Here is a 115,343-nt window from a genome sequence, read left to right on the forward strand (position 1 = left end):
GTTTATAAAATCATAAAAAATACAGCAGTACGGTTATTACTATGCAAAGTAACACAGGAAGTTTGGTCTGCGTGGGGCCGGGAATGACCCTTGGTGCTCATATGCCGCTGCGCTGCCGCAGTCACATCGAAAACGCTGATGTGGTCTTTACCAATTGTCATCCTCTGATGGAGCAATGGGTAAGCACCATGAACAAAGATACCCGTTCTTTACAGCCACTTTATGCGGAAGGTAAAGATCGCCGTGATACTTATCGCGAAATGGTCGCAGCGATAATGGCGGAAGTGACATCGGGCAAACGGGTGTGCGGTGTATTCTACGGGCATCCGGGTGTATTTGCTCAGGTGCCTCATACGGCTATTGCTCAGGCAAAGCAGGCAGGCTTTCGTGCGCATATGGAGCCGGGCATTTCTGCTGAAGACTGCCTGTATGCTGATATGGGCATCGACCCCGGCGCCTATGGCAGTCAACATTTTGAAACCACTCAATTCATGATGTTCTCACGTAATATCGATACTACTGCGTATCTCTTCCTCTGGCAGGTCGGTCTGGCAGGGGACTTATCCATTACAAAAAAATCAACGTCGGTGGCTCAGCGTAAAGTACTTACTGATCTGTTAATTGATGATTATGGCTATCCGCCGGAGCACCGTGTTGCGTTGTATGAATGCCCCGTGGTGATAACGGATAAAACCAGAATTGAATGGCTGCCTTTGAATACGTTACATGAAGCCGCGTTATCCTTGATCACCACCCTGGTGATACCACCATGCAAGCGATTAATTAAAAACGAAAAAATACTAAATAAACTCAACTCACTCTCATCTGACAAGGAAGCAACATCATGAATAAGACTATAGAAATACTCGCTGCACTGGCAGAGGATGTCACCCGTTCGGTAGATCAGTTATCACCGGAAGAAATGGCAGATATCGCACGTTTAAAAGCAGAAACTGTTAGAATGAACCCGCTGATGGCTATCGTGGAGCCTAATGATCCCGACGAGCCTTCACGGGAACCGGAGCGTGAGCCCGACAGAAACCCGATTGTGGCGTAACTGCTGCAACGGATAGTTGTTTAATACTGAGATTGCTGAATGCGCTGTTTTCTTTTCATTTTGTTGTTTATTCCTTTCGTCTGCACGGCAACGGATGATCATGAAAGACTGCAGCGCATTGAATCCCTCGCTTTGTCTGACTGGGACACGGCAAAAATCCTCCTGAAAGAAGTTAACCCGGAGTTGCTTGCACCGGCAGATAAACATTTTTACCGCTATTTATCCATTTACCTTTCTACGAAAGATACGCCTCTTGAAACTGTTGTCGGTCAGTATAAAGGGCTTTACCGCACGCTGCCGGATGAGGCGGTGAAAGTTAAAGTCGCTAAATCACTGCTGGCACTGGAAGCTTACCTGAACGAATGGGACCATGCGTTCGGCCTGGCAAAAGAACTTGAAGCGCAAATCGCCCGGCTGAATGACGTACAGAGTAATTTATCCGCCTGGAAAGGCATGGTGGTATTTTACAGCCAGGCCGGTTTGTATGACATGGCGTCTGATATGGTGGGGAAAATCCTTGCAACAAAAGAGGCAGGAGATGATTTGCGTTGTTTCGCACTGTCGCTGGGTGAAGAAATAAATCTTCATAACAACACGGCGTCTGAAAAAGGCTTTAATCATGCGATTGATGTATGCAGACGGGCAGGGCAAAATTACTACATCGCTTTCAATTACGTCCATCTGCTTGATTTATATGTAAAGGAAGGGGCTTTCAACAAAGCACGCATTATTGAGAAGGAAGCTACCTGGCGGGTAAACGAGAGTCAGTTTCATCATTTGATGGCCGGATTCAGTTTATCGCTGGCAGAGATGCGCCTCAGCGAAGGAAAAGTAGATGATGCTGAAGCACTGGCACAGGGTGTGATTCAAAAGGATATTCGTGAGGAATTTAAAGAGGCACTGCGGGATGCATACCGTATCCTGGTCGGAATAGCCGTTGAAAAGCAGCAATATCATAAGGCGTTTGATTACATCAGCAATAAACAACGCATGGAAGACGCGCTGCATTCAGAACAAAGCATTAAAGAGCTCGCATTTCAGAAAGCCATGTTTGATTTATCCAGTAAAGAAAACGAAATTCTCCTGCTGGACAAACAAAACAAGTTACTTCAGGCAGAAGCGAAATACAGCAGCCAGAAAATGAAGACTACGGTACTGGCCCTCTCGCTGGTGTCTGTAATGGGTGTTGCTCTGCTACTGTGGAGCTACCGCAGCCGCAGGCTTGCCAGACGCCTGCGCTACCTTGCAACCCGCGACAGTCTGACAGGTGTTTATAACCGGGGTTACTTCACGGACCTTGCCGCAGAAATACTTAAACGCTGCCAGAAAAATGAAACGTCTGTGGTGATGTTACTGCTGGATCTGGATTTATTTAAAGGTCTTAACGACACCTATGGTCATCAGGTGGGAGACTGGGTTTTGCGGGAAGTGGCCCGTGTTCTTAAAAATTGCTGTCCGGAGAAAGGACTGGTCACCCGCATGGGCGGAGAAGAATTTGGAATTCTGGCCGAAGGAATGACAACAGAGCAGGGATTCGAATTGGCGGAACGCTGCAGGCAGGCCATAGAAGAAATTGATTCCGGAATATCCGGTCATAAATTTACTGTATCTGCCAGTTTCGGGGTCAGCAGTTCATCGCAGGTAGGATATGGTCTCGATAACCTGTTTTCGGCTTCGGATCTTGCGCTTTATCAGTCTAAACGCTTCGGCCGCAATCAGGTTTATGAGTACAGTCATTCAATGAATTAAAAAACCCGGCATTTGCCGGGTTTTATATAATACTTAGCTGAGAGTTACTTCACTTCTTTACCGGCTGCCTGCTGGTCTGCATGATAGCTTGAGCGAACCATAGGACCGCATGCTGCGTGCACGAAGCCGATATCTTTCGCGTAATCGCCAAGAGCATCAAATTCGTTCGGGTGCACATAACGTTTCACCGGGTAATGGTGACGGGAAGGTTGCAGGTATTGACCCAGAGTCAGCATGTCCACGTCGTGGGCACGTAAATCACGCAGTACACCTTCGATCTCTTCGTTCTCTTCACCCATGCCCATCATCAGGCCGGACTTGGTTTTCACGTCAGGGTGCTGAGCTTTAAATTTCTTCAGCAGATCCAGAGACCACTGATAGTTCGCGCCCGGACGGCATTCCCGGTAAAGGCGAGGAATGGTTTCAAGGTTATGGTTGAATACATCCGGAACACCGCTTTTGAAAATCTCCAGTGCACGATCCATACGGCCACGGAAATCCGGTACCAGTACTTCAATGGTGGTTGACGGACTGTGTTCACGTATTGCATTAATACAATCAACAAAGTGCTGAGCACCACCGTCTCTGAGATCATCACGGTCTACTGAAGTAATCACCACGTATTTCAACTTCATTTCCGCAATGGTCTTAGCCAGTTTTTCCGGTTCTTCGGCACTGGGCGGTAATGGTTTTCCGTGAGCGACATCGCAGAAAGGACAACGACGGGTACAAATATCACCTAAAATCATGAAGGTGGCAGTTCCGTGGTTAAAGCACTCAGCCAGGTTAGGGCAGGAGGCTTCTTCACATACGGAATGCAGTTTGTTTTTACGCAGCGTCTGTTTGATTTCGTCAATACGATCAGTTGTACGTGGAAGCTTAATCTTGATCCATGACGGTTTACGAAGCATCTCCTCTTTTTCGGTAGGGACGATCGTAATCGGAATATGTTTTACTTTCTCATCATCGCGGAGTTTTACCCCGGCTTTAGGACGTGCGTTACTCATCAAAACCTTCTTTGTTTATGACTTCCTGAATATTTAGAATATTCAGAAGGTGTTGCGTGAGAGCCGGGCCTGCAATTTCCAGCGAATCAGGCCCTGCTAACCGCGCAGTATCAATCATTTCCATGCCGGCATAGCCGCAGGGATTAATCCGGTTGAACGGAGCTAAGTCCATATTAACATTGAGTGCGAGTCCATGGAATGAACAACCTTTACGGATCCGTAATCCTAAGGAACACACTTTCCGTTCATCAACGTACACACCGGGGGCATCTTTCTTAGCGCGGGCTTCTACACCGTAGTCTGCCAGTAATGCAACCACTGCATCTTCCATCGCCGTCACCAGCTCCCGCACACCCAGTTTTCGACGCTTAATATTCAGCATCATGTAAATAACCTGCTGGCCGGGACCATGGTAGGTAACCTGACCGCCACGGTCTACGTTGACTACAGGAATATCTCCCGGCATCAATATGTGTTCTGCTTTACCCGCCTGACCCTGGGTAAACACAGCGTCATGCTCTACCAGCCAGATTTCATCGGTTGTGTCTGCGTCACGCTCATCGGTGAACGCCTGCATTTTTTGCCACACCGGCAAATAAGACTGACGGGCTAACTGACGGACAATTACAGGATGATGTGTTGCGGTCACTTACAATACAACCCTGACCAGTTCAATTTTAGCCAGCTCGGTATAAATGGTTTCCATGTGCTCTTTACTGGTCACACGGACACTCACCGACACAGAATGGTAGTTACCTTTAGCACTGGGCTTAACGGTAGGAGAGTAATCTCCCGGCGAATGCTGCTGCAGACAGGTAATCACCTGCTGCGGTAATTCTTCATGGGCTACACCCATTACTTTAAACGTCTGGAAACAGGGAAAATCCAGCAACTCATCGAAACGGGTATCCATTACGATATCCTTACTTCTTTATATAAACAAAACGGCCAGATTATAACAATCTGGCCGCTGATCAACTAGCACTACTGACCGGTTATTCGTCCCAGCCAAGCTGCAGCATGACATAATCAACCATACGATCGAAGAAACCACCTTCATTCACTTCCTGCAAAGCAACAAGGGGATAGTTGGCAACGTCTTCGCCGTCCAGTTGCAGGTAAAGTGTGCCGACCACCTGGCCTTTTGCCAGTGGCGCTTCCAGTTTCTTATCTAACTCAAAGCTGGCTTCCAGGTTACCTGCCTGGCCACGGGGAATGGTAATGGGGGTAGATTGATTAATTCCAAGGTCTACAGTTTCGCGGTCACCCATATAAATGCGGTGAGCAACGAAGCTTTCACCGGCTTTATAAGGGGTTACAGTTTCATAGAAACGGAAACCGTAACGCAATAATTTTTTGTTTTCTTCTTTTCGGGCGCGTTCACTGTCTGTGCCCATCACAACAGAAATTAAACGCATATCACCTTGTTTGGCCGAGGTGATGAGGCTGTAGCCTGCATCAGAAGTGTGACCGGTTTTAATGCCATCCACATTCAGGCTCTGATCCCACAGCAAGCTGTTACGGTTGTACTGTTTGATACCGTTGTAGGTGTACTCTTTTTCGCTGTAAATCGCGTAGATTTCCGGCGTCTCAGCGACCAGCGCCTGAGACAACAGCGCCATATCCCGCGGCGTTACGTAGTGATCGGGGTCGTGCAGGCCGTGGCTGTTCACAAAATGTGAAGAAGACATACCCAGCGCCTGCGCGTGGGCATTCATCATGCTGGCAAAGGCACTTTCAGAACCGGCGATATGTTCAGCCATAGCAACACAGGCATCGTTACCGGACTGAATAATAATACCGCGAACCAGGTCGGCCACTTTTACCTGTGTACCCACCTCAATGAACATTTTTGATGATTCCGGAAAATTCTTCGCCCATGCATTTTCAGAAATGGTTACTTCATCGTCCATGCTGATATTGCCGGCTTCCAGCTCTTTTCCGATGACATACGTCGTCATCATTTTAGTCAGACTTGCAGGCGGCAACTGCATGTCTGCATTTTTCTCTGCGATAACCTGGCCCGTTTCGTTATCCATCAGCACGAAGCCTTCAGCGGCAACACTTGGCGGCGGCGGGATCACGACGTTGGCGTGGACTTTGGCAACATAAGACATGCACATCATGATAAACATGGTGAGCATGAAAGACGGTTTAGCGCGATTTATAATTTTATGCATGGGAATATCAATTACCGTTTTTTATTTAAGACAAACTGTTTTGAATTTTAACGTAAGCAACAAGCCTGGACCAGAGTCAGTGCAGCTTTGTTCCTTATATAAAGAGCAAAGTGATTCAGATACTGATTTGTACCTTAAAAGTCTACCGGATTACAGTGTTGCTGACCGATTTACCCGGCAAATCCACAAGTTCGGCAGATGAATGCCATATTTACAGGTTGCCGCCCACGGTATAAGCACCGGGATAGCCATTTTTCTGCAAATCATCTAACAGCATTTTTGCCTGAAAGCGGTCAGCCAGCGGGCCCAGCCGTAATTTGTAGATATTATTAATTAACGGTATTTCAGCAGGCACCTGATAAAGTTGGGACAGGACGGTAGATACTGATTTGGCACGTTCAGGATCACTCACTGCGGCAACCTGAATGTAAAGCCCGTCGTCAGCAGCAGAAACCGGCTCAGCTTCCGGCTCTTCAGGCAGAGGAACAATGCCGGCATATTGTTCATAGCTGACAGTAGGCTGATTGCCCACAGTCACCTGATTGTTCTCATCAAAATGAATCACTTCCAGCTTCACCTTTGCCGTGCCGTGCTGCTGGTAATCCAGTTTTTTCGCTGCGGCATAAGACAAGTCGATAATCCGGCTGGAATGAAATGGGCCACGATCATTTACCCGCACAATGGCTGTCTTGCCATTACTCAAGTTAGTCACTTTAACAAATGAGGGCAGCGGCAAGGTTTTATGTGCCGCTGTCATTGCAAACATATTGTAGGTTTCACCGTTAGAAGTGAGGTGCCCGTGAAATTTCTGGCCGTACCAGGAAGCCAGCCCGGTTTCCACAAAACCTTTACCGGATTGCAACGGATAATATCGTTTACCCAATACTTCGTAGGGGCGGCTGTTCCATTCACGGTAAGGTTCGTATTGCGGGTCTGCGTCAGTGTAATCCGGTTCGTCATACACAAACGTGGGGGCTGAATCGCTGTGCTGGGCATAGCGACCTGAAGACTGGCAGCCGCATAACACGACTGCACATAGCAGTAAGATACAGTATTTAGCGCACATAACCGGTTATCGGGATAAGAATCTTTTTTGTGTTCCGATTGCCATCAGAATGCCAAAACCAGCCATCAATGTCACCATTGACGTACCGCCAAAACTAACCAGTGGCAGTGGCACTCCTACTACGGGCAGTAAGCCTGACACCATACCCATATTTACAAACACGTAAACAAAGAAGGTCAGGGTTATCGAACCCGCCAATAGCTTACTGTAGGCGTCCTGAGCACGGTTGGCAATGATCAGGCCGCGAATAATGATAAACAGGTAAATTGCGAGTAATCCGATGACGCCAGTCAGACCGAATTCTTCACTGAAAACCGCAAAGATAAAATCGGTGTGACGTTCCGGCAGAAACTCAAGCTGTGACTGGGTTCCCTGCAACCAGCCTTTGCCCTGAAGGCCGCCGGAACCAATGGCAATTTTAGACTGGATAATATGATATCCGGCGCCCAGAGGATCGGATTCAGGATTTAAAAACGTGATTACCCGCTGTTTCTGATATTCCTGCATCAGAAAAAACCACATTACCGGTGCAAACGCACCGCCCATGGCGGCAACAATGCCAATAAGACGCCAGCTCATGCCTGCCAGAAAAATAGCAAAAATGCCCGAACTGGCAATGAGTAGCGACGTCCCTAAATCCGGCTGTTTAGCGATGAGGATTGTAGGAACGATAACCAGAGTGAAGCCAATGCCTATCTGAATAAGACGGGGGGGCAGGGTAAACTTACTGATATACCAGGCCACCATCATGGGCACCGCAAGCTTCATCAGTTCCGATGGCTGAAAACGAACAAATTTAAGATCAAGCCAGCGCTGGGCACCTTTACCCACGTCGCCGAATAAAAGTACAGCAATCAGCATCAGCAAGCCGGCAATGTAAGCATAAGTGGATAACCGACGGTAGGCCATAGGTGGTACCTGCGCCATGACGCACATTACACCCATGGCAATACCGAGACGGGCGAACTGCCGTTCCATCTGGCCGGGATCCTGACCGGAGGCCGAATAAAGGGTATACAGGCCGACCACCATTAAAACCAGCAATCCCAGCAACAGCCAGCCGTCAATATGAAGCCGTTCGAGCAGAGTAGACTGATTTTGTTTTATCGTTGTACGTTTCATTCAGCCTGTTCCTTTGATGCTTGCTCCGGCGGCACATAATCAGGCTGCATAAAGTCCCTTTCGCGGAAGAAAAAATCCATAACCTGACGGGCTACGGGTGCGGCATTGGAACTGCCGCCTCCGGCATTTTCAACCACAACCGCCACAGAGACTTCAGGTTGCTCATAAGGGGCGAAGGCTACATACATGGCATTATCACGAAGATGTTCAGAAACCTCTTCTTCGTTGTAGGACTCGTTCTGGCCTACTGAAAAAAGTTGTGCTGTACCGGACTTACCTCCGGACTGGTAAGGGGCATCAGAGAACGACTTGCGGCCGGTACCTTCATCGGAATGATTAACATCGTGCATGGCACTGAGCATTAAATCCCAGTTTTTTCTTTCTTTCACCATAATCGGACGCATGGTTTTTAAAGGCTCCTGCGAGACCTCGCCATTTTCACTCATGAATCCCATCATAATTTGCGGAACAAACCGTTCGCCGTGGTTTATCAGCGTATTTATTGCCTGATTCAGCTGGATCGGTGTCGCAGTCCAGTAACTCTGGCCAATACCCACAGGAATCGTATCACCGATGTACCAGGGCTGATTAAAACGGGCGCGTTTCCAGCCGCGGCTTGGCATATTGGCGTCGGATTCTTCGTACAAGTCTACGCCGGTGTAATCGCCGAAACCGAATTCAGACATCGCATCACTGATGCGGTCAATACCGAGCTTGTAGGCAAGGTCATAGTAGAAAGTATCGCAGGACATCATAATGGCCCGCTCAACATTGACTTTCCCGTGCCCCCATTTTTTCCAGTCACGCCACACATGGCTTACGTTGGGGAGCTTGTAACGTCCGGTGTCATTAATCGTGGTCTTCGGTGTAATGACACCGTCCTCAAGGCCCACCAGACCAAGTAGAGGCTTGATAGTGGAAGCCGGCGGATACTGTCCCTGCGTAGCGCGGTTAATCAGAGGGCGGTCAGGGGAATTCAGTAAGGCACTGTAGTTCTTGCTGCTGATCCCGTGGACAAACAGGTTAGGGTCGTAACTCGGACTGGAATACATGGCCAGTACACCGCCGGTATCAGGCGCAGAAACGACCACAGTGCCCCGCTTACCATCCAGCGCTTTTTTTGCAGCCAGCTGCAGGGCAAGATCAATATTCAGCACAATGTCTTTACCGGGCACCGGCGGATCAACACTCAACGTACGGATTATCCGTCCCTGACTGTTCACTTCTACCTGCTGATAACCGACCTGGCCGTGTAATTCTTCTTCATGGTATTTTTCGATACCCAGTTTACCGATGTCGTAGGTAGCAGCGTAATTATCTTCCTGACCAGCTTCCTGCAATTTCTGTAAATCTTTCTTATTAATTTTTGCTACGTAGCCAAGTACGTGAGTCAGCGTTTCACCGTAGGGATAGTAGCGCGAAAGACGGGCTTCCACAGAAACACCCGGAAAACGGTGTTGCTGGGCAGAAAACAATGCCACTTCTTCTTCATTTAGCTGGGTGCGCAGAGCGATGGGCTTAAACCGTCGTTGTCCGCGGTATATTTTGAGAAAATTGTCCCTTTCTTCCTGCGTGATCCCCATGAGAGCAGACAGGCTGTCCAGGGTGTCGTCCAGACTGTCGACTTCTTCAGGAATGACTTCCAGGCTGAATACCGGCCGGTTTTCAGCCAGCAAAATACCGTTGCGGTCGTAAATTAATCCCCGGTTAGGGGCAATGGGTAGTACTTTAATGCGGTTACCGTTGGAGCGGGTCTGATAAGCATCGTGCTGTTCAACTTGCAGTACGTAGAGATTACTCACCACGATACCGAGCATGGCAAACACAATAAGCAGTGAAACAGCGGCGCGGCGGGCAAACAGGTTCGCTTCCGCTGTATGGTCACGAATCGCCTGACGTTTACGGGCCATGGTTATTCCCGGTGATACGGATGGTTCTGGGTAACAGACCAGGCGCGATATAAGCTTTCCGCCACAATAATGCGCACCAGAGGGTGGGGTAATGTCAGATTAGAAAGTGACCAGCGCTGTTCCGATGCGGCAATACACTCAGGGGCGAGTCCTTCCGGGCCCCCGATGAGTAAACTTACGTCACGCCCGTCCATCTTCCAGGCATCAAGTTGTCTGGCAAGTTGGGGGGTGTCCCAGGGCTTACCGGTGACTTCCAGTGTGACGATGCGGTTTCCCTTCGGGATTGCCCCCAGCGTTGCTTCTCCTTCCTTTTGAAGGATGCGCGGAATATCAGCATTTTTGCCACGCTTTCCCGCGGCAATTTCAGTAAAGCTGACAGGCATGTCAGCGGGAAAACGGCGCACAAACTCATCAACACCCCTGGCAACCCAGTCAGGCATTTTAGTTCCTACCGCAACGATTTGAATTTTCACCGTTTTACAACTTCCCGGTTGAGCGATTTGAAGTGATAAGTCTTGCCGGAACGCCGCTGACAGTCAACGCCGTGGCATACTGATGGCTGATGTTCAGCCCCAGAGCTTTTCAAGCTGGTAGAAATCTCTGGCTTCATCCTGCATGACATGCACGATGATGTCGCCAAGATCAACAAGAACCCATTCACCGGTCTCTTTGCCTTCAATGCTCAGAGGCGGATGTCCGGCCTGTTTCATTTCTACATGCAGATTATCCGCGATAGACACCACGTGTCGCTTGGAATTACCCGAGCAGATAATCATCAGGTCAGTAATTGTCGACTTACCTTTTACGTCCAGTTGAATGACATCACGGGCTTTCATGTCGTCGATTTTATCTAACACGAATTGTTTGAACTGGTTACTGTCCAAAAGTTCTCCTCAAATACACAAAAAATTAACGTACAACATTTTAACTATAGCGAATTTTACCGCAATTCCCACACCGGTGTCAGTGCAGGTCCGGCATCAAAGTTAATCCGTTAAGCTCTATGCCCATGAACAACATACAAAGGTGTGCAAGCTTGATAAAAGGCCTTTCCACTGTATTTTGTTTAAAAGCAAAGTCGGCCTGTTCCAGCGCCTCTCTGATATGGTCAAGGTGGGCAGCGCTCAGCCGGTTCAGTGCCGACTGATAACAGCCCTGACGATTTTTCCAGATCCCGAACTTCATCCACTGGACAGGTTGTCCGGACGATCTGACTTCGTGTAACTGGCTTAAGGTCTGCCATTCACGAATAAATGCCCAGATCAGGATATTAGGTTCAATGCCCTCACTTTCCAGACGGTACAACATGCGGATACAGCGCTGCCGGTCTCCGTTCAGCATGACATCAACCAGCTGAAATACATTGAATCTGGATTGATCGACAATGGCCGCTTCTACCTGTTCAGGTGTAATGGCCTGTCCGGCATAAACCAGCGATAACTTCTGGATTTCCTGATGAGCGGCCAGCATATTGCCCTCACACATATCTGCAATCATGCGGACACAGGCTGCATCGCCGTTAAGTCCGGCTTTTTGCATAGTCTGCTGGATCCATGTGTGAAGATTATTACCTTCCAGTGCATAGCAAATGGAATGAATGCCGGTATCGTCAAGAACCTTGAACCATTTGGCTTTTTGTACATCTTTGCCAATACGGGGACCGTGGATCAGTAACAGAATGTCGTTACCCAGATTCGCTGCTACTGATTGCAGGGTCTGACTACCCTCAGTACCGGGTTTTCCGGTAGGTAGCTCCAGTTCAATAATCTGTTGCGAAGCAAATAAAGACAAAGATTGAGTGGCCTCAATTAACTGACTCCAGTTAAAACCACTGTCGGCAACTAATACTGTCCGCTCAGTGAAGCCCTGAGCTCTGGCTTTTTCCCGCACCGCTTCGATCATGGAAAATTTTTGCTGTGGCTCATCACCAAAAAGCAAATAACAAGGCTTGAGGTCTTTATCTAGTTCCGCTTCAAAACGGTTTGGATAGATTTGCATGGCAGTTGTTTATTCCGCCACTGCCTGAGAAGACTGGCTGGCTATACGACGGATAATTTTGTCTGCCGCTTCATCCCGCATTTCGCTGAGAACCAGTTCCAGCTCCCGCGATTTTGCCAGCACCTGTTCAGGATCATCCTGGTAATCCCGCAATACTTCAAAATACGCGGGCAGGGGAGCCTTGTCAGGGAAGGTCACTGTATAACGGACACCGTAAATCAGCTCGTATTCAGCTACCTGACCGGTAGAAAACACGGACAATAAACGCCGTTCCAGTTGCTCCGGCTGAATGTTGATCAGAACCGACATGTCCGGAGACGGGCTGTCTGCCAGTGTACCGCCGTGGAGGTCGTACACTGCCAGTTTTTTCTTCAACGCTCTGGCCAGTGGCGCATGGGCCTGCGCAGACGTTACCGCAACGTAATTAACTGATGGCGGCAACGCTTCATTACCGCGCAGATGAAAGCCGCAACCGGTAAGCACCAGTGCGGCTGCGCCTGCAGTTAACAGCCGGAAGAACGTCTTCATCAGTTAGCTACAATGTTAACCAGCTTACCGGGTACTACGATGATTTTGCGCACCGTTTTACCTTCGATAAACTGTTGAACATTGGCCTGGGCAAGGGCATCTGCTTCGACGGCTTCTTTTGCCGCATCTGCTGCCACGGTCATTTTAGCGCGCACTTTACCGTTAACCTGCACTACAATAAGCTTCTCATCTTCTACCAGGGCAGCAGGATCAGCTACCGGCCAGCCGGCATATTCTACAGGTGTATCATGGCCAAGTGCCTGCCACAGGTGATGACAGATATGCGGCGTGATGGGGTTTAGTAAACGCAGCACGCCTTCAACCGCTTCACGCATAATGGCATGGTCGGTTTCAGACTCCTGAGGTGCCTTTTGCAGATGATTCAGCAATTCCATTACCGCAGCTACGGCAGTGTTGAAGGTCTGACGACGACCCAGGTCATCACTGACCTTGGCAATTGTCTTATGCACTTCACGACGTAACGCTTGCTGATCTTTATTCAGTGCTTTTGCATCAACCTTGCCCGGTGTGCCGGAAACTTCAATGTGCTCACTGACCAGTTTCCAGATACGTTTCAGGAAGCGGTTTGCCCCTTCCACGCCGGAATCAACCCATTCAAGGGTTTGCTCAGGTGGCGCGGCGAACATTGTAAACAGGCGTACAGTATCTGCACCGTACTGATCGATAACCGCCTGAGGATCGATACCATTATTTTTCGACTTCGACATTTTAGTCATGCCGCCGTGTTCCACCGGCGTACCGTCGCTGGTCAGCCAGGCTTTCGTGATCCGGCCTTTATCATCTTTCTCAGTGGAAACAGCCAGCGGCGAATACCAGGTTTTCTTACCGTTTTCATCTTCACTGAAATAGGAATCTGCCAGCACCATACCCTGACATAACAGGCGCTTAAACGGCTCATCTGACTCTACCAGACCTTCATCACGCAGCAGTTTGTGGAAAAAACGGGAGTAGAGCAGGTGAAGAATGGCGTGTTCAATACCGCCGATGTACTGATCTACCGGCAGCCAGTAATTCGCCTGAGTTGGATCAAGCATGGCATCGCCATTTTGTGCGCAGCTGTAACGGGCATAATACCAGGATGATTCCATAAAGGTATCGAAGGTGTCGGTCTCACGCTGGGCCGGTTCACCGTTAAAGGTCGTTTTTGCCCATTCAGGATCAGCTTTGATTGGCGAAGTTACACCATTCATTTCTACGTCTTCCGGTAACACCACCGGTAATTCACTGGCGGGAACCGGCACAGACTCGCCGTTTTCCAGATTCAGCATTGGAATAGGAGCGCCCCAGTAACGCTGACGGCTTACGCCCCAGTCACGAAGACGGTAATTAACTTTCTTAGTACCCACACCTGCGGCAGATAATTTTTCTGCTATTGCATTGAAGGCGGCGTCGAAGGTTAAGCCATCAAACTCACCGGAATTAATTAAGGTGCCTTTTTCAGTGTACGCAGACGCAGTTAAGTCACAGGTTTCACTGTTACCATCTGCAGGTGTAATGACCTGTTTAACCGGCAGATTGTATTTGGTAGCAAATTCCCAGTCACGCTGGTCATGGCCGGGAACGGCCATCACAGCACCGGAGCCATAGCCCATCAATACGAAATTAGCAGCCCAAACCGGTACTTCCTCGCCGGTGAGCGGGTGAATCGCTGTTAATCCGGTATCACACCCTTTCTTTTCCATGGTGGCCAGTTCTGCTTCAGCCACTTTCGTGTTCTTACATTCTTCGATAAAGGTTGCAAGAGCAGGGTTATGTCTGGCCGCAAATTCTGCCACAGGATGCTGGGCAGCAACACCCAGGTATGTGACACCAAAGAATGTATCAGGGCGTGTAGTGTAAACGGTCAGAGTTTCCACTTCACCGGCAGGTGTTTTCAGTTTGAAGGTAATATCTACACCTTCTGAACGGCCAATCCAGTTTGCCTGCATGGCGCGAACCTGATCAGGCCAGTCTTCCAGCTGCTCCAGGTCAGATAACAATTCTTCAGCGTAGTCAGTAATTTTAATAAACCACTGAGGGATTTCTTTTTGTTCTACCAGCGCACCTGAACGCCAGCCACGACCGTCGATAACCTGTTCGTTGGCCAGTACTGTCTGGTCCACCGGATCCCAGTTAACGGTGGCGTTTTTCTTATAAACCAGCCCTTTTTCGTACAGGCGGGTGAAAAACCACTGCTCCCAGCGATAATAGTCAGGTTTACAGGTAGCGACTTCGCGATCCCAGTCATAACCGAAACCCAGCGACTTCAACTGGCCTTTCATATATTCAATGTTTGAATAGGTCCAGTTTGCCGGAGCCGTATTGTTATTGATGGCTGCGTTCTCAGCAGGTAACCCGAATGCGTCCCAACCCATTGGCTGCAGAACATTTTTACCCTGCATGCGCTGAAAACGGCTGATTACGTCACCGATGGTGTAGTTACGTACGTGTCCCATATGGAGACGGCCACTGGGGTAAGGGAACATTGAAAGGCAGTAGAATTTTTCTTTAGACGCGTCTTCTTCTGCTTTGAAAGACTGATTGGATTCCCAGTACTGCTGGACATCCTGCTCGATTTGTTTCGGGTTGTACTGATTTTCGGCCATCGTGAATAAGGCTTCCGCGTTGGTATTAATTACTTCGTGATTAGCCGCATAGAATACCCCGGCGCGCAGTGCACTCACAATAGGCGGGGGCTACTTTTATCCTTATCTGACGGGATTTTAGTCAGTTTTGGCAGTGGTTAAAAAATCTGCCAGCGCTTTAAGTTGTAATCCCTGGACATGGTCGACAACAGGCGCGAGGTCTTTATATCCGCTTTCGCTGTATCCCTGAACGTGATACCGAAGCGATATTCTTGTATCTGCGCCGGTTTGTTCCAGTTGCCAGTTCAGAGCGCCGGTCATGCCCATAGCTTGTAACGGCCCCAGTCCGCCGGTCATTACCAGCTGCTTTGCAGGGTCAACAAAACTTATCCGCATGTGCTCAGCACTCCGTTCACCGGCACGTTCGCAAAAACAACCGCCGGCACGGGCATCAATACTGAAGGTGCCCGTCCACCATGAGTGATCTTTGGGCCACCACCGGTCGACATCGTTTACCAGCGCTTGCCAGACAGTGTCAGCCGCTGCGTTCACCGAAACGGTATTAAGAACAATAAAGCCTCCGTTACCACTGCTTTCCACTTTGGCGGAGGTGTTAAAGGATAAAATTAAACTCAGGAGGGCGAGTACAGCAGTGGTTTTAGTCATGGACGCTCATAATCCTTAAAATTTTGCTGGCAATACGGTTAATAATGCCCATTAAACCGTAATGTGGTGCTTTTTGATACAATTTATCAAAACAAGTGGAGAAAAATGGCTGATACAGCCTTTTTATGGTTTGACAGTGGGAATTTTTCGCGTTTCACTTGATCTTATCTCCACAAAATCAAACCTGCCGGCTAACGGAGCAGTTTGATGATATAAGGTAAACAGGCAGTTATGACCGACCTTTCCGTTCTGCGCGCTAAATACGCTCTATCTCCCGCAGCACTGACACCGTCGCTGAACCGGCGGCAGATAAACCAGGCTTTAAAAGATGAGGAAGCCGTTAATGCAACCTTTATTGGCCAGGAGCGTGCCCGTGAAGCATTGTCATTCGGCCTTGGCGTACGCAACCGCGGATATAACCTCTATGTGATGGGGGAGCCGGCCACCGGACGGTTCTCGCTGGTAAAAGATTACATTGAGCGTCAGGTAGCATCATTGCCATCACCGGAAGACTGGGTCTATCTGAATAACTTTGATGAAGAACGTGAACCCTTTGTTCTGCGCATGGCGCCGGGTGAAGGTAAAGATTTGGTTAAAGATATAAACGGTCTGATTGACGACTTACTTGATACATTTCCTGCTGCTTTTGACAACCCGGGCTATCAGCGTCAGAAGTCAGCCATTTCCAGAGAATTTGAGCGCCGTTATGATGAAGCCATTGATGCAGTGGAACGCTACGCGCAGGCTCATGATGTAGCGCTTTATGATGAATCTAACGCCATTACCTTCGCCCCGATAGTAAACGGTAAACCCGTTACCGATGAAGAATTTGCCGTACTCGATGATGACAAGCGTCAGTATTTTTATGACTTGATTGCTGAACTTGAAAACCGTCTCAGTGAAAGTTTACTCGGGCTGCCGGTATGGAAACGTGAAAGTTCTGAGCGTATCAGGCAACTGAATAAGAAAACCGCAGAGCAGGGGATCAGACCCTTACTTAAAGTACTGGAACATAAATATGCCGGCCATCTCGGCGTACTGAAAACCCTGCGGCGCATGCGTTCCCATCTGGTAGACACCATCGTGTCACTGCTGGCAGAGGAGTCAAAAGAGGACAAGCCCGACGAACTCGACAGACGGCTTTATCTGGAAGAACTTTACTTGCCTAATGTGCTGGTGGGTCATCAGTTACAGGACGGCGCGCCGGTGGTGTATGAGCCGAACCCTACTTATCAGAACCTGTTTGGTAAAATTGAGTACACCAACCTGCACGGCAGTGTGTATACCAATTACAGAATGATACGAGCAGGGGCTTTGCACCGTGCTAACGGTGGCTATCTGTTACTGGATGTTGATCAGGTCATAGAGCAGCCCTTCGTGTGGGATGCACTGAAACTGGCGATAAAATCCGGTTCATTGAAAATGGATCTTCCCCAGCAGGATGTGGGTATGGTGAACGCCATCACATTAAACCCGCAACCGGTGGACCTGGATGTGAAAGTGATACTGCTGGGTTCACGGGATCTCTATTATACCCTGCAGGATTATGATGATGAATTTGACGAACTGTTCAGAGTGCTGGTGGATTTTGATTATGAAATACCGGTAACCCGTCAGTCTACTTTTGATTTTACGGGCAAGGTGCGTCATCACCTCAGTGAATGCGGCCTGAGCGGGATTTCCTCTAAAGCCATGCAGCGGCTGGTGGAATATTCCCTGCGTATGGCTGAACATCAGCAAAAATTCTCAGCCCATTTTGCCGAAGTCATAGAGCTTATTAATGAGGCCCGGTATTTTGCGGCTCAGCAGCAAAGCACTCACCTTGAACTGGAGCACATTGAAATTGCACTGAGTGCGAAAAAACGCCGCACCGGCCGGGTGAGTCATGCACTGCTAAACGATATTAAAGAAGGTCATGTCCTAATCGCTACCGAAGGTAAGTCAGTAGGTACCGTTAATGGCCTGACCGTACTGGAAGTCGGGGGGACGGCATTCGGTACGCCGGCCCGTATTACTTCTACCGTGTATGCCGGTGCCAATGGCGTGGTGGATATTGAACGGGAAGTTGAACTGGGACAACCCATTCACTCTAAAGGGGTTATGCTGTTAACCGGTTATCTTGGAAACAAATATGCCCAGCATTTCCCGTTGACCCTGTCAGCCAACATAGCGCTGGAACAATCCTACGGACACATTGATGGTGACAGTGCTTCGCTGGCAGAACTTATTGCACTGATATCTGCATTGACGGAAATTCCGGCTACCCAGTCTCTGGCAGTCACCGGCTCGATTAACCAGTACGGTGAGGTACAGGCAGTAGGCGGCGTGAACGAAAAAATTGAAGGCTTTTTCGATTTATGTCAGCACCGCGGGCTAACCGGCAATCAGGGAGTGATTATCCCCAAATCCAATGCCATTAACCTGGTACTGGATAAAGCAGTCATTGATGCAGTGAAAAAAGAGCTTTTCCATATTTACACTGCTGAAACCGTGGATGATGCCATTTCACTGCTGATGGAAAAAGAAGCCGGCAACATGACGTCCCGCGGGCGTTATCCGAAAAATTCGGTGAACTATCATGCCGTGAACCGCCTTTATAACATTGCACTGATTGTTAACGGAGGCGACGATGAATAAACACATAATAAAAAACGTCAGAAGGTGGCAGGAAAGATGAAAAAGTTATCTACGGGGAGTTTATTTGCGGGGAGTGTCATTACCGGAATGGTAACAGGCAGAAAACTAACAGCTTTAGTTGCCCTTACGCTATTCAGCACGGGCGCATTCAGTGCACCTGAAACTCCGGAGTTATCTCTGCAGGAGGCTGAGCGGTTGTCAGAGATGCCGCTGCATTGTGTAACGACAGAGTACCCGAACAAGTTAAATCAAACGTTATCCGGTCCACAGGATTTGCAGGGACCGGCTTCACTGCACCCCGCCTTTTACGGGTGTTTTGACTGGCACTCCAGCGTACACGGTCACTGGATGCTGGTAAATCTGCTTCGCCATTTTCCTGATCTGGCCAAAGCGACAGAAATCAAAGCAAAACTTAAGGAAAACCTGGCAACTGATAAAATTCTTCAGGAAGTGGCATATTTTGAAAAACCACAAAATGCCAGTTTTGAACGCACTTATGGCTGGGCGTGGTTACTGGCTCTGGCCGCAGAACTGAAACTGTGGGATGATCCCCTGGCTGCTGAACTAAGTCAGAACCTGTCTCCCCTGACTGAACTGATTGTCGGAAAATATCATCAGTTCTTACCAAAACTGGTGTATCCGGTTCGCACCGGCGAGCATCCAAATACGGCTTTCGGTATGTCGATGGCAATGGATTATGCCCTGATTGCTGAGGACAAAGCATTGCAGTCGCTTATTACAGACCGTGCTGTGCACTGGTTTGGCGGCGATAAACAGTGTCCGCTCTCATGGGAGCCAAACGGCTTCGATTTTCTTTCTCCTTGTTTTGAAGAACTGGATCTGATGCGAAAAGTGATGGATAAGAAGTCCTTTATGCATTGGGCAAAAAGTTTTCTGCCGGCGTTAGACAATGCTGACTTTCACATTGATGTGGCACGGGTAAGTGATCGCACTGACGGAAAACTGGTGCATCTGGACGGGCTAAATTTCAGCCGTGCCTGGGTGATGTATGGCCTTGCAGCAGAATATCCCGACGAATTTGGTCACCTGCGGGCGCTGGCAGACACACACGTGACCCATTCATTGCCTGCCATCGTTGATGAAAATTATGAAGGTACACACTGGCTGGGCAGCTTTGCTGTTTATGCGTTACAACAACGTGCCCGCGCCGGAGAGTAAATCATTTATTTAGGTGGCATACGGAGTGCGCCATCAAGACGGATGGTCTCACCGTTTATATAGGTGTTAAGTGCAATGTGCGCCACCAGTGCTGCAAATTCCTCTGGAAGACCAAGTCGTTTAGGGAAGGGCACGTTGGCGCTTAATGCTGCCTGAACGTGCTCCGGCATGGCCAGTAACATGGGAGTGCCCATTACGCCGGGCGCAATGGCATTAACACGGATACCCACTGCGGCCAGGTCCCTGGCCATGGGCAGTGTCATACCGATAATGCCCGCCTTACTGGCTGCGTAGGCCGTCTGTCCCGTCTGCCCCTCGTAGCCGGCAATAGATGCGGTATTAATAATCACACCCCGTTCACCGTTTTCATCTGCTTGTTGTGCGGCCATGGTCTGAGCAGCAAGCCGGCTGACGTTAAAGGTACCGTTCAGATTGATATCGGTTACTTTACGGAACTGTTCAAAAGAGGCTGCATTACCTGTTTTATCAAGCGTTCTCGCAGCCGGTGCAATTCCTGCGCAGGAAACACAAAGGTTAATACGTCCGGCTTTCTCCCGGAAAGCTTGCAATGCATCAGAAACCTCGTCTTCACTGCAAACATCGACGGGGTAAAAATGTGCATTTCCACCCGCCTCACGGACAGCCTTTTCCCCTTTTTCACGGTCTATATCAAAAAGAGCAACGGTCGCGCCACGCTGCAACAGATGCTGCGCGGTAGCAAAACCCAGTCCTGAACTGCCACCGGTAATGACGGCTGTGATGGAGGAAAGCGGAAGTGTGGTTTGTTCTGACATCATTCTCTGCCCGTTATCAGGTTTACGTTAACGTAAGTGTAACGTGGCAGAGATTGTTAACAAAGTGATTACATAAATGAAGATGTAAAAAGACTTTATTGTTTTGGCAACTGAATTTTACGCTCTTCGGAAGGGCGGAAGATGATCAGTGTGTGTCCGATGGACTGTACTTTTACAGATTCGGTTTCCCGCACAATAGCATCCATGATCAGTGTTTTTTCTTCACGATCATCGGTAGGCACCTTTACTTTAATCAGTTCGTGGTGTGCCAGTGCGCTGTCAATTTCAGATACAACACCCTCTGTGAGGCCGTTTGCACCTAATTGCACAACGGGTTTCAAAGAGTGGGCCAGGCCCTTAAGGAATTGTTTCTGTTTATTGGAAAGTTTCATTTCGTCGTTTTTCTTTACTATTGATAAATTTGTTTAACCTAAACGCCGGGCCACGTGGTCATTGACTGAACGTAAAACCAATTATTTTAAGTTAATGCCTTGAAATGCCATATTCTAACGCCATCTTCGTAACAATCCTAACGACATTATGTGTGAATGACAAAAAAGTCGCATGATGCCACCAATTATATAAGCAATACTGAACAGAACTGCACACTTGCACGTAAAACGTTACAAGGCGTTAATTTACGTGGTAGCGGGAACGTGTATTGGTGGCTACGGTCTATAATTTGTAGTAGGCTGTAATTTGACGAAGTAAGGATCGCATTTCGTACGGAAACAATGGGAGCGGAGCATGTTCCGGACGCCGGTTTCACCTTAGTGAGCGGTAAATGAACATGTTGGCAGTAAATTGTCATCAATCCCGGATGTTCCGGTATTTTTAGAGGTTAGTAGCTTGAGCGATATGGCAAAAAATTTAATCTTATGGTTGGTTATCGCCGTTGTGTTGATGTCGGTGTTCCAGAGCTTTTCACCTGGTGAATCGACACGTGCACAAACGGATTACACAACATTCCTGAAAGAAGCGAATCAGGGCAATGTCCGCGAAGTTCGCATTGACAGTGAGTCCCGCGAAATCCGCGGCACAAAACGTAACGGCGAAACATTCGTTACCTATATTCCCTATTTTGATGACCAGCTCATTTCAGATTTGGTGAAGAAGGATGTGCGTGTATTAGGTGAGCCGCCTGAGAAGCCGTCTATCCTGACGTCTATCTTCATTTCATGGTTCCCCATGCTGCTGTTGATTGCAGTCTGGATCTTCTTCATGCGTCAAATGCAGGGTGGCGGTGGCCGCGGAGCCATGTCATTCGGCAAAAGCAAAGCCCGTTTATTGGGTGAAGATCAGATTAAAACCACTTTCGCCGACGTTGCCGGTTGTGACGAAGCGAAAGAGGATGTCGTAGAACTGGTAGACTTCCTGCGCGATCCTTCAAAATTCCAGAAGCTTGGCGGTAAAATTCCAAAAGGCGTTCTGATGGTGGGCCCGCCGGGTACAGGTAAAACATTGCTGGCTAAAGCCATTGCCGGCGAAGCAAAAGTACCGTTCTTTACAATTTCAGGTTCCGACTTTGTTGAAATGTTTGTGGGTGTGGGTGCATCCCGTGTCCGTGATATGTTCGAGCAAGCCAAAAAGGCTGCGCCTTGCATTATCTTTATCGATGAGATTGATGCCGTAGGTCGTCAGCGTGGTGCTGGTCTTGGTGGTGGTCACGATGAACGTGAACAGACACTTAACCAGATGCTGGTAGAAATGGATGGTTTTGAAGGTCACGAAGGTATTATCGTTATTGCAGCGACTAACCGTCCTGATGTACTCGACCCGGCACTGTTACGTCCCGGTCGTTTTGACCGTCAGGTTATCGTAGGTCTGCCTGATATCCGTGGTCGTGAGCAAATTCTGAAAGTCCACATGCGCAAAGTACCGGTTGGTGACAACGTGGAAGCTTCTGTGATTGCCCGTGGTACGCCCGGCTTCTCCGGTGCTGATCTTGCAAACCTGGTTAACGAAGCTGCCCTGTTTGCCGCCCGTGCTAACAAGCGTCTTGTGTCGATGGAAGAGTTCGATAAAGCCAAAGACAAGATCATGATGGGTGCTGAGCGTAAGTCTATGGTGATGTCGGAAAACGAGAAAGCCATGACAGCGTACCACGAGGCCGGTCACGCAATCGTTGGCCGTCTTGTTCCTGAACATGATCCGGTTTACAAGGTGTCGATCATTCCCCGTGGCCGTGCACTGGGTGTTACCATGTATCTGCCGGAACAGGATCGTGTGAGCCATTCCAAGCAACATCTTGAAAGTATGATTTCAAGTCTGTTTGGTGGCCGTATTGCTGAACAAATCATTTACGGCGACGATATGGTGACCACCGGCGCGTCTAATGACATTGAACGTGCTACTGAGATTGCCCGTAAGATGGTCACGCAATGGGGCTTGTCCAGTAAAATGGGTCCGATGTTGTACGCAGAAGACGAAGGCGAAGTGTTCCTGGGCAAATCCATGTCTAAAGCCTCGCACATGTCTGACGACACTGCCCGCGCCATCGATGCAGAGATCAAATCGTTTATCGATGCGAACTATGACCGTGCTTATAAAATTCTTGAAGAGAATATTGATATTCTGCATTCGATGAAAGATGCCCTGATGAAGTACGAGACCATTGATGCGAAGCAAATTGATGATCTGATGGCACGCCGTGACGTGCGTCCGCCTGCGGACTGGGACGATCGTGCGCCAAAAGGTGGAGACAATCCTCCCGGCGGCAAGCCTGCACGTGAGGGCGAAATTACCGACGATGGTTTGGATAAGCCACCGGTAGGTAAACCCGGCGACCTTCCGGGCTAAAATTTCCAGGCGCCAGTTTCAACTGGCGCTTTTTGTTTGTGCTTTATAAAGCCAGCTTTCCTCTTCATATTCATAAAGACAGATATACGTTATGCATTTCAAACATACCGAAATCGACCTCAATCAGGCCCGCGTTATGGGTATACTCAATGTCACACCGGATTCCTTCTCAGATGGCGGAGCCCACAACACGGTAGATAAAGCCGTTGAACATGCCATGCGGATGATAGAGGCCGGCGCGACATTTATCGATATAGGCGGAGAATCAACCCGTCCGGGGGCGCCGGAAGTGTCTGAACAGGAAGAGTTAGACCGCGTGGTGCCGGTGGTAGAGAAACTGGCCGGTCTGGAAGGTATAGTACTCTCCGTGGATACTAGTAAGGCCGCTGTAATGCGGGAAAGCGTGAAGGCAGGAGCGGGTTTAATTAATGATGTCCGCGCCTTGCAGGAACCGGGGGCACTGGAGGCCGCAGCAGAAGCAAAGGTACCTGTGTGTCTGATGCACATGAAAGGTCAGCCACGAACCATGCAGGCCAGACCTGAGTATGATGATGTGGCAGACGAAGTGATTAATTTTTTGTTGTCACGCATAGATGCCTGTAAGCATGCCGGTATTGATGACAGCAGCATTCTTCTGGATCCGGGCTTTGGTTTTGGTAAGAGCCTGGACCACAATTATCAACTGCTGGTTGAAATGGGAAGGGTGCAACATCTCGGTTATCCGCTACTGGTCGGTATGTCGAGAAAATCTATGATTGGCCAACTGCTGGATAAACCGGTATCAGAGCGGTTGGCGGGCAGCATTGCCCTTGCCACTATTGCGGCGCAAATGGGCGCAAAAGTGATCCGTGTTCACGATGTGGCAGAAACAATGGATGCGATGAAAATCGTGAATAAGATTCAACAAATAAAAGACAATATTCAAGGAGCCTGAAATGGGTCAGCGCAAGTATTTTGGTACAGACGGCATCAGAGGGAAAGTAGGTGAAAGCGCTATTAATCCCGAGTTTGTCACCAAGTTGGGCTGGGCAGCCGGTAAAGTGCTGGCAGGCCATGGTACAAATAAAGTACTGATAGGAAAAGATACGCGGATTTCAGGTTATATGCTTGAGTCTGCATTGGAAGCTGGCTTATCTGCAGCCGGTATTAATATCGGTTTGTTAGGTCCGATGCCCACACCGGCGATTGCTTATCTTACCAAAACATTCCGCTCAGAAGCCGGTATTGTGATTTCTGCGTCTCATAATCCTTATTATGATAATGGCATTAAGTTCTTTTCATCCGATGGTTTCAAACTGGATGACGATATCGAAATTGCCATTGAGTCCATGCTTGATAAGCCAATGACATGCGTTGCTTCCAATAAATTGGGTAAGGCAACCCGTATCAACGACGCAGCCGGACGTTACATTGAGTTCTGTAAAGGCACGTTCCCGTCAGATCTGTCGTTAAAAGGCATGAAGATTGTTGTCGACTGTGCCCACGGGGCGACGTATCACATAGCACCGAATGTGTTGTCAGAACTTGGCGCAGAAGTTATCGAAATCGGTACTAAGCCTGACGGCCTGAACATTAACGACAAAGTCGGTGCCACGTCAATGAACGCCATCGTGGAAAAAGTGCTTGAGACAGGCGCTGACATGGGCTTTGCTCTGGACGGTGACGGCGACCGTATCATGCTGGTTGATCACCTGGGTAACGTACTGGATGGTGATCAGATTTTATATATTATCGCCCGCGATGCGCTTAAATCAGGTCGTTTATCCGGTGGTGTAGTGGGTACACTCATGAGTAATCTTGGTCTGGAAGTGGCTTTGGGCAAATTATCTATTCCATTTGCCCGCAGTGCTGTAGGCGACCGTTACGTAATGGAGTTACTGCAGCAGAAAGGCTGGGCTATCGGTGGTGAAAATAGTGGTCACGTGCTGAATTTGAATGTGGCATCTACCGGAGACGGTATTGTCGCCGGTCTGCAGGTCATCACTGCTATGTTGCGTTCGGGCATGGATTTGCACGATTTGAGCGGCGGGTTTGATAAATTTCCGCAAAAACTGATTAATGTCCGTTATGATGAGTCCTCAGATAATCCGTTAGCCATGTCTGCTGTTACAGATGCAGTGAAAGAAGCTGAAAGTTCACTCGGTAAAACAGGACGGGTATTACTGCGTAAAAGCGGTACAGAACCGTTGATCCGGGTGATGGTAGAATCCGACGATGAAATGCAGTCTCTGAAATGGGCTGAGTTTATCGCCGATGCTGTACGCAAAGTGGCCAATTGATTGATTCGTCATAAATATTATCATTTTTAGGCTTGTATAATAGGGCGGATATCGTTAATATCACGCCCGCTTCAGGACAGGGCAGGGATAAATTGTGGATACAGTGAGTCGTAAGCTTCTGGTTGCCGGAAACTGGAAGATGAACGGAAGCCGTTCATTGGTAGAAGAATTTGCAGCGTCTTTTGATAAGGCTGCAGCAGAAAATATTGATGTTGTGATTTGTCCGCCATCAATTCTTATTCCAGCTTTCTCAGGTAAAGGTATCGTCACCGGTGCTCAGGATGTGAGTGCATGTGAAAATGGTGCACATACCGGCGATTTATCCGTCACAATGCTGAAAGAGTTTGACTGCAAATATTGTATTGTCGGGCATTCAGAGCGTCGTGATGACCATGGTGAATCCAGCCAACTGGTTGCTGAAAAGGCCCTGAAGCTGAATGAAGCAGGAATTACACCGGTGATTTGTTGTGGTGAACCTCTTTCAGTAAGAGAAGCCGGACAAGTTAACGAGTTTGTTGAAGCACAGTTGAAAGCCGTATTCGATTTGATTCCGGTGTCTTCACTGAAAAATGCCGTTATTGCTTACGAGCCAATCTGGGCAATCGGGACGGGTGTTACAGCGTCGCCGCAGGAAGCTCAGGATGTCCATAAGTTCATTCGTGAGTTCATTGCTTCATATGACGGTTCACTTGCTGCTTCAATGCAGATATTATACGGCGGCAGTGTGAAGCCGGATAACGCAAAAGAATTGTTCGGCCAGCCTGATATTGATGGCGGCTTAATTGGCGGAGCAAGTCTTAAAGCGTCAGATTTTAACGCAATCTGCCAGGCGGCAAATTGACGAGGTAATTATGTTATACGAAGTGCTTTTAGTCGCTTATTTGATTGTAGCGTTGATGCTTATTGGTTTTGTACTTATCCAGCAGGGTAAAGGGGCAAACATGGGCGCTTCGTTCGGTAGCGGTGGTTCTAATACTGTATTCGGTTCTTCGGGTTCTGGTAATTTTATGACCAAAACCACGTCTGTACTGGCTACCTTATTTTTTGTATTGAGTTTATTTTTAGGTAACATCACAGCGAACACAGAAAAAGCCGAAGACGGCTGGCAGGATCTTGAAGTTCCTGTAGAGCAACAGGAATTACCTGCTGCTGATGATGTTCCTGCTGCAGATGCATCTGATGTTCCGGTTTCTGACGTGCCGGCAACAGATTCAGCAGAAGGTGATATTCCTAACTAAAAGTTTTGCGGAAGTGGTGGAATTGGTAGACACGCCATCTTGAGGGGGTGGTGACTTCGGTCGTGCGGGTTCAAGTCCCGCTTTCCGCACCAAATTTTTATTTGTAAAACAACAACTTAGCGTACTCCTTTAATGTTGTGGGACGCAGATGGGACTTTTTCAAATAATTTCGTGACCAGATCTGCCATATCTGGGATCTCTTCATCTATCCATCTGCCGTAGTGTTTTTCAAACATTACGATAGAGGTGTGACCCATTTCTCTCATTATCCAACGTTCATTTACACCCTTCGTTAACAGCTGACTGGCATAAGTGTGTCGGGCCTGATTTGGTCCTCTGTCCCTTACCTGAGATCGTTTTAAGTGATTACTGAAGAAATCGTATCCATACTTCGCACTTAAAGCGTAGGGTTCGGTTGAGCCGGTCTGACGAAACACATAAGACAGTTTCTGTTTCTTGGTTCGTCTTTTATCTGCCTGACCAACTTCAGCCTGAACAGGCGGCATCATATAGGTGAGTGACTTTTGTGCAAGCAGAATTTCATATGCCTGACCTAAAAGATGAACTGTCCGGATACTGGATTTCGTTTTAGGGACTTTTAAGTCATGTGAGACTACTGAACGCTGTACCTTAATAGTACGGTTCACAAAGTCCACGTCTTCCCAAGCCAGTGCCATCCATTCGGATATACGTAACCCTGTCCAGCATGCAAACAGGAAAGCATTCTTTTCTGACTCCATGTGTGTCGGTGTATTTTCAATGGCCTTAATTTCATTCAGCGTGAAAGGGTCGGCATTGTCTTCCTGATCTTTATCCAGATTTGGAACGTGTGCACAAGGATTGAAGTCTATGATCCTGTCGGCCATAGCATCGGCGTAAATACCTCTTAACGGCGTCATGATGTCGTTAATGGTTTTATTAGCCAGTTCGCCCAGTTCCACCATACGCCAGCGTTTGATTTCGGACTGAAGCAGAGTATCTACTTTTCTGTTACCAAACTTAGGAATGATGTACTTGTCTATGCGGTTACTCATTAAAGCATGTGTCTTTACGGACACTTCACTTTGTTTGGCTTGAAGCCAGTTCACCAAGAGTTCCGATATGGTGGGCACGTCCTTAACAGGCTCAAAGACATCGGCCATGGGTGAGTCGGGGAAATGGTCCCGATAATTAAATACCCGTGTCGTTATCTCATGCAGTACAGCGGTTCGTTTACCTGCTGCGTACTTCAGGTTGGCCGGTGTGTTCACCAGATTGCTTAAAGTCTCCCTGCACCTTTTACCTTTATAGGTAAAGTGTATCCGGATAGACGTACCCCGGGTGTAGACACCGGGGTACTCAGTCTTAATTTCACGCGACATCCGCTTCCTCGTATAACTGGTCAATGGCTTCGTAGTTATACATGATAACCCCGTTTACCTTTTTCCAGTGTATACCTTCAACGAATTGACCGCGATGCCGGCACTTTTCCAGTATGCGTAGACCCATGCCTTTATTCCGTTCAAGGATAACTGCACGGACCCAGCCTAGACGGTGAGTAGATTCTTTCATAAAATAGCTTCCTTAGTAGTACTATGAGGATAGAGTTTGAAAAATAAAAAAGAGGGATTCCGGCGAATCAGTGTTATTGCTAGTTGGGTGTTATGCGGCGTAGCACTCTTACTAATGATGGACGGTATGGGCGATTCTGCAGAGAGATACATCGAAAGTGCGGGTGCGATAGGAGTGGCCTATTTTGTTTTTATAGCTGTCCTCTGGGGCGTGCCAGGCTTCCTTATACCCCGTGTCCTTTTCTGGATTGGCTGCTACATAGCAGATGGATTCAAATCAGAGTAAAACAAAAGCCCCGTTAAGGGGCTTTGTCTTCAAAGTCAGTACCTGAACCAAGGACTGCACGTAGTACTTCAATCTGTTCCCATGTTAGTTCCAGTGTTACCGGCGTGAGTACATCAGGACCAACAATAGAAATACTGGCCCCTTCGTAATTAGCCCATCCAGTACGCTGTACCAGACAGCCGTTAACTTCGGCATACCGGTGGCTGACCTGAATCTCTTCGTGTTCGACTTCGATAGCCATCAGATATCCTCCCGGACACGGCTATCTTTGACATGGAACGGTGCACCTTCTGGGGTATATCCAAAGAAGAAGATGGTCAGATACTTGCCGATTTGCTGACGACCATTGACCGCTACATCGTGCTTTTCCTGTGCATCACCGGCAGCGGTAACTTCAAACACCTTGCCTTCTTTAGTCTGACAAATCCAGATGCCTACACGGGTTCCCAGTCGTTCGTTGACCTTACCTTCGGTGAGACCGGTGATCAGGAACTCTGCATCCTGTATGTCTTTCTTCTTCATTAAAGACTTACATCGCTTTCCTTTCCCATACGGGAAGTCCAGTTGACGAATCATGGTGCCTTCGTAGCCCTCGCCAATGTATACACCGTGCATGTGGTTTAACTGGGCATGGTCGTTCAACACGGTCGTTTGAGTGAGTGTTACGTACTCCGTGCTGAAGTGGTCCAGCATTCGCATCAGCAATGCTAGGCGGTGACGGTATCCCTGATCGACCATTATGTCATACAGGTTGTAACGTAGTTGCTCAGACTCGGGCTTCGGCTTCTTAACCAGTGAGGAAATGGTCTGCAGCGACAGGCCGTGTGCGTAAATCTCACCGTCCAGCGTGTCTCCTAGCCAGATTTCACTGTCGTACATACTTTGCAACGTGGCGCGGATATGTTCGCAGTCAATGACTTTACCCTGACGTGAGTAAAGAACCACTTTGTCATCCTGTACGGCAGCCAACATGCGGTGACCGTCCATCTTAGGCTGAACGTATACTGGGAAATCCCAGTCTTTAACCTTATCAACAGGCTGTGCCAGCATAGGTTTCTGGAAACTAAGGGCATTAGTGGATACTGAGCCAGCTTCCGGCATATCAACCGTGTAGCCTTTGTCCAGCTGCTTATTCACTTTGGATTGTGCTTCAGCAATGGCCTGTTGCAGCGGGGTAGTTTCATTGGCACGGCCAATGTTCTTACCCTTCGTGATTTTACGTGGTGTTTCCACGGACTTACCGCCAAGTTTTTTAGTGGCGATAACGGTCATGACAGCTTCAGCATCCGTACCGGTAACCTTTACTTCCCAGGAACCGATAGATCCGTTGCTGTGTGCTTTATAGAGTAGTTGATTAAATTGCATAGGTACTGAGTCCCTTTCTGACTTCGGTGTGGTATTGCTCCGGATTCACTTCTTTCTGCATAGTTCGGCATTTGGCAGCAGCTTCGTACTGATCATTACAAGGCTCTCGCTTAACTACGCTGCCTGTTTGTGAGTTGACGACGCATGCGTCAAAGGTTTGCTGTGACATGGTGATCCTTATGCTGTGATTTCACGGTACGCCAGCTGCGTGTCCGTTTCGTTGTGAATAGCTTCCAGTACCATCTCCAAGCCCAACTGGTCCCGTACTTCTATATGAGAAGATAATGAGTAGCCGGAACGGGCTTCATACTGGTCAATGGTCTCGCCTTCATTGGCGTAGGAACTCAGCTTCAGCGGGTTCCAGAGTTTGAATCGTTTCAATGGAATACCTCGTCTTCGGTAATGGTGCAGTGCCCGTCACGCAGGCGCAGGGTGTAGTACATACCATCCATGATATCTACCTTCCGTATGGCATCACGGATAGCGATATAGTTGTCATAAGCCTGAGACTCAGGGTGTGTGGTTCTGTAGCGTCTGTGCATCCTGCGGATGCCCTTACGCATGTAGGCCAGAGCCATAGGACGGAAGTGGGCAAAGTTAGTGGGACTGTACTCAAGTACGTATAGTCTTGCCTGTTCCTGTGCGGCATCCAGAATGCGTTCAAAGTCGTCATCCAGTACATGGCTACGGGTAACAGGCACTGGCTTCAGTCTGGTTCTGTTGGTGAAATACTGGTACATGTCTGTCAGATCGCCGGCAATACCATCTTCCTGTAGTTCACCGGCATAGTGACCACGGATGGCCCATGCACAACCTAATGCTTTTAGTTCATCTTCAATGGTGCCAATGGCTTCAAGGCCATGTTGGTGATCAATGTAGTCGTGGGCCAGTAGTGAGCCGTCACCGGTATCCAGTGTGTAATCGTCACGGTTAGGTACTCGGATATCACGTAGGCCAATCTCCCCGCTTACAGGGCAGATATCACCTACCAACTTAGTAGTCAGGGAAATCATGTTTTCTCCAGATACAAAAATGTATGGTCCGCCTCGTTATTGCAACAGTAAATGTCGATAACGGGGTTGGTTATGCGCTAATGTATTCGGAGTCTGATTAGGCGCTTTCGCAACCCGCTCCACGATGAGATCCGCGCTGGATTATCCTCAAAAAACCGAAAGCTTCTGTGAGCTGTTTTTTGTGTCAGGTTTTAATCCAGTGGTTCTACCGTTTTCGTCATCATATTTATCATTGCAAACCTGGTGCTAACGCTTTGCTATTGAATGCTTGTTTAGTTTTCATTACTGCCCATGCTATTCGTACCAGCTTGTTGGCCAGAGCGACGGTTACAACATTGAATGGCTTTGTGGCGCGTAAATTAATTAGCCACTCGCCATAAATTTTACCGGTCTTATCTGGTCGGGACATGACCGCCCTGGCTGCATGGATAAACAAGGTCCGGAGCTCTTTGTTACCCCGTTTGCTTATCCCCAGTAATTTGGGTTTACCGCCAGTCGAATACTGCGCCGGAACCAGTCCCAACCATGCCGCCATGTTTCTCCCACTTTTAAAGTCAGTGGCACTACTGATGTTGGCAATACAAAGACTCGCTGTCATGTCTCCAATACCTGGAATGGTTTTAAGAAGCAGGCCTATCGCGTTTGTTTCAACCAGTTGCTTTAGCTTTTTGTCTTGTTTCTCAATGCTCTCATTGAGAAACAGATAGTAATCGTGAAGCTCCGCAAGCTCTTGCATGAGCAGGCCCGGCAATTCCTGTCGTTGCTGAGCAAGCCAGTTAAATAACTGCTTCATCACGCTATGGCCTGTTGGCAGCGCAATGCCAAATTCGAGAAGCAATGCGCCTATGCGGGACATACATGCTGTCCGGTCTTTAATATAACCGTGCCTGGCTTTATGAATAGCGGAAATGACCTGTGCTTCTTCCGACTTTACGCTGACAAAGCGCATATTGGGTCTTGTCGATGCTTCGCATATTGCTTCTGCATCTATGAAATCATTTTTATTGCTTTTAACGAAGGGCTTTACATATTGCGGAGGGATCAGTCTGACTTTGTGCCCCATCGACTCACACTGCCTGCCGAGCCAGTGCGCACCGCCACAAGCCTCGAAAGCAATTGTGCATGGCGTTAACTGATGAAGAAAATGAATGAGTGCAGTGCGGGAAAACTTTTTGCGGATGATTTGGTTATCTGAATAATCACGGCCTATCACATGAAAGGATGATTTGCCTAAATCGATACCAAGAACTTTAATAGTAGACATGATGGTTCGCCTCTTTGATTGCCTAACTCTAAGACTAGCTTAGAGGTGAGGCGGACCATCTAATTAAGCCCCGTACGTAGTACAGGGCTTTTGTAAGGTTAAAGGGTGTTTACACTTCTGCGAACTCTTCTAGCTTCTGAGATACTTTCAGTGCTTTCGCATAGTCCTTCTCTGCATAGTCCATTTCTGCTTCGGCAGCGGCTACCTTTTTAAGCAGTTTCTGGCGCTTTTTGCTTAGGTTAGCGTGCTGAGTTTTGGCTTTTTCCTGTGCACGTTTGGCGAACTTCAGGGCGATAGAAATGAGTGTAGAAACAGATGGTGTCATGGGAAGGACTCTTTAACTAAGTGAGGGAATTAGGTGGCGGGAACGAGTCCCGCCGATAGTATTTCAGCTAATGCTGATCAACTATGAGGAAAGGTTTAACCAGAGACCGCGGTGTTCAGACCGGCGTAGAATTTTATTCCACTGTTTAGCCAGGTCTTGGATCTCTTTTTGTGCGTGGGAGTCAATACGCTGTCGGTATGCTCTGTTCCACGCCTTGAGCGAAGAGGTGACATAATAACTGGTCAGCATGCTCTGTGGCAAGGTACTTCTTACCTGTTCAGGAGCGAAACCGTCACTAATGTGCCCATCATACTCTTCTGCGGCATTGATTGTACGAAAGCCAACCGTTGCACACATAGAATCAGATTCAGGATGTACATCGCCGGAACCTTGTTTAATGCTGCCATCAGGACGGCTACGCCATTCTTCAATCTCATAAAACTCAGGTGTGTCATCTACATACCGGCGAGATACTTCATTGTAGGTCGTACCTACCATGTGCTTGAATCGCTGACGGGCAATGAAGATAGGGATGGTTTCACGCATCGTTACGTCAATGAATGCGGGGTCGGTTTCTCCAATAGGTGCCCAAACGTGTCCACGGCAAGCGTAAGCACCCTCTTCGTATTCAGGTAGTAACGCTTTAGCAGCTTCTGGTGCTTCACGGAACAGTAGGTGTACTACATCACAGATGGAATAGCCTGTAATAAGGCCATTACGGATAAGGTGTGCCCAGCCGAACAATGAAGTACGGAACTTGTACCGCCCAACGTCACACCGCCATGCAGCTGATGCTACGTCCTCTGGGTCGATATCATCCAAATCTACAATGGGACTATTCGATACCATGGTAATACGTACATGGCTGAACGGGGTCCAGTGACGGTGTGTAGCCAGATAGTTTAAGAGACCTTCATCAGAACTCTTTGGCTTATCTTTACGGTACGTGAACTCTTTGGATTCTTTGTCCATAGAGACACGGGCTGCGTTCACGACCAGCAGGTCATTGCTGATCGGGGTAATTAATTCTGCTTTCATTCTTCTCTCAGAAAGGTTGTCGCTTTGATGTGAGGAAAGGGCGGTTTCAGCTTACGTTCCTGAAATTCCAGTTTGCCGTTAATCTCACGTTCAAAGATGATGGTTCGGTAACCTCTGGCATAGAACACGTTGTTCAAGCCAAGGTAATGATTACGGGTAAAATCCTCACCACGCATGCCAATGATGGACACGGTTTTATGTGTCGGATAAGACACGTTGAATGTGCATCCAGGGAAGCGCCAGACTTCCTGCAGAGGCTGGACTTCAAACTTAATTTCTGAGGTCATCGTACACCCCGTTCTTTAAGTCCTGGTAGTCCTCCACAGGGATAAGCACCCACTTGGGTACTCTGTTATGGGTAACTACCGTTAGCCTGTCTGTAGGGGCGTTCTGTTCGCTCAACTTAGAGATGGGCACAGCTGGCGCATCAATATCCAGCCGTACGGAATCCCAGATCTTGTTCTCGTCCATGACGGTGTAAACCGTCTGGACGCTGATACCCAGTATTCGGGCAATCTCCTTAACAAGGTATCCGGACTTCCATAACTGGATAATGTCCTCTTTGCGCTTTTCAGCACGGTAAAACAGGCCGCTTTTCAGTTTCCATCTTTCCCGCCGGCAGCGAATCAGGGCTTTGGTAAAACCCAGCTTGTTCGCTATCTGCTCATCGGAAAGTCCCTCTTTGATTAACTGCTCAATGGCTGGCCTGTCGGAATCATAAGGGGGAACACGTAAGGTAATTTCAGGGTCGTTGCAACTCATAGGGGGAGACTCATATCCATGAGACAACGACTGTCCCACGGGGAAGGGGATAGTTAGGTTAGCGGGTGTTTCGTTTCATCAGTTCAAAGTCGTGACTGCAATCGCTGTCACAGAACAAACTGCCTTTTGGCAATTCCTCAGCACAAAAGTAGCAGCATCCTTTAGGGCGTAACTCACGGCCCTTGTTTCGGATATTCTGGATTGCTCGCTGCTTCATGTGTTCTTCCATGTGTGTAGCAGCATCAAGTGGATCGGCAAACATAAATGTTCCTATGCGATAAGTGACCGCACCACGCCGGGCTCTATCTGTTCAAAATCAAGCGCACCTAAATTAATAAGGTGTCTGGCAGCTTCCCGTTCATCCCATGACTTAGGGTACGGTGTCGCAATCCAACCTACAGAAAGCATCTGGTTTTTATTGAATGAAGCGACTATCTGCTTATGCTTTTCGACCAGAAGATCTTCCAGTTCCCATTGAAAGTAGGGTTCTGAGGCTTCCATCTCGTCAGCTTTTGAATAGGGTTTACCATCGACACCAATTCCAAAAACAGCCATATAAATCGTCCATTTATGGCGAATAGTGGTCATTTGCTGAAATTGTGTTTTAGTGGGGTCTGCGACTTGGTAAGTGCGAAGATTGAGTATCTTGCATGGTCCCTGTCCGGGAACGCGACCAATCGCTAAGTTTTTAAGAGTATGCTTTGCGTGAATAGCAGCATGTTTGAGTGGGTTGTAAGCCTTACGCTTACGCATACATACAGTACCTCTTTTGATCGTAAAATCAACTTAAAAATGAAAAGCCCCGCTTTCGCAGGGCAATTCATCAGGACATTGATTCTTTGATAGTGTGTTTAATTTCTTCCTGACTTGCGCCATTAGGTAGTGGAATTTCTTCGGCCCAGTTAGGATGAAACAGCGACAACTCGCCGCCCAGTCCTACCGAGTCATGTTGAATGTCAGGCAGTTCCTGCCACTCCATGCACTCCACTAAGTTATGGTTCAGCCACTCAACAACCTCAATGTCGTCCCGTACCATAAAGTACTGGGCATCGTGGATATGAGCGAAAGGAAGAATGTCATAGCGGTGTTCAGAATCGAATGTGCGTTCCTGCAAATCAATGCCGGCACGGTTATTCAACATACCGTATGACTGACCAAGCGCATTACCTGCGGTACGTCCTTCTTTCTTGGCCTCGTAGGGCGTTCTCCGGTTATTCATCAGGCATTGCTTAATGATAGGAGTACGTACCCGAAGGCCAAAAGCCACCTCTACATAACCGACTTTAGCCGCTTCATCTATCTTGGATTGAACCCAGGCATCTGAATGGCTGTACATCCGGTGGTAGTTCTGTTCAATTTGCTTGGCTTCCTGCTCAGGCAGACCAAGGCCCATTAAACCGTGATACGTCCCGCCGTAGGTAAGCAGGAATGTTGGTGACTTGGATTTCTGGCGAAGTGCTTTGTACTTCTGGGCAATGCTGTTAATCGACTCAACCGAAGTCGGGTCTATGTCCGGCATTTGATCTCCAAAGTACCCGTATGCCCGTAGGCAGTGACCATCGTAGCCATCGGTATACACCTTCAGCTTCTCAGGATCTTTAGTCGTCAGGGCCGATATACGGTCTTCCAGAGAAGCAAAGTCTGCTCCCATGAATACCCAGCCTTTAGGTGCTTTGAAACACTTCTTAACCAGCTTGGCATACGTAGAGCCAGTAGACGGAATGTTCTGTAGATTCTCTATATTCGATAAGCTGCGCTACTTTCTTACCCGTTCTCTTATGAACTGCTGCATATCTCTATACAGGATAGACTATATCAACACCCATATAGGGTGATTACCGTTTCCACTCGCTTGAGTGTACTCCCTCGCGGGATAGTCGTTCGGCATTTAGTTAAACAATGTTGCGAGGTCTGTCATGCAGTTGAAGTTGATCCAGTATCCAATTTACATGGAGTGCCGCATCTTCTTCTGAGTCGAATCGTTTAAGGAAATGATTCTTACCATTATGACGGACAACCGCTTGCCACTTATTCTTTGACTTGTCCCACGTCACATTTCGGTACTTGGATTTCGTCCCTAATTTCAACCCAGTAGAAGGGTTGTTATAGGTTTTTAATCCTGTATCCCTGGCGTGTTGTAGGTTCTCTGCTGTAGTTACCCATTCAAGGTTACTTGCTGCGTTATTCAGCTTGTTGCCGTCTATATGGTTTACCACAGGCTTGTTCTCAGGGTTTGGTACAAATGCAGTTGCTATAAGCCGGTGAACAAGAAAGGATTTCTTTTTGCCGTCTTTAGATAACTTAACTGCTTGATAACCTGAGTTTATTGAATAAGTTTTCATTATCTTTCTGTAGTTACTTACCCTTCCTAGTGAGGATACTTCATACAGATTTTCATAACCGGGAATAGGCATTCCGGTTTCTTTCACTTGTTTAACATTTAGCACGGGATTGTCCTTATTGGTATGTTTGTGATGGTACTTAAAGCCCATAAGTAAAGTATACCATGTCGGAGTTTCCCCGTTTAGGTAATTTTCGACATATTGTTGCCAATATGAAGCCCTATTAATTTAAGGTCCCGAAGAACTCAACCGCCCGGAAACCGTGCCGCCCAGGTTAAAGTTACCGTGCAGATAGTAATGTCCGTCATCTTTCAGTACAGAGCCTTCAAAGGCTTTGATGAACGTACCCAGTATTTTGTCGGCATCAAAGAAGTCAACAATGGTCTGGATCAGTTCCTTCAAGTCCTCACGCTCTGTCATCCCGTACAACTTCATCAGGGTGTCGCCGCCTGTGGCGGGCGCACCTGAGTCTGTCTTATCCACCACCGGATACTGCAAGTACTCATAAAAGAACTGCTGCATCTGCGGGTTGGAGTTGGGATTGAACTCTACGTAATCGAAGTCAGAAAGCGGTTTCACTTTCTTCTTCAGTTTGGCGTTGGCCTTATTCATTTCCTGCTCACGCAGAAGATAAGTAAATTGCTCAACGTCCGTGTGGCCCTGAATGACAGAAACACACTCAGCGATCTTGGCTTCAAGTACCTTACGCGCTTCTTTCACCATATCCATATCAACCGGCATACCGGTTAATTCCATCTGCAGAATGAGTTTTACAGAGGGCTTAAAGATGCCTTCGTAAATCTCCAGCTGCTTATCCTGGATTAGGGTCTGGAAGTGCTTATTGAATACGTACCAGGTAGATAGACAGTCTTTCAGCTGGTAGACCTCCAAGTCCTCTTTAGAGAGTAACCGGATATCACTTACATCCTCGGCAAAGTTGCCGGCGAACTCATGTGACTGGTCTTTTAAACCTAGCTTATTTCCTGCTGTACTGTTGGTGGCCAGATAACTGATTAACTTGGTATCGTGGAATGAGCGGGTCAGTATCTCGATACCTTGTTGTTTGCCTACTTCGTCCAGAAGATTATCCATAAACAGTGTATTTATGATGATCTTCATGTCGTAGTTGGCGTTGTGGTAAATCAACGTGCCACGGTACGTAAAGAAGAATCCACGTAGCAATTGTCGGATCTTGTGGTTCGCCTTTTCGTAATCGTCACACCAGATTACCACCCCGTTATGTTGGTCCCAGGCAAAGCCAATAGTGACAATACCTGTTTCCCAGAACTTCAGTGACAGCGTTTCTGTATCACAGGTTAATTCAGGGTATTCCTTGAGTTCCTGCAGCACCGTGTACACATCACTTTCATCCCGTACATATCGGGCGTTGTGGATAATGTTGCCGCCTATCTCTGCATACGTTCCTTTCAGAACAGACGCAAGGGTATCAAGGCCCATATCCAGTTTTTCTTGTAGATCGGGGTTATAGAACATCGCGGCGTGGTTAACGCCAAGGATGACCTGCATATCCGTATAACCTTCAATTGCACAGGGCAGGCAGTACCCGTGGTGCGGTTCGGCTTTCCGTTCCTTGGTGAGCGTTTTGAAGTAGTTACCGTCAGCACAGTAAATGTACTTAACGCCTTGTTCCTTCAAAATAGGTAGCAGATCTTTCAGGTAGTCCTTCTGCAAGGACACCGGACATTTCGCTTTGGGACCGTAGATAAGGTCGAAACAAATAATGTTTGCTTTGAATCCTCGGTCCTTCAGCGGCATGTAATAGTATCGCCGTAAAGCCGTATCGTTAAATGACTGGCTCTTAATGAGTAAGGCCACTTCGTACGATTCGCTTTCACGGAAGATAATATGTTGCATTTACTACACTCGCATTGTTTTCATGGCCAGAACCAGCCGTATAGACTTCAGCTGCTGGGCATGGGTGTTTTTAAAGTCTTCCAGTTCTTCTTTGTTTCTGAAGGGGGAAGTACCGTCTTTGCCCGGCAACTGGGAATGCAGCGAGTGAGGTAACAGTTCGTACAGGTCGTTAATGTTGCCCATGAAGGACAGCACCTGAATCAGTGCTACCTCGGCTTCACCTACGTAAGACCAGAGCCTTGTCCAGTCTTCAAGGTGCATATCAAACTCATCCCTTAACGACTCATGCAGCCGCTTCAGTTGAAACGGTAAGGCCGTCAGGCTTTCATGGAAGTAAGGGGTTTTGTTGTGCCGGAAACCAGGCTTTGTTTGCGTCAGTTCGTTATGCCGTACGGCAATACGGTTAATCGTGTTTTGCCTGGATTTGTAGAATGTTTCGGTAAGGTGGTTTCGCAGTAGCTGCAATAACCCTACTTTGAAGTCACGATTATAGTCAGGCCGATTCGGGGTACTCATTGAAGTCACCTGTCAGGTAGCGTTGAGGAAGTTCCCCACACATCACGACTTCTTTAGAAGCACGGGAAACAGCGACATAAAGTAAACGTGCGACATCATCCGGATTCTGGCAGTAACCCAGATCGGTTAAGTCGATGAATACTTTTTCGTAGGTTGAGCCTTGTGATTTGTGCACGGTAGATGCGTAGGCCGGACGGAGATCGCCCCAGAAATCTTTAATTTCAAAGTATGATTTCCACTCTTTCTCTTTCGCCATACGGCGAAGCAGCTGCTTCACTTTCCACCGTTCTGTAGGACAGAACATGGTGAAACCGCAACTCAGTGTTACGTCATAGCCTTCGACATCGGCAAGTACAGACGGTGTAGAGCGTTCGATAAGCACCGGCTTATCTGTGCTGTACATCACTTCCTGTTTGGCTGAGATAATGGGTTTGTTCGTGATCAGGTATTCACCTGCAGGATACGGCTCATGAATGCCCCGTTCATCAGCAATGTACTCGTTGTACTCAGATACACGGTCATTACGCCATGCCAGTACCTTGCAGCTGTTATCTGCCTTGTACTGTGCAGACGTAAAGGCAGCATCAATCTCAGACTGAAATGTCGGGCCATTGACGTGTCTTACTGCTGTACCGTCACAAACGAACGGTTTGAAGATTTTGGTTTCTACCGTGTTACGGTAAAGTGCCGAAATATCACTGATAGGGCCATCGTGCCGCATGATCTGACGTAACTTGGCCGTTGGTATACCTTGTCCGAAGATAGGGCTTATATCGGTGTTCACGCTGATTAGCTGGCACGGGTCACCCATGTATACGACTTTACAGCCGTAAGTCAGGTCTTGGATGTACTCTTTCAATTCGTTATCAATGAAGCTGGCTTCATCAATGATGATCAAAGAGTTCTCTTTAGGTGCTGCACCACGCCCCAGGGTCAGTTCCTGCTCTCCGGTTCTGTAGTTATTCTTCAAAACCAGTCCCAGATAGCTGTGGATAGTCAGCGGGTCAGTGTTCATGCTGTCAGCAAGTACGGTGGCCGCTTTGCGTGTGGTAGCTGTTACCGCGATTTCCTCAAACTCAGGGATCTTCTGGCCCAGTAGTTCAGTACTTTTACGTAAGGCATCCAACGCACCAATCATATACTTGATCAGGGTTGTCTTGCCTGTGCCGGCGAACCCTTCAATGACAAACTCTTGTTGTTCAGGATTTAACAGGAAGGCGATAAAGGCATTCTTTGCCTTCTTCTGGTCTTCATTTAATGTGATATTCATGGCTTCTCCATGGGGGTAAAAAAAGTAGGGGAGCGGAATGCAATGGGACTCCCCCACTGGGGAAACCTAAAACTGGTTCATCACGTACACGGCAATGACGGTCATTAAAAAACCGACTATGTGCGTGAGAATGTTGATTGTGCGCCGGTCCTGCTTTCGCAGGACTTGGGCGCGTTTCAGTAGTTTGTGCAGATGCGCCACCCTCTTGTGAGGGTCTTTCATCGTTCAAGCAACTCGTAGTGAATGACTTTGCCGGTATCGGCCTTAAAGTGCAGGTTGTCGTGGATTATCCAGAAGATCTGGCCTTCACGGGGAATAGGACGTTCCCTTATATCGAAACATCCGTCAGTGAAGATAATCGAAACTTCCGGCTTTTCCTCTTTGATGTCGTCCAGTACGGGACCAATGCGCGTACCGCCGCCACCGTGGAATACCAACTCAACAACATCACGCAGTTCGTTAACTGTGTGCTTATCAGTCAGACGGGTATCAAAGGAAATAACCTCTGTAACACTGGGTTGCAGCTTCTTAACGATATGGAATATCTCAGAGATAAACTGGTCAAACTCAACCTGTGTGATTGAGCCGGAGATATCCACGTAAATACGCAAAGAGCCCAGCCGTTCAGAGTACAAACCAGGCATGATGAAGTTCTGATCCAGATACCGCTTATTCGGCTTCTGATAAGAGTAATCATCAGCGGCTAACTCAGTCAGTACGTTATCCAGAATACGATTCCAGGGCAGCTTAGGAGTTCTGAGGTTATTCAGAAATGTAGTGACACAACCAGGGATAGAGGAACCCTGATTCATCAGCTTGGCTTTCATGAACGCAGACTGTACGCGCTCCTCCACCCACATCGCCATGTCTTCAGCGTCCATGTCTTCACATTCACGGATGGACTGATGGACAAAGGGCAGATCACGCTCATCCACCATATCTACGATGGTGTAGATATCTTCGCTGGTCTGGTCGGCGTATACCGGCTCATGGATAGCATCATCCAGTAACACAAAGCCAGTGCCTTTAAGGATATCGTTAGTCGCGTAGTCACATGACACATACCAGTGCTTCTTACGCTTACCTTTCATACGGCTCACGTGCTGAAGTGCAGTGTGATATGCCGCTTTAGCCAGTAACGTAATGCGCTGGTCCGGTGTCAGACGGATGAAGGCTTCCGGATTTATCCAGAGGTACTTCCCGTCTGTACTGAACAGCGTAGAGGACGTATCCCACTGAAAGCGCAGACTGAACAGAATAGTCGTAATGAATACGCTGTCCGGTCTGGATATCAGATGGATTTTTGCTGTATCCAGCAACTTGTTTGCTTCTTCAGTCTGCATAGCCTTCCTTAGAAGTAAGATGAAAGTTCGTCAGCCTTTTCCAACCACTTTTCATTGGCTGAAATCTCTGTGTACCGGCGGCCCATTTCACGGATAGTAATTACCTGAAACTCTTTAGGCATACGGTCAACGAATGACAGCAAGGCCGTAGCGTTAGCGGGGCCGGTGTGTTTGGCGATTAAACCTGACAGTGCGAACAGGCTACTCGGGTCGTTCGGTACAACAGCGTCTTCCGGCGTTTTAACGATAGACACCAGATCGGGCAGCTGGTCGTATACACGGGTAAACTGGTGGAACTCATGAGCCACACCTTCACTGATTGCACCACCCAACAGAATGACGCTCTTTGAATCCAGCTTCACTTTCTGCAGGATGTTGCTGGCAAAGTGCCATGTACGAGGACACGCGAAGGTTTTATCCGAGTGGTCCGGCTCAAACGTATGCAGGCTGTCAGGGCGTGATTGCAGGTAAGACGTGATACGGTAATCAATACCGTTCATCTGTGCCCACTCAATCCAGTCATTCGCGGATACTGTCATTTCGATGTGTACCAGTCGTGACTGCATGGCAGTACCTAAGCGGTTTACCAGTGCACCGTCTGTTTCAAGGTTACCGGCGGCAACCAGTGCTACATCAGGGTGTAAGGAGAACTTACCGACCATACGGTCCAGCAACAGTTTGTAAGCGGCACGTTGGACTGTCTGCGGAGCATGGTTAATTTCATCTAAGAAGATAAGCCAGCCGCTTTTACCTTTAGGTAATGTCCAGTACTCCAGCGGGAATAAATCCAGTGGTACGTACTCAGCAATGTCGTCAGTGACTTTAGGGAAGCCATTCAGGTCAGTCGGGTCACACTGGCTCAGACGCACATCAATCAGTTGCAGGTTGTATTCTTCTGCAATCTGCTTAACTACATCAGATTTACCGATGCCAGGGCTTCCGTGCAACATAGGGACTAACCCAGCCTGAATACTTGTTTCGATAAACTGCTTAGCCACTTTCGGGCTTACTGCACTCATAATATTCCTTGGTTTAAATTAAATGATCACCGCAGCTGCCGAACGGCAGCACTAAACGGTTGTTATGCGGATGTGTCTAGTAGCGTTCCTGCGCGTGTTTCGGACATTGGTTTGACACCTACCCGTTGACTGATTTTCCAGTCCACAGGGTTTGCGATTTGGTGGAGAACGGTACGCAGACGTACCTCGTATTCTGCTGTCATGTCATTCACCGCAACGAAGTCACGGCCATGCATAGGCAGGGGTTGTTCTGACTGATGCAGGTCAACGCTGTCCGGTTGCTGTAAATTGAATACATGGACTATTTCACCGCCACGACTACGGATGAAACCTGCTTCATTAGGGAAGCGAACGTCCGTGATGATGATCACATCGGCCTTTGATTTGCTGATGGTGTTATCCATACAACGTAGCCATAAGTCGTCACAGATGAGGTTACGGCCCCATTCTGTGCCTAACGTCTGCATCATCTTGCGGGGAGACACGCCGTAGCGTGGATCTTCCGCTTCTTTAGCGTCATGGTCTTCCAATTGGAAAGGTGCCAGGTCTAAGCCAGTTTCCAGCATACGTTTCATATGGTCTGCGAATGCAGCGGTGTCTACGGTTTTGCTGTACTGCTCAATGAGTACCTTCTGCAGAATGTCTGCACCGAAGTCTTTGCCTGAACCTTTACGGCCAGCCATACCAATGATTAATGGTTTTCTCATGTTTTCCTCTCACACAAAAAAGCCAGCTATTAAGCTGGCTCTGGTTGTTCAATTTTTTGGATTTGTTTATCAATCAGATCCCGTTGTGTACGGAACCGGTCAAGCAAGGCTTGTTTGCCTTTATCCACTTTCAGGTCGATGGGTTGGGGGAACAGATCGTCCAGCGATTCACGGAAGTATTCCCGCGCTGCATGCCAGTCAGGTACACCGAAGAACTGCTCTATTTCTTCACGTACCAGTACGACTTCTGTACCGAAATCTGTAACGACATGGAAAATACCGTTATCTTTTACACAGGTCACAACGGCGTTGCCGATGCGACCGGTGACAACAGGAATCAGTACCAGACCAACTTCCACCTTTTCAGGTACAGGCAGTAAGTTATTCACTTTTTGCTGCCAGCATGCGGTAGGCTTCCAGTTCGTAGATGCTTTGGAACGCATCTTCAAACGAGACCTTCTTACCGATTTCTTCACGGAAGTTCTCAGGGTCCAGTGCCAGACTTGGCTTACTGACTGCAACGAAACCACCACGTAACCGGATACCACAGAACATCATCTGCTGGCCGGCCAGTACAATCGTTTCGTAATCAACGGATTCAATACGGGAAATGATGCCACGGCTGCTGATGTATTCACCTTTACAGCCCATGTCTAACATCATGGCTTCAATTTGTTCGCACCGTGTCGGTGACTTTGGTTTTACTTCACGTACAGGCATAGTCAGACCTTAGACTTAGGTGCAGTATTTTTGTCGCTGTTGCCGCCAACAGTAGCGTTGCTTTTTTTGTCCTTGCGGATCTTAACCAAAGCAGCAACAAGTATGGCTACAACGCCCAGTAAAATGTAATCAGTAGTGGTCATGTATTTCTCCAATAAAAAAGCCAGCGGTCAGGCTGGCTTATCTTTTCTAATTCGGCGTTGGTATTGCCGCTTGTCTCTGCGTCTGGATTGTTTGTAGTCATGGACTACGGCCAGAGCGATTAAGCCAAGTGACATCAAGATCAGACCTGCTTCTAACATTCTGTGTCAGACAAGGCAGGGCCGATGTACGGGATAGGTTTGTATTCCATTTCAGGAATCTGGCTCTCAGCGCGGCGTGAGGAGGCTTTTCTTCTGCTGGACAGTACAATGTACCAACCGAACAGCGTAGCGATGCACAGGCAGGCCAGAGGAGCCAGAATAAGCATTTCAACCAGGTTCATTACTTATTCTCGATAGCGTTGCGTATTTCTACGCGAAGGTTTTTAGTAGTGTCAGACACAAACACAGCACCGTGAACGATAGGCCACCACCGGTCTAATGCTTTCATCAGAGCCAGTTTCATCTTACCGTTATGGTCTTCCAGTGTTTTGATGTAGCGGGATAGTTCGATATCCGTTTCCTGTTGGATTTGGATTATCTCAAGCAGCTCCCGCTTGCTCATGCCTTCAAGGTTGTTGATCACGCCACTGCAGATTCACGGACTGCACGGGCCAGACCTTCAGATACTGCTTTATTAGCGACATCAGTGCGTGCCAGTTTCAGTGCTGCATCGCTTGCAGCGATACGCAGCGCATGGTTCGCTGCCGTTAACTCACCAACCTTCTTTTCCAGTTCCACAATCTTTGGATCCACCGATTCAAACTTACCAATCATGTCTGCACAGGGACGTGCGTACTTCTGACCGTTATGTACGTGTTGGTAAACTGCGGTCAACGGATAGCGACAGGTTACACCGTCAAACGGGGTGTTTACGACATCAAGTACTTTATACGTGTTTCCTGATTTCAGGTGACGGATGATTGCGTCTTTTTCTAATAACAATTCAGGCATTTTATTATTCTCCTTCTAGGATGGTTACAGCGTCATATAACGCATCTGTGTCGTCTTCATCGGCTTCGTTCATACGTTCAATAGCGCGACTCATACGTACCCTTAAATGGGTGTTTCGTTTACGGAAGTCAGCAACTTCCTGACACTTGGCGTCATACTGCCAAACTGCTTCACTAATCCATGCTTGTACTGTGGCATCAGGGAAGTTATCAAAAGTGGTTTCGGTCAGGATACGCAGACCCTCAATACCTTTTAAGTTAGACTCGCTCATTGGCTTCACCAATATGAGCCTTCATTACCACAAGGTAATCCAGCGCATCATTGATGCTGCTTTCGCTGTTAACGTGGTTGTGTTGAAGTAGCGCCATTGAATGGGAAGTGGCAGGTAACCAGTTCGCGCGTTTCTTGCGGAAGTTAGCAAATGGTGCAACGATGGAGTCAGCAGCAACTTCACCAATCTCTGCTTCTAATGCCTTCCACAGATCTTGTGGTACATTTGTACCAGAGACCATGCGTACCCGTGGGTCTAAGATACACCAACCCAGTACACAGGCAGCAGAGCCACACTCATTAACGGTGGTACTGTCTTTGACCGCCATACCGTCTTCACGGTTAATGAAAGGGATTTCATCAATATTTTTGAAGAAGGCCGACATGTAAAGTCCTGAGCCTTCTTTTTTGAGCACGTCCTGCATACACAAGATCATGGCATCAAGGATTGGGGTGTTACGCATACTTCACCTCATTGAATGCGATTTTGACTTTCTGCAGGTAGTCGAGTGCTTCTGCAGCAGTAGGGGTTTCACGGATAAGGTGCGGGTGATCCAGTAAATGGTGTAACCATCCAGTCCGGTTAGCCGAATCCATCCGGTCTTCTGGGTAGGCGTCAAACATAGAATCAGCGGCACATACACTATCCAATTCCTTTTCGACACATGCCCATATCTTCCTTGGCGGAGTCCCTAAACCAACTACTTTGACATGACCTATGACGTCCATGTCTAAAGCGGCATACCCACAGATACAGGCAGCGGTGCCGCAAGTGTGTATCGTGGTTTCAGGTGCGACCTTGTTACGCTTTTCGTAGAAGTCGTACATACGGAAGGCTTTATCCTCCCTTACCACGATTTCCATGACACGGATGATTGCATCCAGTAATGGCGTAGCCGGTGCGGTTTGTTCGCTCATGATGAGTAGTCCTTACGCATAGCGTCAAGTGTCGTGAGAGCCTGGTTTATTAACTCTTCAATCTGGGCATGTTGTACAACCAGTGCGTGCATTAACTGACTGGCTTCACCTAGGGTGACTTCACAGTCACCCTTAGAGTCAATGTACATTTGCAGATCGTGCAAGTTGTCAGAGTCATTCAGTGTTCTTACAACTGCATCTGCATGAGCAATAACAGAGTTAATTGCCATAAGAGTTAGTGCTTTCATGGTACTTTTCCGAATAAGGTATTTAACGACCATAAGGTCAGTGAACGGGCAGCTACAAAGCCGTACCCGAACACAAGAACAATGGCGTTTACAACGAACAGCTTCTCAACCATTTCAGGCTGCTCGTTAACAATGGTGAAGAAGAACCAGCAGAACATATCTGCTGATATCAGAAGTAAGGCCAGTATTGCGGCCAGCTTTTTAAGCCAGTGCATCTTCTTTAGCCTCTGCTTGCAGTTCACGGAACTTGTCCGTCACACGATAGCGGTAATCGCGGTGTGTACCGGAACGGATAAGCCAGCCTGCTTTACGTGCTACTAAGAAGTAGTTACGTATCTTGGCAGGGGAGATATCCAGTAACGCAGATGCACCGGATGTACTGTAATCAGCCACGCGGTACGCTTCTAACATTTCTGTCAGTACTTCTGGCTTACGGGCGATCAGGTTTTCTACCTGCTCATACAGCACCTGCGTAGCAATGGTCTTGGCTTTCTCTTTACTGACTTCACCAATAGGCTTAGTCTCATTACTTACCGTTGATGCCTGCACACCGTCAGGTGTGTAAGGCATGTGTAAGTCCAGTTCCTGTGCCAGTGGTGCCAGATTATTCACGATAGCTTCAAGGGCATTCACCTTCTGGGTCAGTTCTTCAATTTTGTTCAGAAGCACCTGGCCCAGCGTGTATTGTTGTTGCGTCATTTTCTTTATTCCTCAAAAAGAAAAACCCGCTCTGTGGCGGGTTGTTGTTACTAATTTGAATCTTTACTTAGTTGTTCCAGTGAAGGGAAACGATGAAAGAGGCGGCGATACCAGGGCATCTTTCGGACTTTCAGGAAGTATCGGGCAAGACGTTGGTTAGCATCTTTGTACTGCTTAGTCAGCTCTATATTCGTTTCAACTTTTTGAAGCAGAAATTTTGCTTCTTCGTTCCACTCATTAGTACCGTGCTTAATCAATTTGTTGATCATTTTGCTGATGTGTTCCGGTACTTTATTACCAACATCAACCTGAATTAAGCCTTCATTGATTATCGCGTCTTTATGTCTAAAAGTAGGTAGAAGGGTCCGATCAATAACGCGCATGGTTACTACGCTGCTGTTTTCCAGATCTGCCACTTGGTATCGCAGCTTCTGGTTCGCATTAGAGAGTGTAGTATTGGTACGTACCATTTCCTGATACTTGTTAAACTCTTCGGGAGTAAACTCAACAGAGATATTTGGCATTTTTTACTACCTATTAAAAGTGGTCCCAGTGCAGGGAGTCGAACCCCTATTCAGGTAGCTAAGTCTGAATTGAGTACAAAGTGCCGCACCGTATAATTTCAGCACCACTGCTGACCGTTCCATGGTTGGCCGGCAGCAGTCATCTAAATACGTCACTCACACTGGGATAGAAAAGGGTCACAGCACTGGGAATTGAACCCACGATGCGCCTACAGGTGAAAGCGAGAAATACCTGCCATCTGTGCTGTGTTTATTCTTCGAGTTCTTCCAACTCTCGGTCAATGTCACGTAATCGTCTGACGACTTGATCACGTTCTTGTTGAAGTTCTTCATACCGTTCCTGCATCACAGGGGTTCGTAAGCCCCGTGCGTGAGCATCAATCAGTATGAAGCGGTTGCCGTGGAAATCACGACAATTACAGAAGTGCAGCGAACCAATGTAACCATCTAAGGCTTCACGTAGTTCACTGTGCGGTACTGTTTTGTCTGAGTACCAGTTATTGCATTTAGGGCAAGTGAGGTACAGGGAAGGGTCTGCCATAAGTCCTCACTTAATCTCAAATACCTCAAAGTGAGTGAAGTCTTCGTCACAGTCGCCGGACGTACAACAATCACATGTTCCGTATACCGAGTTAACATTGGTAACGGTCAAAGTTGTGTTGTCTTTCCGGTGCAGCCTCATTATCTGGCGTTCACCTAGATCGTGGGCTGTATACGGGCGTCCAAGTCCATCTACGTTAAGCGGTTGCTTGGGGATTACGGTTATCAGTTTTGGTTCCACATTTACCTCATGCACTTCTGGCTTACGTGTTACCTGATAAATACCGTCTTCAAGTTCCAGTTCATGGCCGCACTCGTCACAACTGGTAACACCGTTAACCACGTTAACGGTCAGATAGCCAGGGCATTCACCTGGGCAGAAGCCAGATTCAATGTTGTCGCGTTCTTGTTCGGTCATTGTTAATCCTTAAATAAAATGGTGCTTTGGTGGAATCTTAAATCTGCCCGAACAACACTAACCAAAGTGGCGGTCTGATGAATGCTGGGCGAGGAATGAGGACAGGGATTAAGATTCCCCAAAACACCATGATGGTGAATTGGCCTGTTTGTGCCTGCCGTAACCCACAGAAGCAGCTATGGGCAAGTGGCTTTCCACTTTGGCAACAGGACGGTTTATTACAGTGAGTTCGTTACCTCACCGGCACATAAGGTACTGAGACAGAGGGCGAACAATGCCGCAGTACGTTATCTATCTTCGGCTTTAACGCACACGTAGGTCACCACTTCGTAGTTACCTTTACTGTCTGTCTTGCCGATAGATTGTTTCCGTTTATACGGATTGGATGAATAACTCTGACTGTGCGCGTGGTCACCGAGGAGTGACCGCAGGGTAAGCCAGATGATTTTCATTTTGAGTTTAAACACAACTACTCTCTTAAAGTGTTGCGCTTACAGGCGGTTGGACTCGAACCAACAGTTCTACCTCTTAACTCGGCACCAGCCGATATACACCATGTAAGGTAGATACCTACCGAACATATAGCGTGTACAACGGGGATCGAACCCGATAGTGCACCATGCACCTGTAATACGACTTCCCGTTTCGCTGGGCAGCGGCTTAGGTCGTCACCTTAGCACCTACACGGATGAGCAAGCCGGATTGCTTGCCATTACCGCACTCAGTTACGCAGACGCATCTCGGTATCGTTGATACCGGATGTACCGCGTTGTGTTTCTTCCAGACTGTCTACCACTTCAAGGTCGAACATACTGGAGTAGACCGGCTGGATAAGCATCTGAGCAACCTTATCCCCTTTGAACAGTTCAATGGTTCTGTCGGAGTGGTTAATCAGATTGACCATGACTTCACCGGTGTAGCCTTGATCGACCACACCCGCCATGACATCCAGACCATACTTGGCAGCCAGTTTACTGCGCGGCCAGATAAGGCCCACCGTCCCTTCAGGCAAGCCGAAGGCTAAGCCGGTACGGATATTCGCCTGACAACCAGGCTTGATTACTACTGGCTCAATGGCCGTTAAATCGAGTCCTGCATCACCAGGATTGGCAATGGCAGGGATAACTGCATCTGCATGCAGCTTCAATACTTTAGTCATTCTTCTTCATCCAAATGGCAGTACGGACAGGTCTCATAGTCGTCTGTGTCAAAGTAATTCTGACAGTTCGGGCATTCAGCCATAGGGTCGAACATGGGACTGCGAGGATCGTTGCTGTACTGCCTTACATCTTCAGGCAAGTTATACATTGTGTTCTCCGTCATCGGAAAGCACCGCAGCCACCGAACGGTGGCCGCTAGGAATCCAGTCGTTTCCTGAGTCCCTTCATGAGCTGGTCGATAAGGGTGTTGTGATAAATATCCAGTGCCTGCTTAATCTGGCTTCTGGGACTGTCTGACAGTATTTCGGCGGCGATATCGCGGCACTCATTCAATGAGTCGGCACTCGCAAAAACACTGATTTTCTGATTTTCAAGGTAGGTTTGTTGTTCAGGTGACATATAGGCTCTACATAGTGGTTCTTCCCTCATTTCAGGAATTTAGAATATCGGTCTGATACTTCTTGCACGCGCAGCAGCTACCGAACGGTAGCACTAAAATCTCTCTTCTCTGAGGTAAAAAAAGAAGCCCCATAAGGGGCTTCGTTCAGGACAGTGCGTAGTTACACTGTTTGATTTGATTGGTGATGTTGCCAAGTTTAGGTAACTTGTATTTCACACCGTGAATTTGACTCAGTATGTCCTCCAAGAGGTCTGATGCCGATAACTCAGCAAAGATATCTCTGTAGTACATGCGAAGCCGGTTCATGTGGTTAGCGTGACACTTGAACTCATCGTGCACACATACGATAGGGAAGGGCTTGTATTCCAGCGTACGGTTAATCAACGCATACAGGTCAGGCAGTACAGTAAGTACATCAGCCAGCGCAATATCACCGGTTGCCAGTGCAGTAGCCCAGCGCAGTGATACGAACTTACCGGAAGGCTTGGGTACAGAAGCTGCAAAGGCGGCTTCAATCTTCTCACGTGCAATGTCCAGTAACACAGGATCATAGTTACAGCGTCTGTTCATCTCACGTACCACCATGCCGTCAATGCTGTGAATCACATTGGCCGCCACAGATAAACCTTTCTCTGTACCGCGAGGCATGTGGCACACGTGGTCAAAGGTGGCCTTACCCAGTTCTGCTACTTCAACTCTGAATTGCAGGGCTTCTGTAACAGGGCAGTGAGCATTGAACCCGTCCGGTAATATCCAGTCATGACTCAGTGCATACGGTTGCCATGCGTTAAGCAGATGCTGCATAACTTCACATGCGCCCGGTGCGACAAGTTCCAGTGCTTCGTAGAAACACTCCAGTTCTACGGTATCTTCACCAAAGATTTCCTTTGGCTTCTCTTTAGATCCGTAGAAGTGCGTCATTACCGCCGGCTTTACCAACTTACGGTCTAAGGTAATGGTGATACCCTCTTTGACCAGCAGTTTATTCATGACATCAGTTACCTGCGTATAGATATCAGCCCGTTCACTAGGGTTGATCAGGCCTGTGTTCTCCGCAGTCACAGCACAGTTATGCATTGCACCCATTAACTGTAAGCCGGATGAGCAGGCATCCAGCCCAACCATGAAGCCACTTGGACGCTTTGCCACAGCGTCTTCTAATGCCAAGATGCCGGCATACATGATAGGTGGCTCATCAGCAGCAGGCACCAGTGCATAGAGTTCTTCCATAGACTTACTTGATACCCACTCAATGCGGTCTTCAAACAAGTCTTTGTCCATGCCATAAGCGTTAGCGATGGCGATTTTAACGTACTCAGTTCCAGTAAAAGTTTGCATAGGTATTCCTCAATAGTATGCAGAGCAGCCCAGCGGTAGCGTAGGGCTGCGGAATGGATTTAGTTATGAAATGTGATGTTCACATCAAGGTAAGGCGGAGTAGAGTTAAGTATCTCTACTGTGATTTCTTCCTGTGGCTCGCCGTCTTTGGAACAGAAGTACCAAGTACCGTCTGTATCTTGGCAGTAGATCCTGCGTTCGGGAGACTTGAAGTATGTGCGACCAGCGGCAAGGTCAATATATCGTTTAAGAGTTAGCTTCATTTCTGTGCCCTTAGTCCGGCTTCGTAACCAGCTTTGAAACCGTCTTCTGGGTCAACATCGTATGCCTCGTTTTCAATCCAAGATTCGTAGGCTATTACCCAATCTGGCTTCTTAATGCGCCATCTCAAATGTGGATGTGAGATAGGATTCACATCGCCTGATTCCCTCATGGTGTGCCATTTCTCACCTTCCTTTACTTGGCACTCTAACGTATGGCCTTCCATGATTGCTTTAAGGGATTCGTTACGGTTAAGGATAGGGTTACTCATTCGATTACCTCTTTGTCAGCGAACTCAATAATGGCCTTGCGGAACTTATTGCCTTGGGTATTAACGTGATAACCCTGCGAGTAAGTACGACCTCTTTTGTCGTATTTGTGGGTTAGCCAGAACCGGTTACCCAGTTGAATTAACTCACGGTATATGCCATAGGATTCCTTAACGAATGTGTTCCACTGGCGCTTAGTGTCATGGCTCATCTTCTCAGGGTTCTTAGGTGTTTCAGACAACTGCGTTAACAGTCTTTGATTCAGGCACAAAGGCACCTGATTGAAGGTATTCAATGAGTCCAGACATATATCACCATCATGATATGTGCCTTTGCCAAGGATCATTGAAGACTTCTCTGTAAGCAGAGCATTATCGTAGTTGCTCATCACTTCATTAGGACTCACTACCATAGGTGGCAGATACTTTGTCCGGTTGATGTGATTCACTGTGGTTTCTTCAAGCTGAAGGTTATTTACTAAGTACCACTGTCCGTATTCTTCTTCCTGTATCAGGTCATAGAATCCGAACTCTGTAATCACAGCCATGATTTCAGCCGCGGTCTTAATACCATCTACTTTGTCGTCCATTCGCAGGACACCGGCAACCTGACCAAATACCTCAGTAAAAGGCTTTGGCTCAGTTATCTGGCATGTATGCACTAAGATACTCAATACAACATCATCAAAATCGAGCCCTGCAAGCTGTGAGAGGCGATAATTCTTCTTAGGGAAGTAATCACCTTGTCTCCACTCATCAACAGCGTCAGCAGCGTCTGAGATAAGCTGAGCGATGTCTGGGTCTGATGTCAGATCCCTTACAATCACTTTCTCAATGGATTTCTTACTGAATGTCTTCTCGACATAACGCTGATGGTCTACTAAATCAATACGTGTATTCATCTGACTCATCTGTCTCAATTCCTCTATTGGCGCAGCCATTACAGCCACCGAACGGTGGCCTAAAAATCTCTCTGTCTCTCTCAAAAACAAAAGGGCCGAAGCCCTGATGTTTAAGCGAAGTTGAAATCACCACACTCGAAGTGAGACACAATAGACTCTTTATCTAAATCCTGTTCTAACTCATGGATAAACAGGGCCAGTTCTTCGTCAAACAGGTTAATTTCTTCAAATTCACACATACTCTTTTCCTCATAGTTGTGTATTGGAATAACAGGCAACATGCCCAGAACAGTGACTTGTCACTGATTAAATGTGGGTGATTACCCATTGGCCGGCGATAAGACACGCACAGCCGAAGAACACAGTTAAGTGCCAGTCTTTAAGCTGAAATTTCATTGGTACTCCAGATAGCAAAAAGGCTACCGAAGTAGCCTATTTAATGATGTTAAGCAGTCTGTTTCTGCTGGTCTTTAGACTTGAATCCCAGACCAACCTGCTTATCTTCAACCAAGTTCAGATTGATTTTGAACTCAACATCACCTAACTGATCTTTTGCTTCAATGAGCAATGCGTGAATTTCACGGCGCAGTGACAATGGAATGCCACCAATGCGTGAAGTGGAACCGTCAGCCAACACCACATCCACATTCAGAAATGCATCAGAACGATTAGTCTGAGCACGTGATTGCAGTGGAGAAGCTGAACGAAGGTTTGCACGGTTTGCTAAAGTTGCCATAGGTCTATTCCTCATAGTTGGCATTAATGTCGGATTAAGAGACCATTCTCCGAATCCCACACTGGCAACTTGTTGCCCTAAAGTTCGGCCTGAAGAGAGGAAAAATTGAAATGTTTTGACAGGTGCTTAATACATCCATAGGCTGAGCGCCAGCGAAGCCCAGTGTAGTGTCTTGTTGTGTAATGTAAGTGTAGTTATAGAGATCTATATATAACTATACAGAGAGTATTTATATATAAATATTAAGGGTATATGGCGTAGCCATATACCCGTTATATATTAAGTAATAGAGAGTAATAATTAAGTAAGTATTAATTACTTCATAGGTGCAATTTGAGAAAAAATAAAGACTCCCGAAGGAGTCTTATTAGTGAATGAGTACAGGACATTCAGGTTTTGGTGGTACTAATGGTGGACGGAAGTGACTTAGCGGACTAACCATAAATCTACTACCATCTTCCCATGTATCACACGTATTCATGTCACCGTGGTAAGTGACACCCTGTTTGTCTGTGAACTCGAATGAGACAACCCCATCCTCATGTACATAACAAATGGTAATGCGACTGAATAACTCTAAGTGACTACCACTTAATACGTTAGCTTCAAGCCACAATGCAATCTCAACAGATTGATCTTTCATAACCATTCCTCTTAGGTTATTAACAGATGCACACTATTGTACATCCACTAAGGCAACTTGTTGCCAATGTATCGGTGATGTATCGGAATAGGGATAGAGATAGATAGGATACAGGTTATGGGAGTTATTCATTAATCACCTCATATTCCTAACCCTATCAATCCCTATAAGGAGATCTCAGTGAAGATGAGGCATTACCCTAGTTACAGACTGATGCTGTCACAGAGGCTTACAGGACGTAATAAAGAGTAATACAGAAAGCTGTCTTAGCACTGAGTGTAGAGTGTAGTGAGTGTAGGAGAATTAAAGGGAGCCGAAGCTCCCGATGATTAGTTCATTAACTGAGGTAGGACAGTATCAACCTCATAGTCAGAGATTTCCTGTTCCTTACGTTGTGACATGCGTTTGTTCAACGCTTCAATACGGCGTTCAGTTTCATACTTGTTGAACTTACGGCGAACTTCACGTTCACTGTTACGGTTCTCAGTATGAGCGTCCAAGTCTTTGTAGAAGGACTGAGTATAACCATCCACTGATTTAGTACCTTGGTCCAAGTTACGCAGGATACGTAATACGATGGTGAATGGTGCTAACAGGGTTTGTAGGATAACTTGCATGGTAGATTCCTCTATAGTTGTGGGCTTATTCCCACGGTAGCAACTTGTTGCAGGATTTGAGTGTAGGGGGGGTGGTTCCGAGTTTACGAGGAATTACAGGGAGTAATGTACCCGTACTAATTTTTTAAAATTTTGAAAAAGTTTCGACTGTGTTAAAGTGGGATTCCCTTCAGGTCTTCAGTACCTGATACCACGCAAGACATTTGCACTCCCTCAATCCCTCCAAAGTATTCCTGCCATGACAATTCTATCAGTCGATGAAGTGAAGGCGGCATTGCCGGCTAACTTTAAGAAGTCTATTAATCAGGAACTCATTGATGGTATTAATCAGACCATTAGTGATCCTGAAATGTATGAGCAGTACAGGGATAACTTAGTCAGTTATTCTCATGTTCTGCAGAACGGTAAGTTTAAAGTTACGCAGTACCTTGATGCGGTTATGTATGTCAGTTACAAACTGATGGGCCATACGAACATTAAGTCATACACGCTAACGTTCCCCGATAAGATTGACCGGTTTAATGCACAAGGTGTTTCCAGTAAGGACATTGCCAGTTACGTAACTGCGTATAACAAATCCAAACTGGTTAACTTAATCCTTGAGCAGACACTGGTTCCCACCTGGGTTCTAAACCAGGATTTATATCAGAAAGCCCTTAATGTACAGGCCGAGTTAATGATGACTGCTCAGTCTGAGAAGGTGCGCTCTGATGCTGCGAACAGCATCCTCACGCAACTCAAACAACCTGAAACCCAGAAGATACAGTTGGATGTTGGTGTTAAGGAAGACAGTATGCTTGAGCAGCTTAAACGCCATACGGCGGAACTGGTTGCACAGCAGCGTACGTTAATCCAGTCAGGGCATTCCTCTGCACAGGAAGTGGCGCACAGCAAGATCATACAGGCCGAGTACAGCGAGGTGCCTGATGAATAAGCTGACCCTTGAAGAGGACGGGCCACCGTCCGTAGAGGAACACCTGTCCTCTGTTATTTATGGTATCGACCCGCGCTACACCCCCTCTGATTTCGCCCTCGAATTTGTCTCATTCATCAAACTGGTAAACGGTGCTGATGGTGAGGAGAACTTAACCCCGCTGGTTCACTACCGTATGTTAGATACGGTCACCCGTGGCGGTACACGCATTACTAACCTGTGTCACCGTGGTATTGCGAAGACGACAGTGATGGGTGAGTACCTGTTCCTGTATATCGCTGTGTATGGTGAACTTCCTGGCTTCGGTAAAGTGGACCTGGCTTTGTATGTCTCTGACAGCATCGACAACGGTGTGAAGAACATGCGTAAGAACCTTGAGTTCCGCTGGGAGAACAGTGATTTCCTTCGTGAGTTCATCCCGACTATCCGTTTCACGGATATCCGGTGGGAGTTCCAGAACATTGACGGTAAGAAGTTTATCGTTAAAGGGTATGGTGCCAAGACCGGCGTACGGGGTGCGAAGGAACTGGGTAAGCGGCCGCAGCTGGCGGTGCTTGATGACTTGTTTTCGGATGAAGATGCTAAATCACCCACGGTGATTGAGAACGTTGAAGCGACTGTCTACAAGGCTGTTAACTTCGCACTGCACCCAAGCCAGAATATGATTATCTGGTCCGGTACGCCGTTTAATGCCAAAGATCCTTTGTACAAGGCCGTTGAGTCCGGTGCATGGGAAGTTAACGTATTTCCGGTGTGTGAGCGTTTCCCTTGTACCCGTGAAGAGTTTAAGGGTTCATGGCCTGACCGTTTCACCTACGACTACGTGCTTGAGCAGTATGAGAACGCTGTGAAGCTGGGTAAGGTGGATACGTTCAACCAGGAACTGATGCTCAGGATCATGAGTGACGATGACAGGTTGATTCTGGACACCGATATACGCTGGTACCGCCGTAATCACCTGATTGCCAACCAGCACCTGTATAACTTCTATATCACCACTGACTTTGCGACCTCAGAACGGGCCAGTGCCGACTATTCTGTCATTTCCGTGTGGGCCTATAACTACAATGGTGACTGGTTCTGGGTAGATGGTATCTGTAAGCGCCAGCTGATGGACGCCAACATCAATGATTTATTCAGATTGGCTCAGAAATGGCGGCCACAGTCGGTGGGCGTGGAAGTATCCGGACAGCAGGGCGGTTTTGTTACTTGGATCCAAGAGCAAATGATGGTCAGGAACAACCTTTTCACCCTGGCTTCAGAGAACAATAACGGAAAACCTGGTATTCGACCTGTAACGAAGAAGTTTGAGCGGTTTCAGACCGTGCTTCCGATGTTCAAAATGGGTAAAATGTACTTTCCGGTTGAAGACCGTGATACGCCGGTACTCCGCGAAGCCTTAGATGAACTCACACTGGCTTCCAAAAGCGGTTTCAAGTCTAAACATGACGACTTTATTGATACCGTATCCATGCTGCCGGTAATGAACGCATGGAAACCCTCGCAAGAAACTCACTACAGCCATGATTTTGAGCGTGATATCTGGGATGACGCACCAGAACACGATGACAATGACCGGTTGGCCTCTTACATCGTATAACCCGCCAAGGAAACTACATGTTACTTTCCGATTTCTTTGATCACCTGTCGTATGGTGACCTTGCACAGTACAAATTAGGTACTGATGATGCGGGGTACATCAGCGAAGCTGATTACCCCAAGATAGTCTCGTTTATTAACCGCGGATTATCCCGACTGCACACACGATTGCCGTTAAAGCACGGCCAGATCTTGATGCAGACCACACTTAACCAGAAAACGTATAAATTAGTCAGTACGTTTGCTGCTTCTACTGCACCAGACGTTGCTGACGGAGTGAATCGCTTTATACTGGACCACGAATCACCCTTCAAAGACGACATCATCACTGTTGAGAAGGTACAGAGTCAGTCCGGCTTTGAGTTTCCGATGAATGATGCGTCTGAAGACCTTACTGTACTGACTCCCAGCTACAACACCCTGCAGTTCTCCCAACCCAAGGATGAAATTGTGGCGGTCATGTACCGCGCACAACATCCACTGCTACCGAACGGCCCTGACATCGATCCTGCGGCGATTTCACTGGACATCCCTGACTTCTGCATAGATGCCCTGGGTTACTTCTGTGTACACCGTCTGCTTAGTTCAGGGGCCAATGCCGAAGCCATTCAGGAATCCAACGCTTTCTTGCAGAAATTCATGATGGAAGTTGAGGAAATCAAGTCACTCGGGTTACTGAATCCGGATATCAACTCAAGCCAGCGCATCTGGCGGGACGGATGGGTATAACATGAAAAGAAGTTTAGTATCTTCAATGGTACGCAGCATGCTACGACCCCTTTCCGGATACGGGCTTGGGCCACTTTTACAGTCACGTTATTTCACCCAGTTTGATGACGTTGCACAGACGTATATCCAGTTATCTGAAGATATCAATCTGGATAACGAATTTGAACTTGAATGGTGGGCCACAATCCCTGATGACGGTTCGTACATGCTGGCCGATAACAAGAACGCTAACGGTAACAGCCGGTTTGTTATCAACGGTGCAACTGACCGCACAGTATACGGGTTTGGTTTCTCCGGTTTCGCTACCGGTATCCAGCGGTACGCAGAGGATAAACACAAATTCTATAAGTTCAACATACGCCGGTTCGATGATGTATTGCGGCTGATGATTGATGATAAGCTGATCGGCGAGAATACCAACAACGGCTTTGTCATTAACAGTATCGGCTCACAATACAACGGTTCAACAGGTGTTGAGTTCCATTCGGGTTTCTTAGTCAATCTGAAGATTTGGGTTAACGGTGACAGGGATACCGGTGAACTGAAGGTAGATATGCCTATCGACCGCCGTATTGACCGCCCTTACGTAATGAATCATGCGGCCAAATCAACATTAGCACTTGTTCCAGATACCCAGTATGTGTCCCTTAGTGGCGACCAAGGCGATGCCGTGATTGAGAATGGTATCGCTAAAGGGTCACTGGAACCTGCTACTACATGGCGCGTGGGTTACGCCCAGAATGGTGTACTGGAATCTGGTAACACCTACATTGTCACGGTTCGTGCGCGTTCCACACAACCAGCGCATGTCTACGCACAGTCTTACACGTCCACTGACCGTGTACTGCAAAATATCCAGCCCGGAGATTGGCGCACGGTAACTTTGGTCTTAGTTCCTGAATCCACACGATTATTTGTCTGCGTAGAAAACAAATCACAGGAAGGACAGGTACTTGAGTTCGATGTGAATGCATTAACCGTGGTTAAGATGAGTCAGCCGGTTGGTCTTCCCGTTAACTTCAGCGGTACTGAGTCCCGCCGGTACGACTTTGAAAACGGTGAATGGATTTCCGGTAACTTACTGGACAATGGCAGCTTCACTTATGGTATGGAAGCATGGGGAGTGACCGGCGATGGTTGGTCTTTTGAGAATGGTGTAGCCTCTCGTGACGGCAATGCCACAAACTCAGGCATTCACCAGTTCGGAATCTTTGAAGCCCGTCACACCTACGATGTTTCATTTGATGTTACTGGCCGGTCAGCCGGTACGGTAGGTACATACATTGGTCAAGGCGAACAGAACTTAGGTTTCTTTTCCAGTAATTTCGGTAAAGCAACATACCGCACCGTATCCACAGCACCATCGGATAAGTTACTGCTTAATGGCGTTTCAGGCTGGGATGGTACGGTTGATAACGTAGTTGTAAGGGAAGTTCAACAAGAACTTTACCTTGCGCCGCTTGAACGCTACATCACACGTTTTGATAGCGTAAGCAACGGGTATGTCAGAACGTCTGACAGGATCAACGTAGGTACGGCCTTTGCCGTTGAATGCGTGTTTGCTACGGAAACAGACGGTGACTTCCTGCTTTCCCTGTATAACGCTGATTCCGCAACCCGATTACATTTCCGGTTACAGGGCGGCGGGGTAGCTAAACTCTTATCAGACGGTGTTACGCCAGGTCAGGGCGAACGCAGCATTAATGATGGACGTGCACACCGAATGAAAGTCGTATTCGCTGATGATGCTACTTACTCGGTATATGTGGACGGTGCACTGGAATATACCGGTACTCACGCTGACCCTGCCAGATACCAGAACGCTGACTTCAGCGTCCTTGTAGGCGGTTACAAGACGCAAGACAGCTATCCTACTGATTCTTACAACTGCCGTGTGTGGGATTTGAAAGTATGGACTGGCGGTGACGAAAGTACGGGGACGCTTGTGCTGGACATGCCGCTTGATAAGCCATTTGGATCCAAACAGGTAAACTTTGCCGAGAACACAGCAGCTACACTTACTGACATTGACCCGTCTTTCTATGTCGCTTCGCCTGATGATGGTGAATTAGTCTGGGCCACTAACTACAATAACGCGCCTGACGGTTTCACAATCACACCGCTGACTAACAGTTCATTTGGGGTTCACACTAATGAACTGCAAGTGGATAAGACCTATATAGTATCTTTCGATCTTGAAAGGCTAGATGAGGGTACAGTTCTTTTCCTGCAATGCTGGAAAGATAACTGGAACTCTACAGAGCAGAGTAACATAACCGTTGACACTGCCAGCGTAGGAAAACGATGCGAAATCGTTGTCTACGATACAGAACGATTACGATTCCGCCTGGGTAGTTCCGGTTACACAGGAACAGTAAAAAACATCAAGATTCAGGAAGTCACCTCCGGTGTTTACGGAGTACCAATTAACATCGTTGAGGCTGACAGTAAGCACTTCACGTTCGAGCCTTTCTACGGATGGTTAGGGGATGACCTAATCACACAGGAAATCTGGGAAGTACCTGCCAGTGCACCTGCCATCTTCAGTTTTGATACTGCTACCAACGAATGGGTGATGACTGGCGATAACAGTTATCAGTCGCTGGCTCTCATTAACGGTACTACGCAGCCGGTCCTTATGCTCATCGGTGGTAACGTTTCTGAAATTGACGGTGATGGGCTTGCCTATGCCGCTAATGGCGGCGGCGCAATTCGCACTACAGGTAATTACAAAGTCGTTTTCGATAAGAACGTTCAGAACTTTCAGGGCTACAAGCGTAGCGCAGGCTACGTAAACGCCCGAATCGGTAAACCCTACTTCCGCGAAATCATTGAGGTTATATAATGAAACTCTACGCCGCTTATTCAAAAGCAGTACAAACCGATCAGCGCGATGCCCTGATTGAAGCCTATCCACATGCCGCAGTCTACGGGGAACACTACCTGTTCCCCTGTTCGTACGAACAGCTGACCGGTGAAACCAATCCCAACACAGTAGACCTCACCGGCAAACGTCTGGTTGAGGAAATTGAGACTGAACACGATATGACGTTTGCTGAATTTGATGCTTTGTGTGATCAGATGCTGGCAGACGAAACGGGCCGCGAAGTACTCCTGTCAGTACAGCAAGGCCGCTACTTAAAAGAAACCCGATTCACTACCGAGGAGCAAACCGATGTTGCTTAACACTAACAACCAAGAAATTACCCTGGTCGGAGGAACCTACGTAGTAGGTGCCGACCTCGCCGGCGGGACACTGGACCTGCAATTCCAGTACGAACGGGGAACCAAATGGTACTCTGTCGGAGAACTGGAAGACGGCAAAGGCCAGCTTGTTGAAATCCCTGGCTTTAAGTCAAAAGTCCGTATTGTCAAAACCGGTTCTGCATCACTTGAATTAGCGCAGGCCATGTAATGGGAATTGTCGCTGATTTTAATCAAGGTCAGGGACTGCACACTCACTACCAGCATACGGCACTTACGCTGTATGTTGGTGTTGAGGACGAGTACGGTAACGTTGCTGCTGACGATATGTTCAGTAACATCGAATACAGTATTGTGACTCCTCGCGGTGCGGTGGCAATCCGTAAAGACCTGAATGACGGTGTAACCTTCGCTGACTCCCGTGTCACTGTGTTCATCCCCGATACCCAGTTGTCTATGTCAGGTTCACACACTCACCAGCTGGTTTTCTACGACAGTGCCGGTAACGCACTCCCTCCGGCATTCCAGTTCCCGCTGTTTATCACCCCAAGAGCCTAATATGTCCAAAGCCCTCCGCTTGTCTGATTCTGAAGACGAAGTAACAATCCAAATCTCTGCACCATGTACGGTAATAATCACTTATGAAGACGGTACTTCTGAACACGTCACTATTGATGATGCAGCTAACGTTGTACGGGAGTTCCAGGAATAACATGACACCTCTGAACGCATTTGATTCGCTGGAAGATGCGAAAGCCTATTCCGCACCGAAGGAAATTCTGATCACCCCTGACATGGTGATTGCTTTTCTGACTGAACATAACTCCGTGACCTCCCTGCAGGAGTCCACTGACGAGAAAGCCAGAGGTTTTCTGATGGCCATCAGTTCCGGTGGTATTGAGTTTAACCTGATGGATTCACACGCTGTAGGCCAGAAGCAGCAAGCCATTCTGACTTACCTTGTCAGTATTGATGCGGTAACGCAGGGATTTGCCGATGCCTGTATGTCCTATGCAAACCAGACCTGGCAGCCTTACGCTGATACCACTGAGTACCAGTTCATGAAGGCCAAAGGTACATGCCCTGTCAAAGAGGTATTCCCCTCTAACGGTTGGCTTAAAATTGAAGTCACTGAGGAATGTGAGGCCCACGCTCCACAGATTTACGCAACGATTCAGGGCGTAAAAACACGGGTTGCCGGCTTCAGTACTATCGGGCTGGCCGGTCCTTATCTGGCGCGTGTTCCTTCCCAGTATGGTGTACTGGAAGTTGACGATGCCTACGGGGTAATCCAGTAATGGGTTACTCCTTACTCTTTAACGGTTCGACACAGTACGCCGCCAGTGTAGGCGGTAACGACCGCACTTACTCAATCCGGCCGACAACGGGTAAGTACCGGATCATCTTTTCCCGCCTGCAATACTGGGGCGCACATACCGGCCCTGTCGTATGGCACTGCTATAACGGCTGTAAGATAAACATCCGTACCACGGACGGGCAGATTGAAACCAGTCCCGGCGGGAAGTTTATCGGTAAACCTGTCCCTAACGACGGGACGCCGTTCAAACTGGAAGTGGAATGGGATATCGATAACGGGACGGTAGGCTACTGGATAGATGATGTCTTCCAGCAGGAATTTACCGGCATTGATAACGGCTTCAGTCTTCATGCAGCAGGGACGCTTAACCGGACAATGTTCTGCCGCCGTCAGCACTTAGACAGTGCGTACATGAGCGCAGAGATAAGCGGTACGGTTACTATCTGGGAAGACGATGCCGACAACGGATTTATCTATGACTTTGACGCGTCCGGACCTTCCGGTAATGAGATCATTGAAACGGTACAGGGCCGTAATGCCGCACTGACCGGCTTTGCTACCGATGGTTCTCAGTGGAACTACTATGAGTCTGCAGGCACCGGCGGCGGGACGTTATACGAACTGGAACTGCAAGCCGGAAATACAGTCACTGAAGCAGTAACACTGGATATCATCGCATCCCTTAATACCAATACGTCTTGGGCTCAGTCAGTGGCGCAGGCATCGCCGGTAGCCACGGCAGTCGTACAGGCACTGAATGCGGTTACCTCAGAACACACTCAGCAGGCCTCTGCCGTTACCCTGCAGCAACAGGTACAAGTGGCAGGCGTGATCAGCGAACACCGTTCTGAAGCCGCTGCACTCACACCTACACAATCTTCTGCACAATCGGTTATACTGGTTACCGCCAGTCAGTCAGAGCAGGGTACTGTTCTGTCAGCTGCCCAGCAGCAGGTATTGACCGGTATCCTCGCTGAACAACTCCACCAGGCCGGTGTACAGGATATCTCATCCCTTCAGGCCATTACCTACGTACAGGCTGAACAGGCCTCTGATGCGACTGCACTGAGTATCGACACGCTGAACGGTGCACAACTGATTACAGTTATCACCTCAGAACACGTTCACAACGCTCAGACGGCGTTTATCAGTGAAGTTAATGCAACTGCCCTGATTGATGCTGAAATGCGCTCAGAGGCTTCCAGCGTTAGCGTAGAAGCCGCTTTAAGTACGGTGACACTGCCTGCTTCCCATGTAACAGAAACCAGTGCCCTTGATGTACTGATGTTTATCGGTACGCCGGATAACCTGCAGGGTGTCCAGCTTGTGCCGCTTACCTCCATGTATTCACTTACCCCTCTTACCAATCCCACCTACACATTAAAGGAAATTTAATGGCTACATTCTTCACGGCATCTGCAATCAAGCAGAATGGTTACCAGCATCTGAAAGATAACGTCACTACGGCGTATCTGTGTAAGGCTCCGGCCAAGTCCGATTCGCTGGCCACAATCCAGGGCAAAGCTATCGCACAGGCAGCTGTGGCAGGTTCAGACGTTGCGTTCTCGGCATCCGGCAATGATTTACTGGTTACCATCAACGGTAAATCCGGATTAGACCCCAGCGGTACAGCAGCAAGCGGCGATGACATTGCAGTGGTGTACTGCTCAGCGTCTGCCCCACTGGTTTGTGTCGATGCAACGGACCGGACTATCACTAACAATGACGGGGATACCCTGGATATTCCTGCCGCACAAATTTACGTACGTGAATTAGGATCGGTGTAATGCGAATTACGGCCCACAAAAACACCAGTAAATTCTTTAGCTATCGTGTCCAGAAGGACGGGGTAGATTTAGATTTGGATGCGATGGGCGTAACGAACATTCAGGTTGCTGATGAAGGGCAGAGCATTTCTGCCCTGAGCGGAGATATCACTTTTTCCGCTAATATCATGAGCATACGGTGGGGTAGTCTTAAATTACCGGCAGGTGAGTATTCGCCTACGGTGTACCTGTATAATCCGGAAAATCCAAAAGGATTAGTACTTTACGGGCCAGAGACCAACCCTGTTACGCTTGTCCTTGTTGAGGATGAAAGACCCCATTTAGTTAATATCTCTGCCACGACAGATTTGCTTACTCTTTCGGGACCGGCAAAACCCATTTCGGTGATTTCTGTTGATGGTGCTTTAATTAAATTCTCTAAATACTCCGGTAGTTTTACGAATATAACACCGCTTGAAATTAATACCCCGAACAATGAAGGCTCTGACCTCATTTATGCAAAAACTCCGCTCCCTTCCGCGAAGAGTTGGACTTTTTCAGTGTTGATGCCGGACGGGGTAAAAAGCGAGTTTAAAAAGCGTTGGATTGTCTAACTTACGAACTCAATAGGTTTGGATCTTTCACATAAAACAAAAGGCGTTAGGGGGAATTTCCTAACGCCTTTTTTTAATACTTCATGTAAAGTTCGACTGGTAGGTCAAACTATTCCCTTCCTTAACTCATCTCCATTTTAACTACGCACATGAAAGAAACTACCATGGTTGAGAATATAAAAGATCTTCCTCCGACAGTACTGGGAGCATTAATGGCAATTGTCATTTCTATTCTTCGAGTGATGTATGATCGGGAAGAAACATCAGTACTACGTGTAGGCTTGGAAGCCTCTTTATGCGGGACGCTTGCAGTTGTCGCAGGTAGTGCTATTACAGCTTTAGGGCTTGATCAGGAGTGGACACTATTTGTCGGCGGAGTCATAGGCTTCGTTGGATCACAAAGCATACGTACCTACGCCGACAGAATGATTAAGAGAAAAATTGATAATTAATGTTTGCTGGTTACTGCGGGTTTCATTGAGAGCCAACCCTGTATTGAATCCTCACAAACTAAACCCGAATCCAGCATTTCATTAATGCTTTTACAAGTCGAATCCGTAATCCACTCACCATTTACAAAACACGCTAATTGTCTTTTTCCCCTAATTGTCATAACGGAATATCTGCGCGGATATAACTGACCAAGGGTGTTTCCTTTCAGTACGCTCACTGTTTGTCCCTTACCGGTAAAAAGATCCGCCAAGATTAATTGATTTGTTTTGTGCACACAATAAAAAAATTCCCCTTTAAAAGGGGAATTTTTGTATCTACTTAATAGAAAGCAACTTATTTTTATCGCTACTCGATCTGGTAGTTCCTACCCAGTAAACAACACTGGCTACCCATAATGCGACCAGTTGACCTGCAAAATAATTTACAAGTGTTTTATTTACATCAGGTATTTCAATAAAGAATAGTCCGGCTAAATAAAATGTAGAAATTAGGGTGAGCGTTGTCGTAATGATTGCCGGCATTTTAGAATCTTTATGTAAATTCCGTGCGTCCTGCCGGTCCTTATTAATATCCTGCAAAACTGCCAGTTCTATTTCTTTTAAACGCACTCTTTCTTTTGATTCAAACTCTGCAATTTTAATTTGGTTTTCCGGAGAGAGCAGGGCAGTTTGAACTGCTTGCGGGGTATTCTCTACGTCCAGTTCTTTTGCAATGAGTGACCCGATTACCGTTCCGGTAGGGCCGCCTAATAACGTACCTAAGTATGGTGCGGTTTGACCTACTAAGTTTTTAATATCAGTCCAGTTCATGTGTAATTTCCAGTATCCAGGAAGAGTCACCAAACCATTCCAGAAGAATGTCCATGGCAGCTTCAGAGTTAATACCTACGCCATCGACAATCTTCATGCACGGGGCCAGACAGCCTGCCAACTGATGTACGTAATTGGCCAGATGGATTTCAATGTCTGTTCGGCCCTCTACATCCCGTAACCGGTAGAATTGGTGTTGGCCGGTGTAGTCGCGGTCCACAATGTATACCCCTTCAGGGATACATGATTTGAATGGAATGTTGTTCAGGTCGGGGCGTTCAAGGAAGCAAATCTTTGTACCGTCAGGCATGGTAAGTTCGCTTTCAGTGCGGTCAGGAAAGTACTTCCTATAGAGCGTTAACATGTTTTTCTACCTCTGTGTAACCCCCGATATGTTCTTCATCCCAGAAGACTTGCGGAACAGTTTCAAAGCCCTGGTCGATGATGAAGTTTAGCTTGTCTTTGTTGTCTTCTGATTTGATGTCATAATATTCAAACGGTAAATTCTTAGCCGTTAACAGATCAATTGCGTATTCGCAGTAGTCGCACTTAGCGCGACCATATACAGTAAACATTGGAGTACCTTAAAACGTGGATGGGTGGCCCGTTGCAATAACTGGCCGGTAGGAATCTAAAACTTACCCCTGACATTCACGTTTGTAAACCAATCCCTCCTGCATTCCCTCCCTTACATGAGTCTTGTCCATGAAACCACTAAAGACGTTATATACCGATAGCCATTACCAGCTGCGGCTGGTATACACGGACGCCGATGGTACGCCTGTAGATATCACCGGTGCTACGGCCACTATGGTATTAAGAAACACGATTGAATCCGCCGCACTGGTCACGACCAGCGCAACAATTGACGGCCCTACAGGGACAATCGAATTTACTATCCCGCCTGAAGATACATCCACTCTGATTGATGCCAAACGCCCTGAACGAAAGTTACTGGCCGGCGCAATGCTGTACCTGCCTGACGACCTCAGCATTCCCCTGTTTAACACCACGGTTCTTGCTAAGAAAAACATCGTACGGGGAGCGTAACTTTGACTGATGTACACGCTAATGAGGTACATGTGGATGAGTCAGATCTGATTGAAGTAAAAGCGCAGGGTGCTATCCCTGTGTATTCTTCTGAGGTACAGACGCTCTACATTACCCAGCCTACCAATCTTCAGCTGTTCAGTGAGGACGTGACAAAGCGCAGCCCTTACTTTGATGAGCGGGAAGACACTACTGAAGTGGCCGGTGTGGTTGCTGTACGGGGATTTACCCGTGCTTACTTGTCCTGGTTTGAACTGACATCACCTGAACGTCACAAAGCGACAAAGGTGTACCGAAGCACCACTGATGACTTTGACGGTGCAGTCTGCGTAGGCGACAGCCAGACGCAGACATTCACTGATACTGTAGAACCGGATACAGAATACTATTACTGGTTTATTCCGGTAACCCATGCTGGCAATGAAGGTATACGCACCACTTCACACTATCTGATGAAAAGTCAGGACAGGGATGCAGTCGTTAAGTTCCTTGGTCTGGATGGTGTGTTCGGCGCACTGAATGACCTTGAAACGTTGCTTACCGGCAGACTGGATGCCGTTGATAACTCCCTGTACCAAATCAACGCTGACTTACTCAATGAAGCGGTGACGCTGATCAACGAACAGATTGCCATTGTCCTCGGAAACCAGATAAGCCTTCAGAGTACACTTGGCTTGATGATGGACGAGTCCATTGCGCTGATGCGTGAGCAGATAGATATCGTGGTAACTGAGAACACCGCGCAGATCTCCCGTATCAATACGCTGACTGCACAAGTGAACTCTGAAACTGAAAGTCGTATCGCTGCTATCAACACACTGGAAGAAAGTCTGGTAGGTGTTGATTCTGCTATTGCTACAGTACGTGAAGAACTATCTGCAGAGATAACTTCAGAACGTCAACGTACGGACGCTCAGATTGTCTCAGAGCGACAAACACGTGTAACCCGTGAAGATGCCTTGGCAAACGCTATTACGTCCTTACAGACCTCTACAGAGAGCGATATTGCCAGTGCTAATGCTGCCATTGAGCAGGAGAGTACAGCACGATCATCTGCTTTCGGTGCAATGGCCTCACAGATTGAATCCATCAATGCCGGATTCACGACAGCACAGGGCGAACTGAATGCCCGTATTGACGAGGAAGCCCAGACCCGCGTAACTGCTACGGATGCACTGGCCCAACGGGTAACGGACATTGAATCATCTGTGTCCACAGACATTGCAGATTCCCGTGCGTCCCTTGAGCAGAGCCTGACTACCGTTACAAGTGAACTGAATGCACTTGCAGAATCCACACTGGATTTGAGCGCAGAGATTAGTGATGCCCAGTTATCTGCGGTAGCAGAAGCACAGCAGTACACACGGGCGCAGGTCGGTGTGTGTTACATCAACGGTAACTTATCAACCCATGTTGATGAAACAGCGTGCGTTAATGCCGGCGGTACTTGGAAGCGCGAACCTCTGTCCACTTCGTTTAATAACGTTCAGATCAGCTACACCAAGCCGGACGGTTCCACCGTCACCGGCGGGGCACAGATGCTACTGCAATCAGTGGTCAATGATGTAGGTAATGTTGCCAGCCGTGCTTACTTCGGTGTACGGGCTGACGGGGCTATTACCGGCCTTATTACTCAGAATGAATCTGGTGTACCCGAGAGCAGTAAAGTACAGCTGGTCGGTAGTGCAGTTGAAATCCTGAATGACGAAGACGGTACGCCGTTTGTATCGTACGACACCGTTAACAAGCGCGGTGTTATCCGTGGTCTGTTGATACTGGAAGATGGTACACGTGTTTCCGGCCAGTCTGACATTTCAGGCGGTAACGGTGATCCCGGGGCTGACGGCAAAAACGGGGCAGGCCTGTATGCACTGCAGAACAGCACCGGTGTATTCCCCGCCGATGCAACTGCCAGTACCGAGTTTGAGAACTCATTCGGACGCGCACCTACAAAAGGCGATCACCTTACCTACCGTAATGCTGATAACACGAACAGTTCAATCAAACGTTTTGATGGTACTTCGTGGGTGGCCCCGTTACTTATCGTAAACGGTGACATGCTGACTATGGGTACTATCACTTCCGGCGCACTGGCTTCAAAAGCGGTGACAGCCGATAAGATTGATGTACTGGACCTCTTTGCTCAGGACATTACCGCTACCGGTACAATTACCGGTGCCAAGTTCATCGGTTCAGAGTATTCAGGCGGTAAGGTAACGGTTGAGAACGCATCTACCGGTAACAAGGTTAGTCTGGATTCTTCCAGTGGTTCACCTATTCGGATCAGTAACGGTACTGATACCCTTCTGCAGTTTGATGCTGATAACAAACTTCAACTGCTTGCTGGTTTGGCTGACCACACAATCAACCGGTCAAGCATGTTCTCACAGGCAATCTGGGACTTAATTAAGCCACAGCCTACCTCTGGTTCTACCGGTGGTTCTTATGGCGCAGCTGGCGTCAGTGACAGCCAAACGTTAAGCCAGACAATACTGATGGAGAACGCTAACCTCAGTACCACCACACTGTCATTTAAGCTACGCAGCTGGTACACCGGTTCATCGCCTGTGGACCCTGTCTGGAAGATCATTGTATTCCGTAAAGTCAGGCCGAAAGGCGGGACGTGGGATACTTCCATTAAAATTCACGAAAAAATATATACCGGTAATGCCATACCTTCTGAGAACTACGCCGACATACTGGTCAACTACGTTGAGGATGTTGATGTCTCTGACGGATATTACGATGGTGAAATCCAGTTCAGTATTAGTGCACATTACCAGTCGGGCTCATTTATCTCAGAACGCTCAAGGTTAGAATCTATCGTTGCAACACAGTCCGTACAAGGCGGCGGGGTTAATGGTGATGCGCTGACACTGAATGGACAAGATCCTGACTACTACCTGAAATGGGCGAATGTCCAGAATAAGCCAGCTTATACAACACGCTGGCCTACGTTCTCTGAAGTGTCAGATAAGCCTGCACAGTCTACACGTTGGCCTACATGGTCTGAGGTAACCAGTAAACCGGACGTTGCCATCAAGCCAGGTGACCACACGACTAACAACACCGATTACTCTATGGTGTGGGAAAACAACAACGGTACGCTGTACACCAGTGCCGCGCACCTGAAGTACAACCCCGCAAACAAGCGCATTACTACAGGTGGCCTGACTTTAGGGCTAGGCGGTGTGACTAATGATCTCCTGACTCTGGACTCCGCAGGTCACGCAAACATCGTTATCGACCGCGGTTCTACGGACTACGACAACAATATCCTGTTTAAGACAAACGGTGCGTTATCGTGGCGTATCTGGCAAGGCTACGGCGATGAGCATCTGGGTATCAGGCACGAAGCGTCAGCATCAGAGCCTATGCGTATCTACGAAGACCACATCCGCTTGCAGAATAAAATCGCTTTCAGGATGTCCGATGGTTGGCTGCGTATCAATGACCAAGGCGGTTTCGGTAGTGGTATCTACTGCGGAAGCAGTGTCTTACGTACGGACGGTCAACTTGAAGTAGGCGGCAATGGTGCATACTTCATGGCGAATGGTTCAGAAGTTACCAGCAACAAGCCCCACCGGTTTAACCAAGACATCAACGCTTATAAGAGCGTGTTGTTCAAGACCGCCGGCACTGGTATTTATTTCCAGCCGGACGGTTCAAACGACTTTGGCGGTATCCGGTATAACTCATCTGGCAATGACGGGAACATGGAGTTCTGGACTTCGGATGATTACAGCGAACCATTTATTTTCCGTATGTACGATACAGGCTCAGTCGGTTCAGGTACTAACCGTGAGGTTTTTCGGATTAACGATGGTAACGCTCGTGTTATTCGCGCTGACGGCGGTGAAGCCAATCTGGATTTATCATCGTCTACCGGTACTTACGCACGCATGTACTACCGTAAAAGTGATAACAAGTTCGGGTTTTTCCTGCCCAGTTCGGCCAGTAACTATTCAACGCGCCTCAGTTGGGACGGGACAAACGACCGGTGGACGGCTTCGGGTGAAGTGTGGGCAGACGATAACGTTGCGACCTCTGATATTCGTGTTAAAGAAGACTTGAAAGAGATCCGCAGTGCGCTGGATAAAGTCGGCCATTTGACCGGTTACACGTACCTGCAAACGAAACTGAAAGCACGTAAAGCAGGTGTTATCGCACAGCATGTTGAAGGAGTCTTGCCGGAAGCGGTCAGTAAAGGCGAAGACGACATGTTGGCTGTATCGCAGGCCGGTGTCGTGGCACTGTTGGTCAACGCTGTGAAAGAGTTGCGTGAAGAAGTGCGGGTACTGCGCGGGAGAGTAGCTAATGGCTAACAAGGCATTCACGGTTCAGACACGGGACGAGTTCAATGCTGTCTGGTTTCGGCCTACAACGACAAGTATGCTGGCCGGTGATTCAGCGACATTCACCAACAACTCGAATGTGTCTATCCGTATAGACGGGTTTCTCAGTGATTACTGGACAAACACCAGTAGTCTTACACTGAGTCCGGGCCAATCATCTACACGGTATATTAAGAGCTCTCCAGCCAATTATGATCAGGAACACTATCTCGGGGCTAATGCCCTGAGTGGTGGTTATGACCCCGATACCACACGGATTGTCGTCAGTTCGCCACCGGACAAAGAACCTGATTCTTTTTCAATGGGGTCAGACATCAACGACTGTGACCCGAAAGTCACACAATCGGGCGGCTTTAACCTGACCGGCATCAACACGATGCCCGACATTACGTTCAGTAACACCATCAACGGCGGCTACCACACCCGCTGGCTTAATGGGACAACACTACGCATTAATTGGTGGTCGGACGCGCCCAGTGACTACGGCCAAGCGCGTACCATCACGTTCAAGGCAGGGAGTAAGTCCGATAATCTAGTGATCCGGACTAAGCAATGGCCGGACGTAGACCAGCTTATTGAACTGGGGATCACAAGCGGCACCATTAAACACAAAGACCATCTGGTTGATTTCTTCGGTGGCGATGCGCCGTACAAACTCACTAACCTGTATCGCGGTGCAGGACTTGTACCCAGTATCTACCAGAACCGTAATATCCCGACTTCCGGCCAGATTAAACTGACGGACTTCTATGGTGCGGCCAATGGCTTTTACTGGATTTATGCCCCGTCCGGACGCTTCGCCCGCGCAAACATTCTGAACAGTTCGCAGACACTCAGCTACGATTGGATTGCGAAGAACGAGTTCGAAATCGGATACGGGATTCTGGCGGCACACGTTGAGTACCGGTACACAATGACGGTTAACAGCGAGTCCACTGCCACCCCGACATTTCAGTCAACGCATGGTGTATCACTCGGGTCGTGGTCACAGAACAACAAAGGTTTCCGTGTGAAGCACACGTGCCCGCAGGGATACGAGGAAATGATACGGGTAACTATCCACGTCCAGGCCAGAAACGCACAGGACACTAAAATATCCATCCAGCGCGACATAGAAGTGGTCTACTATTTCTACGGCGTATGACGCAGAACTTTACTCACAGAACGCTTACAGGCATACTTTAGGGACTGCATCGTTCGATGCGTCCCTTACTTCCCCCTCAAATCTCACTCCCTCCGAGACCCCCAAAATGACACAAAATACCACAGCATATAATCTTGCTTTGAACCTCCAGTCTCAACTGGACAACGCGAAAGCCCAGAACGAACAAATGTTTCAGGCGTTGGAGCGTTTAGCTACAAAAGCCGGTGTTACAGAACCAGCCGGTATTGACTCACTTGTTTCCCAGATTGAGGCTTGCATCCTGCCTGCAGGACAGAGTTCTCCACCAAAAGGCGAAAAAACGAAATAGTTTTGTTTTCGTCACTAACAGTGATCTAATTCTCCCCGTTGACAGCAAATTCCCCCACGTTGTTGACCAATTTAACTAACCATTAAGTTGCCTTCCTACAGATGACCACCGACCATCCTACCGATAATGCCCCACCTAAGATCCGCCTTACCGACTGGACTAATGAGCCAACATTAGCCCAGTTAAAGCGAGATCATCAAGACGCCCAGGTTGAGACCAGCCAGCACAATGAAAATATTGACCGCTGGCTGGATAACCTCAACATCACGGGTACAGCGAAACTTCCTAAGCAAAAGAATCGCTCCTCAGTCCAACCAAAGCTAATCCGCAAACAGGCCGAATGGCGGTATTCATCCCTGTCTGAACCCTTCCTCTCTACACCTGATATTTTCAACGTATCTCCGGTGACCTATGAAGACAGACGCGCAGCCCAGCAAAACGAACTCGTACTGAACCACCAATTCAACAACCAGCTGAATAAAGTCAAACTGATTGACGACTATATCCACACCGCAGTTGATGAAGGCACAGTCATTGTCCGTGTAGGCTGGGAACTGGAAGAAGAAGAAGTCACCAAAGAAGTTCCTGTGTTCGCAGAACAATCCCTAGACCCTTATGACCCTTCACACAACCAGTTCGTCCAGCAGCTGCAGGAATTGATGTCACTGGCTCAGGCAGACCCTGAAGCCTTTGAAGCTGCTCCTGAAGAAATGAAGCGTTCTGTACAACGTACCATGGAATTAGGCTACCCCATTGAAGTCTACATTTCAGAATACAAAACGGTTACCGAAAATAAGGTTGTTAAGAATCAGCCCACCGCAGAAGTCTGCGACTACAATGATGTGGTCGTAGACCCCTCCTGTAAAGGTGATGCAGAGAAAGCGAAGTTTATTGTTTATCGCTTTACTACTTCTCTGGAAGAACTACGTTCAGCAGGTCTGTACGAAAATCTGGATAGTATTCAGGTCACGAACAACAGCCCGTTAGCACAGGCTGATGAGAACGACCCTGATAACATGTCCTTTAACTTTAAGGACGAACCTCGCAAGAAGTTCTATGCCTATGAGTATTGGGGTTACTGGGATATACACGGTAACGGAACCGTTAAGCCAATCGTTGCAACATACGTAGGTGACACGCTTATCCGTATGGAAGAAAACCCGTTCCCGGATAAAAAGATTCCATTTGTCATTGTCCCGTATCTGCCGGTAAAGAACTCTCTTTACGGTGAACCGGACGGTGAACTTATAAAGGATAATCAGGACATCGTGGGCGCAGTAACCCGCGGCATGATAGATATCCTTGGCTCAGTAGCTAACGGTCAACGTGGCTACCGCAAAGACGCACTGGATGCCTTAAACCGCAGACGGTTTGAGCAGGGTAAAGACTACGAGTTCAATTCTAATGTTGATCCCCGTATGGCTTTCCACACACATGCCTTTGCAGAAATCCCTGTATCAGCGCAGTTCATGCACCAACATCAAAGTGCTGAAGCAGATTCAATGACCGGCGTTAAATCATTCGGGGCCGGTATCTCCGGCAATGCTCTGGGTGATACAGCCACTGGTGTAAGAGGTGCATTAGATGCAGCATCAAAACGTGAACTGGGTATTCTCAGACGACTGGCCAACGGTATAGTTGCCATAGGACGAAAGTTCATTTCGATGAACTCACAGTTCTTGTCCGATGAAGAAATTATCCGTGTTACCAACGAAAAGTTTGTAGCCATTAAACGTGAAGAACTGGCCGGCAGCTTTGACCTGAAGCTATCCATATCTACCGCCGAGGAAGATAACGCGAAAGCACAGGAACTGGCTTTCATGTTACAGACTACCGGCCCGTCTTCAGACCCTGCAGAGGTTCGCATGATCCGTGCTGAGATTGCACGGTTACGTAAAATGCCGGACCTCGCCAAGAAGATTGAGGAATACCAGCCACAGCCGGACCCTATCCAACAACAGAAGGCCGCGCTGGAACTGGAAGAACTCAAAGTGCAGATAGCCAAACTTCAGGCTGAAACACAGAAGATCTTCTCTGAAATCAATCTCAATGCTGCCAAAGCCGATGAGACCACTTCTAAAGCTGACCGCAATAACCTCGACTTCCTTCAGGAAGAGTCAGGTGTGAACCAGGAACGTGAGTTGCAGAAACAGGGCGCACAGGCCCGTGCAAACATCCAGCTGGAAGCGGCCAAAGCTGCCTTATCTCCTAAGCAGCAATCTACTCAAAACTAACCATCCGTGGCGCATTCCCGCGCCACTCAATCCCCCAATCTGAGCCGCAAGGCCAGGAAACTAAGGAAATACTATGTCTACTGACAACGCAATCAAAGAAATCGAAATCTCTAAAAAAGACGCTGAAAAGCTGGTAGATGATGCCCGCGCTGTAAACCGTCTACTGAAGAACCGCGACTTTAAGCGTGTGATTACAGAAGGTTTCTTTGAGAAAGAAGCAGTCCGTCTTGTACTGCTGAAATCGGATCCAAACTTCCAAAGTCCTGAAGACCAGGCTTCTCTGTTAACCGCAATGGACGGTATCGGTGTGTTACGTCACTACCTGCAAACCCGTCTGGTATTAGGTGATCAAGCCTCAGCATCCATTGAAGATTTGGATGCAGAACTTGAAGAACTGCGCGAAGAAGCGGAGTAAGTTAAATGGGTGACGATATTCTGGGTATGTCCGATGAGGACTTTATGAATGCGTCATTTGACACCCCTGTTGAGGACTCTGCTACGGCGGAGTCTGCAAGCGACAGCGGTGCAGACGACTTTTCCGAAGAAACCACTGTATACGAAGAAGGTACAGACGAAAGCCATGATGACTTTGAATCCGAAGCTGAAGCAGAAGCTGATGAAGCCGATGGTGAACATGAGGCCGCTGATGAATCCGGAGAACTGGAGGAATCCCCAGCCGGTGAGACCGATCCCGATGAGTCTGGTGATGAAGCGTCTGAACCGGACAGTGCAGACAGCGTAGACTACAAAAGCGAATATGAACGGCTACTGGCTCCCTTTAAAGCCAATGGTCGTGATATGCAGGTCAGCAACGTAGATGAAGCTATTACGTTGATGCAGCAAGGTGCTAACTACAACAAGAAGATGACAGCGTTAAAACCAAACCTCAAATTAATGAGGATGTTGGATAACCATAGTCTGCTTGATGAAGGTAAGTTATCGTACCTGATAGATCTGGATAAGAAGAATCCGGATGCAATTAAAAAGCTGATTAAAGATAGCGGCATCGACACCTACGAACTGGACGGTGAAGATACTGACTACAAGCCCAACACTTACACTGTTGACGACGCTGAAATGGAACTGGCTTCAGTCCTTGACGAAATCAAGGGAACGGATGCCTATGAAAAGACAGTACAAGTGGTCAGCAATAAGTGGGACACAGCCAGCCGACAAGCCATTCTCAATAACCCTCAAACTTTAGCAGTAATCAATGAACACGTAGCATCTGGTATCTACGATCAAATCACTGCCGAAATTGAGCGTGAACGTATGTTTGGGCGGTTATCAGGACTCTCTGATATCGAAGCATACCGCCAAGTTGGTGATCGCCTACATGCCGCCGGTAAGTTCCGCAAACCGGACGCCGCGCAAAACCCTCCCCGTAGCAACGAAAGACCAACACCCACACCAAACAAAAAACCTGCTGAAGAAGTGCGAAAACAGAAACAGCGTGTTTCAACTCCACGGTCTTCAAAAGGTGCTTCACCCGAACCCACCTTTAATCCCCTCGCCATGTCTGACGATGAATTTCTCAAACAATTCTCTGAGATGGCTTAATGAATAGTTAGGACTATTTCATGTCTCAAATTTATAACTCTCCTGTAAACGGTCAGGCTTCTTCTATCGGTCCTCAGCACCGTACTGATGTCCACCTTAAACGCGCTCTGGTTGAGGCGGTAAAAGAAGAATACTTCGGCCAGCTGGCTACTTCTAAGCACATGCCGAAGAACATGGGTAAAACCATGAAGCTGTTCCACTACCTGCCGTTGCTTGACGAACGTAACATCAACGACCAGGGTATTGACGCATCCGGTGCAGCAATTGCAGACGGTAACCTGTACGGGTCTTCTAAAGACATCGGTACTATTACTTCTAAGATCCCTCTGTTGTCTGAAACAGGCGGTCGTGTAAACCGTGTTGGCTTCCGCCGTATCTCTATCGAAGGTACGCTGGAAAAGATGGGTTTCTTTGAAGAGTACACGCAGGAATCTCTGGACTTCGATACTGATGAAGATCTGCAATCTCACGTAAACCGTGAAATGACTGTAGGTGCTGACCAGTTAACTGAAGCTATCCTGCAATCAGACATCATCAACGCTGCCGGTACTGTGAAGTATGCAGGTACTGCATTGTCAGACGCTGATGTAAAAGTAACTGACCTGGTAACGTATGACGATCTGATTAAGTTATCTATCGACCTGGACAACAACCGTACACCTAAGCAAACCAAAGTCATTACCGGTACTCGTATCATCGACACCCGCGTAATCTCCGGTGGCCGCATCATGTACACCAGTTCTGAGTTGATCCCGACTCTGATGGCCATGAAGGACTACCACGGCAATCCTGCGTTTGTTGAAGTGAAGCACTACGCTGCCGCAGGCAACACTGTACGTGGTGAAGTAGGCTCTATCGCTGGCTTCCGTATCGTAACCCCACTGGAAATGCAACGCTGGGAAGGCGCTGGTGCAGCTGGTGACGGTTCTACTTACGAAACCAACGGTAAAGTTGACGTATTCCCGATGCTGGTTGTTGGTGATGAGTCATTCGCTACCATCGGTTTCCAGACTGACGGTAAGACTGTTAAGTTCAAAATCATCCACAAAAAGCCTGGCGTTGAAACCGCTGACCGTACTGACCCTTACGGTGAAACTGGCTTCATGGCGATCAAATGGTACTACGGCTTCCTGCCGTTACGTTCCGAGCGTATTGCACTGCTGAAGACAGCTGCTAAAGCATAACCCGCCTGCCGCCCTCTACGTCTGTAGGGGGCTTCCTCTTTCCCCTCATTAAACGAGACTCCTATGTCAGAAGTAACCCTGGAACAATTGAAAAATGAAGCTGATGCGCTGGGTGTTAATTACCATCCTTCCATCGGTGAAGACAAACTGGCCGCTAAAATCGCAGAGTTCAAATCCGGACTGAAAGGCGAAGCTGCGCCAGCAGAAGCTGAGCCTGCACCGGTAAACGATGTTGCCGAACTGAAGAAACAGGCCGGTAAGTTAATCCGCATTAACGTATCGTGCATGAACGCTGCCAAAAAAGACTGGGATGGTGAAATCATCACAGCCGGTAATACCACTGTAGGTACATTCCGTAAGTTCGTTAAATTCAACACTGAAGAAGGCTGGCACGTACCCCAGGCTATCTACAATGTTCTGAAAGCCCGTAAGTACAATGTCTTCTACACGAAGAAAACAAAGAACGGCGTGAACCAGCGTGCTGCACGTCTGGTTAATGAGTTCTCTATTGAAGTGCTGCCTGACCTGACTGAAGCAGAATTAGCAGATCTGGCTAAAGCACAAGCTGCACGGGGTTAATAAATGAATCTGGATAGCCTGACACAAGGTATACCGGACGGTACGGGTACATTCGATCTGCTGATGCAGTCCATTAAGGCGCATCTTACCGAAGAGTACGATAAGAACCGTCTGAACGGCGAAGAGTATTCCCGCCTGTATTTGAATCTGACTACCGCAGTCCTTCAACAGGCAATCCAGTATCAGTTATCAGAACCTCAGTCTGCCGCACAGGTAGACGTACTTAAAGCCCAGAAAGACCAGATTGACGCACAGACAGCCATGCTTGCCCAACAACGGGCAAATGCGGTTACTGAGGGCCAGAACCTGATTAAGCAGGGACTCCTGCTAGATTCACAGCTTCTGGCTTCAGGGGAAGAAGTCCAGCGTATTGCCGCTCAGACAGATCAAATCACGCAACAAACCAGCAACCTCGTTAAAGAGGGTGTGAACATTGGTAAACAAGCAGATCTGATTGATGCCCAGGTAGCTACCGCAAACGCTGAAATACTTCGTGTTCAGAAGAACACAGCCGTCTTGACTCAACAGGCCATAAACCTCGCGTCTGAGAACTCAAACTTACAGGCGCAGCATACCATCCTGACCAAACAGGCAACGAAACTTGATGCGGATACTGATTTCGTAGGGGCACAGAAAGGCCACCTGACCGCACAAACCTCTGTAGTAAACCAGCAGGCCAGTAACCTGACCGCAGAGGGTCTGAACATACCGAAGCAAGGTATTCTCCTGGATAAGCAGGCAGCGCAGTTAGATGACGAACTTCTGACTTCCGCGAAAACCCGCGAACGTGCTGATGCTGATATCGCACTATCCACTGTTCAGGCTTCCAAAGTTGCCAGCGATGTAGAGGTAAACACCGCATCCATTACCAAATCCACGAAAGAAGTGGAAATACTGGAGCAACGCAGAAAGTCCGAAGTAGCGCAAACTTCTGATTCTGTAGACGGTGTACTGGTTACTGGTCTTCTGGGCCGACAGCGCGAACTGTACGGTGCACAGATTGACGGTTTCAAACGTGATGCTGAGCAGAAAGTACTGAAGACGTTTGCTGATATCTGGTCAGTACAACGGACTACCGATAATGGCCTGTCACCGAATGACTGGGGATTCACACAAACAGCTGTGACCTCAGCGATTACTAAGGCACTGGCCGGTATAGACGCATAGTTTGTACTTCAACGATTAACTAAGTGAGGGGGAGGGGCGAAAGCCTCTCCTTTTTTTATGGGTTACGTAATATCCGCTTCGACTTCTACAGTACCACTCTACGATGAGTATCCGGAGCCGGCACTGGAAGCTATACACTCTGCTATTTTCTCAGGCGATGCTATCCGTACAACGGTCATTGACCGTGCTATGAACGGTATGAATAAAGCCATAGAGAAGTACTACCAGTACGGTAAAACCAGTTATGTGAACGGTGTACCGAAAACCGTCTACACGGGGCGTACTGCCAATGAATCCAGCCTGATTGAATTTCTGACCGGCGTTGAAGGCCGTCCGATCACGGTAGACCAGTTTAAGTACGGTACACCGACCACAGAACAGTTCATACGGTACTATCTGAATCACAACCATGGATTAAACCTTCTGACAGGCACTGTGACGAGTTTACCGGCCCAGAGCAGCATTGATATGGATGAGGACTATAATTCCTCACTGGCTGATGCTGAGACGCAAATACGGGAACAAACAGACGCACTGAAAGCCGGTATTCCGGTAGACAGGGAAGAATCTATCACCGATATCTATGAGGGTGAGACTGTTACCCGTGTCGATACTTACGTTGTCCTGCAGAAAGAATCAGTAAAGTGTATCGGCAGTAAAACCCGTTCTGTGAAGTATGTTGACTATGAAGTAACTGGCACGGGCGAAGCCCTGCCAGTGTACACGCTTAATATGTCCGGCTATCAGGATGTGAAATGTAATGCCAGCGGTTCCGTCAGTTATCAGGAAACCCGTACACGAAAATACGTCAGGGCAGACGGTACTGAGACCGGCCATGAAACTACTGTCTTTGATAAGGTGAAGTTGTCTACTGGTTTGCAGACCTACACGTATTCTTACACTTACCCGTACAGTGATGATTACACGTCCGACTATCAGGTAGACATGGTGTATACGTACGTGGAATACAGCTTTGAAGCTGAAGGCATTACTGTTACGAAGGCATATATTGATCAGGAAGATATGCTGACGCTTCTGATCGGTGACGACAGAGAAAACCCGTTTATTGACCTCAAATACCGTGAAGTGGATATCGCCGTAGAAGGAGGTAACTATCCGGTGGTATTTCTACGTCACCAGCAGGAAGATTACTTAACGGAAGCCAGGCAGGAAGAAGTAGAGTTTACACAAGCACAACACATGTTGGACATGTTCGGCATTGATATCCTTGAACTCAGGGATAACATCAATGAGAACGAAGACGTAAACGACATTGACGAAGCCTACTTCATGCTGGCCATACAGCTGAATAACGATAGCAAAGCCGCTAAGAGTTATGCTTTTGACTTCTGGCTTGATGCGTATGAGAACTCTCCGGAAACAGGCCGGTTTGATCCGCTAAACGGTACACCAGGGCTTCTGGCTTTCGACAGTCATGTCATGGCCGTCACTATCTCTGATGCAGTATTCGACTTACAGGTGATGTATGCCGGCATTGGGTTACGTTATGTTGAAGGTGTTCTGGATGACACCGGTGAAGTGTCTCTTGAGTACTCCGAAATTAACGATGTCCCTTACCTGACTTATAAAAAGCAGATTGACGATAACACGTATGCAATTCTGAAAGTCGCAGATCCGATGCATCGCAACACGGTGTACGGGGATGGTGTTATTGAGACACGACTCAAAGATTACTGGGAAGACGATGAAAACCATAACTTCATTATCCCGCTACGCAGAGATCTGGTTCAGAAACAGAACCCGCTACAGCAGGAGCAGCTGCACTATGTCGGCCTGATGTTGGTATTCCACGCCTACGATAAACGCAAAACCAAATGGTATGAATCCAGTCTGTTTAAAGCCTTCCTGATAGTGGTAGCTATAGTGGTCATTGCGTATACAGGGTATGATATCTATACCAGTACCGCCGCTGCATTTGCTCAGGGCGGTACGGCAGCAGCTGCAACCTACCTTGCCACAGTCGTCCTGACATCAATTGCCATTAACATCGCTATCAAGTACACCGTGAAAGTAATCGGACCGGAACTGGCGTTTCTTGTGGCAGTCGTTACAATCGTAGCTGCCATGTACGGCTATATGTCCGAGACATCCTTTCTGGATATCGACCCTAAGACGCTACTTTCTGTAGGTACGTCAATCGGTAAGGAAAATAACGAACAACTGACAGCGGTACTTCAGTCTGAGATGGAAGCCTTTGAGGAAGAATACGACCTCATGAAGGAAGATATCGAGACACTGAAAGAACTGCTCAGTACATCCAACCTCGTTGATCCTTACAGCTTCATTAACCGGCCCCATACCATCAACCTAAACGAAACCGCTGACCAGTTTCTCCAACGGTCACTTATCTCCAATCCGGGAGTGCTGGCTTACGATCTCATTGATAACTACGTTGCCACGCAAGTTCAACTCCCCAAACCACAGTACACATAGGTAAATACCATGTTCTCACTCAACGCTTTACCCGCCGCAGCAGTTCCCGCCGCCAACGTAGGCATTAACTTTAATCAGAACCAGTGGGATCCCTCTTTCTGGGACAACATGCTGGGGTACACCGATAAAACAACCGGCATCGACCATAACGGATGGGGTATGCCGGCACTACAAGGATTAGGCAGCCTGGCTCAGACGTATCTGGGTTTCCAGCAACTGGGGCAGGCAAAGGACCAGTTCAATTTCCAGAAGGACTTCGCCATCCAGAACTATAACCAGCAAGCCACCACACTGAATGCACAGCTGGAAGACCGCCAACGTGCACGATTAGGTGATGATGCCGCCACAGGTAACCAGTACTACCGTTCAGTCGGTGATTACATGAATACCTGGGGCGCAAAGGAGTACGGCAATAATGGCTAATCCTATTACATGGCGTAACGTGGCCGCACCTAACTTCGGTACTGCAAACTTGCAGTACAATCAGGGCGGCAACATGATCACCGATGGTCTGGACCGACTTGCCGGTGTCGTACAAGGCATTGGCCAGAGCCGTCAGAACGAAGCCGCACAGATGAAGGACTACCAGACACAGCAGTTCATGAACCGCATCATGGGACAGAACTCACTGGACGGCTTCAATAACTTCAATCAGCAAATCCAGAATGACCTTGCACCGTTAGGTGCAGGGCAGGTCGATACGCAGAAAGTACTTCAGGCGCTGGGTCAACGTAAGAACACGCTGCAGGACAACTGGACAACAGATACCGCATTCAATAATGCACAGGCTACTGAAGCTGAGCGTCCGTACATTCAGGCGTTCAACGACCTGTTAGGCCGCAGAGACTTCGCCGGTGCACAGTCTTACCTTGATGCGAATAAAGGGAATATCCGTGATACTGGTTCTCTCCTGCAGACACTGAATACACAGCAACGCAGTTACAATGAACAGCAGAAACAGGATAACCTTGACTGGCAAAGGGATAACGTAGGTGACCTCACCCGTAATATCCTTAAACAGGTAGATAATCCGGACAGGGTAGAGACCATACTCAAAACTGAGTTATCCCGTAACGGTATCACCGGTGACCGGCTTTCCACTGCACTTAAAAACGCTATCCCTGAATGGGAACGTATCCACACGCTTAACCGGCCGGCGCGTGAGCGACTGGACGGGGTTGCACAGTACAACCAGCAGGCACTGGATAACTTCGACAGAGAAACGCAATTGGGCGTTGCCGGATTCGGTAACATTGCAGCAGATGATGCAACGCAGTGGCAATCTACCGGTAACTCTACCTCTTCGGTTATCTCCGATATCATGGATAACGTTACTAAAACCAGCAGCTGGTACACTGACGATCTGGATCGTTCGGATGTTAAGAACGCACTGACAGAAGCGAAGTCAGCCATTATCCGCGATAATCCCGAGATTAAAGAGTTCCTGACCGGCCCTGAAGCAGATAACTTCTTAGGTATCGCCCTGAAACGTGCTTATGATGTGACAGGCAATGACACAGGCAGAGTTCTCATTGATAAAGATTCTGATGTACTGAAAGAAGCCATCGTTGATCAGATTAAGAACGGTGGTGAACTGTTACTGGCTTTACAGAAGCAGGGCACATACCGTGCAACTCGACTCAAAGATCGTAAACGGTTAGAATCGGAATCCGGTAACGCACTTAAAATTCTTGAGAGTGCGCTCAGGAAAGCACAGGAAGATCGCCTGTAATACCTCCCAAGGGACAGCCACTGTCCCTTTTTGTTTCCCCTCCCTCCATACTCCCACAGAGCCAAAATATGTCTAATCCGTTAGGAAGTAATTTATCTGCACAGAAAGCCCAGCGTGTGCAGCAGAAGGTGGATAGCCTCACCAGCCTTGACAGGCTGATTCAGGAATCACAACGTAAAGAAACAGCCCTCACTGACTGGGTTATGGGTAACCGTGCCGACACTGAGCGCAGAGCCCAGATAGACGGTAGAGCATGGGCAGGACAGACCGAACTGGGTACATTGTCCGGCCAGGCAAAGCAGTTAGCCAACCGTGTGTTATCCGGCGGTGCTAACATCCTCGGTGACTGGGCATCAGCCCCTGGCAACGCAGAAGCGAACCAGTACTTATCATTACTGGATGACGCTACACGTCAGGCACTGGCTTTAGAATTAAACAATAAAGCCCTGTCACCGGAGCAGCAACAGTTGCTGAATACACCGGTCAATGACAGCCGGTATAACCAGGGTGGCTACTCTTACAACGGTAACGTTAACCGGCCGATGGGTAACACTGGCCAGACTCCCCGCCAAATCTTTGCTAAGTATCAGGAAGCACTGAAAGGTGCTGGTGAAAACGCTGATTACTTTACAAAAGACACCTGGATTGAAGATGCCTATAACCCGCTGAACCGTGAAGCACAGTCCAAGCAGTTCGGTTACGCATGGGAAGACTCAGGTATCGAAGAAGCCAAAGGTGCTTCTGAGACTGCCGGCGCACTTGCCGATCTGACTGTGGAAGGCCTTAAAGCCTTACTGTCCAATCCCGCATCTACTTTTGAATATGCTGCCGAAAGCGCACCAAGTGCATTCGCTACAGCTGTCCCTGGCTTAGGTCAGGCCAACAGTGCGGCATACGCATTGAATACCCAAGCTGAGAACCTGCGTAAGGCTGACAAAGAGAACAAGGTTGTCAGTACCGATAAGCAAGCGGAACTCGCCGCAGAAGCTGCTCTGGGCGGCATTCTGGACTTTGCAGGTGATTCTGCAACACGTGCTATTTCAGGTATCAAAAAGCTGGGGAAAACGGATGTCACGAAAGCGACTACAGAAGCAACGAAAGAGGTTGCAAAGGAATCAGTGGCATCAGCAAAAGAAGTCCTGACTAAAGCTGCTAAGGGTACAGGCGGTATGGCCACTGAAGGCGTTACAGAAGCTGTACAGACTGCCATTGAAAATGATGCACTCGGTGAAGACTTCGACCTTAAAGAAGATGGCCGTGATATCTACGAGGCAGGCATGATCGGGGTAGGTGCATCTGGTGCTACCGCTGCCGCAGTCAGAACCCCTCAAGCTGTAGCGACATCCACTAATGCAGTAAATACAGTATCGAGTGCTGCTGCCGCTAAAGTTGGTAATTTGAACGAAGCGCGTAAGCAACGTACTGAAGAAGCTCAGAAAGTAGCCGATGAGCAGGTTAGGGCTGAAATAGACTCAGGTAACTATACTACTTTAGTTGAAAATTCTCTGTCAGATGGAGAAAACACAGAAAAAGTTTCAATTGACGATGGAATACGTAATATCCGCGCCCGTCATGAAGCCGCTCTGACCTCCGATGCTACCCAAGAACAGAAAGAAGCATTAGGTGATGAAGCACTTATTGAGGCTACCCAGCTGCAATCAGCAATCGCTGAGAAACTGGAAAGTCTGGAAACTGAAATCACTAATACCTCTGACCCCAAAGTAAGAGCATCATTAGAGAAACAAGCCGATAAACTGGTTGATCAGGAAAACCGTGTCACTGATGCCGTGAACAACATGTTTGCGCGTCAGGAGACTATTTCCAATACCGCACAGGCTGTGGATTCAGTAGTTAACGCTGAGCAACGTGACGATAAGTTTGAAGTGGATGCACAACGGATTTTCAAATCTGAAATGTATTCGCCGGAAAGTATCACTTTAGAAGATGTAGAGTCACTTTTGCAATCAAGACACTGGACCCCTGAAGAACGTACCCGCTTACAGAATGCTGCCGCAGTAAAAGAAGCTGCACTGGCTGCTACTGAGCAGAGAACTTCCTCAACCGTAGACGGCGTAAATAATGACCTTGTTAAAGGCCGTGCTGCCGGTACGTATGATAAAGCTGATCGCGGTGCGACCAGTGCACTGCAGTACCAGGCTGAGATTACCCAGTTGATTGATGCAGGTGACACAAACACTGCACGTCAGAAATTGCGCCGTCTGGAAGCACTTGCCAACAGTCAGACACGTAAAGCAGATGACTTTGAACGTGCCTTTGCTCCATGGTCCCGTGGTGGTATTCCGGATATCACTGATGAAGATCAACGGGCTATCGACTATGTAGCAGCTAACTACAAGATGCGTGGCTCCCGTAAAGACGGTTCACGTAGCTATCAAATTTATGAACGCTCCGGCCGCATGGTTAAATCTGTCCGTGCTGAAGCCAATCTGCTTAACGCTGTGGTTAATAACATCAATGGCCTGATGCCGGCAGAAGAACAGGTATCTGCGCCGGTAACTGAATCTGTCGCTACGCCTACGGCTGCGCCAGAAGCACCTGTAACGGAAGTAGCAGAAACTACTGCACAACCTGAAGTAACAGCAGCAACTACAGCGGCCAGTACAGAGAACACACCGGCAGACGCAATACCGGATACCATTACACCCGAAGAACAGGAGTCGCAGAGCGTCAGCGTTAGCGACGACACCAGTACAGAAGATACCACTGTAGAGTCAGTTGGCTTAACAGATGAAGAACTACCTGCACAGGATGAACCTGAACTGAGCGACACTGAAAAACAACTCAGTGAAATGCGTCTTAATGAGAACCGTCTTGACGCTACTATCCGTGAAGCCAAACGTAAGCTGAATAACAAGGCATTAATCCGCTCAGAAGCCATGGATAACCTTGGCTTTTTAGGTGAGCCCAATACGCCTATAGAAAAGCAGGCAGTGAAGCGGGAAACCCGCCGTATAACTCAGGAACTACTGGACACCATTGCCACAGCTAAAAGTGATATCAGTGATTCTGCATCTGCCCGTAAATATCTTGAGGGCAGGGAAGAAGGCTATCACGCAGCTGACAGGCTACTGGCCGGTAACAAGACCCTGAATAAGTTCTTCAAGAAGTCTGACCGTGTACGTAGCATCATTGCTGAAGTCCCTCATGTAATTCAGAGACTACGCGAACTGCCGTCACTACTGCTGACTGACAGTGATTCTGTTTCTGGCTTAACGACTCAGCAAAAGAATGCCGTTGAGCATTTCACCGCATTTGCACCAGGGTTCGCTAAGATCATCAACCAGATGGCTAAGCCAACGGATCCAAGCTACGACACACAGAACCTGCATAACACGTTACTGGAAAACGGGAAGTACCCTGAGTCTGTAACGGCTGCAATGTCCATGGCTGCTTACAACTGGGTAGCTACATCCTCAATGGATGCGCTATTCAATAAGAAAGCTACTGTCGGCCAAATGTTCGGTGTGAAAGAAGAGAAGGTAAATCACGACCTGCATCAGTTAATGATGACCCGTGGCTTACCGGAAGATTGGATCACCCGTCAGCTGGGCCGTGACATCATTAAGATGCTTGGCTTATCCCTGAATGATGAAAATGGTTCTACCGTTCACCTGTCCCGACTTGAGTTCCAACTGGGTCAGGTTACGTTAAGTGCCATGCTTAACGCACAGCTGGTTGAAGGCGTACAGACTTCCTGGGCAGATATTAAAGGTGCTGCCAGTAAGAAGGTAAACGCTGAGATTAAGAAGTCAGGACGTTACACAGGAACGGATAAATCACCTGCTCTGTACAACACGTTCCTTCCTAAATATAACCCTGATGCGCCACTGTTCAGTGATGAGCAGTTAGACGGACGTGCCCGTGATATTTACGAAGTAAATAAAGACACTGGCCGCATTCTTAGCGAAGCCCTGTCTATCGGTAATCCTACCCGTATGCCTTCATTCAAGCCGATTACGAAATTACCGGCACACATGAAGCGTACGATTAAAAAGCTGCCGCAGAAGATGCAGGATGCCATCCTGAAAGCACAGCAGACACCGATGGGTATTTCCTCTGACACCGATACGCTGGTTAATCTGTTAGGTGATGCGGAACAGAAACTGGTATTCAACTTCCACACTGAAGAAGAAATGCGCCTTGCTCCTAAGCGTAAGCGTAAAGCCATGGAAGCAGTGAACGCAGGCTTACAACGTGAACTGGATAACTACAATGAGTTCCGTGAGGCTATGGAACTGTCCAAAGGCGGCTTAGGTAAACCATTCTACCTGCCTATGGAATCATGGAAGTATGGTCGTCTGGGTTACAGCAGCAGCGTGAACCCGCAGACAAGTAAAATTCACCGCGGCTTAATTGGCGTCAAAGCGTGGAAGCGCGATATAAAACTGGATAATGAGCAAGCGGTCAACCTGTTTAAGTTAGGCGTGGCTCAGGGATTCGGGATTGATATCGACAAGATGCAGATTGAAAGCAGCCTGGGTCAATTTGGTACACTGGTCACTGAAGACACCCGTATTCAGGAAGCTGCTGAAGCAGCGGTTGCACTGGTAGAAGGTGGCGTTGACCCACTCAGTGCAGAAGGCCAGATTGCCCGTGCACTGGTTACTGACGTAGTACGTCAATACAAAGAAGGTACGCACACGTTACGGGCCTTGATGAACTATGGCCGTTACCTACAAGCCCTTGATGATCCGGATGAGAAGTCATTCTCTACTGACCTGTGGGTTGAACTGGACGGTGTAACCAACGGTGTCGCAATCGGTACTATGCTTTATGGTAACGGGACTGCCGACAACATGAAGGAAATGCTCAAGAAAGGTGGATTCTTCTTTGATGGGCAACGTTCACTGGGTAATGCTATCGAAGGTGGCCAACGTGACTTCTATCAGACACTGACTGACCGCTGGAACCAGTTACTTCAGGAAGACCTGAGCAGCTACCCCGCAGAGCATCCTATCCATGCTGTAATGAAAACCATCATGGACACGGTAACCAAGAACGGTACTGACATTCCCCGTGCACTGGGTAAAGAGCCGCTTATGCAGCGTGTTTACGGTGCGGGTGATGACACTATTGAAGCTATCCTGGGTCAGGAGTTCCTTGATAAGTTTGATGACCGCATTGAAAAGGCCATTGTTGATAACGACCCGCAGGGCAGCTTAACAGCACTGCAGGCACTTAATCGTGAATTACAGAGACTCACTAACTCCAAAGAAAACTTCATTCCGGTTACTAAAGGCATGTCAGTAAAAGACATGCGTGATCTGGAGATGCCTAACTATCAGCAGAACATGATAGCCGATGCTGTTATCCGCAACATGGCTGCACCGCTGGCCGGTGCCATTGACGAACAGTTCAATGACTTCAAAGAAAACCGCCAGAACTACGTGGACGGTATGCAGCAGTTGAATGCTACCTTTGCGGATCTGACAGACATGCTGATGGAAGACGCAAGACAGGCGTTAATTAAGGCCGGTAAGTTAGAAAAGAATCAGCCACTGCCGCGCAAGGTCTTCAATGACCTGATGAGTAAGTTCCACACCATCATGCCTAACGTGCAGTATGCTTATTCTCAGAATGCTGAAGAACAGACACAGGTTGCTGAAATCGGTGAAACCATTGACCAGAAGCAGAATGCCAGTACTTCCTTCGCCAAAAACATCCCTCTGAAACTCAAAGGTGCATGGCGTAAAGGTCTGTCTGCTAAAGCCAGACGGGATACAGTGACCCGTGAAATCGGCGTAGGTTCCGGTGTACAGAACATCCATGCGTTTGATGCTGCTATGGCCGCACACCTGCTTACTGAAGTCGGTGCATTTAACGTACACGATGGTTTCCCTGTCAGTGTACTGGATGCTGTAAAAGCAGGGCAGAGCCTTAACAGCGAAATGGCAGCACAGATTGGTAAGCTGAATCCGTATCAGCACTTACTGGATCAGATGCTGGCTATGGAGGAAGCTATTGAATCACTGGTTCAGGCCGGACGTATCTCTAAATCCAAACAAGGTAAGCTGGTTGCCACCCTTTACGGGCGTGACACATGGCAGAACCGACAAAAGGATATCTTACCTTCGCTTCAGAAGAACGCTGAATACCAGAATGATGTATCCAAGAAGGTAATGGACGATCTGGAATACCTGGTTCAGTACAACTTTGAAGGGGCCGGCTATGAGACCGAGAAAGGCCGCAATAACCGAGCGCTTGATGAAGCAGGTAATCCGGTGCCTTCGCGTACACGCTCTGCACCTGAAGCCCCTAAGCCAGCTGAGACAACTAAAACGACTCAGGTTAAGGAAGAGGCAGAACAGAAGAACATCCGTACCAGAAATGACTACGGCGAGTTGCGCGACCCGAGTGTAGCGGTAACTGACCCTTTCCAAATCCTGTTTGAGAAAGCAGTCAAAGAGACTACCAATGTACGTGAAGTACTTCATATGCTGATGAAGGACCGTAAGGTCAAGACACTGAACGCAGGCATTCTTAAAATGCTGGCCAAGCACGTACCGCCAGACCTGACATTTAAAGTCGTCGGGGATGAAGCCTATAACTCAGTGAACAACATGATGACAGTTGCCCTGGGTGTCTATGACCCTAATGACCGCGAAATCATGTTACGTTCAAGTGACTATAAGCATTCCGGTACTACGCTGGAAACAGTGGCCCATGAGTTAATTCACGCCATGACTTCGGACCTGGTGAACCGTGTACAGAACGGGGAGATTAAAGATCCTCAATCTGTAAAAGCTGTCGAAAAGCTGGAAGAACTACGCACTGAAATCGCAGAAAAAGCGTCAAAGGCCGGTATCCGGTTGAACAGTGAAGCCACACGTAACATCAAAGAACTGATTGCCTATGGCTTTACTAACCGTGAGTTTATCGAGCAGCTGAAAAACATTAAGACTAAGCAACGCCGTAATGGTGGACTTATCGACATGTTTACTTCATTCGTAAGCCGGATCACAAACGCCATATTCAAAGGCGAGAGCTCACCGAAAACAGACAGTGCAGTCCGTCAGGTGATTGAACTGGGTGCTTCACTGATTGAGTCACAGGCACGCTTACTCCCACGTGGTACAGAGAGTGTGTACGCCGCCGACATGCAACGCATCCGGAAGATGACACCCGCCGAACTTGTACAGGCGTTCGCGGAGCGAAATGCCGACAGAGATACAGACCACACTGAATACCTGAAAGAAATCCAACAGAGTCTGATTAACAGTGTTGCTGGCTTGAACGGTAAAGAGTTGTTTGATGCGGAAGAAGCACTGGGTGATGAATTTGACCAGTTCGTTACGCACCTGAACAACAACACCACACCTTTTGTCAGTAACCTGCGTGATACCTTCCCGATGCCGGAAGAAGAACTTTATGTTGCCGAGCAGCTGGAAAGTGTATTAGGCAGTTCACTGAATACGTACAGCTTTGAAAGAACGCAGTTACGTAAGGCATGGTTGTCAGCCAAAGAAGCACTGACCTGGGAATCGTTCCTGCCATTTGAGCAGGCTAAACTGGACCCCTCAGAAGTCGCTAAAGCGAAAGCCAAGTATGACTATCTGTTCAGTCCTTCTGGTTTAAATGCCGGTAACATTGAGCAGTCGGATATCGCCGGCCGCAATATTGATAGTAGACAGGCTGATTACCTCACACGCTTTGCTGTTGTAGGTGCAACCCACTTACCGGTGAGACAGTTACTGGAGAACATCGAAAATCGTGCTTCAGACACCCCTGAAGGCAGTATCTACCGACAGGTACAACATTATATCAGTCGGATCCTTGGACGCCTTGTGGACCTGCTGAACGGCAATGTGAACCTGAGCCGTACGGTACGTGATGCACATGACAGTTTGCTTGGCCGGCTTGCACAGAAGAACTATGACACCCGCCGTAAACTGGATGTGCTGGAACGCACGGAACAGAAACTGCGTAGTGGTGCTGATGATCTGATTAAGCAAGGTGTGAAAGCCGCCGTAAACAGTAAGGCCTTTGGTTCAGTGAGAACCACAAGAGTACCTTTCGTAGCGGCAACAGCCGGACTGGTTGAACTGGCCGTTAAAGACCGTGTGGGTAAAGTGACCCAGATGATCAAAGATGACATCAAAAACAACAAGCAAACACCGCAAAGCAATGTTGCCCTGGCCGTTGATGAAGTAATCGGTGACACGGTTAATAACGAAGAAATGCTGAAGCAGCTGCGTTACACCAACAGGGACATTGAACAGAAACGTACGTTTGTTTCCAAAAACCTGAGCCAGATTATTCACGAAGGTTTCAAAACCAGACTGAACAAGCACCAGAGTAAGGCTGTTACCAAAGCCCTTATCAAGTCTGATGTTCCTTCGCTACTGGCACACGGCTACACCATGGAACAGGTAGCAGAGTTGCTGGCAAGCAACGAGGCGGTACACGCTGAAGCCGCTAAGCTGGAACAACAGCTGAGTGAATTACCACACTTCGCAAAGTACGTTGCACACAGTAAAGCACTTGGTTTCTACATGGCGAGAAACGTGGCCACAACCCGCAACCTTATTAAGAATGCCTACGGCATCGCTAATATGTTCGGGTATGGTCTGGCAGTGTCTCAGGAAGAAGCACAAGCCGCGGAACCGCTTATTGAGCAGCTGGCTTCCCTGTACGCAATCAAGTATACCGATGCCGCTTCAAAGGCGCTGGCTCTGGAAGTCGTACGTACTGAGAACGCACGTAAAGACGGCCAGAACGGGGCAGAGTACCTGCTTAGACAGTATCAGGACATTCGTGAAGAATCACAGGAACAGTTGTTCCATGGCGATCCTGCATTAATGACTAAAGGCTTTATCAGTGAAATACACAACCCGTATGTGTCACTTGACTGGGCTGTACCAGGTTCTGAGAAAGCCAAGCAGCTTGAAGCCATGGGCTACATTAAGCGTGACGGCCTTATTGCCAAAGACAGAATGCTGGACAATGAACAGCACGTTCACCTGTACACAGTACGTGATGGCGGTATGCGCCGTAGGGTTACCGGTGTGGCCTCTCTTACAGAGGTTGCCGCAAAGGGTACTAACTACGTACAGGCAGCCTTTAACGCTGATAACGGCCAAATGTACCGTGACTTCGGAAAGGTACTGCCGGCACTGACACGCAATGCAGTTGATGATTCAGCTGAACGTATGGACATTGACTTCGATCCGGAAACCGTGAAAGAAGCGATGATGATTCCAACATTCAGCCCTGACGGACGTGTTACCGATTACCGGTATGAAATGTCAGAGGAAAACCGCGATAAGATTCTGGAAAAGCAGTATGACGTAGGTGAAGTGGTTGGTGGTATCGCCGGTAGCATCGTGGACCGTACAAATACGAAATCACGCAATGAGCAGATGATTGACGTACTGTATGACCAGTATGCTAACGACAAGAACCCGACCGCATCTAACTACGTGAAGGTCAGCGCAGATGCAAAAGATCCTGTTATCCGTGAATACTGGGACTTACTGCCACGGGATGCCAAGTTACATGCCAGGGATAAGTTTGGACGCCCACACTTAATGGTGCGCCGTGACTTGCTCAACCTGACGTTTGGCTACCGTAAGTGGTCAGCTGCCGAGATATTCAAGGCCGACAGAGATAAGCAGCATATGCTTACTAAAGCCTTCAGAACCGCAGTGGAAATGACACTGGGTAAAGTGTTCGGGGATAAGCTGATACTTCGTATCCAGCAGACTGAGAATGTAGTACAGACCATCGTGAAGATGATCAAAGACTCCATTATCGTCAAATCCCTGTTTACCACCGTGTTCAACATCGTGAGTAACGGCTATTTCCTCAACCTTGCCGGTGTTCCCCTGAGACAGGGTATCACTGACACTGTGAAAGGCTGGCGATATGCGAGTGCCTACAACACACTGAAAAAGCGGCAATATGCATTGCAGCGGCAGCTGGCCGTAACCGGTACAGGCTCAAAGCGCGAATCTCTACGGAGTGAACTTGCAGAAGTCACCACGGAAATGTCGGCCAATCCTGTACATGAGTTAATGGAAGCTGGCTTATTTCAGACCATCGTTGAAGACATTGATACCGCTAAAGACCCGTTCAGTTATAAAACCAAACTGACACAGCGTATAGATGATGTCCTGACAAACAAACGTCTGGGACCGGTGAATAAGTTCGGCAAATTCCTGTTCGTGACCCAGGACACCCAGTTTTACGATATGCTCAATCAGCCTATTCAAATGTCAGACTTCGCTGCACGATACGCGCAGTACCGTCACCTGACAGAAACAGCTGAGAACAAGTTAAGTAAATCGGATGCGCTGGCCAAGGTAAGCCGGAACTTCGTTAACTACGATATTCCGACAAGCCAGGGATTACAGTACCTCAATGATATGGGACTGCTGTACTTCACAAAGTATGCCTTACGTATTCAGCGACCAGTGTATGAGTTGTTCAGGGAACAGCCGGCATCGACTTTGGCGAACATGTTCCTGATCGGAAACATGGGTATACCGTCACCGGTAGATGCTGCATGGTTCCAGTCCAGTATTCTTGACAAGATTGGAAACCCTGTCAGTACCGGATTAAACGCATGGGATGAGATACTGCCGATAAACGGAATACTTCATGCCATGGGCTTTAAATCATAAATAAAAAGGGGCGTTAAGCCCCTTTGTCTTACTTTAAGGACAGGAGAAATGCCACTAAACACGCTGCCGTAATCACCAACCCTGCACGTAAATACATCTTACGTGATGTATCAGGGGTAGTAGTTTCCTCTACTACTCTGGGTTTGTGGGTGATAGTGGGCGTAATGACGTGACCTTGTTCCCTTAATAAACGGACACGTGACCCAACACTTGCAGCAGTCCGGCCAAGGATATCAGCGACTTCCCGATACATCAGGCGGTCTTCGTTAACCAGGCGGATAATAGTTTCATCTTCTTGTGGGGTATATAAAGCGGGCATAGCTTCTCTCAATAAAAAAAGACCTCTAATCAAAGAGGTCAGGGTTTTCTTTTTTAAATTCAGCGTCAGCCTTTTTGATAGCTTCCTTTATGTTGGGGGCTTGTTTGATAAGCCACACCAATCCCGCTACAGCGCATATCCCCAACAGGACGGCGAGAAATATAGAAAGGAAGTATGTCACGGCTACGACCACCCCGACACATACACACACAAGTATGATAGTCAGGATGGTTTTGAGGAATGACCAGGCCTTTTTAAGCATCAGGCGAACAGTGATTTCTTATTAGGTTGTTCGTCAGCTTTGAAAGGTGGCTTTTCATCTTCCGGCTCAACTACTGCAGATTTCTTCACACCGGCGAATAAAGACTTTTTAGGCTTTTCTTCTTCCTGTGGTGCTTCTTCTGTAGTTTCCGGCTCGGCGGTTTCTTCAGCAGCAGGTTCTTCCTTTGCAGGTTCCGGTTCCTGTTCGGCTTCGTCTTCTGCTTCAGGGGCTTCTTCGGCTACCGGCTCAGGAGACTTCTGTTTACGGCGGCGGCGCTTAGGTGCAGGCTTAGCTTCGGCTTCTGGATTGGCTACGGCAGCAACATCAGTGTTGATTGCGGCTGTGACTTCAGTACCGTCAATTTGTAATTCAACGGTGAACGGTTGTTCTGCCAGATTAAGTACGTTGGCCGCCTTAATGTGTTGTTCGATAATCGTAGTGATATCGGATTCTTCTAATAAAATTTTCACGCTCTGATCTTCCTGTGAAAGCTGAGTAATTGTTTGAAGGTGTCCGTTTGCATGCCTGCTTCTACAGCGGCAACGGCATCGGCTAAGTGTTCGTTCTTAGCTGTGATCACCTGATGGCCGTTACGCTTCTGCGTAAGCCATTTTACGTTTGGATACTTATTGACTGCCCACGTGATCATGTCCTGCTTGGTGGCGTTCTTATCGCCGGTAGCAGCCAGTTTCACTTCATTAGGGGTCACTTCAATAAGGGGGATTTTGATACCGGCAAGCAGCTGGACGCATGCACCGTATGACATCATTGCACGGGCTGACTGACTCCCTACGGGTACTTCTACAAATATGAGGTCTACGCCTTCGATAAACTTATGAAGTCCGTCATGGAGTTCACGGCAGCGTTGCAGGTCTTGGGAGTTCTTCCGTACCTGCTTCTTCGCTGATTTGTCCGCACTGGTTTGGACCAGTTTCAGTTCGTGCGGGTCAAAGGCCACTCCGTCAAAGTGGCCCTTTACCATCCCCAAGTTTGATAGGCTTGGATCCAGTCCCGCGACAATCATTACTTAAACAGGCTCTTTACACCTGAACGGGCTTTGTCACCGCCAGACTTAGGTGGCGCACCTTTAGTTGCACCGTTACCGGAAGCACCTTTGGCACGGTTGATTACCTGGCCTTTGTTCTTTTCGGTCCAGACATCAATGAACGTAGCTTCTTCAGCTTCAGACTGGATTTCAGTCACGGTCATTTTGTCAGATGCACGGAAGAACTTAACGACTTCGTTTTGCTGACGTGTCTCACCAGATGCAACGTACTTGCCCTGATCGTTCTTAACACGCTTGTCCACTTCCTGCAGTTCTACTGCGGCAATGATTTCTTTGTCCAGCAGATCTACCAGCATCTGTACTTTGGTTGGCAGTTCTTTCTTCGCATCGAAATCGTAAAGGTTGATCACCTTCTCTTCGGTGTCCAGATCACCGATTTCTTCACCTACAGATAGCAGGGTCATGGTGTTACCCAGAATGAAGCCAGGCAGGTACTGTTCGTTACCTTCCTTATCGGTGTACGTATTACTCAGACCTTTTTCCTCACCGGAAGTCAGGTATGTAGTTTGCGTTACTGAACCGGCTTCTGACTCCAGTTGGAAGTTCAGGCTGATTGCACCGCTTTTGGCGGCGTCCAGGAAGGCATACTTAATTTTCATCGGGTATGCGTCAGTTTCCAGCATACGACGACCACCTACACGGTCAGAATCCAGATTGATATCTTTTTTGGTTTTCAGGGCATTTTTAAGTGACATAGTGGCAATTACCTTAGTTGTAGTATTCGTTCAGACGGTCGAGCACTTTCTGTGCATCGTTATCAATGAAAGTTTCTTCCATTTCCCACAGGCCCATAGGACCGCGCATACGCTCGTTTACTGTTTTCTCAGTAATCTGTGTTTGGAAGACGTGTTTGTAGCCGAGGGCTTTTTCCTGCGGGGTGACGTTCAGAAGTTCTGACTCATCAGTCAGGTCTTTCAGCTTCATCTTTTTGGCTGCAATGATGCAGGAGAAGTAGCTTTCAACACCTTGGTTCTTGATAGCACCTTTAGCCGGTACTTTCGTTTCAAGGACCATATCTGCTTCGTTCAGTTGATCGACAACGTGAGCAAGGAAGATGACATTTTTAGAACTGCCGGCAACGTGGTGTTGCATCAGACGCTTAAAGTACTGGGTATAATCACCCCAGGCCTTCATGGTGTTCTCTGAGTTCAGTACATACACTGACTCATACATGTCCATCAGGTAGTTGAGTGAATCGACTACGATGGTGTGTACATGGGCCATATCATCGGTTTCAGCCATTTCAAAGGCTTCTTCCACTTGCAGCGGGTCAGTTACAACCAGTTCCATGAACTTACTGCGGAAAGGTAATTTCTTACCTGATTCACAGTTGAGGTACATGACCCCTTCGGGGTTTTTCAGGTCTCGCAATGATGCAGATTTACCTACGGCAGACTTACCGCAGATCAGCACCAGATTGTCATTCACTTCGAGTGACATGATGTTCTCCAAATTAAGAAAAGCGCAGTAGCCACCGAAGGGTGGCCACTTAGGGATGTTTAGGCAGCTTGTGCCTTGGCGAATGCTTTGCGGGCAGTGATCATGATCGTGGTGTGGATTTCGTCTTCCGGCAGTTTGTCAGCCAGCTTTTCGTTCAGGGCAAGTGTGGCCTGTTCTACCTGACTGAGTGTTTTACCGGAATCAACCAGCAGCAGGGCGTACTTAATCAACTGATTAGAGCGGTTACCCTGACCGGTGTTATTAACGAACCAGCGTTCAAGATTAGTGAGACTGGCTTGATCCAGCAGGCGTTGCTTACGTTCCTCATTCTTCGTGGTCTTCGGAATGAAGGAAACAGGGTCGAACAATTCACCATCCTGTACCAAGCAGTTACCTTCGTGGGATAGCCATTTACGGCTTCTCTGGCTTGTCTGTTCGTCAATGTCGAACGGGAGCCATGAGTACACTGCTTCCATAAATTCACGGTAGTCAGTGCCATCCATCTTCAGGGTGTACTTCATCGGCAGTACGATACGGAATCTGTCTACGCCTTCCGTCTGGTGACGTTTAGTGGTGTAGAAGATTGCTTTGTAGTCGTGCAGCAGTGCCTGGGCGGTAGCCAAGGGCACGTCACCATCACAATCAATAACCAGCAGGTTAAATCCGGGCTTAGTTTTATCTTCGCACCGGTGTCCTTCCAATACATGGTGGGATACCCAGTGGATATCGTTCATCTGGGTCAGCTTGGCTAAGTTTTCCCAGGTGATAGTGTCGTTGAAGTAGTTGTAGGCCACATGGTCTGAGTAGCTTACTGTGAGGGCATCAGTGTCCGTTTCTTTCAGGCTTTCGCCTTTCAGGAACTCAATACCATCAATGAATTGCTTCTTAATGATGATGTTGTTCTGATAACCGTAGGCTACGGCCATGGTCAGCATTTCTGCTTTCTGGCTTTGGTTTCCCTTGAAGAAAGGTAAGTCTTCGACCAGTTCTACCTGAGTCACCGGACGGGTGGTACCGCCTAAGTACTTTGCCAGCTTAACGTATGGCCGGTCACGGGTAAGGAGACCCTGGAATGATGCTCCACTGTCCTCTACCACTGCGATAGCGTTATAGAGGTTAGTTGCTGTGATCTTCGCATTACCTTCAATGAAGGCGTACGTAGCAGCAAGTTTCATGGCCTTAAACCAGCGGTGTTCCATTTCGATGCGTTTGACCACATCAAACTCGCTCATTTCCTCTGCACGGTCTTTACACCACAGGTCGTACTCGATACGCAGAATCTCTTCTTCGTAATCAAGTGCAATCTGGCGTTTGTAGTGCAGGGGGTCTGCCAGTTCCAGAAGCTGTTCAGCGAACTCTTCAATGAACTCCAGTGACTGTTTGGACACGTTACGCTGATAGATTTCTTCAGCGGTCATATCAAGGTTGCGGTTAACTGATTTCGCTATACCGAACAGGCAACGTCTGGCGTAACCTTTTTCCAGCATAGTGAAGAACTCTTCTTCCTTTTTACCACCGTCCATCAGCGAAGCCGGCGAACCGAACATAATAAGGTTACATGGTGTCTGGCCCTCAATATGGGTAAGACGCTGGTTGTCCTTAGTGTTCTTGGTAAGCGACTCTTTGATTTTACCTTTATCGTACAGTTCAAGGAACTTACTGAAGGCTTCTTGATTGCCAGTCAGGTTATCCCCGATTTCGTCAATCTCGAAATTAAGTGAGCCAGCATCTGCCATTAACAACTTGTGTCTGAACTGCTTCAGTGCTGCAGGAGTGGCGGAGTCGAATGACGGCAGCCACGTACCTGATGCTTTGAACTCAGCAATCAAGTCATCCATTTCATCGTCCGGATCGGTACTGTTACTGATAGAACGGCGCGTTGCCAGCTTCGCTAAGTTTTTCTCTGTAGCGTAGGGCAGCAACTCATCTTTAAAACGTTCGTTGAACAATCCGGCCACTTCTTCTTCAAGGAAGTTCATGGCTTTGGTTTTACCGAATCCCGATGGTGCCAGGTCCACTGCATACATATTAATAGGTAGTGGCTTCTGGTTGTGCGTCTTAATGGACGCCCGCATCTGTGACGCTACTTTTGCAAGTGCGTAGCTGGTCAGTACACGGAAGAAGGTTGGCACATCATTTTCGCAGTAAGCGCACAGGTGTTGTGCAATGCGTTCTGCGGTGGGGTGAAATGTGATTTTGTCACGGTCAAATACTTTAAACTCTCTCATGCTATCCTCTAAGCGTAAGTTCGCCGGATGCGAGGTATCTTTGTGCCTGAGAACAGATATCCATGGCTTTACAGAAACGACAGGCTTTTACTTCCCCGGGGAAAGTCTTAATTACACCTGAACCTTTCTGTCGCACGAAGCGTTCCGCTTCCCGCTTGTCGGTAAATCTACCGCCGCCTGATACTGCACGTCTGGCTTTATCGTCTTTATAGACTTTGAAGATAGTCTCGCTACGCCACAGATCTTCATCAGAGCATTCCGGCAGTTCGTCTTCCGGTACGTCTTTGAATCGTTTGATCAGGGCTATCTGGTTGCGTATGAACGACTCTGTTTCTTCCACTGGCTTGAGCAGCAGCTTATGTTCCAGAGTCCGTTGATTGGGGTAATTGGGCTCACGGGTACGGGAACCCTGCCAATCGGTGAAAATGAATTGAATCGCCATATCACTGCGCTTTATCTTGTCCGGATTAAGCCAGCGATATATAGAACCTTGCATGATGTATTTATCATCATTGGTTCGGTTCATGTAGGTGTAGACCGAGGTGGTCTTGAAGTCTTCTACTCGGCCATCACCGATGAAGTCAAATTTACCCGATACGATGAAGCCGTCTACTTCCCGTTCTGCACGGACTTCCAGATAAACTGGTATACAGCGTGGGTTTTCTTTCAGGAACTCTTCTGTCGGGTTTATCGCAACTCTGTCGATGACTTTCTGCGGGTAGCCCAGCTTCTCCATGTTAGTGCGGTAGTGTTCCTTCCATGCGGCTTCAATACCGTTGTGGATGGAACTTCCCATGGAACTTGGGATACGTCCAACAATGTCTTCTTTGCGTTCATCGTTTTCTACACGATTAGACAGGATGAATTGCTTGAGGGGTTTCAGTAGCGATGTGGCGGAAATGTGATTACTGCGATCATCGTAGTCGTAGTCATCATGTGCCAGCCACACGCCAATGGATAGTGGCAGTCCACTATGATTGGTATATAGCATCGTTGATTCCTTCACGGATTAAACCGCAATAGCCACCGACCGGTGGCCCTGGGAATCAACAGGGGGAATAGCAATGCGCCCCGTAGGGCGCAGTGGTTACTTCTTAGTTAACTCGTCCCAGAGATCTTTGGCATCATCATTAGCCGCCATGATCAGGTACGGGTTGAACATAAAGTGTATACGGTTAGCTGGCAGTTTCCGTCTGCTCACTTCCAGCTTGGATAGTTTGGCAATCAGACCATGCTTCTTCAGCGGCTGAAGGCCTTTACTCAGACGTTTGTACTCAGGTGAGTGCAACGTCCGTTCTTCCTGACTGGTTTCGTAATACACCAGGTTTGTATCGAACCGGTATGTATTTTTTAGCATCTGAAACAGAATCCCGGAGTGCGGGGGCAGTTTCAGAATAATATCAAACACGTCTTCGGGTACAGTGTTGCTTTTGGTAGAAATTACACCTATGCGCTGAAACAAGGGTCTCTTTGCAGGTTGGTGCTTTAATTTTAATTTTACGTTGTCAGACAGTTGCTGTCTTTGGTTAACCTCTAAATTACCGAAAAACAAGTTATACTCCAGATAATTTTTTCCTCAAAATCCGGCGAATTATTTCCTGTAGGTGATTGATCTTTCTTACTTAATCAGGTCTCTATATATATGTATATAGGGATCTTAGGGATATAAGTGAATTACCACAATAGCAACCGAACGGTTGCCTAATCACATTACTCCATGTACTTACACTACTATTAATTGCAGGGGTTACTAAGTTACCTCAGTAACTGTGCGGGGAATGGTTCCCAATAATGGTACTGAATGTGCCGGTTTCACTGTCTGTGAAAATTGTATAAGTCATACTTTAATCCTTGCACTTGACTCTTTATCCATCCAGCTGAGAAGAACTTTCAAGGTTACAACGTCTTTCAACTGGTTGGGCAGTTTAAATCGTAAAGATATTAAAGAAAACGTAAAAGTGATCCGTTTGTCGCAAATGTCTGTAGATGCACGGAAATTATTTTTAACTAAATAAAGTATTCAGTTTCACTAAATAGTGTCTGTATGTATACCTGATTGTATGGAACTGTCATATTCCTCGTATGCCGGTTCCATGATCACAATTTACGTCATGTCCCATTGGGATCTTTTCATGGGTGTTTCAGGGTTCTTGTTAGTAGGTACTATCACTTCAGGATACTGCTTTTGCGTCCCTCAGCTACCCAAGAAATATAAGTTTCAGGGTTCAAGTCCCGCTTTCCGCACCAAACTGAAAGCCCCGGCTTAAACGCCGGGGTTTTTTTATGCCTGCAATATTTGTCCTTCTTTGCGGTTAGCCGGAGGTAACACCCAGCCGACATTCCGGTTTTTTAAATCTGACCTCATCATTCTGGCATCATTCTGGCTTTATCCCTTGTAACCGTATTTATTAGTCAACAGAAAGGGAAAACTATGGATATTCTTCGCATATTACTGTCAATTTTACTGCCTCCGCTGGGTGTATTTTTACAGGTAGGCATCGGGGTACAGTTCTGGATTAATATTCTGCTGACGTTACTGGGTTACATCCCGGGAATCGTTCACGCAGTGTATATCATCGCAACCCGTTAAGTTCAGACCGTTGCGGCTGCATTCACGGCAGCCGCAACATCTTTCCTGTCTTTTTCGCAATGCAGATGTGGCCCAGCAAGGTCATTGACAGCCTCAACCTGCTTTTGAATTGTCTCTTTGTATTCTTCCGGCAACTTTTCTTTCAATGTTTTGAGACAGCCAAGAAGATGCAACATTACATCTACATGAGATGAGCCCGCCTGCCTTATCTGGTCAAACGCAGTGTTAAGAACAGACTCAAAGGTGTAAGTCCTTCGTTGCATCCACACATCGACATCACTGTTCATCACAGTGTCACAGGGAAATTCACATTCAGACATCAGTAAGCAAACGGCTGTGAGACGGTCTGCACAGGTCATTGCTGTTATCGGATCATTAATACCGGGCGACAGTGCTCTGAGTGCAACTTCCACAAGTTGCGTCAATGAAAACTCCGGGTCCTGCAATGATGTTCTGCGCTTACCCGGCACAAAACACGAAAGATAAAAATCACGGCTGTCGTTGCTAAGCTTTTCACTGCTGTGCACAGTGATAATCGTTTCTCCGGGCACCACATAATCACCGGCACGAACATACACTTTCACGCCGTCAATACCGTCACCGGACAACAAACTGAGATAGTCTATGGTTTGAATATAACCGGCTTCGTCCAGCGAGAGATGCGTGGTTACAGGACTATCGTTGATAAGGGCCGGTGCAAGGTGATGGTGGCCCTTCTCCCCGTCGGTCAGAGCAAATAAATTTTTCAGGTTGTCAGTGCACTCGCGGTAACAGCGGTTAATGATTTCATCCACCTGAATAAATCTGGCGATATGGTGAATGTAATAAATTAATACCAGCGTGTCAGCAATACCGATGGCAAGGACAATCAGCGAGAGCACTGAAGATATAACCATATCGGTGTCACTGACACTGATGCGGTGGAGTGCGCTTAAGCAAAAGATAAAGGTGGAGGTAAGGATCCCCAGCACGCACTGTGTACCGCGGTCGTCCATAAATGTTTGCAGCAGTCTGGGCCCGAACTGTGAAGATGCCATGGTCAGAGCGACCAGTGTCATTGAGAACGCAATACTCGTGGCGGTAATGATAGACGTTGCAATTGCAGAGATAAGATCACTGGCTTCTTCGGCAGGTACCGGAGGGATCAGGTTTTTGAATACCGCTTCTGACACTACATCCGGCGTATAGTAAATCAGAGTATAACCCAGCAAAAATGCACTAAACATCATGCATACCGGAATGAACCAGTAGCTGGCTCGTATTCCTTCCCATCTTGCTCTGGCAAAGCTGGTGACAGGTTTTATCATAGTCAGGCGTTCCCTTTTCCTGTTTTGTATTAATCGCGGGCCGTCAGTACAGTGAGGTTGCCGGGTATCGCTTGTACTTCCAGCTTATCTGCTTCACGTATTTCTCCGTCGATGGCATAGCTTGCCTGCTCAGGAAGGGTGACGGTGATACTTTTTACCTGTCTGTGTTTTATTCGCCCTGAATTTTGCTTACTGGTTTTAGTCGTGAAGATAAGTTCAGCCAGCGAGAGAAACTGTGTTTCACTGTCCTCCTGTGAGGTCAGCCAGGTAATGTCCAGCTTTCCGTCAGTAACGTCCGGCTCGTCGCCGCCCTGAGCCAGTGCGGTGGTCACCGGTGCAGCATTCGCTATAACGAAGCTCGGAGTAGTAATGGTCTCAGTTTCATCATTGTCAAAACTGACCTCTAGCTTCATGTCGGTGTTTGCAGATATTGCCTGCCATAAACCGCGCAAGTAAGCCATCTGTCCGCCTTCGTTCTTCTCTTCACGGTCAGCAGACGCAATCATTTCCTGTTCAAAGCCTACGGCTGCAACCAGTAACATCAGTTCTCCGTTGCACATTGCAGTGTCAACAGCCCGGGTGTGTCCGTCGATAATGACATCACAGGCTGTCTGAATGGGCATGAGTTTGCTGATATAACCATGGAATACCTGACTGAGGGCATTTGCCGTGCCAAGAGGAATAACACCCAGCACCGCGCGGTTATCTGTGCATACACTGGCAACTTCGGTAACTGTTCCGTCACCGCCACAGGCGACAATGATATCCGTACCCTCATTGAGCGCCTTCTCAGCAAGCTCCGTTGCTGAGCATTCCGGGGTGGTTTCACTTACCGTTACCCTGAAATGGGGGTTTAGTTCTGAAAGAATATGTTCTTTTTCCTGTTCCCATTTGCCGCCACCGGCCACCGGATTGGCTATGAGGCACAATGTACGCGTCAATTTGAGCCGGCCTCCGGATTTAACACTCTTAAGTGCCGCCAGTTGCTTTTTGTTTAATCTGGCCGTTTCTCTGACAGACTGGATTTGATTCATGGCATCCATTACTGAGAGTGTTTGATCTTTTGCCAGCAACCAGGCTGCAACTGTCAGTACTGAACGTCCCCGTCCCAGTGCACAATGTACAACGACTTTTTTTCCTGCTGACGTTTGCTGCTGGATCCAGTTTATGGCAGTGGTAAGTTGTTCCGGTGTCGGACTGGTATGATCAAGAACAGGGATATTCAGATAAGCACAATCATACTGGTATGCAGACCAGTCAAGGCCATCAAATTCAGCCGTTACATCCAAAATTGCATCCACGCCTTCTTCTTTCAGCGCAGCGACATCACTACCTGACAATCTGCAGGCAAGATACAATTGAGGCTCAATTTGTTGGATAGGAGGTACTTTATCGTATTTTCTTGCCCATGCGTTGTAGGCTCCCGTACCGAGCAAAAAGGGGATAAATATCCACCTGATGTAGAAGGGGATAGACCCGTCTTCACGTTTACGGAAAAGAGCAGGGTAGTTTGCGACGTATGCCAGTGAAACAGCTGCCAGTGAAAATCCGCTCCACCATAAAACAACAACTGCAGGCCACCAGGGAACAAGAAAACCCAGTGCAAATGCTAATATCGCGCCAGCCAGATAATACTTCACCATTTTCACAAAGTGTCTCCTTTCCTGTATTGAACTATGCTGCTGTCATTACGTAATGAAATACTAAAACGGTTAAAAATCCTGTTAGCAACAGGGGAAATATATTCGCTACTGTCACTTTCATTTTATCTTTAACCTGATTACCTGAAGGAAACCTATGCCGGCGTCTGCGTTAAGAAAAGTGTTGTACTTTGTCTGGTTTCAGACTATCTGGTTTCTGGCTATTCTCTTTACTTCAGAATACCTCACCATCATCGGGCTACTTATTGCCGCGTTTTTCATCCTGTCTCCCCGTAAAAAAACGGATCTGATAATGGCTGCCGGGATTGCCGTTTATGGCTGTATCATTGATGGCGCGCTGCTCTGGTCAGGATTTTTTGCATTTAGTGATCACGAAGGTTGGTTGATACCTATATGGCTTATTTCGTTGTGGATTGCCTTTGGTTTAATGTTGCGTGTCAGCCTCGATTACTTGCAGGGCAGATATGCTCTTGCTGCAGTGTTGGGCGCCGTGTCAGGTCCGCTAAGCTATTACGCCGGTGCACAGGCAGGTGCCGTTATATTTCCGGCTGATACGGTATTAACCCTCGGCATACTCAGCGCGATATGGGCTGTTACGGTTCCGCTTTGTCTCTACGCAGATGCCTTTCTCAACGGCCGGGAAGGCAAAACCGCTGCTGAGAGTTGATTGCAGCCGGGACGACAGGGTAATCAGACCAGACATCCATCAGCTCAGTCATCCGTATTACTGAATTGCTTCAGTGACCTTGTGTCCCCGTGAACCCAGTAGCGTTTTTATGTTGTTTACCTGTTGACCCTTTTTCAGGTTCACAACAAGTGCGTACTTCTTGCGCTTTATGGCCGATCTGACAGTTTCTATAATTTCGTGCCGGTCAGGACGTAATCCTGTCAGTCCTGCGATGAACAGCCCGATGAACAGTCCCGGACTGATTAGCGCGATGTACGTGAATAAGGGATTGTTTTTAGTGAGTGCCGGTCCGAACTGGACGAGCAGAGCCGCGACAATAAAGCCGGCAACAAGCCCGGCGAAGCCCAGCTTCAGGTGAGACGACCATAATGTTTTGCCTATTTTACTACTGGCTCTTTCCAGTTTCTCACTGAAATGAGGATCCATAGGGTTTATCAAAGTAATCTGATCTTTTTCAACTGCGGTTTCAGCGATAACAGACTCTATCGAATTTAGCGCATCCTGCTGTGAATCATAGACAGCGGCTACCTGAATGTGTTCAGCATGTACAATCGCATGAATGTCAATCAATGTAGCTTTGTTACTCATATTTCTTACCTTTACGTTCCTTTCAGAGCGGGATTAAGACAACACGTATCACGCTTAAACTATTTCTTAACACCGGACCTGATCAACATACTCAAATAATTATGTTTAGACAGATATATTCAAACTTTATTCCTTTTTGCAGGTTGTTGTTTTTATTGTACTTACTTAAGTGTTAAAGAGGTGAATATAAGATTTTCATGGTTTCGTCTGAATAATTTTCGTAACCACTGAAAATTATTCAGACTCATCAACCAGTGTTTCCGGCCGCAAAAAAACCTGTGCGCCAGCGACATAAGTTGCCTGCAAGCATCACGAAGGGCTCTGGCTTTTTATTTGCTTAGTTTTGTTTGATGAGTGTCGTTAAAGGGCGCAACAGAACATCCATCTTTTTTTATGGCCGGACTGTAACATGGAAAAAAGTGAATTGAATATTGTGCGTCAGCGCAGAGGTAAGGGCTTCAGTTATTGCTACGAGAGTGGCAGGCAACTGCAGGATAAGCGCAAGCTTAATCGCATCCGCAAAATGATAATTCCTCCTAACTGGCGTGATGTACACATTGCGGGTGACGCTTCCGCACCTCTGCAGGCAACCGGTATCGATGCAAAGGGTCGCAAACAATATATTTATCATGATAACTGGCATAAACAGCGTCAGCAGGAAAAATTTTCGAAACTCAGCGACTTTGCAGACGCTTTACCGGAATTCCGGCAATTCTGCTGGCGTGCTGTAGACACTAAAGGGTGGTCCCGCGAAAAGAGTCTGGCCCTTGTTTGCCTGATGTTAGACCACACTGGCTTGAGGGCAGGTAATAAGGTCTATTCTCAGCAAAACAGTACCTTCGGATTAACCACATTACGCAGGCAGCATCTTGAGAAAGAGGGTAAAGCGGTGTCGCTGAGTTTTACCGGAAAGCACGGAAAGGAGCGTCATGTAGATATCTCAGATCCGAAATTAGCCAACCTGGTGTGTGACAGTGCGCAGGCGCAGGGCTACGCAATTTTTCGTTACACCGGTGATGATGGCCGCTGGCAGGACGTTGACAGTGGTGACGTAAATGCCTTTATTCACTCCCGTCTTGGCGATGATTTTTCCTGCAAAGATTTCAGAACCTGGGGGGCATCCCGTTTCGGTCTGTTGTCACTGCCGGATGTGGAGAATTTGTATCTGCAAAACCAGCGCCGGCGCTGGGATACGACTTTTGTTAAGCACATTGCTTCCATGCTCGGCAATACGCCCTCAGTATGCCGCCAATATTACATTCACCCGAAACTAATTTCTTTGTGTGAAGAGGAAGAAAATCGTCAGCAGACACTGATGGAGATCGAAAAGATATTGGAAAAGAATAAACCCGGCAACAAGCTCACTTCGGCTATTGAACAGCGTCTTGCTCAAATTATTGTGTCATAAAACTGTCAACTTGCTGAACAGGGTAGTTTTAATCTGAAAAACAATTTTTAGCGTATAACTGGCATGAATTGCCGTGTCTGATAGCTACGCTAAATTATTTTACTGTTGCTTATGTGTTCTAAAACAATGAGTTATATTTTGTTTTCTTGCTGGAGTGCTGCTGAATTCAGTAATGATGAAATTGGCAATAAGGAGCCGGAAAGTCAGCGTTTCGAATAATTAGACTTGAAGGTAATTGTGTTTTTTTGTTATAGTTAGAACTCAAATTAATTAGTCAGATAAACAAAACGGCGCATCCGGCGCCGTTTTGTTTATCTATTTAAAGTAAGGAGCTGAATACCGGTTATGCAATTTGAAGGCTACATCTCTTTAGCCCTGTATTTTCTGGCAATGCTGGGAATTGGTTTATTTGCGTACAGGCAATCTACCAGCGATATCTCAGGTTATATACTCGGCGGCCGGCAGGTCAGCCCTCAGGTTACAGCGTTATCAGCAGGCGCCTCAGACATGAGCGGCTGGATGTTAATGGGATTACCGGGGGCGATGTATTTATCGGGATTTGATGCGCTTTACATTGCTATCGGTCTGGTTGCCGGTGCACTGGCTAATTACCTGTTGGTGGCACCCAAACTGCGGGTTTACACAGAAGTAGCAGATGACTCACTGACTGTGCCCGAATTTTTCGCGAAACGGTTCGGTAAATCCGATGCAAGAGTACGAATTGTTTCTGCAGCCATCATCGTAATGTTTTTCACCCTTTATACGTCTGCTGGTCTGGTTGCCGGGGGCAAGCTGTTTGAGAGTGCTTTTGACGTACAGTACCAGTGGGGATTATTAATCACGCTGGGTGTGGTTGTGTCCTATACTTTACTTGGTGGTTTTTTAGCCGTCAGCATGACCGATTTCGTTCAGGGATGCATTATGTTTGTCGCTCTGGTACTCGTACCGGTTGTTGCATTCACTGAGTTTGACAGTATTACACAGATGAATAATGCAGCTTATGAGTCGATACCCGGTCTGGCCGCATCCTGGGAAAGCGTCACTTTGATTGGACTGGTGTCCAGTCTGGCATGGGGGCTTGGATATTTTGGTCAGCCGCACATTATTGTACGGTTCATGGCAATCCGGTCAGTGAAGGCAATTTCTACCGCCCGGAATATTGGTATGTCGTGGATGCTGGTAACCATCACAGGTGCGCTGGGAACGGGGTTTGTCGGTATTGCTTATGCTAATCAGTTTGGCCTTGCGATTGATGATCCGGAAACAATATTTATCGTGTTTTCTCAATTATTGTTTCATCCGTTAATCAGCGGCTTTTTGATGGCGGCAATTCTGGCTGCGATTATGAGTACGATTTCATCGCAGTTACTGGTATCGGCGAGTTCACTGACTGAAGACATTTATCGTGTGGTCAGTAAGAAACAGGTCAGTGAATCAGACACTGTAAAAATTGGACGTTTTGGTGTAGCAGGGGTTGCGATAGCAGCGTTGCTGCTGGCACTGGACTCGTCGAATACAATTTTGTCTCTGGTGAGCAATGCGTGGGCAGGTTTTGGTGCAGCCTTCGGACCATTGGTACTGTTTTGTTTGTATAAACGAGACCTGACACACAACGCAGCGCTGGCAGGTATTATCAGTGGTGCGGCAACGGTATTGTTCTGGATTTATGTTCCTGTTCTGGAAGACGGGAAAGCACTGAGTAGTGCTATTTACGAAATTATCCCCGGGTTTGCTGTAAGTACAGTAACACTGTGGTTGTTCTCCGCTATGGGTAAGGCCCCGTCGTCTGAAGTATCGGCGATGTTCAGCGAAGCGAACCGGGAACTGGCGAATCAACAATCTTAAGGTAAATTGATATTATGATACGTAAAAATTGGAATCGCATTGTCATTAAAGTCGGTAGTGCTTTAATTTCACCGAACCGCAAAGGTTGCAGCAGTCACTATCTGCTCAGTATTGCACAGTTCATTGTGAAATGCCGTGCGATGGGAACACAGGTTGTGCTGGTATCTTCAGGCTCAGTAGCCGCAGGTGCACATCAGTTCCCTGATGGAGAACGTACCGATATTACTGTGAAGAAGGCGATGGCTGCAGCGGGTCAGACTGAAATGATGGCTACCTGGGACCGGTTATTTGACTTTCCTTCAGCACAGATGTTGCTGACACATGCTGATTTACGTGACCGTGAGCGTTACGTGAGCATACGGGACACTATTTTCAGTCTGCTTGATCACAACATACTTCCTATCGTTAATGAAAACGATACGGTAACAACAGATAAGTTGAAAGTTGGCGATAATGATAACTTGTCTGCGATGGTAGCAGCAGCCGCTGATGCGGATGCATTAATTATTTGTTCTGATGTGGATGGTCTTTATGATAAAAATCCGCATACCAATGATGATGCATCTTTACTGTCAGAAGTTGAGCATATCGACCAGCGAATTTATGACATGGCTGGTGGCGCTGTTGAAGGTGGTGTGGGCACCGGCGGCATGCGCACGAAAATTGAAGCAGCAGAGAAAGCGGTATCGCATGGTATAGATACTTTCATTATTAATGGTTTTACTGAGCTTTCGTTTAATATGTTGCTGGACGGCAAAAATCCGGGTACCCACTTCATTGCTCATGAGAAGCCGATGGCAGAAAACGAGCACTGGATGAGACATACAACCCGTGCGCAGGGTGAGGTGATCGTAGAAAGTGAATTTGCGCCGATCCTGTCTGAAGATGCAGAATCGCTGACCAGCAAAGAAATTGTGGACGTTAAAGGTGAGTTCTCGGTGGGAGACACCATCATCGTCAGAAAAGATGACGGGACCAAACTGGTGAAGGCACGCTCGAATTACAGCAGTTGCCTGCTTAACTTTATCGCCAATCAGGAAAATGATGAGTTTGCGTCGGAGTTTGAAGAAAAAACCGGCCCCATCATTTCGAAAAAGAATTTAGCAAATCTGGAGAAAGAATGAGTTTAATTACGACATTAGCAAAAAATGCCAAACAAGCCGCACAGAAGTTAGCGGTACTGGATGAAAGCACGAAGAATGCCGTGCTTAAAGACATGGCAGCGGCTCTCCGTGCTAATACAGCGTCAATTAAACAGGTCAACGCCGAAGAAGTTGCACGGGCTAAAGAGAATGGTCTGGATGCAGCTATGATTGACCGTCTGACGCTGAATGATGAACGCATTGAAGCCATGGCTGAAGGCATAGAAGTGATTATTTCGCTGGACGATCCTGTCGGACAGGAACGTGTTATCGGTACCCGTCCGAATGGCATTGAAATTAAGAAAATGCGTATCCCGTTAGGTGTCGTGTGCATGATTTATGAAGCCCGGCCTAATGTGACGGCTGACGCCGGTGCACTGTGTTTTAAATCCGGTAACGGGGTTATCCTGCGTGGCGGTAAAGAAGCACTGGATACCAGTCTGGCAATTGCCGGTCTGTTGCAGGATGTACTTGAAAAGCATGGGTTACCGAAAGAGCTGATCAGTGTGGTTCCTGATCCGGACCGCGCGTTAATGCAGGAGTTAATGGAACAGCGTGATTACATTGATGTCATTATTCCGCGCGGTGGTGAAGGGCTCATCAACTACGTAACAGACAACTCTAAAGTGCCGGTAATTCAGCACTTTAAAGGCGTGTGTCACTTATACGTAGATAAAGATGCTGATCTGGATAAAGCCATGGCGCTGCTGCTGAACGGTAAAACACAGCGCACCGGTGTGTGTAATGCACTGGAAGGTCTGGTGGTGCATCAGGCTGTTGCCGGTGACTTTTTACCTCAGGTAGCGAAAGCCTTTGAAGAGCACAATGTGAAAGTGCATGTAAATGACAAAGGTGCGCAGTACTTCAATAATGCAGATGTTATTGCTGATGATGCTTTTGGTGAAGAGTACTTGGGACTGGAAATCGCCGTACGTGTGGTTGAAGACTTCGATGCCGCTATTCAGCATATTGCTGATTTCGGCAGTAACCACACCGAAGTTATTTGTACCGAAAATGCTGATGCAGCGAACTACTTCCAGCGTGCGGTAGACGCCTCAGTTGTGATGGTAAACGCATCGTCACGTTTTTCTGATGGCAGTCAGCTTGGGCTGGGAGCAGAAATTGGTATCGCAACCACTAAATTGCATGCCTATGGCCCGATGGGTCTGGAATCGCTCACCGCTGAGAAATTCCTCGTTAACGGAACAGGGCAGGTGAGATCGTAACTTTTCACTGGTCCGCATTGTACTTACAGTACTGAATTGCGATAATCCAAAGCACCGGGCAACAGCCCGGTGTTTTTTTATGTTAATCCGGTTCTTACGTAGGTTTTATGATAGACATCAGCGTTGATTTTCAAGCCTGGTGGCAACAGGTTGCCGATTTTTCCCAGTCCCACAAACTGCCGGCGTCTGCAGTCCTGATCATTGTTTTTTTGCTGACCAAACGTGCCATTTTACGTTTGCTTAAAAAACGCAGTAAAAAAACCGGCGAAGACAGACGTCACTCCATCAACATCATTGAACAGTTGGGTAACGCAACCTTACTGGTGTTATTGATCATGGTGTGGTCCACCGAAATCCAGAACCTCGCAATCTCCATTGCTGCTTTTATGGTGGCCATTGTTTTTGCTACCCGCGAATTCATACAGTGTTTTATGGGATTCATTTATTACCTCGGCGCCCGGCCGTTTCGCGTGGGCGACTGGATTGAGATGAATAATATTCGTGGTGAAGTGGTGGAAATGGACTGGGCTAAAACCGCGCTGCTGGAAGTCGATCCCGAATCCCATACCTACACCGGTAAGCATTTGTATATTCCGAACAGCCAGCTGGTTACCCAGCCAATCAGAAATCTTAACTTCCTGCGACGGTATACCCTGCACAGTTTTACCCTGGTCATGGAGCCGGAGACTAATCCTTATGCAATTCTGCCTGCTTTTAAAACCCGGACGCTGAAGCATTGCGAACATTTCCGTGAAGTCGCCGGACGTTATAAAAGTTTAATCGAACGCCATATGGAAGCGGAGTTTATTGATATCGATCCGGATATCGCAATTGAAACCAATCAGTTTGCGAAACTGCGCATCACCGTGTCTTTGTTCTGCCCCATTGATGAAGCCCATACGTTGCAGCAAAAGATATCAGAAGACTGGATGGCGCTGTGGCACAGTGAAATTGCCACCGCCAATCGCCCGTCCGGCAAAACGGTAGCAGAGGAATAACGCTATACGCCTTCCTGCCAGTTACGCTGTCGTGAAAAGTGACTGCTCAGAAAGGCCATCTGGTCAGCCAGAATACGCCGGTTCATCAGGTAGAAACGTTCATAAAGATTTGGCCTGAAAGGAACGGCAAGTAACGGCATGTCAGCTTCTTCCGGTGTACGGGCTCCCTTGGCGTGATTACAGCGCCCGCAGGCCGTGGCGACATTCGTCCATTTATCCTGACCACCACGGGATCGTGGAATGATATGGTCGCGGGTGAGCTGGCCGGGGCTGAAGCGCTGACCGCAATACAGGCATAAATGATCATCCCGGCGGAAAAGATAACGGTTACATAATGCAATTTTTCCGCTTACATCAGTCACTTTTCCGTCGCAGGCAATAATGCTGGATAACGTCAGTTCGCTCCGGATTCCGGCATTATTCCAGCCACCGTGCAGGGTACAGGCGGTCGCACCAAGTTCGAACAACACTTTGTCCTGACAATAAAGCCTTGCAGCCTCTTCGGGCAAAACCCATTCCTGTGGCATACCCGCTTTGTTGAGTCTTAATACCAGCATCAGGGACATCTCCTCATGTGTGACTCTTATAGCATACTGCTTTATATTTCAATATGATGAAAAAGTAATCAATTGCCAAGTTTTTTTGTTGTTTAATTCGCCTGCAAACAGCAAATCAAAAAATCTTAGCAGTTTAAGGAGATAAATCCGGCAGTCAGCGGCTTTCAGGCATTTGATAATGGCATTAGGTAATTATCGCGGCTATACTATGCGCCGCGTTCAAAAGCGAATATATATATTAAAGAAAATAAAGGACAAATAGTGACTCCTATTACTCATTCTTTTCAGTATGGTCAGCATACTGTAACTTTGGAAACTGGCGTTATCGCACGTCAGGCAACTGCAGCCGTCATCGCCAGCATGGACGATACCTCTGTGATGGTAACTGTAGTTGGTAAAAAAGAAGCGAAAGCCGATCAGGATTTCTTCCCGTTAACGGTTAACTATCAGGAAAAAGCTTACGCTGCCGGTAAAATCCCAGGTGGCTTTTTCAAGCGTGAAGGCCGTCCTTCAGAAGGCGAAACACTGACAGCCCGTCTGATTGACCGTCCAATCCGTCCACTGTTCCCGGAAGGTTTTTTCAATGAAGTACAGGTTGTTGTTACCGTACTTTCTGCGAACCCTGAAATCCCGACTGACATCATTTCACTGATTGGTACGTCTGCGGCACTGGCTATCTCCGGTATTCCATTCAACGGTCCTGTTGGTGCAGCCCGTGTAGGTTACAAAGATGGCGAGTACATCCTGAATACACGTTTCTCTGAGCAGCCTGAAAGCCAGCTTGACCTGGTGGTTGCCGGTACTGAAAGTGCGGTTCTGATGGTTGAATCTGAAGCCAGCGTACTGTCTGAAGACGTGATGCTGGGTGCGGTAATGTTCGGTCACGAACAGTCGCAAGCAGTTGTGGAAGCGGTTAAGTCTTTCGCTGCTGAAGTAA

122 protein-coding genes and 1 tRNA gene (1 of these 123 only partly in view) are annotated in these 115,343 nt (G+C 47.8%); 47 read left to right on the forward strand and 76 right to left on the reverse strand.

Features of this window, described 5'->3' with window-relative positions; genetic code table 11:
* The first annotated feature begins 41 nt into the window (after positions 1-41).
* From DS731_RS09625 to DS731_RS09635, 3 genes are read left to right on the forward strand one after another with little or no spacing between them, the layout of a single operon-like run.
* Positions 42-848: an SAM-dependent methyltransferase gene (locus DS731_RS09625; protein WP_119501110.1), complete on the forward strand. Its 807-nt coding sequence runs from the start codon at positions 42-44 to the stop codon at positions 846-848.
* Positions 845-1,057, forward strand: a complete 213-nt coding sequence (locus tag DS731_RS09630; RefSeq protein ID WP_119501111.1) for a hypothetical protein — start codon at positions 845-847, stop codon at positions 1,055-1,057. Before DS731_RS09625 ends, DS731_RS09630 begins: the two co-directional genes overlap by 4 nt.
* Before the next feature lie 39 nt (positions 1,058-1,096).
* A complete protein-coding gene (locus tag DS731_RS09635) occupies positions 1,097-2,806 on the forward strand; it encodes a GGDEF domain-containing protein (protein WP_119501112.1) in 1,710 nt (569 codons plus the stop codon).
* Positions 2,807-2,850: 44 nt separating this feature from the next.
* On the opposite strand, the gene lipA is transcribed toward DS731_RS09635, so the two are convergent.
* The 13 genes from lipA to DS731_RS09700 all read right to left on the reverse strand — a co-directional run bounded on the left by lipA (position 2,851) and on the right by DS731_RS09700 (position 15,868).
* Positions 2,851-3,813, reverse strand: coding sequence for a lipoyl synthase (gene lipA / locus DS731_RS09640; RefSeq protein ID WP_119501113.1), 963 nt, complete (start codon positions 3,811-3,813; stop codon positions 2,851-2,853).
* Positions 3,806-4,390: a lipoyl(octanoyl) transferase LipB gene (gene lipB, locus DS731_RS09645; RefSeq protein ID WP_232373552.1), complete on the reverse strand. Its 585-nt coding sequence runs from the start codon at positions 4,388-4,390 to the stop codon at positions 3,806-3,808. Before lipB ends, lipA begins: the two co-directional genes overlap by 8 nt.
* A gap of 72 nt (positions 4,391-4,462) precedes the next feature.
* Positions 4,463-4,726 carry a DUF493 family protein YbeD gene (gene ybeD / locus DS731_RS09650; RefSeq protein ID WP_119501115.1) on the reverse strand — a complete coding sequence of 88 codons (264 nt, stop codon included), beginning with the start codon at positions 4,724-4,726 and terminating at the stop codon, positions 4,463-4,465.
* Positions 4,727-4,808: 82 nt separating this feature from the next.
* Positions 4,809-5,957, reverse strand: coding sequence for a D-alanyl-D-alanine carboxypeptidase family protein (locus DS731_RS09655; RefSeq protein WP_232373553.1), 1,149 nt, complete (start codon positions 5,955-5,957; stop codon positions 4,809-4,811).
* A gap of 247 nt (positions 5,958-6,204) precedes the next feature.
* Positions 6,205-7,059: a septal ring lytic transglycosylase RlpA family protein gene (locus DS731_RS09660; RefSeq protein WP_119501117.1), complete on the reverse strand. Its 855-nt coding sequence runs from the start codon at positions 7,057-7,059 to the stop codon at positions 6,205-6,207.
* A 6-nt stretch (positions 7,060-7,065) separates the two neighbouring features.
* Positions 7,066-8,181, reverse strand: coding sequence for a rod shape-determining protein RodA (gene rodA, locus DS731_RS09665; RefSeq protein ID WP_119501118.1), 1,116 nt, complete (start codon positions 8,179-8,181; stop codon positions 7,066-7,068).
* Entirely contained in the window at positions 8,178-10,091 is a 1,914-nt protein-coding gene (gene mrdA / locus DS731_RS09670; protein ID WP_119501119.1) for a penicillin-binding protein 2, read from the reverse strand. The genes rodA and mrdA overlap by 4 nt, the downstream gene beginning before the upstream one ends.
* 2 nt (positions 10,092-10,093) lie before the next feature.
* Positions 10,094-10,564, reverse strand: coding sequence for a 23S rRNA (pseudouridine(1915)-N(3))-methyltransferase RlmH (gene rlmH / locus DS731_RS09675; protein ID WP_119501120.1), 471 nt, complete (start codon positions 10,562-10,564; stop codon positions 10,094-10,096).
* Between the two features lie 93 nt (positions 10,565-10,657).
* The gene (gene rsfS, locus DS731_RS09680; protein ID WP_119501121.1) at positions 10,658-10,975 is read right to left on the reverse strand and encodes a ribosome silencing factor; all 318 of its coding nucleotides are present in this window, start codon (positions 10,973-10,975) and stop codon (positions 10,658-10,660) included.
* Positions 10,976-11,054: 79 nt separating this feature from the next.
* Positions 11,055-12,089: a DNA polymerase III subunit delta gene (holA, locus tag DS731_RS09685; protein WP_119501122.1), complete on the reverse strand. Its 1,035-nt coding sequence runs from the start codon at positions 12,087-12,089 to the stop codon at positions 11,055-11,057.
* A 9-nt stretch (positions 12,090-12,098) separates the two neighbouring features.
* The gene (locus tag DS731_RS09690; RefSeq protein WP_119501123.1) at positions 12,099-12,617 is read right to left on the reverse strand and encodes an LPS-assembly lipoprotein LptE; all 519 of its coding nucleotides are present in this window, start codon (positions 12,615-12,617) and stop codon (positions 12,099-12,101) included.
* Positions 12,617-15,223, reverse strand: coding sequence for a leucine--tRNA ligase (gene leuS / locus DS731_RS09695; protein ID WP_119503380.1), 2,607 nt, complete (start codon positions 15,221-15,223; stop codon positions 12,617-12,619). Before leuS ends, DS731_RS09690 begins: the two co-directional genes overlap by 1 nt.
* A gap of 117 nt (positions 15,224-15,340) precedes the next feature.
* Positions 15,341-15,868 carry an SRPBCC family protein gene (locus tag DS731_RS09700; protein WP_119501124.1) on the reverse strand — a complete coding sequence of 176 codons (528 nt, stop codon included), beginning with the start codon at positions 15,866-15,868 and terminating at the stop codon, positions 15,341-15,343.
* A 231-nt stretch (positions 15,869-16,099) separates the two neighbouring features.
* On the opposite strand from DS731_RS09700, the gene DS731_RS09705 reads away from it, so the two are divergent.
* Positions 16,100-18,505 carry a Lon protease family protein gene (locus tag DS731_RS09705; protein ID WP_119501125.1) on the forward strand — a complete coding sequence of 802 codons (2,406 nt, stop codon included), beginning with the start codon at positions 16,100-16,102 and terminating at the stop codon, positions 18,503-18,505.
* 36 nt (positions 18,506-18,541) lie between these two features.
* The gene (locus tag DS731_RS09710) at positions 18,542-19,684 is read left to right on the forward strand and encodes a DUF2891 domain-containing protein (RefSeq protein WP_232373522.1); all 1,143 of its coding nucleotides are present in this window, start codon (positions 18,542-18,544) and stop codon (positions 19,682-19,684) included.
* 5 nt (positions 19,685-19,689) lie between these two features.
* On the opposite strand, the gene DS731_RS09715 is transcribed toward DS731_RS09710, so the two are convergent.
* Complete coding sequence (locus tag DS731_RS09715; RefSeq protein WP_232373523.1) at positions 19,690-20,481, reverse strand: SDR family NAD(P)-dependent oxidoreductase; 792 nt, start codon at positions 20,479-20,481, stop codon at positions 19,690-19,692.
* A 92-nt stretch (positions 20,482-20,573) separates the two neighbouring features.
* The gene (gene yhbY / locus DS731_RS09720; protein ID WP_119501126.1) at positions 20,574-20,870 is read right to left on the reverse strand and encodes a ribosome assembly RNA-binding protein YhbY; all 297 of its coding nucleotides are present in this window, start codon (positions 20,868-20,870) and stop codon (positions 20,574-20,576) included.
* Positions 20,871-21,327: 457 nt separating this feature from the next.
* On the opposite strand from yhbY, the gene ftsH reads away from it, so the two are divergent.
* The 6 genes from ftsH to DS731_RS09750 all read left to right on the forward strand — a co-directional run bounded on the left by ftsH (position 21,328) and on the right by DS731_RS09750 (position 26,886).
* Positions 21,328-23,277: an ATP-dependent zinc metalloprotease FtsH gene (gene ftsH, locus DS731_RS09725; RefSeq protein ID WP_119501127.1), complete on the forward strand. Its 1,950-nt coding sequence runs from the start codon at positions 21,328-21,330 to the stop codon at positions 23,275-23,277.
* 91 nt (positions 23,278-23,368) lie between these two features.
* Entirely contained in the window at positions 23,369-24,211 is an 843-nt protein-coding gene (gene folP, locus DS731_RS09730) for a dihydropteroate synthase (protein WP_119501128.1), read from the forward strand.
* Position 24,212: 1 nt separating this feature from the next.
* Positions 24,213-25,556, forward strand: a complete 1,344-nt coding sequence (gene glmM / locus DS731_RS09735) for a phosphoglucosamine mutase (RefSeq protein ID WP_119501129.1) — start codon at positions 24,213-24,215, stop codon at positions 25,554-25,556.
* 94 nt (positions 25,557-25,650) lie between these two features.
* Positions 25,651-26,397, forward strand: a complete 747-nt coding sequence (gene tpiA, locus DS731_RS09740) for a triose-phosphate isomerase (RefSeq protein ID WP_119501130.1) — start codon at positions 25,651-25,653, stop codon at positions 26,395-26,397.
* A gap of 10 nt (positions 26,398-26,407) precedes the next feature.
* Positions 26,408-26,794, forward strand: coding sequence for a preprotein translocase subunit SecG (gene secG / locus DS731_RS09745; RefSeq protein ID WP_119501131.1), 387 nt, complete (start codon positions 26,408-26,410; stop codon positions 26,792-26,794).
* A gap of 7 nt (positions 26,795-26,801) precedes the next feature.
* A tRNA-Leu gene (locus DS731_RS09750) sits at positions 26,802-26,886 on the forward strand.
* Positions 26,887-26,910: 24 nt separating this feature from the next.
* Here the strand turns inward: DS731_RS09750 and DS731_RS09755 are convergent.
* Positions 26,911-28,155 (reverse strand): Arm DNA-binding domain-containing protein, encoded by a 1,245-nt coding sequence (locus DS731_RS09755; protein WP_119501132.1) that lies wholly within the window; start codon positions 28,153-28,155, stop codon positions 26,911-26,913.
* Positions 28,145-28,345 (reverse strand): excisionase family protein, encoded by a 201-nt coding sequence (xisR, locus tag DS731_RS09760; protein WP_119501133.1) that lies wholly within the window; start codon positions 28,343-28,345, stop codon positions 28,145-28,147. The genes DS731_RS09755 and xisR overlap by 11 nt, the downstream gene beginning before the upstream one ends.
* A gap of 36 nt (positions 28,346-28,381) precedes the next feature.
* Between xisR and DS731_RS09765 the strand changes: the two genes are divergently transcribed.
* Complete coding sequence (locus DS731_RS09765; RefSeq protein ID WP_119501134.1) at positions 28,382-28,630, forward strand: hypothetical protein; 249 nt, start codon at positions 28,382-28,384, stop codon at positions 28,628-28,630.
* Between the two features lie 13 nt (positions 28,631-28,643).
* On the opposite strand, the gene DS731_RS09770 is transcribed toward DS731_RS09765, so the two are convergent.
* The 45 genes from DS731_RS09770 to DS731_RS09975 form a co-directional block, all read right to left on the reverse strand.
* Positions 28,644-28,871: a hypothetical protein gene (locus tag DS731_RS09770; protein ID WP_119501135.1), complete on the reverse strand. Its 228-nt coding sequence runs from the start codon at positions 28,869-28,871 to the stop codon at positions 28,644-28,646.
* Positions 28,871-29,995, reverse strand: coding sequence for an ATP-dependent DNA ligase (locus DS731_RS09775; protein WP_119501136.1), 1,125 nt, complete (start codon positions 29,993-29,995; stop codon positions 28,871-28,873). The genes DS731_RS09770 and DS731_RS09775 overlap by 1 nt, the downstream gene beginning before the upstream one ends.
* Entirely contained in the window at positions 29,985-30,164 is a 180-nt protein-coding gene (locus DS731_RS09780) for a hypothetical protein (RefSeq protein WP_119501137.1), read from the reverse strand. The genes DS731_RS09775 and DS731_RS09780 overlap by 11 nt, the downstream gene beginning before the upstream one ends.
* A gap of 8 nt (positions 30,165-30,172) precedes the next feature.
* Positions 30,173-30,376 carry a hypothetical protein gene (locus DS731_RS09785; protein WP_119501138.1) on the reverse strand — a complete coding sequence of 68 codons (204 nt, stop codon included), beginning with the start codon at positions 30,374-30,376 and terminating at the stop codon, positions 30,173-30,175.
* Complete coding sequence (locus tag DS731_RS09790; protein WP_119501139.1) at positions 30,373-31,008, reverse strand: hypothetical protein; 636 nt, start codon at positions 31,006-31,008, stop codon at positions 30,373-30,375. The genes DS731_RS09785 and DS731_RS09790 overlap by 4 nt, the downstream gene beginning before the upstream one ends.
* Positions 31,009-31,237: 229 nt before the next feature.
* The gene (locus DS731_RS09795; RefSeq protein ID WP_119501140.1) at positions 31,238-32,272 is read right to left on the reverse strand and encodes an IS110 family transposase; all 1,035 of its coding nucleotides are present in this window, start codon (positions 32,270-32,272) and stop codon (positions 31,238-31,240) included.
* Positions 32,273-32,381: 109 nt separating this feature from the next.
* On the reverse strand, positions 32,382-32,597 hold the full coding sequence (locus DS731_RS09800; RefSeq protein ID WP_119501141.1) for a hypothetical protein: 216 nt from the start codon (positions 32,595-32,597) through the stop codon (positions 32,382-32,384).
* 81 nt (positions 32,598-32,678) lie between these two features.
* Positions 32,679-33,635, reverse strand: coding sequence for an FAD-dependent thymidylate synthase (locus DS731_RS09805; RefSeq protein WP_119501142.1), 957 nt, complete (start codon positions 33,633-33,635; stop codon positions 32,679-32,681).
* On the reverse strand, positions 33,632-33,922 hold the full coding sequence (locus DS731_RS09810) for a hypothetical protein (RefSeq protein WP_119501143.1): 291 nt from the start codon (positions 33,920-33,922) through the stop codon (positions 33,632-33,634). Before DS731_RS09810 ends, DS731_RS09805 begins: the two co-directional genes overlap by 4 nt.
* Positions 33,906-34,397: a helix-turn-helix domain-containing protein gene (locus DS731_RS09815; protein WP_119501144.1), complete on the reverse strand. Its 492-nt coding sequence runs from the start codon at positions 34,395-34,397 to the stop codon at positions 33,906-33,908. The genes DS731_RS09810 and DS731_RS09815 overlap by 17 nt, the downstream gene beginning before the upstream one ends.
* 58 nt (positions 34,398-34,455) lie before the next feature.
* On the reverse strand, positions 34,456-34,659 hold the full coding sequence (locus DS731_RS09820) for a DUF2116 family Zn-ribbon domain-containing protein (RefSeq protein WP_119501145.1): 204 nt from the start codon (positions 34,657-34,659) through the stop codon (positions 34,456-34,458).
* An 8-nt stretch (positions 34,660-34,667) separates the two neighbouring features.
* Complete coding sequence (locus tag DS731_RS09825) at positions 34,668-34,952, reverse strand: hypothetical protein (RefSeq protein WP_150154271.1); 285 nt, start codon at positions 34,950-34,952, stop codon at positions 34,668-34,670.
* Positions 34,953-35,220: 268 nt separating this feature from the next.
* Complete coding sequence (locus DS731_RS09830) at positions 35,221-36,138, reverse strand: DNA polymerase (RefSeq protein ID WP_119501147.1); 918 nt, start codon at positions 36,136-36,138, stop codon at positions 35,221-35,223.
* A gap of 151 nt (positions 36,139-36,289) precedes the next feature.
* On the reverse strand, positions 36,290-36,844 hold the full coding sequence (locus DS731_RS09835) for an HNH endonuclease (protein ID WP_202980718.1): 555 nt from the start codon (positions 36,842-36,844) through the stop codon (positions 36,290-36,292).
* Positions 36,845-36,967: 123 nt separating this feature from the next.
* Positions 36,968-38,614 (reverse strand): DNA polymerase, encoded by a 1,647-nt coding sequence (locus DS731_RS09840; RefSeq protein WP_119501149.1) that lies wholly within the window; start codon positions 38,612-38,614, stop codon positions 36,968-36,970.
* A 3-nt stretch (positions 38,615-38,617) separates the two neighbouring features.
* Positions 38,618-39,130, reverse strand: coding sequence for a hypothetical protein (locus tag DS731_RS09845; protein WP_119501150.1), 513 nt, complete (start codon positions 39,128-39,130; stop codon positions 38,618-38,620).
* Positions 39,108-40,400: an ATP-dependent DNA helicase gene (locus DS731_RS09850; RefSeq protein WP_119501151.1), complete on the reverse strand. Its 1,293-nt coding sequence runs from the start codon at positions 40,398-40,400 to the stop codon at positions 39,108-39,110. Before DS731_RS09850 ends, DS731_RS09845 begins: the two co-directional genes overlap by 23 nt.
* A gap of 218 nt (positions 40,401-40,618) precedes the next feature.
* Complete coding sequence (locus DS731_RS09855; protein ID WP_119501152.1) at positions 40,619-41,743, reverse strand: DUF2201 family putative metallopeptidase; 1,125 nt, start codon at positions 41,741-41,743, stop codon at positions 40,619-40,621.
* A gap of 8 nt (positions 41,744-41,751) precedes the next feature.
* Entirely contained in the window at positions 41,752-42,762 is a 1,011-nt protein-coding gene (locus DS731_RS09860; protein WP_119501153.1) for an AAA family ATPase, read from the reverse strand.
* Positions 42,763-42,824: 62 nt separating this feature from the next.
* Positions 42,825-43,469 carry a deoxynucleotide monophosphate kinase family protein gene (locus tag DS731_RS09865; RefSeq protein WP_119501154.1) on the reverse strand — a complete coding sequence of 215 codons (645 nt, stop codon included), beginning with the start codon at positions 43,467-43,469 and terminating at the stop codon, positions 42,825-42,827.
* A 29-nt stretch (positions 43,470-43,498) separates the two neighbouring features.
* Positions 43,499-43,912: a hypothetical protein gene (locus DS731_RS09870; RefSeq protein ID WP_161599139.1), complete on the reverse strand. Its 414-nt coding sequence runs from the start codon at positions 43,910-43,912 to the stop codon at positions 43,499-43,501.
* Entirely contained in the window at positions 43,851-44,189 is a 339-nt protein-coding gene (locus DS731_RS09875) for a Gp49 family protein (protein WP_119501156.1), read from the reverse strand. Before DS731_RS09875 ends, DS731_RS09870 begins: the two co-directional genes overlap by 62 nt.
* A 2-nt stretch (positions 44,190-44,191) precedes the next feature.
* Positions 44,192-44,332, reverse strand: a complete 141-nt coding sequence (locus tag DS731_RS21950) for a FeoB-associated Cys-rich membrane protein (protein ID WP_161599140.1) — start codon at positions 44,330-44,332, stop codon at positions 44,192-44,194.
* Between the two features lie 152 nt (positions 44,333-44,484).
* Positions 44,485-44,673, reverse strand: a complete 189-nt coding sequence (locus DS731_RS09880) for a hypothetical protein (RefSeq protein ID WP_119501157.1) — start codon at positions 44,671-44,673, stop codon at positions 44,485-44,487.
* Positions 44,673-44,915: a hypothetical protein gene (locus DS731_RS09885; protein WP_119501158.1), complete on the reverse strand. Its 243-nt coding sequence runs from the start codon at positions 44,913-44,915 to the stop codon at positions 44,673-44,675. The genes DS731_RS09880 and DS731_RS09885 overlap by 1 nt, the downstream gene beginning before the upstream one ends.
* A complete protein-coding gene (locus DS731_RS09890; RefSeq protein ID WP_119501159.1) occupies positions 44,912-45,283 on the reverse strand; it encodes a hypothetical protein in 372 nt (123 codons plus the stop codon). The genes DS731_RS09885 and DS731_RS09890 overlap by 4 nt, the downstream gene beginning before the upstream one ends.
* A gap of 4 nt (positions 45,284-45,287) precedes the next feature.
* A complete protein-coding gene (locus DS731_RS09895; protein WP_119501160.1) occupies positions 45,288-45,554 on the reverse strand; it encodes a hypothetical protein in 267 nt (88 codons plus the stop codon).
* Positions 45,541-46,017 (reverse strand): hypothetical protein, encoded by a 477-nt coding sequence (locus tag DS731_RS09900; protein ID WP_119501161.1) that lies wholly within the window; start codon positions 46,015-46,017, stop codon positions 45,541-45,543. Before DS731_RS09900 ends, DS731_RS09895 begins: the two co-directional genes overlap by 14 nt.
* On the reverse strand, positions 46,010-46,471 hold the full coding sequence (locus DS731_RS09905) for a hypothetical protein (protein ID WP_119501162.1): 462 nt from the start codon (positions 46,469-46,471) through the stop codon (positions 46,010-46,012). The genes DS731_RS09900 and DS731_RS09905 overlap by 8 nt, the downstream gene beginning before the upstream one ends.
* Complete coding sequence (locus tag DS731_RS09910) at positions 46,468-46,719, reverse strand: hypothetical protein (RefSeq protein ID WP_119501163.1); 252 nt, start codon at positions 46,717-46,719, stop codon at positions 46,468-46,470. The genes DS731_RS09905 and DS731_RS09910 overlap by 4 nt, the downstream gene beginning before the upstream one ends.
* A complete protein-coding gene (locus DS731_RS09915) occupies positions 46,716-46,934 on the reverse strand; it encodes a hypothetical protein (RefSeq protein ID WP_119501164.1) in 219 nt (72 codons plus the stop codon). The genes DS731_RS09910 and DS731_RS09915 overlap by 4 nt, the downstream gene beginning before the upstream one ends.
* On the reverse strand, positions 46,921-47,418 hold the full coding sequence (locus DS731_RS09920; RefSeq protein WP_119501165.1) for a hypothetical protein: 498 nt from the start codon (positions 47,416-47,418) through the stop codon (positions 46,921-46,923). The genes DS731_RS09915 and DS731_RS09920 overlap by 14 nt, the downstream gene beginning before the upstream one ends.
* A gap of 50 nt (positions 47,419-47,468) precedes the next feature.
* Entirely contained in the window at positions 47,469-47,942 is a 474-nt protein-coding gene (locus tag DS731_RS09925; RefSeq protein ID WP_119501166.1) for a hypothetical protein, read from the reverse strand.
* A 250-nt stretch (positions 47,943-48,192) separates the two neighbouring features.
* The gene (locus tag DS731_RS09930) at positions 48,193-48,483 is read right to left on the reverse strand and encodes a hypothetical protein (protein ID WP_119501167.1); all 291 of its coding nucleotides are present in this window, start codon (positions 48,481-48,483) and stop codon (positions 48,193-48,195) included.
* A gap of 6 nt (positions 48,484-48,489) precedes the next feature.
* Positions 48,490-48,900 (reverse strand): hypothetical protein, encoded by a 411-nt coding sequence (locus DS731_RS09935; protein WP_119501168.1) that lies wholly within the window; start codon positions 48,898-48,900, stop codon positions 48,490-48,492.
* A gap of 287 nt (positions 48,901-49,187) precedes the next feature.
* The gene (locus DS731_RS09940; protein WP_119501169.1) at positions 49,188-49,367 is read right to left on the reverse strand and encodes a hypothetical protein; all 180 of its coding nucleotides are present in this window, start codon (positions 49,365-49,367) and stop codon (positions 49,188-49,190) included.
* Positions 49,368-49,621: 254 nt separating this feature from the next.
* Positions 49,622-50,059, reverse strand: a complete 438-nt coding sequence (gene dut / locus DS731_RS09945) for a dUTP diphosphatase (protein ID WP_119501170.1) — start codon at positions 50,057-50,059, stop codon at positions 49,622-49,624.
* Positions 50,056-50,208 (reverse strand): hypothetical protein, encoded by a 153-nt coding sequence (locus tag DS731_RS21955; RefSeq protein ID WP_161599141.1) that lies wholly within the window; start codon positions 50,206-50,208, stop codon positions 50,056-50,058. Before DS731_RS21955 ends, dut begins: the two co-directional genes overlap by 4 nt.
* A gap of 47 nt (positions 50,209-50,255) precedes the next feature.
* The gene (locus DS731_RS09950) at positions 50,256-50,459 is read right to left on the reverse strand and encodes a hypothetical protein (protein WP_119501171.1); all 204 of its coding nucleotides are present in this window, start codon (positions 50,457-50,459) and stop codon (positions 50,256-50,258) included.
* A gap of 145 nt (positions 50,460-50,604) precedes the next feature.
* Positions 50,605-51,798 carry a DNA-directed RNA polymerase gene (locus tag DS731_RS09955; protein WP_119501172.1) on the reverse strand — a complete coding sequence of 398 codons (1,194 nt, stop codon included), beginning with the start codon at positions 51,796-51,798 and terminating at the stop codon, positions 50,605-50,607.
* A gap of 259 nt (positions 51,799-52,057) precedes the next feature.
* Positions 52,058-52,330 carry a hypothetical protein gene (locus DS731_RS09960; protein ID WP_119501174.1) on the reverse strand — a complete coding sequence of 91 codons (273 nt, stop codon included), beginning with the start codon at positions 52,328-52,330 and terminating at the stop codon, positions 52,058-52,060.
* On the reverse strand, positions 52,327-53,238 hold the full coding sequence (locus tag DS731_RS09965; protein WP_119501175.1) for a hypothetical protein: 912 nt from the start codon (positions 53,236-53,238) through the stop codon (positions 52,327-52,329). Before DS731_RS09965 ends, DS731_RS09960 begins: the two co-directional genes overlap by 4 nt.
* A 101-nt stretch (positions 53,239-53,339) precedes the next feature.
* A complete protein-coding gene (locus DS731_RS22355) occupies positions 53,340-53,468 on the reverse strand; it encodes a hypothetical protein (protein WP_269748669.1) in 129 nt (42 codons plus the stop codon).
* Between the two features lie 206 nt (positions 53,469-53,674).
* Positions 53,675-53,965: a hypothetical protein gene (locus DS731_RS09970; RefSeq protein WP_119501176.1), complete on the reverse strand. Its 291-nt coding sequence runs from the start codon at positions 53,963-53,965 to the stop codon at positions 53,675-53,677.
* A 972-nt stretch (positions 53,966-54,937) separates the two neighbouring features.
* Positions 54,938-55,225: a hypothetical protein gene (locus DS731_RS09975; RefSeq protein WP_119501177.1), complete on the reverse strand. Its 288-nt coding sequence runs from the start codon at positions 55,223-55,225 to the stop codon at positions 54,938-54,940.
* 238 nt (positions 55,226-55,463) lie between these two features.
* Between DS731_RS09975 and DS731_RS09980 the strand changes: the two genes are divergently transcribed.
* The 13 genes from DS731_RS09980 (at position 55,464) to DS731_RS10035 (ending at position 65,841) form a co-directional block, all read left to right on the forward strand.
* The gene (locus tag DS731_RS09980) at positions 55,464-56,159 is read left to right on the forward strand and encodes a hypothetical protein (protein WP_119501178.1); all 696 of its coding nucleotides are present in this window, start codon (positions 55,464-55,466) and stop codon (positions 56,157-56,159) included.
* A complete protein-coding gene (locus tag DS731_RS09985) occupies positions 56,152-57,759 on the forward strand; it encodes a hypothetical protein (RefSeq protein WP_119501179.1) in 1,608 nt (535 codons plus the stop codon). The genes DS731_RS09980 and DS731_RS09985 overlap by 8 nt, the downstream gene beginning before the upstream one ends.
* Positions 57,760-57,776: 17 nt before the next feature.
* Positions 57,777-58,487, forward strand: a complete 711-nt coding sequence (locus DS731_RS09990; protein ID WP_119501180.1) for a hypothetical protein — start codon at positions 57,777-57,779, stop codon at positions 58,485-58,487.
* Between the two features lies 1 nt (position 58,488).
* On the forward strand, positions 58,489-61,332 hold the full coding sequence (locus DS731_RS09995) for a hypothetical protein (protein ID WP_119501181.1): 2,844 nt from the start codon (positions 58,489-58,491) through the stop codon (positions 61,330-61,332).
* On the forward strand, positions 61,332-61,673 hold the full coding sequence (locus tag DS731_RS10000) for a hypothetical protein (RefSeq protein ID WP_119501182.1): 342 nt from the start codon (positions 61,332-61,334) through the stop codon (positions 61,671-61,673). Before DS731_RS09995 ends, DS731_RS10000 begins: the two co-directional genes overlap by 1 nt.
* A complete protein-coding gene (locus DS731_RS10005; protein WP_119501183.1) occupies positions 61,663-61,902 on the forward strand; it encodes a hypothetical protein in 240 nt (79 codons plus the stop codon). Before DS731_RS10000 ends, DS731_RS10005 begins: the two co-directional genes overlap by 11 nt.
* The gene (locus DS731_RS10010) at positions 61,902-62,249 is read left to right on the forward strand and encodes a hypothetical protein (protein ID WP_119501184.1); all 348 of its coding nucleotides are present in this window, start codon (positions 61,902-61,904) and stop codon (positions 62,247-62,249) included. The genes DS731_RS10005 and DS731_RS10010 overlap by 1 nt, the downstream gene beginning before the upstream one ends.
* Before the next feature lies 1 nt (position 62,250).
* Positions 62,251-62,403: a hypothetical protein gene (locus tag DS731_RS21960; RefSeq protein ID WP_161599142.1), complete on the forward strand. Its 153-nt coding sequence runs from the start codon at positions 62,251-62,253 to the stop codon at positions 62,401-62,403.
* Position 62,404: 1 nt separating this feature from the next.
* Entirely contained in the window at positions 62,405-62,989 is a 585-nt protein-coding gene (locus tag DS731_RS10015; RefSeq protein WP_119501185.1) for a hypothetical protein, read from the forward strand.
* The gene (locus tag DS731_RS10020; protein ID WP_119501186.1) at positions 62,989-64,404 is read left to right on the forward strand and encodes a hypothetical protein; all 1,416 of its coding nucleotides are present in this window, start codon (positions 62,989-62,991) and stop codon (positions 64,402-64,404) included. The genes DS731_RS10015 and DS731_RS10020 overlap by 1 nt, the downstream gene beginning before the upstream one ends.
* The gene (locus tag DS731_RS10025; RefSeq protein WP_119501187.1) at positions 64,404-64,796 is read left to right on the forward strand and encodes a hypothetical protein; all 393 of its coding nucleotides are present in this window, start codon (positions 64,404-64,406) and stop codon (positions 64,794-64,796) included. Before DS731_RS10020 ends, DS731_RS10025 begins: the two co-directional genes overlap by 1 nt.
* Entirely contained in the window at positions 64,796-65,389 is a 594-nt protein-coding gene (locus DS731_RS10030; protein WP_119501188.1) for a hypothetical protein, read from the forward strand. Before DS731_RS10025 ends, DS731_RS10030 begins: the two co-directional genes overlap by 1 nt.
* A 164-nt stretch (positions 65,390-65,553) precedes the next feature.
* Positions 65,554-65,841, forward strand: a complete 288-nt coding sequence (locus DS731_RS10035) for a phage holin, lambda family (RefSeq protein ID WP_161599143.1) — start codon at positions 65,554-65,556, stop codon at positions 65,839-65,841.
* A 315-nt stretch (positions 65,842-66,156) separates the two neighbouring features.
* On the opposite strand, the gene DS731_RS10040 is transcribed toward DS731_RS10035, so the two are convergent.
* The 3 genes from DS731_RS10040 to DS731_RS10050 are packed head-to-tail and all read right to left on the reverse strand — an operon-like array spanning position 66,157 to position 67,226.
* A complete protein-coding gene (locus DS731_RS10040) occupies positions 66,157-66,651 on the reverse strand; it encodes a hypothetical protein (protein WP_119501190.1) in 495 nt (164 codons plus the stop codon).
* Entirely contained in the window at positions 66,638-67,015 is a 378-nt protein-coding gene (locus tag DS731_RS10045) for a DUF5675 family protein (protein ID WP_119501191.1), read from the reverse strand. The genes DS731_RS10040 and DS731_RS10045 overlap by 14 nt, the downstream gene beginning before the upstream one ends.
* A complete protein-coding gene (locus DS731_RS10050; protein WP_119501192.1) occupies positions 66,999-67,226 on the reverse strand; it encodes a glutaredoxin domain-containing protein in 228 nt (75 codons plus the stop codon). The genes DS731_RS10045 and DS731_RS10050 overlap by 17 nt, the downstream gene beginning before the upstream one ends.
* A gap of 130 nt (positions 67,227-67,356) precedes the next feature.
* Here DS731_RS10050 and DS731_RS10055 point away from each other — a divergent pair, with 130 nt between their 5' ends.
* The 14 genes from DS731_RS10055 to DS731_RS10120 all read left to right on the forward strand — a co-directional run bounded on the left by DS731_RS10055 (position 67,357) and on the right by DS731_RS10120 (position 95,081).
* A complete protein-coding gene (locus tag DS731_RS10055; RefSeq protein WP_119501193.1) occupies positions 67,357-67,701 on the forward strand; it encodes a hypothetical protein in 345 nt (114 codons plus the stop codon).
* Positions 67,702-67,703: 2 nt separating this feature from the next.
* Positions 67,704-72,026 (forward strand): tail fiber domain-containing protein, encoded by a 4,323-nt coding sequence (locus DS731_RS22150; RefSeq protein WP_202980719.1) that lies wholly within the window; start codon positions 67,704-67,706, stop codon positions 72,024-72,026.
* Complete coding sequence (locus DS731_RS10065; RefSeq protein WP_119501194.1) at positions 72,019-73,200, forward strand: hypothetical protein; 1,182 nt, start codon at positions 72,019-72,021, stop codon at positions 73,198-73,200. Before DS731_RS22150 ends, DS731_RS10065 begins: the two co-directional genes overlap by 8 nt.
* 106 nt (positions 73,201-73,306) lie before the next feature.
* A complete protein-coding gene (locus tag DS731_RS10070) occupies positions 73,307-73,528 on the forward strand; it encodes a hypothetical protein (protein WP_119501195.1) in 222 nt (73 codons plus the stop codon).
* 101 nt (positions 73,529-73,629) lie between these two features.
* On the forward strand, positions 73,630-75,762 hold the full coding sequence (locus DS731_RS10075) for a portal protein (protein ID WP_119501196.1): 2,133 nt from the start codon (positions 73,630-73,632) through the stop codon (positions 75,760-75,762).
* A gap of 73 nt (positions 75,763-75,835) precedes the next feature.
* On the forward strand, positions 75,836-76,177 hold the full coding sequence (locus DS731_RS10080; RefSeq protein ID WP_119501197.1) for a hypothetical protein: 342 nt from the start codon (positions 75,836-75,838) through the stop codon (positions 76,175-76,177).
* A gap of 5 nt (positions 76,178-76,182) precedes the next feature.
* Positions 76,183-77,322 (forward strand): hypothetical protein, encoded by a 1,140-nt coding sequence (locus DS731_RS10085; RefSeq protein WP_119501198.1) that lies wholly within the window; start codon positions 76,183-76,185, stop codon positions 77,320-77,322.
* A 20-nt stretch (positions 77,323-77,342) separates the two neighbouring features.
* Entirely contained in the window at positions 77,343-78,506 is a 1,164-nt protein-coding gene (locus tag DS731_RS10090; protein ID WP_119501199.1) for a N4-gp56 family major capsid protein, read from the forward strand.
* A gap of 63 nt (positions 78,507-78,569) precedes the next feature.
* On the forward strand, positions 78,570-79,085 hold the full coding sequence (locus DS731_RS10095) for a hypothetical protein (protein ID WP_119501200.1): 516 nt from the start codon (positions 78,570-78,572) through the stop codon (positions 79,083-79,085).
* Between the two features lie 3 nt (positions 79,086-79,088).
* Positions 79,089-80,252, forward strand: a complete 1,164-nt coding sequence (locus DS731_RS10100) for a hypothetical protein (RefSeq protein ID WP_119501201.1) — start codon at positions 79,089-79,091, stop codon at positions 80,250-80,252.
* Between the two features lie 57 nt (positions 80,253-80,309).
* Entirely contained in the window at positions 80,310-82,706 is a 2,397-nt protein-coding gene (locus tag DS731_RS10105; protein ID WP_119501202.1) for a hypothetical protein, read from the forward strand.
* 9 nt (positions 82,707-82,715) lie between these two features.
* The gene (locus tag DS731_RS10110; RefSeq protein WP_119501203.1) at positions 82,716-83,129 is read left to right on the forward strand and encodes a hypothetical protein; all 414 of its coding nucleotides are present in this window, start codon (positions 82,716-82,718) and stop codon (positions 83,127-83,129) included.
* Positions 83,122-84,438: a hypothetical protein gene (locus DS731_RS10115; RefSeq protein ID WP_119501204.1), complete on the forward strand. Its 1,317-nt coding sequence runs from the start codon at positions 83,122-83,124 to the stop codon at positions 84,436-84,438. The genes DS731_RS10110 and DS731_RS10115 overlap by 8 nt, the downstream gene beginning before the upstream one ends.
* A 68-nt stretch (positions 84,439-84,506) precedes the next feature.
* The gene (locus DS731_RS10120) at positions 84,507-95,081 is read left to right on the forward strand and encodes a hypothetical protein (protein WP_119501205.1); all 10,575 of its coding nucleotides are present in this window, start codon (positions 84,507-84,509) and stop codon (positions 95,079-95,081) included.
* Positions 95,082-95,661: 580 nt separating this feature from the next.
* Here DS731_RS10120 and DS731_RS10125 read toward each other — a convergent pair.
* From DS731_RS10125 to DS731_RS10155, 7 genes are all read right to left on the reverse strand, one after another.
* Positions 95,662-96,132, reverse strand: a complete 471-nt coding sequence (locus tag DS731_RS10125; RefSeq protein ID WP_119501207.1) for a hypothetical protein — start codon at positions 96,130-96,132, stop codon at positions 95,662-95,664.
* The gene (locus DS731_RS10130; protein ID WP_119501208.1) at positions 96,129-96,686 is read right to left on the reverse strand and encodes a hypothetical protein; all 558 of its coding nucleotides are present in this window, start codon (positions 96,684-96,686) and stop codon (positions 96,129-96,131) included. The genes DS731_RS10125 and DS731_RS10130 overlap by 4 nt, the downstream gene beginning before the upstream one ends.
* Complete coding sequence (locus DS731_RS10135) at positions 96,686-97,423, reverse strand: hypothetical protein (protein ID WP_119501209.1); 738 nt, start codon at positions 97,421-97,423, stop codon at positions 96,686-96,688. Before DS731_RS10135 ends, DS731_RS10130 begins: the two co-directional genes overlap by 1 nt.
* A 13-nt stretch (positions 97,424-97,436) precedes the next feature.
* Positions 97,437-98,168, reverse strand: coding sequence for an AAA family ATPase (locus tag DS731_RS10140; RefSeq protein ID WP_119501210.1), 732 nt, complete (start codon positions 98,166-98,168; stop codon positions 97,437-97,439).
* A 59-nt stretch (positions 98,169-98,227) separates the two neighbouring features.
* Positions 98,228-100,396: a DUF3987 domain-containing protein gene (locus DS731_RS10145; RefSeq protein ID WP_119501211.1), complete on the reverse strand. Its 2,169-nt coding sequence runs from the start codon at positions 100,394-100,396 to the stop codon at positions 98,228-98,230.
* 1 nt (position 100,397) lies between these two features.
* A complete protein-coding gene (locus DS731_RS10150; protein WP_119501212.1) occupies positions 100,398-101,387 on the reverse strand; it encodes a hypothetical protein in 990 nt (329 codons plus the stop codon).
* 96 nt (positions 101,388-101,483) lie between these two features.
* Positions 101,484-101,753 (reverse strand): hypothetical protein, encoded by a 270-nt coding sequence (locus DS731_RS10155; protein ID WP_150154273.1) that lies wholly within the window; start codon positions 101,751-101,753, stop codon positions 101,484-101,486.
* 1,074 nt (positions 101,754-102,827) lie between these two features.
* Here DS731_RS10155 and DS731_RS10160 point away from each other — a divergent pair.
* Positions 102,828-102,986 carry a YqaE/Pmp3 family membrane protein gene (locus DS731_RS10160; RefSeq protein ID WP_119501215.1) on the forward strand — a complete coding sequence of 53 codons (159 nt, stop codon included), beginning with the start codon at positions 102,828-102,830 and terminating at the stop codon, positions 102,984-102,986.
* Between the two features lie 2 nt (positions 102,987-102,988).
* Here the strand turns inward: DS731_RS10160 and DS731_RS10165 are convergent, their stop codons facing one another.
* Positions 102,989-104,293 (reverse strand): DUF2254 domain-containing protein, encoded by a 1,305-nt coding sequence (locus DS731_RS10165; RefSeq protein ID WP_119501216.1) that lies wholly within the window; start codon positions 104,291-104,293, stop codon positions 102,989-102,991.
* 29 nt (positions 104,294-104,322) lie between these two features.
* On the reverse strand, positions 104,323-105,942 hold the full coding sequence (locus DS731_RS10170) for a diacylglycerol kinase family protein (protein ID WP_119501217.1): 1,620 nt from the start codon (positions 105,940-105,942) through the stop codon (positions 104,323-104,325).
* Positions 105,943-106,090: 148 nt separating this feature from the next.
* Between DS731_RS10170 and DS731_RS10175 the strand changes: the two genes are divergently transcribed.
* Positions 106,091-106,621 (forward strand): DUF2878 domain-containing protein, encoded by a 531-nt coding sequence (locus tag DS731_RS10175; RefSeq protein ID WP_119501218.1) that lies wholly within the window; start codon positions 106,091-106,093, stop codon positions 106,619-106,621.
* Positions 106,622-106,678: 57 nt separating this feature from the next.
* On the opposite strand, the gene DS731_RS10180 is transcribed toward DS731_RS10175, so the two are convergent.
* A complete protein-coding gene (locus tag DS731_RS10180) occupies positions 106,679-107,230 on the reverse strand; it encodes a hypothetical protein (protein WP_119501219.1) in 552 nt (183 codons plus the stop codon).
* Positions 107,231-107,639: 409 nt separating this feature from the next.
* Between DS731_RS10180 and DS731_RS10185 the strand changes: the two genes are divergently transcribed.
* From DS731_RS10185 to DS731_RS10205, 5 genes are all read left to right on the forward strand, one after another.
* Positions 107,640-108,638 carry a DNA topoisomerase IB gene (locus tag DS731_RS10185; protein ID WP_119501220.1) on the forward strand — a complete coding sequence of 333 codons (999 nt, stop codon included), beginning with the start codon at positions 107,640-107,642 and terminating at the stop codon, positions 108,636-108,638.
* Positions 108,639-108,983: 345 nt separating this feature from the next.
* A complete protein-coding gene (gene putP / locus DS731_RS10190) occupies positions 108,984-110,483 on the forward strand; it encodes a sodium/proline symporter PutP (protein WP_119501221.1) in 1,500 nt (499 codons plus the stop codon).
* A 14-nt stretch (positions 110,484-110,497) separates the two neighbouring features.
* Positions 110,498-111,607 carry a glutamate 5-kinase gene (proB, locus tag DS731_RS10195; protein WP_119501222.1) on the forward strand — a complete coding sequence of 370 codons (1,110 nt, stop codon included), beginning with the start codon at positions 110,498-110,500 and terminating at the stop codon, positions 111,605-111,607.
* Complete coding sequence (locus tag DS731_RS10200) at positions 111,604-112,851, forward strand: glutamate-5-semialdehyde dehydrogenase (RefSeq protein WP_119501223.1); 1,248 nt, start codon at positions 111,604-111,606, stop codon at positions 112,849-112,851. The genes proB and DS731_RS10200 overlap by 4 nt, the downstream gene beginning before the upstream one ends.
* A gap of 110 nt (positions 112,852-112,961) precedes the next feature.
* Entirely contained in the window at positions 112,962-113,849 is an 888-nt protein-coding gene (locus DS731_RS10205) for a mechanosensitive ion channel family protein (RefSeq protein WP_442858461.1), read from the forward strand.
* A 2-nt stretch (positions 113,850-113,851) separates the two neighbouring features.
* Here DS731_RS10205 and DS731_RS10210 read toward each other — a convergent pair whose 3' ends face one another.
* Positions 113,852-114,406, reverse strand: a complete 555-nt coding sequence (locus tag DS731_RS10210; protein ID WP_119501225.1) for an HNH endonuclease — start codon at positions 114,404-114,406, stop codon at positions 113,852-113,854.
* Positions 114,407-114,667: 261 nt separating this feature from the next.
* Between DS731_RS10210 and pnp the strand changes: the two genes are divergently transcribed.
* Positions 114,668-115,343 carry the beginning of a polyribonucleotide nucleotidyltransferase gene (gene pnp, locus DS731_RS10215; protein WP_119501226.1) on the forward strand. The gene runs 1,445 nt beyond the window's last position, so 676 of the gene's 2,121 nt are visible here — the first part of the coding sequence; the start codon lies at positions 114,668-114,670; the stop codon falls past the right edge of the window.

The organism is Alteromonas sp. RKMC-009, from assembly GCF_003584565.2.
GTDB lineage: Bacteria > Pseudomonadota > Gammaproteobacteria > Enterobacterales > Alteromonadaceae > Alteromonas.

Bases quoted from the DNA above. Each gene is read 5' to 3' on its own strand.
- DS731_RS09655 (WP_232373553.1), bottom strand. From the start codon at position 5,957: ATGCTCACCATGTTTATCATGATGTGCATGTCTTATGTTGCCAAAGTC.
- DS731_RS10165 (WP_119501216.1), bottom strand. From the start codon at position 104,293: ATGATAAAACCTGTCACCAGCTTTGCCAGAGCAAGATGGGAAGGAATA.
- DS731_RS10135 (WP_119501209.1), bottom strand. From the start codon at position 97,423: ATGTCACTTAAAAATGCCCTGAAAACCAAAAAAGATATCAATCTGGAT.
- DS731_RS10015 (WP_119501185.1), top strand. From the start codon at position 62,405: ATGACACCTCTGAACGCATTTGATTCGCTGGAAGATGCGAAAGCCTAT.
- DS731_RS09805 (WP_119501142.1), bottom strand. From the start codon at position 33,635: ATGAAAGCAGAATTAATTACCCCGATCAGCAATGACCTGCTGGTCGTG.
- DS731_RS10055 (WP_119501193.1), top strand. From the start codon at position 67,357: ATGAAACCACTAAAGACGTTATATACCGATAGCCATTACCAGCTGCGG.
- secG (WP_119501131.1), top strand. From the start codon at position 26,408: ATGTTATACGAAGTGCTTTTAGTCGCTTATTTGATTGTAGCGTTGATG.
- DS731_RS10095 (WP_119501200.1), top strand. From the start codon at position 78,570: ATGTCAGAAGTAACCCTGGAACAATTGAAAAATGAAGCTGATGCGCTG.
- DS731_RS09965 (WP_119501175.1), bottom strand. From the start codon at position 53,238: ATGAGTCAGATGAATACACGTATTGATTTAGTAGACCATCAGCGTTAT.
- DS731_RS09625 (WP_119501110.1), top strand. From the start codon at position 42: ATGCAAAGTAACACAGGAAGTTTGGTCTGCGTGGGGCCGGGAATGACC.
- DS731_RS09840 (WP_119501149.1), bottom strand. From the start codon at position 38,614: ATGCAACATATTATCTTCCGTGAAAGCGAATCGTACGAAGTGGCCTTA.
- DS731_RS09905 (WP_119501162.1), bottom strand. From the start codon at position 46,471: ATGAGCGAACAAACCGCACCGGCTACGCCATTACTGGATGCAATCATC.
- DS731_RS10115 (WP_119501204.1), top strand. From the start codon at position 83,122: ATGGCTAATCCTATTACATGGCGTAACGTGGCCGCACCTAACTTCGGT.
- DS731_RS10030 (WP_119501188.1), top strand. From the start codon at position 64,796: ATGCGAATTACGGCCCACAAAAACACCAGTAAATTCTTTAGCTATCGT.
- DS731_RS10200 (WP_119501223.1), top strand. From the start codon at position 111,604: ATGAGTTTAATTACGACATTAGCAAAAAATGCCAAACAAGCCGCACAG.
- DS731_RS09630 (WP_119501111.1), top strand. From the start codon at position 845: ATGAATAAGACTATAGAAATACTCGCTGCACTGGCAGAGGATGTCACC.
- DS731_RS10185 (WP_119501220.1), top strand. From the start codon at position 107,640: ATGGAAAAAAGTGAATTGAATATTGTGCGTCAGCGCAGAGGTAAGGGC.
- DS731_RS09910 (WP_119501163.1), bottom strand. From the start codon at position 46,719: ATGAAAGCACTAACTCTTATGGCAATTAACTCTGTTATTGCTCATGCA.
- DS731_RS10100 (WP_119501201.1), top strand. From the start codon at position 79,089: ATGAATCTGGATAGCCTGACACAAGGTATACCGGACGGTACGGGTACA.
- DS731_RS10045 (WP_119501191.1), bottom strand. From the start codon at position 67,015: ATGTTAACGCTCTATAGGAAGTACTTTCCTGACCGCACTGAAAGCGAA.
- DS731_RS10175 (WP_119501218.1), top strand. From the start codon at position 106,091: ATGCCGGCGTCTGCGTTAAGAAAAGTGTTGTACTTTGTCTGGTTTCAG.
- DS731_RS09755 (WP_119501132.1), bottom strand. From the start codon at position 28,155: ATGTCGCGTGAAATTAAGACTGAGTACCCCGGTGTCTACACCCGGGGT.
- DS731_RS09800 (WP_119501141.1), bottom strand. From the start codon at position 32,597: ATGACACCATCTGTTTCTACACTCATTTCTATCGCCCTGAAGTTCGCC.
- DS731_RS09660 (WP_119501117.1), bottom strand. From the start codon at position 7,059: ATGTGCGCTAAATACTGTATCTTACTGCTATGTGCAGTCGTGTTATGC.
- DS731_RS10145 (WP_119501211.1), bottom strand. From the start codon at position 100,396: ATGAGAGAGTTTAAAGTATTTGACCGTGACAAAATCACATTTCACCCC.
- DS731_RS09875 (WP_119501156.1), bottom strand. From the start codon at position 44,189: ATGCCTGTACGTGAAGTAAAACCAAAGTCACCGACACGGTGCGAACAA.
- glmM (WP_119501129.1), top strand. From the start codon at position 24,213: ATGGGTCAGCGCAAGTATTTTGGTACAGACGGCATCAGAGGGAAAGTA.
- mrdA (WP_119501119.1), bottom strand. From the start codon at position 10,091: ATGGCCCGTAAACGTCAGGCGATTCGTGACCATACAGCGGAAGCGAAC.
- DS731_RS09770 (WP_119501135.1), bottom strand. From the start codon at position 28,871: ATGGCTATCGAAGTCGAACACGAAGAGATTCAGGTCAGCCACCGGTAT.
- DS731_RS09820 (WP_119501145.1), bottom strand. From the start codon at position 34,659: ATGTTTGCCGATCCACTTGATGCTGCTACACACATGGAAGAACACATG.
- xisR (WP_119501133.1), bottom strand. From the start codon at position 28,345: ATGAAAGAATCTACTCACCGTCTAGGCTGGGTCCGTGCAGTTATCCTT.
- rodA (WP_119501118.1), bottom strand. From the start codon at position 8,181: ATGAAACGTACAACGATAAAACAAAATCAGTCTACTCTGCTCGAACGG.
- DS731_RS09925 (WP_119501166.1), bottom strand. From the start codon at position 47,942: ATGCCAAATATCTCTGTTGAGTTTACTCCCGAAGAGTTTAACAAGTAT.
- DS731_RS10090 (WP_119501199.1), top strand. From the start codon at position 77,343: ATGTCTCAAATTTATAACTCTCCTGTAAACGGTCAGGCTTCTTCTATC.
- DS731_RS09935 (WP_119501168.1), bottom strand. From the start codon at position 48,900: ATGACCGAACAAGAACGCGACAACATTGAATCTGGCTTCTGCCCAGGT.
- DS731_RS09775 (WP_119501136.1), bottom strand. From the start codon at position 29,995: ATGCAATTTAATCAACTACTCTATAAAGCACACAGCAACGGATCTATC.
- DS731_RS10070 (WP_119501195.1), top strand. From the start codon at position 73,307: ATGACACAAAATACCACAGCATATAATCTTGCTTTGAACCTCCAGTCT.
- DS731_RS10180 (WP_119501219.1), bottom strand. From the start codon at position 107,230: ATGAGTAACAAAGCTACATTGATTGACATTCATGCGATTGTACATGCT.
- holA (WP_119501122.1), bottom strand. From the start codon at position 12,089: ATGCAAATCTATCCAAACCGTTTTGAAGCGGAACTAGATAAAGACCTC.
- DS731_RS09880 (WP_119501157.1), bottom strand. From the start codon at position 44,673: ATGAACCTGGTTGAAATGCTTATTCTGGCTCCTCTGGCCTGCCTGTGC.
- DS731_RS09635 (WP_119501112.1), top strand. From the start codon at position 1,097: ATGCGCTGTTTTCTTTTCATTTTGTTGTTTATTCCTTTCGTCTGCACG.
- DS731_RS09870 (WP_161599139.1), bottom strand. From the start codon at position 43,912: ATGCGTTCCAAAGCATCTACGAACTGGAAGCCTACCGCATGCTGGCAG.
- DS731_RS09995 (WP_119501181.1), top strand. From the start codon at position 58,489: ATGAAAAGAAGTTTAGTATCTTCAATGGTACGCAGCATGCTACGACCC.
- DS731_RS09865 (WP_119501154.1), bottom strand. From the start codon at position 43,469: ATGAGAAAACCATTAATCATTGGTATGGCTGGCCGTAAAGGTTCAGGC.
- putP (WP_119501221.1), top strand. From the start codon at position 108,984: ATGCAATTTGAAGGCTACATCTCTTTAGCCCTGTATTTTCTGGCAATG.
- DS731_RS09975 (WP_119501177.1), bottom strand. From the start codon at position 55,225: ATGCAAGTTATCCTACAAACCCTGTTAGCACCATTCACCATCGTATTA.
- DS731_RS10160 (WP_119501215.1), top strand. From the start codon at position 102,828: ATGGATATTCTTCGCATATTACTGTCAATTTTACTGCCTCCGCTGGGT.
- DS731_RS10020 (WP_119501186.1), top strand. From the start codon at position 62,989: ATGGGTTACTCCTTACTCTTTAACGGTTCGACACAGTACGCCGCCAGT.
- DS731_RS10080 (WP_119501197.1), top strand. From the start codon at position 75,836: ATGTCTACTGACAACGCAATCAAAGAAATCGAAATCTCTAAAAAAGAC.
- DS731_RS10075 (WP_119501196.1), top strand. From the start codon at position 73,630: ATGACCACCGACCATCCTACCGATAATGCCCCACCTAAGATCCGCCTT.
- DS731_RS10130 (WP_119501208.1), bottom strand. From the start codon at position 96,686: ATGATTGTCGCGGGACTGGATCCAAGCCTATCAAACTTGGGGATGGTA.
- folP (WP_119501128.1), top strand. From the start codon at position 23,369: ATGCATTTCAAACATACCGAAATCGACCTCAATCAGGCCCGCGTTATG.
- DS731_RS10155 (WP_150154273.1), bottom strand. From the start codon at position 101,753: ATGCTAAAAAATACATACCGGTTCGATACAAACCTGGTGTATTACGAA.
- DS731_RS09970 (WP_119501176.1), bottom strand. From the start codon at position 53,965: ATGGCAACTTTAGCAAACCGTGCAAACCTTCGTTCAGCTTCTCCACTG.
- DS731_RS10210 (WP_119501225.1), bottom strand. From the start codon at position 114,406: ATGCTGGTATTAAGACTCAACAAAGCGGGTATGCCACAGGAATGGGTT.
- DS731_RS09990 (WP_119501180.1), top strand. From the start codon at position 57,777: ATGTTACTTTCCGATTTCTTTGATCACCTGTCGTATGGTGACCTTGCA.
- DS731_RS09980 (WP_119501178.1), top strand. From the start codon at position 55,464: ATGACAATTCTATCAGTCGATGAAGTGAAGGCGGCATTGCCGGCTAAC.
- DS731_RS10110 (WP_119501203.1), top strand. From the start codon at position 82,716: ATGTTCTCACTCAACGCTTTACCCGCCGCAGCAGTTCCCGCCGCCAAC.
- DS731_RS10085 (WP_119501198.1), top strand. From the start codon at position 76,183: ATGGGTGACGATATTCTGGGTATGTCCGATGAGGACTTTATGAATGCG.
- DS731_RS09845 (WP_119501150.1), bottom strand. From the start codon at position 39,130: ATGAGTACCCCGAATCGGCCTGACTATAATCGTGACTTCAAAGTAGGG.
- dut (WP_119501170.1), bottom strand. From the start codon at position 50,059: ATGACTAAAGTATTGAAGCTGCATGCAGATGCAGTTATCCCTGCCATT.
- DS731_RS09705 (WP_119501125.1), top strand. From the start codon at position 16,100: ATGACCGACCTTTCCGTTCTGCGCGCTAAATACGCTCTATCTCCCGCA.
- lipB (WP_232373552.1), bottom strand. From the start codon at position 4,390: ATGCAGGCGTTCACCGATGAGCGTGACGCAGACACAACCGATGAAATC.
- DS731_RS09700 (WP_119501124.1), bottom strand. From the start codon at position 15,868: ATGACTAAAACCACTGCTGTACTCGCCCTCCTGAGTTTAATTTTATCC.
- DS731_RS09950 (WP_119501171.1), bottom strand. From the start codon at position 50,459: ATGTCACCTGAACAACAAACCTACCTTGAAAATCAGAAAATCAGTGTT.
- DS731_RS10000 (WP_119501182.1), top strand. From the start codon at position 61,332: ATGAAACTCTACGCCGCTTATTCAAAAGCAGTACAAACCGATCAGCGC.
- DS731_RS09895 (WP_119501160.1), bottom strand. From the start codon at position 45,554: ATGAGCGAGTCTAACTTAAAAGGTATTGAGGGTCTGCGTATCCTGACC.
- DS731_RS10040 (WP_119501190.1), bottom strand. From the start codon at position 66,651: ATGAACTGGACTGATATTAAAAACTTAGTAGGTCAAACCGCACCATAC.
- DS731_RS10050 (WP_119501192.1), bottom strand. From the start codon at position 67,226: ATGTTTACTGTATATGGTCGCGCTAAGTGCGACTACTGCGAATACGCA.
- proB (WP_119501222.1), top strand. From the start codon at position 110,498: ATGATACGTAAAAATTGGAATCGCATTGTCATTAAAGTCGGTAGTGCT.
- DS731_RS09810 (WP_119501143.1), bottom strand. From the start codon at position 33,922: ATGACCTCAGAAATTAAGTTTGAAGTCCAGCCTCTGCAGGAAGTCTGG.
- DS731_RS10140 (WP_119501210.1), bottom strand. From the start codon at position 98,168: ATGTCACTCGAAGTGAATGACAATCTGGTGCTGATCTGCGGTAAGTCT.
- DS731_RS10065 (WP_119501194.1), top strand. From the start codon at position 72,019: ATGGCTAACAAGGCATTCACGGTTCAGACACGGGACGAGTTCAATGCT.
- DS731_RS09780 (WP_119501137.1), bottom strand. From the start codon at position 30,164: ATGTCACAGCAAACCTTTGACGCATGCGTCGTCAACTCACAAACAGGC.
- DS731_RS09795 (WP_119501140.1), bottom strand. From the start codon at position 32,272: ATGTCTACTATTAAAGTTCTTGGTATCGATTTAGGCAAATCATCCTTT.
- DS731_RS10035 (WP_161599143.1), top strand. From the start codon at position 65,554: ATGGTTGAGAATATAAAAGATCTTCCTCCGACAGTACTGGGAGCATTA.
- DS731_RS10010 (WP_119501184.1), top strand. From the start codon at position 61,902: ATGGGAATTGTCGCTGATTTTAATCAAGGTCAGGGACTGCACACTCAC.
- DS731_RS09955 (WP_119501172.1), bottom strand. From the start codon at position 51,798: ATGCAAACTTTTACTGGAACTGAGTACGTTAAAATCGCCATCGCTAAC.
- DS731_RS09690 (WP_119501123.1), bottom strand. From the start codon at position 12,617: ATGAAGACGTTCTTCCGGCTGTTAACTGCAGGCGCAGCCGCACTGGTG.
- yhbY (WP_119501126.1), bottom strand. From the start codon at position 20,870: ATGAAACTTTCCAATAAACAGAAACAATTCCTTAAGGGCCTGGCCCAC.
- DS731_RS10150 (WP_119501212.1), bottom strand. From the start codon at position 101,387: ATGCTATATACCAATCATAGTGGACTGCCACTATCCATTGGCGTGTGG.
- DS731_RS10025 (WP_119501187.1), top strand. From the start codon at position 64,404: ATGGCTACATTCTTCACGGCATCTGCAATCAAGCAGAATGGTTACCAG.
- lipA (WP_119501113.1), bottom strand. From the start codon at position 3,813: ATGAGTAACGCACGTCCTAAAGCCGGGGTAAAACTCCGCGATGATGAG.
- DS731_RS09890 (WP_119501159.1), bottom strand. From the start codon at position 45,283: ATGCCTGAATTGTTATTAGAAAAAGACGCAATCATCCGTCACCTGAAA.
- DS731_RS09920 (WP_119501165.1), bottom strand. From the start codon at position 47,418: ATGACGCAACAACAATACACGCTGGGCCAGGTGCTTCTGAACAAAATT.
- DS731_RS09860 (WP_119501153.1), bottom strand. From the start codon at position 42,762: ATGAGTGCAGTAAGCCCGAAAGTGGCTAAGCAGTTTATCGAAACAAGT.
- DS731_RS09930 (WP_119501167.1), bottom strand. From the start codon at position 48,483: ATGGCAGACCCTTCCCTGTACCTCACTTGCCCTAAATGCAATAACTGG.
- DS731_RS09825 (WP_150154271.1), bottom strand. From the start codon at position 34,952: ATGGCTGTTTTTGGAATTGGTGTCGATGGTAAACCCTATTCAAAAGCT.
- DS731_RS22355 (WP_269748669.1), bottom strand. From the start codon at position 53,468: ATGTGTGAATTTGAAGAAATTAACCTGTTTGACGAAGAACTGGCCCTG.
- DS731_RS09960 (WP_119501174.1), bottom strand. From the start codon at position 52,330: ATGAGTAACCCTATCCTTAACCGTAACGAATCCCTTAAAGCAATCATG.
- DS731_RS09900 (WP_119501161.1), bottom strand. From the start codon at position 46,017: ATGCGTAACACCCCAATCCTTGATGCCATGATCTTGTGTATGCAGGAC.
- DS731_RS09915 (WP_119501164.1), bottom strand. From the start codon at position 46,934: ATGCACTGGCTTAAAAAGCTGGCCGCAATACTGGCCTTACTTCTGATA.
- DS731_RS21960 (WP_161599142.1), top strand. From the start codon at position 62,251: ATGTCCAAAGCCCTCCGCTTGTCTGATTCTGAAGACGAAGTAACAATC.
- DS731_RS09855 (WP_119501152.1), bottom strand. From the start codon at position 41,743: ATGCAGACTGAAGAAGCAAACAAGTTGCTGGATACAGCAAAAATCCAT.
- DS731_RS21955 (WP_161599141.1), bottom strand. From the start codon at position 50,208: ATGTATAACTTGCCTGAAGATGTAAGGCAGTACAGCAACGATCCTCGC.
- DS731_RS09850 (WP_119501151.1), bottom strand. From the start codon at position 40,400: ATGAATATCACATTAAATGAAGACCAGAAGAAGGCAAAGAATGCCTTT.
- ybeD (WP_119501115.1), bottom strand. From the start codon at position 4,726: ATGGATACCCGTTTCGATGAGTTGCTGGATTTTCCCTGTTTCCAGACG.
- DS731_RS21950 (WP_161599140.1), bottom strand. From the start codon at position 44,332: ATGACCACTACTGATTACATTTTACTGGGCGTTGTAGCCATACTTGTT.
- DS731_RS09985 (WP_119501179.1), top strand. From the start codon at position 56,152: ATGAATAAGCTGACCCTTGAAGAGGACGGGCCACCGTCCGTAGAGGAA.
- DS731_RS10005 (WP_119501183.1), top strand. From the start codon at position 61,663: ATGTTGCTTAACACTAACAACCAAGAAATTACCCTGGTCGGAGGAACC.
- DS731_RS09710 (WP_232373522.1), top strand. From the start codon at position 18,542: ATGAAAAAGTTATCTACGGGGAGTTTATTTGCGGGGAGTGTCATTACC.
- leuS (WP_119503380.1), bottom strand. From the start codon at position 15,223: ATGGCCGAAAATCAGTACAACCCGAAACAAATCGAGCAGGATGTCCAG.
- DS731_RS09790 (WP_119501139.1), bottom strand. From the start codon at position 31,008: ATGATTTCCCTGACTACTAAGTTGGTAGGTGATATCTGCCCTGTAAGC.
- DS731_RS09815 (WP_119501144.1), bottom strand. From the start codon at position 34,397: ATGAGTTGCAACGACCCTGAAATTACCTTACGTGTTCCCCCTTATGAT.
- DS731_RS10105 (WP_119501202.1), top strand. From the start codon at position 80,310: ATGGGTTACGTAATATCCGCTTCGACTTCTACAGTACCACTCTACGAT.
- DS731_RS10120 (WP_119501205.1), top strand. From the start codon at position 84,507: ATGTCTAATCCGTTAGGAAGTAATTTATCTGCACAGAAAGCCCAGCGT.
- DS731_RS09715 (WP_232373523.1), bottom strand. From the start codon at position 20,481: ATGATGTCAGAACAAACCACACTTCCGCTTTCCTCCATCACAGCCGTC.